Origin of the sequence: Streptomyces sp. R35, assembly GCF_041053035.1 — a bacterium.
Taxonomy (GTDB): Bacteria; Actinomycetota; Actinomycetes; order Streptomycetales; family Streptomycetaceae; genus Streptomyces; species Streptomyces lutosisoli.
This window is the reverse complement of sequence record NZ_CP163440.1, coordinates 226890-339058: the sequence shown is the minus strand read 5'-3', so window position 1 is coordinate 339058 and position 112169 is coordinate 226890. Positions and strand designations below refer to the sequence as shown.

The window sequence follows — 112169 nt, the reverse complement described above, 5'->3', positions numbered from 1 at the left end:
TGGCCGCGGCCTCGCTGGAGCCGCTCGGCATCACCAAGTCCTCCAAGAAGGAGGAACAGTCCGCCTACCTGCCCCGGTCTCGAAACCTTTCGCCAGGATCAACGTGCTTGAACTGGAGATCACGGGCGCATGCCAACTCGCGTGTTCGCATTGTCTTTCCGAGTCCGGTCCGCAGGCGTCGCATGGCGTCATGACTCCTGCGGACTGGCAGAAGGTCATTGTCGACGCGGCGGCGCTGGGAATTCCTCAGGTCCAGCTCATCGCGGTGAGCCGACGGTCAGTCCGTACTGGGTCCAGTTCACGGATCTCGCACTCTCCCTCGGGCTCCGCGTGCAGGTCTACAGCAATCTCTTCCATGTCCGGGATGAGTGGTGGGAGGTGTTCCAGCGGGACGGCGTCACGCTGGGCACCAGCTACTACAGCAACGACCCGGCGGAGCACGACACGATCACGGGGCGGGCGGGCAGTTACACGCGGACCCGGTGCAACATCCGTGAGGCTGTCCGGCGGGGCATCTCCGTCCGCGCCGGAATCGTCGAAGTCCTTCCTGGCCAGCATGTCGCCGAGGCTCGTGAGGAACTGCTCTCCATGGGCCTCGCACAGATCCGAACCGATCATGTGCGAGCGGTTGGGCGCGCTGCGCTGCCGGGCCAGGTGCCGACCGTGGATGAGCTGTGCGGGAACTGCGGGCGGGGACGGGCTGCTGTCCTGCCGAACGGCGATCTGTCCGGGTGCGTGCTGTCGCGGTTCATGCCGACGGGCAACGTCCGCGAGCGGCGGCTGGCTGACATCCTGGGAAGTCCCCAATGGGCGGGGACGATTGCCGGCATTCCGCCCCGCTCGCGCACCGCCTGCACCCCGGATGACTCGGGCGACTGCGATCCGGCGAACACCGAAGCGTGCAACCCCGCATACGCGCCCTAGGAGGCCCGGCGTGGACTGGGAACAGCACGCGGCGAAGCTGGCCGCTGAGGTGACCGACCCGGTTTCCCGGTGGCGTGAGCCGGTCGCAAGCACACCACGTCACGAACTCGTGCCGCGCTGGTGGGAACGCGCCGACGGTAACTGGGTGCTCCGCGACGGCCGCTCCGATCCTGACGCATGGCTGGCTGCCGCCTACTGCGACACCTCCTTGATCACGAGTGTGGGCGCACTGCATGCCGACCACGCCTCAGGCGGCGACACACCGCGCGGTCTGCCCACCTCCTCCGCGACGCTCCCCAGCCTGGTGGTCCGCTTCCTGCGCCACGCGCGGCTCGTCGAGGGCCTGGACCTCCTCGATCTGGGCACCGGGGCGGGCGGCCTGGCCGCGTATGCCTCACGGCGGTTGGGGAGCGGGCACGTGGCGAGTCTGGACGTGGACCGGTACCTGACCGAGGCGGCTGCCGGACGGCTGGCACGCATGGGCCTTCACCCGCAGTTCTTCACCATGGATGCCAGCCGAGCCATTCCCGGCTCGTACGATCGGATCATCGCCACGGTGGCCATGGAGCCGGGGGAGGGCCTGGTGCCCGTGCTCGGTGCTCTTCGTCCTGGCGGCCGCCTGGTGACGACCCTCGCCAATACTTCGCTGATCCTGACCGCGTGGAAGACCGAGGACGGCGGGGCCAAGGGGCAGATCGAGCGGGACTGGGCGGGGTTCATGAAGACCCGGCACGGCGCCGACTACTCCCCGGGCCTCGAATCCCTCCTGACGTATCCGAGGGAGGCTGAGGGGGACGAGGTGACCTCCGGCCGATATCACGTGCTCGACCTGGCCTCGGCGTGGGAACTGCGGTCCATGCTGGAAGTCACTACGCCCGGCGTCGAGCTGGACTACCAGGAGAACGGGCGTCGCAGGACGGCCTATTTGGTACACGAGGACGGCTCCTGGGCTCGGGCCTCCGCCGAGTGCCTCGATGCCCCGGAAGTCCACCAGGGCGGCCCCCGGCGCCTGTGGAGTCAGCTGGAACGCATCCGCAACCGGCTCAACGCCGAAGGCGGACTGCCCCTGCACGGCAGTCGTCTGGAGATCACGCCGGACGGTATCTGCCACCTGTCCCGAGGTAAGTGGACGGCATCGCTCGGCAAATGACCGACGTGTCGACGTCGAATCCGGTTCGTGGGCTGCCCTCTGCGAGGAGGACGGCCATTGAATCGTGCGGCAGGACGGCCCGGATGCACTCTGGGACGCTGTCGAGGAGCAGCTCGGCCGCTGGCAGGCCGTCTGCACACCGATGGCTGAGGAGTTCACCGTCAGTGTCACCCCGCAGGGCCGGACCATCCGTTGGCAATCCTGGGCCGGCCCCGCTCGTTTGGCTCTGCCGGTGAGTCGCGGCTCTGGCTCAGGTTTTGGATGCTGTTGGTGATCTCTAAGAAGCCGTTGTCTTTCCGAGCTTGAGGGCTGCATTTCCGCTGTTCAGGCATAGGGGTGGCGGTTCCGTTGCAGTGAGCCCTTTCCAACCTGGCTGTGGCGTCGGGGTGTTGGTGGGCATGGGCTGTACGGGACGACGAAGCTCCTGGTAGACGGGTTCTCGACCAAGATCACCCGTGTCTGCCAGGAGCTTCGCGTGCTTGTCTACCCGTCGTCGATCGATCTGTCCAGCCGAACGCTGCGGCACCTGGCCAGGCAACTGGCCGATCACCGGCGGGAGATCGCCACGCGATGGCGGCGCCTGCCCGTCGGCCGTCAGGCCCTGCTCGCCCTGGCCCACCTGCGATGCGGCGACACGTACGCCCAGCTTGCCGCAGGGTTCGAGGTCGGCATCGCGACCGTCTACCGCTACGTACGCGAGGCCGTCGAAGTGCTTGCCGCCCGCGCGCAGACGCTGGCCCAGGCCATGACGACCGTCCGGAAGAAGGCGTTCGTGATCCTGGACGGCACCCTCCTGCCCATCGACCGGATCGCTGCCGACACCCCGTACTACTCGGGGAAACACAAGCGCCACGGCATGAACGTCCGGGTCATCACGGATCCGTTCGGCCGACTGCTGTGGGCTTCCGCGGCCCTGCCCGGCTCCACCCACGCCTGACCGCCGCGCGTGAACACGGCATCATCGACGCGCTCGCAACGGCAGGGCTGAAGTGCTGGGCGGACAAGGCGTACCAAGGGGCCGGCCGCCATGTCCGCGTGCCTTTCCGGGGCCGTCGACTCAAGCGCTGGAAGCGACGGCACAACAGTACCCACGCCAAAATCCGGTGCCTCGGCGAGCAGGCCATGGCCATCCTGAAGGGCTGGCGCCTGCTACGCAAGCTCCGCTGCAGCACCAACCCGATCACCGATATCGTGAAGGCCGTCGTCGTCCTTCACCACACTTCAACCTGAAGTTGGAAAAGGCTCACTGGCTGGCCGCGAATGAACCTGGCTCCACTTATCAGGTCTCCTTGGGATCGATCATCTAGGGAGCCGGGAGGCGCTCTACCGGCGGACCGCCGAGATCAGTCCGCCGGGCCGCTCCTCGCGTTGCGGCGGGGTGCTGATCGGGCGGCCGTAGGCGGCAGCGCGCTCGCGCAGGGTGTGGCTGTCGGCCTCCCAGCCGTGCCCGGCCAGCCAGCCCACCGGGTCGTCGGGCATCTCCGAGACCCACATGGACGCCGCCGATCCCGGCGCGGCGTCCGCGCCGAAGCGCTCGATCACGCCGCGCGAGCCCAATGTCAGCCCCATCCGACTGCCTGCCGCCGACTGCGTGCTGATCCGGGCCAGCAGTAGTTCCACCGCGTCCTCGGGCAGATAGATCAGTAGTCCTTCGGCGATCCACGCGGTCGGCACGGCCGGGTCGTGCCCTGCGGCGGCCAGCGCGCCTGGCCAGTCCTCACGCAGATCCACCGCGACGGTGATCCGCTCGCAGCGTGCGACGGCGCGTTCCTGGCGCAGCACCGAAGCCTTGAAGTCCAGTGGCGCGGCGGTGTCGACCTCGAACAGCCGGGTGCCCTCGGGCCAGTTCATCCGGAAGGCCCGGCTGTCCATGCCGGCGCCGAGCAGCACGACCTGCCGGACCCCGGACGCGGAGGCCTGCTGCAACAGGTCGTCGAGGAACTTCGTCCTGATGACGATGGAGAACGACACGGCCAGCCGGCGGCGTCGTGCGGCCGCGTCATCGGGCAGCGGCGGCGAGGAGGGCCACAGGCCGCCGGCGGTGGCGAAAGCCTGTGCCAGTGGGTCGCGGAACAGCGCGTTCTCCCGCTCGGTCTCCAGCGCCCGCACCCTGGCCACCCCCACCGCCGTGGCCCACACTCCCGACGGCTGCACCCACTCCTGCTCATCAGTCACCACGCCAGCCTAGCCTCAGGCTTTCACGAACTGGGCGGTCCGCGACTTGATCACAGCTGGGAGAAGTACTCCTGACCAGCGGCATCGGGACTTGTCGAGGGTCCGGTTGGGTGCGAGGAGAGGAGCACCCCTCAGGTGAAGCGGGCGTACCGCCTTGCCCCGGGTACTCCCCGGTCGCCGTCGCGTGTCCGTCTATGCTCGCAGTGATGAGGTCGCCCGCACGGTAAAGAACGGGACCCGGGGTGCGGTCAGGGTCGTTTGCCTCATCACCATCGCGTGATGGAATCCGCGTAGCCAACCTCGCGGAGTCACCCGAGCAGGTTGTCCGACGGGTGGTCAGAAGAGCGAAAAGTGCCCCTGACCAGCGAGAATGAGGATTGTCTAGGCCCTCGTTCCCGCGCCCGTCGGAGGCACTTTCCAGGTGAGCAAGCGTATCGGGTTGTACCCGTGTGTCCGCGTCGAGGGCGGTCGCAGCGGAGCGGTCTCGCAGGCCGGGGCGGTGCTGCTGGTCGAGACGGTCCGCACGTGCGGCCTGGACACCGCGATATCGGCGGCAATGGCGCCGTGGCGCAAGCCGCGAACGGTGCACGATCCGGGCAAGATCCTTCTGGATGTGGCCCTGGCCGTCGCACTCGGCGGAGACTGCCTGGCCGACATCGGCATGCTGCGGGCCGAGCCTGACGTGTTCGGCCCCGTGGCCTCCGATCCGACGGTCTCCCGTCTCGTCGACGCTCTGGCCGCAGCCGGCCCGAAGGCCCTCACCGCGATCCGGTCGGCGCGGGCCGAAGTGCGGTCGCGGGTCTGGGAGTTGGCCGGTGCGGACGGTCCGGCCGCCGACGGCCAGGTGACCGTGGACATCGACGGCGTGCTGATCCTGGCGCACTCCGAGAAGCAGGATGCCACCGCGACCTGGAAGAAGACCTTCGGCCATCACCCGCTCCTCGCGTTCGTCGACCACGGCCCAGCCGGGTCCGGGGAGCCGGTGGCGGCCCTGCTGCGGCCCGGCAACGCAGGCTCCAACACCGCCACCGATCACATCGAAACCACCCGGCTCGCCCTGGCTCAACTGCCCCGACACCTGCGGCGGGGCCAGCAGACGTTGATCCGCACCGACTCGACCGGCGGCACCCATGCCTTCCTCGACTGGCTCTCCAGGCCCGGCCGGTGGCTGTCGTATTCCGTCGGAATGACCATCACCGACGCCATCCACCAGGCTGTGCTGAAGATTCCGAAGAAGGCGTGGACGCCGGCCTATGACGCGGGCGGCACCGAGCGGCCCGGCGCCTGGGTCGCGGAGATCACCGACATGCCCGACCTGAGCACGTGGCCGAAAGGGATGCGGCTGGTCGTCCGCAAGGAACGCCCGCACCCCGGCGCCCAGTTGCGCTTCACCGACCTCGACGGACTGCGGCTCACCTGCTTCGCGACCAACACAAAAGGCAGCCAGCTCGCCGACCTCGAACTACGCCACCGCCGCCGGGCCCGCTGCGAGGACCGCATCCAAGGCGCCCGCGACACCGGACTGCGCAACCTCCCCTTGCACGACACAGCACAGAACCAGATCTGGCTGGAGATCGTCTCCCTCGCACTCGACCTCCTCGCCTGGATGCCGATGCTCGCCCTGACCGGCCAAACCCGCCGCTGGGAACCCAAGAAGCTCCGCCTAAGGATCTTCTCCGCCGCCGCCCAACTGGTCACCACCAGCCGCCGCCGCTGGCTCCGCTTCACCACGCGATGGCCCTGGACCGACGAGATCACCCGGGCAAGCGACCGGCTCAATGCCTTGCCGAGCCCCGGCTGACCAGCCACACCGACCACCCCAACGATCCGCACCACCACACCGGAGCAGTGGAACCCGGCGCCCACCCGACTCGATACTCGGGCTGTCGGCCTGCCCACCCTCAGCCACCGAAAGCGAAACGGTCCGCCGACTCCGTCGGCGGACCGTCAAGATCGAGGCTAGGGCCAGAGTCCGTACTCACCGGCACAGCGGCCGGAGGCTTTACCGGGGTGTTTGTGCGGGTCCGGGAGTGGGTGGGTGTTTCCCTGGCCGGTGTGGCGGGCGTGGTTGCTTCGGCGGGTGAGGGGTTTGTTTGTCGGGCCGTGGGGGCCTTCGCGGCTGGGCCGGGGCCGGGGCCGGTTGGCTGAGCATCGTCGGATGTCGCACGGGCGGGGTCGTCGCCGGCGGGGGCGGGGGCCTGTTGGACGTCGCTCACGGCAGGCAGGCAGGCAGGCGGGCAGGCGGGCGGTGGGGTGGGGTGTGTGTGTTCGTCGGCGGTGTTTTTTGCGGGCTTTTACCTGATATGTGCGGCGTGGTCAAGCCACGACTTGTCGGAGCGTGACCGTGGCGGGTGTGCAGGGCCTACTTGAAGTGCGGGCCTCACCGGAAAGGAAATTGAGGCAGTGCGGTAGGGGCGGAAATCCTCACCGTGGTTGTCCCTTCCTTTTCTCCGGTCCGCGGGTTGTTCCGGTATGGCGGTTCCGGTCGGAAACCGGTCCGCCGGCCATTGTCCAGAATTCCTGGGGCGCGTCAATGAGCCCCTCTGTATTGCTAGGAGAAATTCCATGACTCGTAATGTTCACACCCACAGTGATGTCCGTTCCCGGCGGCGTGGCCTGCGTTTTGCGACGCTCTTCGCCTCGGCCGCGGTGATTTCGGGGGGCATTCTCCTTCCGGCGTCCTCCGCGATGGCCGCCCCGATGCCGGCCTCGCACGTGGTGAGTTTCGTTCACGGCGGCGGCGTCGGCGGTGACGGAGGAGATGGCGGCGGCGGCCTCATCGGCGGCGGCGGCGGCTCCGGCGGCTCTGGTGGCGGCAGCGTGCTGGGCACCGGCGGTGACGGTGGCAAGGGCGGCAACGGCGGCAGCGGTGTCCTGTCCGGCGGTGGCGGTGGCGGCGGCGGTGGCGGTGGCGACGGTGTCGTCGGCGGCAACGGCGGCAAGGGCGGCAACGGTGGCACCGGCCTGTTCGGCGGCAACGCCGGCGGTGGCGGTGGCGGCGGCGACGGCGTCCTGAAGGGCGGCAACGGCGGCAAGGGCGGCAACGGCGGCGACGGTGTCTTCCAGGGCGGCAACGGCGGCAAGGGCGGCAAGGGCGGCCTGGGTGGTCTCTTCGGCGGCCTGGGCGGCGGCGGTGGCGCGGGAGGCAGCAGCATCTTCTGACGCTCCCGCGCCGGCAGCCCCGAAAAGGGGCTGCGGCGTCCGGGCCCTGGTGGCCCGCCTCGGCGGGGTGGAGGTCAAAGCGGCCTCCACCCCCCACCCCCCACCTCCTTCGAATGTCACCTCGTGACGGAAACGGAGAATCCCCATGTCCAGAAGGCTCTGGCAGCGTCCCCTCATCCTGGCGGTCGCCTCGGTGGCCCTCGCCACCGGCACCGCGTGCGCCGCGCAGGCGTCGCCGGGTGCCACGCCGGCCACCGGCCGCGCGGTCCTGGCCGACCAGTCCTCCCACTGCGGCAAGGGCGGAGAAGGCGGGAAGGGCGGGGAAGGCGGCAGGGGCGGTGAGCCCGGCCGGCCGGGTGAGCCCGGCAAGCCCGGCACGTCCGGCTGCTTCCGGTTCGGCGATCTGCCCGACAAACCCAAATCGAAGCTCACGGTGATCGACAAGATACGGATCGTGATGGCGGTGGAGTCCGGGCAGGCGAAGAAGGCCGAGGTCGCCAAGAAGTACAAGGTCTCGGAAAAGGAGATCGACACCTGGGCCAAGCAGTTCCGCGACGGTGACTGGGCCGCGCTGATGGGGGTGAACTTCCTCTTCGGCTCTTGAAGGAGCCTGGGACCGGGCCGGCCTGCTCGATTGCAGGGCCCGCCCGGTGGCCTCTTCCGCACTGTCCTCGCGGGCGGACCGGAAGAGGCGGAAAAGAGGGGGAAACCGCGTCACGGAAACGAATTCTTCGGGAAGGGAGAATTTCATGCGTATGCGCTCTTGGAAAATCCGTCTCGGTCTCACGGTCTCGGCTGCCCTGACCGCTGGTCTGGCGGCCGGCGCGCTGGCGCCGGCCGCGATGGCGGCGCCGATGCCGCAGGGGCATGCGGCCACGGCGCAGGCCGCCCAAAATCTGCCGGCCGCGGACGGCGGGGGCACGCAGCCGGGCGGCACCGCGCGCGGCGGCACCGTCGGCAGTATCACGGTGGCAGGCGGCAGCGTCCGTATCGGCGACCGGGTGTGCGCGGGCCAGTGCAACGGGACGGTCAACGGGAGCAGCGGTACGGGCGGCGGGATCTGTGCCGGGATCTGCAACGGCAGCGCCAACGGCGGCAACGGCACGGCCGGCGGTCCGGGCCGGGACGGGACGGCCGGCGGGGGCGGCGGGATCTGCGCCGGGATCTGCAACGCCAGCGCCAACGGGGGCAACGGCGGCAATGGCGGGGACGCGGTGGGCTCCGGTGACGGCGGCGCCGGCGGCAGGGGCGGCAACGGCGGGATCTGCCTCGGCGCAGGCTGCCAGAGCAGCGGCCAGGGCGGGCGCGGCGGCAACGGGGGAAGCGGCTGAGGCCGGCCGGCTCGTGCCCGCCGTCGCACCGGCGGCCCGGGCGGTTTTCAGTCCGTGGTGAGCAATGGCCCGGTCCGGACGGGGTTGCCGGCGGGGGAGGGCGGCTGCCGGACCGGCGCATCCTCAACCAGGCCCCGCATGGAGCCCCTCACGCCACCGCGCTGGAGCGGGCCGTGCTCGTCCTGACGAACCCCGGAATCAGCCGTCGGCGGACGGTCACCGGACCGATCACGACGACGGCCGGCCGGAGTTCTTGGGCGAAGCCTCACAGCAGCCCCGCAGCCGGCAACCCCACGACGAGACGGCTCAGTGAACCCTCAGGGAGGGTGGGGTGTTCCCGACGGCACATGCACTCTCGATACCTCCGCGGCGCTTCGACGCTTCGCCGACGCTGCGGACTGGGATGCTGTCCTCACCAGCTTCCGCGGAGACCCGGCCCATCCGACGGTCTTGCCTGAAACTGGCCTCCCAGACGACGACGTAGCGGAATTTGGTGACACCATCTGGCTGGATCGCTGAGCATCTCTGCGATTGCGCGTCGGGCGCCCCGACGTCGCTGTCCGCCACGGGTCTTCGCTACGGGGTGCGTGTCGTTGGATTCATCGCGGCGCGGGCCCAATCTCCTTCTACCTCCCTCCGAGGCCATGTACTGCGGCGGCGGTACGAACCGGCGCGCGCCAGTTGCAGTGCCCGAATGCGGGACACCACGGCCAGCGAGGCGGGTGCGCCCCGCGCCTGGCTGACCGACGCCGCACGCCTCCTGGACGTACATCCCGAGGCCCTCGCCGCCGAACTGGTCACGACCATGCTCACCAGCGGCGCCATAGTCCTACGCGACGGCCGCCTGTACGCCGCCGCCGACCACACCCCTGTAGCTCCCGAGGCGTTGCGCGTCCCCTACCCACGAGCCTGGCCGGCGACCGAGCTGCACTGACACGTGGCGGAACCAGGGGCGGGCGAGCAGCCGGAGGCCCGCTCGGCCGCCCCTTACCTGTCCGATCCGGTCAAGGCGTGCTCCGGCGCCAGGAACGTCCCCGCCGCCGCATCGGCCGCGAAGTCCGTGCCGCGTCACGCAGTAGGCCGTGGACGTCGGCGTACTGCGTGACGAACCGCGGCAGCCGCCCCGTCCGCAGGCCCACCATGTCCTGTCAGGCCGTTTCCGGCCTCATGGCTCGGTGATTCGTGTCCTGCTCGCCGCTCCGTCGGAGCAGTCCGCCCGGGTCAGTCGTGCCCGTCGTCGTCCTCGTCCAGCTCCGGTGCGTCCGGGTCGCGCAGCGGGCGCAGGCCGACGCCGGCTGGCATCGTGGCGGTGAAGCTGTAGCGGCCGAGGACGTTGAGATTGCGGTGCTTGAGCGGGGAGAGTCGGGCGACGTCCTCATCCCGGACCTCGTGGCCCTCGGCACGGAGCTGGTCAACGGCGGCGTCGAGGTACCGCGTCGTCCACAGCGCCACGGCGTTGAGGACCAGGCCGAGGGCGGCGAGCTGGTCTTATCCGAACTACCGAGAGGAACCCTGAATGACGTCGGGAAGGCGGGGCCGTGTGCGGAGGGTAATGGGAATAATCTCGCTTGAGGCAGCGAGTCGGGCGTGTCGCGGGCGACTGGTCAACCAGGCGACCGTCCGGCGCTCACCGGGTGCCTGAGCGTCCATCCACGCGCCGGAGGATGTCCTCGCTGAGCCGCCACCGATCGGTGTCGCGGCGGAGGCGAGGCCCTCGCTGGGACCTGATGACTTCGGTTAGCTGCCTTAGCTGCGTCGCGTCAAGGTCGTCAATCATCCGCGCAGTGAGCAGCATCGCGTGATACTGCTCGAATGGGCTGCGCGAGTGCTCGATAGCCGCGAGCGCGGCCTCGAAGTTACGCAGCTCACGGCTGGCTTGCATCATGGCTAGGGCAGTGACGCGTTCCTCGTCGCTTCCCTCCTGCAGCCAGCGCAGGACTTCGGCTGGCTCGAACGGCTGCTCCTCTGAGAGACGGCGAGCTCGGGAAACAACCTCTTCCATTGCGCGGGTGCGCTCGGGACTGGGGCGCATCGAGCCGCGCACCGACTGGTAGTCGGCCGCAATGGGCCCCGCAGCGTCCAGCAGGGCCTGTGCCTCCGCGCGCAGCTGGTCGGCCGTGGTGGTATCCCCCTGACGTTCGGACTCCTCTGCTAGTGCGAATCTCTCCGCTGCTGCCGCGCGGAGCCTAAGCGTGGCTCCACCGAATTCGAAGCTCTCGATGCGGTCGCCGAGCAGAGCGAGAACAAGCAAGACGCCGCCGAACGCAAGCAACACCCCCGTGCCGGTCCCATTCTGGGTCACGAATACCGCGAACACCCCCGTTCCGAAAGACGCTGCACCCAGCAAACCCGTGAGCACACGCAGGACGGGCGTGAACGGGGACGACCTTAAGCGACGTTCCACCGACTTCTCCCCTTCATTTCGGATGGCAGGAAGCTACCGCGAGCCGCGTGCCCCGGGTCGTAAGACGTCGATGTCAGGGCGTGAGGCATCCATACTGGATCGCCCCGTCGAGGACCGGAAGTTGGGCATGCCGAGGTGGACAGTGGTGTGCCGGGCAGCGACGTCGCGCATGGAGGCGAGCTTCTGCTCGGCGGCGGCGAGGCGGAGTTGGGTGTGCGCGGTGATGACGAGCCAGGTCCAGCGGTCCGCCGCCTGCGGGTCACGCAGGCGCGGCCGGGTCCAGCCGGGCGTCTGCTTGAACAGGTGAAATGTATGCTCCAGGTCGAATCTTCGCAGGTAGCACGACCAGACGAAGTCGACGTCGTCCGGGCTGGCCCCGGTGGCCGAGGACCACAGCCATACCGGTGGCGCGTCGCGGTCGCCCGGCAGGTGGTCGACCTTGAGGCGGATCAACGTGCCCTCGATGATGGGGAGCTCGCCGTCGTGGTCGATCCAGGCGGAACGCTGCTGGAGTTCCGGGTGGAGCCGGTCCCATGCCCGGGCTTCGGCCTTGCCGTAGCGGGGTGTGTCGTTCACCGTCACCACCGACGGCTCCGGCCGGGTCTCCGGCTTCGCGAGGCCGAACTCCTTGCCGTGCTTGGGCGGCCGACCGCCTTTGGGCTGGTAGACGCGGAGCGGGTCCGGGAGCCGCAGGTTACGGTCCGCGGGCAGGCGGCCGACCAGTTCGAGGGGCAGGTCCCGCCGCAGCCAGGCCAGGCGCATCACGTCATAGCCGACGTCCATCACGATCAGCATGTCCCGGTCGCCGGGCCGCCACTGGCCAGCGGCGATGAGGCGTTCGGCTACCTGCCGGAGCTGATCGGCCGTGACGGCCGCGACGTCGTCGGCGGGCCCGAGGCGGACCGTGTCCAGCACGGCGGTCCACGAGGTGCGGTCCGGGGTGAGCGCCGCGACGAAGGAGTATGGCCAGCCCGGGATGATTTGCGCGGCCGCGCGGGAACGGCCATGGACGTGGCAGAACAGCCGCTCCGGCGAGCACGCGGCGTCCGACCGCAGCCACGGGGAGACATCCACGGTGAGCGCGATCCGCCCGTTGAAACGCGGTAGCGGCAGCGACACCAGAAGGTCCCGTAGCTGGTCCAGTTTCAGGCGGCCGTGGTTCAACGCGGCGTACAGCGAACCGTAGCCACGCCGGTGTTCAGCGATCAGCGACAACTCCACTGGTGTCCTCACCGGGCCATCCGCGCACAGTAGTGCGTCGGTCAGTTCGAAGAATGCATCCGCCCGCGCGGACAGACACCCGTGGAAGGCCGTCCGAAAGCGTGGCAGTTCCGCGAACACGTCCCGTTCGCGTATCCGTTGCAGCACACTCATCACCGCGGCTTTCTTCGTGAACACCTGGATCTCGTCGCGGAGTTCAGGATCACGAGAAGGCCGTGCCCGCGTCCGGCGATCACCCGATCGAGCGACCATCCCGGAGTCGATGATCAAGCCTGACGATACGGAACAAGATCAGGTGACTCTCACCTTGATCGGTCTGTCTGTGGCGCAGTGGAGGAGATCGGGGCGACAACTGAACGAGAGGCTGGAGCCCGCCCGCAGGGGCCGCGGGGCGGCCTCTGCTGAAGATCCGCTGGGACGCTAATCTCCGAGGCGTGGCTCAATTCCCTCATCCCATGCAGATAATCACGCGGCTCGTTGACGGACGCATCTGTGCCTATGACCTGGCTGCCGATGCCAGAGGCGTACTGTCGCCGGTCATGGTCTGTCGGCCGTCTCCCGATGACGTCGTCGTCGATCACGCCGTTGCCGCCGGCCTTCAGCGCGCCTACTACACGACCCTCAACGCAGTCGTCTGCATGAAGGCAGACGGGGCCGAGGCCTGGCGGTCGCAGTTCGAGCCACAGTCAGATCAGCAACACGGACATCGGCCCAGCTGTGTGCTGTCGTTGAACGAACGTGTGGTGTGGGTCTACCGGCCTGATGCCATGGCTGGCCGTAACCGCCCCGACCAGTGGGTCGCCCTGGACGCCGAGACCGGGGCGGTCATCGCACAGGCGGATCTGCAGACCGTCGGGCACGGCGGGCAGCAACTGCGGCACCCGGCGAGCGATCAGGTCCTTCTCGATGTAGGGGAAGGGCAGGACGGCTCGGTCATCTACCGCGCGTCGCTGACCGGGGCCCGGATGGATCTCATCGGCTATCCGTGGGACGACCGGTGCCTCATCGACCTGTCGCCCGACGGGCACCAGTTCATGACCGTTCACCACGAGCAGGCCGACATCGCCATCCACACCTACCCCGACGGCGAGGTGAGGTTCGCTCTCTCCGTCGACGCCTTCGGACACAACCCCGACGAGATCTACGTGGAATGGAGTGGCGGCTACCTGAGCCCGGACACCGTCATCGTCACCCTCACCGGCGAAACCGAGGATGAGCAGGAGTGGTTCCGCCATTACCGCGTAGATGTGCGCTCTGGCCAAGTCCGAACGGAGTTCGACGCCCGCACGGACAACCCCTACGACATCCAGCCTCTCGGAGACGGATCCTGGCTCACCACAGATGCATCCGGTCACCCAATCCGCTGGACCGACTCATAGAGGCTCCCGTAGCTGAACTTGGCGAACGCTTGTTCCTCAGTGTTCCGGATGACCATCCGGACGTTAAGGAACAAGTTCAGTGTCTGTGTCACATCCTCTTTGCACAGGTCGCCGCAGGTCCGGCGCCCGCTCGATCGGTTGCGCCTTGCTCGGCTTCGAGTTGAAGTCGTCGATCGGGTTGGGCGGCGCCGGCGTAAAGCCGGGCGGGTAGACGGCGCCAGTAGCGTCGGGGGCCGTGGCCCGGCCCGGGGCGCTCCGGACCCACTGCTCTCCGGCGTAGGCCACTCGACAGGCGGGCTCGGCGCGAGGACGAGGGCCCCCTGCCCGGTGTGTAATGATCACATCAATGCTGGCCGGGGGGTCAGCGCGAAAAGGGGAACGATGAACATCTCGAAGCGTGTCGCCGCCATTCTCGCCACGGCAGTCGCCGCACTCGGCCTCACCATCGGCGGCCTCACCATCCAGGGCGGCGACACCACCAACCAGGCCGGAACGATCATCAGCCGCCCGTAACGATCGTCAACTGCCGCGGCCCCGGCCCTCCCCGGGGCCGCTGTCGGTGAACCTGGTCGGCAACTGGGGCACATTGAAGTCCACGCTGTGGTGGGCACAGCAACCTGAGAAGCTCTATCACGTCCTCTTTGCGCAGGCCGCCGCAGCTCCGGCGCCCGCTCGATCGGCTGCGCCCGGCTCAGCTGCCCGTACCGGGAGGATGCGACCGAAAGGGGGGCGACCTTTTGGGGGAACGGCTTTCTGTCTACGCATCTCGTGGTGCGGAGAGCCCTCACCATCGAGCCCGAAGGGTGCCGTTCCCGATGAGATCCACGAGACCTGTTCGCCTCGCCGCGTCCGCCGTCCTGGTGACGACGTTGTCCCCCGCAGGTACCGCACAGGCGGCGCATCCGCCTGCGGCCCGCTGCATCGCTCCCGACGGAACGGACCGAGCTGTACGGGATCAGCCGGCGCATCATCGGTCGCCTGTCGAGTGGCCTATGCCGGACAGGAGTGGGTCCGGAGCGCCCCGGGCTGGGCCACGGCCCCCGACGCTACTGGCGCCGTCTACCCGCCCGGCTATACGCCTGTGCTGCCCAACCCGATCGACGACTTCAACTCGAAGTTCCGCGGCGCCAACTATGTGCAAGATGCCGGCACGCCTCAGGAGAAGACCGTGAGCGCCGGCCGGGAGGTCCTGCGCACCGGCTTCATCGAGGCGGACGGGCTGCCCCTGCCTCGCGTTCCGCCTTCCTCTCGACGGTCCGAACCGCCCCGCAGTCCTCTTTCTCTGAGTCCGCCGCAGTGGCACGGCCAGCAGCTCACACGGCGCCCCGCGCAGCGCACAGGCTTCGAGATCTGCCCTCATCCTTATCAGGTCGATCATCGTGGGTTCTTGACCCTGGGAACTCGCTGTCCTGCGGCGTTGGGGCGATCGCTGGAGTCTGCTCCGATGCGCACCCGTCCGCTGCTGTTGGTGTCAGCCACTGATGTCAGCTGTCGGGTGGGGACTTGACCACAGGATGGCGACTACCCCGTCTGGACGGGGCGGACTAGGCCTCGGGGGCTGCGGCGCTGGAGTTCCGGCGGCCCTTCACGAGGTGGAACAAGGTGCCTGCAAAGAAGCCTGTGACCACTAGAAGAAGGATCGCGAGGACTCGCACGAATACGTTGGAAGCGGCCGTGGCTTCGATCATCACATTGATCACTGCAACGATACCGGCGACCACGAACAACCAGCGTGGCACGCGTGTCCCTCCCTATGTCTGGCAGTGCCCCCTCCTGCGCGCAGCCTACAGACGCTGTGCTGCTACAGGCCCTCCGTCCACAGAGGTGTTGATAAGCGCCGCTGCCCTGCTTGACGCACAGGGGGCCTCACTCCCATGCACTCTTCAGGACGCCCCTGCCGTAGGTTCGCCCGCTGTCCAAGCGCTCATCAGCGCGTGGCTCGCGAACATGCTTACGGCTCCCTTGGTCGCACGCTCCGAAGGCGCAGTAGTTCCCCCGGGCCTGGTTCAGGCTCAGGGAGCCGTTCGGGCCGCCTCGGACGACATCGGCGTCATGGTCGTCCTGCCCGTCGTCCTCCCAGAAGCAGACGTCACAGATCTCGAAGCCTCCTCGCTCGCGCAGGGTGAGATACCCACAGCAAGGGCATTGATATGGCCCGGCTTCCGGGGCGCCAGTGATGTTCATGAAGGGTTCGAGCATGACCGCATTCTGGCTGATCAGGCGACGATGCGAAGCTTCAGAACGATTGCGACCATGAGCGAGACACCAAGGTTGGTGGAGTCTGATTCGAAAATCCCCCCAGCGCTGCAGTTCAGACCGGTTCCGCTGACTGGAGGGACACTTGATGACCGAGCATGTTGAGCTGGCTGACCAGACGGCGCGTCTGGCGCGCCCGGCCCGTTCGCTGGAGGAAGTAGTCCGCTCCGAGATCGGCGTACTCGGTGTCGTTGGTGAGCATGTGCCCGATCGAGTTCAAGATCGTGTGCCCGACAGCGACCAAGGCCCGCTTCTTCCCACGGCGGATCGCGATCCGTTTGTAGCGGGACGCGAGGTAGGTGTCCTTGCTGTGGGCCGCGGCGGTGGCGGCGAGTCCGAGAGCGTTCTTCAGCCACGGGTCGCGAGGGGGACGCACCTAGCTACGGGTCGAATCCGCCGGGTCCTTGCTGCCCCTCGACAACGGCACGGTGCAGCATGCCGCTCAGCCGCCAGACGACGGCGATTGTCAGCGCGGCGGCTCCGATGTGCAGACCATCGCTCAGCATCCCCTGTCCCGGCACGGCACGCGTCACCATGCGAGCCCCCACCCCGTCCGTCCGTCGACTGAGATCGCGGAGTGTGCCGGTCTGCCGGGGTCCTGAGTGGATGTTCTGCAGGCCTTCATCGGATGTGACGCCGGGTCAGCTCTGCGGCGGCTGATGCTGGCCGGGGCGGGACCGGGTCCGGCTGCTGCACCCCCGCCGCACCGCCGCACCGCCGCACCGTGTCGGGCCTGCGTGTCCTGACGCACGGCGGAGTACGGCGACGGCAGGTGATCACCCCTGGATGATCGATGACCCGACAGGCGAAGGGTTCTCCATCACCACGCGGATGTGGGGTGGCTGTGTGGTGTGGGGTTTGTGTGGCTTTACGTGGTGTTTTTGGATCCGTCAAGTCCCGAGCCCTCGGAACGTGAACGGGTTCGGTGATTTTGGCCTACTTGAAGTGCGGGCCTCACCGGAAACACCGGAAAGAAAACGAGGCACCCGGGGCACGGAAAGTGCCTTTCCCTTTTCAGGAGGAATCGTGAGCCGTATGACCCGCAATGACAAGGATGCCCGTTCCAGGCGCCGGCTGGGCCTCGCGACGGTGGTGGCGTCGGCCGTGGCGGTCGCCGGAGGCGTCATCCTGCCGGCCGCCGCCGCTACGGCGGCCCCGATGTCCGAAACGTCGGTGGGGGCCATGACTCCCGGGCACAAGCACGGCAAGGACAAGTGCTGGAAGAAGCATCACAAGGGGCACAAGAAGGGCTGCTGGGACAAGCACCACAAGTTCTACCGGGATGGTCACCACACGTACTACTGGGACGACTACTACGACGTCTACTACGTAGTGGAGCACCACAAGAAGTGCTACTTCTGGGACTCCCACAACGACTACCACTACTGGGACAAGCACCACGAGGATCACTACTGGGACACCAAGGACGAGGACCACTGGAAGGACAAGGACGAGGTCGAGAAGATGCCGGATTCACCCAAGCCCGCTCCGGCTGACCCCGCTCCGGACCCCGCTCCGGCGGACCCCGCTCCGGCGGACCCCGCTCCGGCTCCGGACCCCGCGGACCCTGCTCCGGACCCCGCTCCGGCTGACCCGGCTCCGGACCCCGCGGACCCGGCTCCGGCGGACCCGGCTCCGGCTGATCCGGCTCCTGCTGATCCGGCTCCGGACCCCGTGGACCCGGCTCCGGACCCCGTTGACCAGGTTCCGGCTCCGGACCCCGTTGACCCTGCTCCGGACCCGGCTCCGGTTGATCCGGCTCCGGATCCCGTTGACCAGGTTCCTGCCCCGGCTGACCTGGCTGCCCCTGCTGAGGTGCTCCCGGTTGGGTAGGGCGTGGGTGGCGGTGACAGCGGTGACGTCTTTTGGCCGGCTCTCGCTGGTGGCCCGGACGGGTGTGTGACGGCCGGGCCGTAACGCCCAGGGCGGCGGGGTGGAGGCTTACTGAGGCCTTCACCCCGCCGCTTTGTCGAGTTTTTCGGCCTCTGGAAGGGGGAGAGTGCTCGTGTCCGGAGGGTTCTGGCGGTGTTCCCTTGTCCTGGCAGTGGATTTCCGGGCTGTCGTCTGCGGTGCCGTGTGCGTGGACACGGCACCGGATGCGGCGCCCGGTGTCGACGTGCTGGCTGGTCTGCAGAGGTAGGTACGGGTGAGTGTGCAGAAGGTTTGGTGCTCCAGCCGGGCTTGGTGGTCAGTTGCGTGGCCGGTCGCCGGCGGGGCCGGTGGACGGGGCGTTCGCGGTGGCCACGATGGCCTGCAGTGCGGCTACGTGGCCCTGGAAGGCGGCTCGACCGTCGGTGGTCAGGCGGGCCCGTACACGGCGTCTGATGGAGCGGTCGACCGTGACGTAGCCGGCCTGCTCCAGCGTCGAGAGCTGTTTGGACAGTGCGGAGTCGGATAGAGCGAGCTGGTCGCGAAGGTAGCCGAAGTCGGCCCAGTCGGCGGCCGCGAGCAGGGAGACGATGGACAGCCGGGTGCTGGGATGGATCAGCTCGTCGAACCGTGGCGTTGTCATGATGCCGCGCCGGTCCGTACGGCGCGGCGGCGTGCCGCGGCCGGCAGCAGTGGCCCGCCCAGGACGAGCACGACCGCGGCCAGGACGGCCGCCCCGGTGACCGGGTGACGTGCGCCGTCGGCGTTCAGGATGAGCGCCGCGGCGATGGTGACTGCGACCAAGGCGACCAGACTGCCCAGCACCCAGGCTGCCAGCCGTGGGCCCGCGATGTCGGCGCGGACGCTCATCCGGCCGGTGCGGTGCCGTCCGTTGACCACCCGGGGCGCGATCGAGGAGTGCGCGGCCCCGAAGGCGAGCGTGACCACAGTGGTCACCAGCGGATGACGGAGGTCGGCGATCACGCCGAGCACGATCCAGCCTGTGGCCAGGCCCGTCCAGTACCAGCGCGGCGCGTCGATCTCGTCGATCACCTTGCGGCGGGATCGCTCCACGGTGTCCAGCGCGGCGCGTGCCTGCTCGGGTGTCAGCTCGTCCATGACGCCTCACTTTCCCGTTGGGAAAGCCAGTATTGACTTTCCATATCGGAAAGTCAATCTGCCGGCGGGACCGGGGACTGGGGTCCACGCGGCTACCGCAAGATCGTGCGCCTTCCACACAACCGGGATCACCAGGCGGTGGTGATACCGATGCTCTGCACGTTCGCCCGCCCGTACACGGCTCTGCACGTTCACCAGTACGCCGGCGCCCGGCGCGAGCCGTGGGTGGCCGCATGGTCTGGGTTTTCGCCTTCCGGGGGTGTGGGGTGGTCCGCTCGCTGATCGGGGATGCGGGTTGTGCCGGTTTGCGGGGTGCGGGGGAGGGCTGCGCGCCAGGGGGGAGTGGAGGGAGGGGCGGGGGTGGGAGGGATGGTGTGGGGCGGGCGGGGGAGATGTGTTCCGGCGTGTGTCGCCGGTTTGCCCGGCCCGGGTGGGGTGGGTTGGGGTGGGGTGGTTTTCAGTTGGTGGTGAGGAATTGTTCGGCCCAGACGGTTTTGCCGGTGGGGGCGTGTCGGGTGCCCCAGCGTTGGGCGAGTTGGCCGATGAGGAGCAGGCCGCGTCCTCCTTCGTCGGTGGTGCGGGCGCGGCGCATGTGGGGGGCGGTGCTGCTGGAGTCGAAGACTTCGCAGGTGAGGGTGGTGTTCTCGTGGATGAGGCGGAGTTGGATGGGTGGGTGGCCGTAGCGGATGGCGTTGGTGACGAGTTCGCTGACGATGAGTTCGGTGATGAAGGCGGCGTCGTCGAGGTGCCAGGTGGTGAGCTGGGTGGTGGCGTGCTGGCGTGCCTGGGCGACGATGGCGGGGTCGGAGGGCAGGTTCCAGGTGGCGACGCGGTCGGTGTGCAGGGCGCGGGTGCGGGCGATGAGCAGGGCGATGTCGTCGTCGGGGCGGTGGGTGAGCATGGAGGTGAGGATTCTGTCGCAGACGGTGTCGAGTGTTTTGGCGGGGCGGGCGAGGGCCTGGAACATTTTGTCGAGGGCTTCGTCGATGTCGTGGTCGCGGGCTTCGAGCAGGCCGTCGGTGTAGAGGGCGATGAGGCTGCCTTCGGGCAGTTCGGTCTCGAAGGTCTCGAAGGGCAGGCCGCCCAGGCCCAGGGGCGGGCCGGCGGGGACGTCGAGGAAGTGGACGGCGCCGTCGGGGGTGACCACGGCGGGCGGTGGGTGGCCGGCCCGGGCGAGGGTGCAGCGGCGGGAGACGGGGTCGTAGACCGCGTACAGGCAGGTGGTGCCGATGCCTCCGGCGCTCTCGGCGGCGCTTTCCGCGCCGGCTTCTTCGGCGGACAGGTGGATGACGAGGTCGTCGAGGTGGGTGAGGAGTTCGTCGGGGGGCAGGTCGACGTCGGCGAGGGTGCGTACCGCGGTACGCACCCGGCCCATGGTGGCGGAGGCGCGGATGCCGTGGCCGACCACGTCGCCGACGACGAGGGCCACCCGGGTGCCGGACAGCGGGATCACGTCGAACCAGTCGCCGCCCACGCCGGCCTGGCTGCCGGCGGGCAGGTAGCGGGTGGCGATGTCGAGGGCGCCCTGGTCGGGCAGTGTGTGCGGGAGCAGGCTGCGCTGCAGGGTCATGGTGGTGGTGTGTTCCCGGCTGTGGCGGCGGGCGTTGTGGATGCTGACGGCGGCCCGGGCGGTGAGTTCCTCGGCCAGCCACAGGTCGTCCGCCTCGAAGGGCTCGGGGTGCTGGTGGCGGCTGAAGAGGGCCACGCCGAGCGTGGTGCCGGCCGCCCGCATCGGCACCACCATCAGCGAGTGGGTCCCGCTCTCGCGGATCCAGGCGGCCTGGGGGTCCAGGGCCGCCCACCGGGCGATGGCGGCATCACTCACCTCGTACACGGCGCCATGGCCCTGGGCCAGGCACTGGGCCACCGGTGACAGCGCCGGGTAGCGGGAGGTCTGCCCTGCCGTGAAGGGGGGCAGCGGGCTGTCGCCGGGGGCCGAGCGGACGGCGGTGCGGTGCAGGGTGAGGGGCCCGGCCCCGAGGGCGGGCGGCTGGCCGTCGTGCCCGGGGGCGTCCAGCAGGTCGACGGCGGCGAAGTCGGCGAGGCGGGGGATGGCGACGTCGGCCAGTTCCTGCGCGGTGCGCTGGACGTCCTCGGTGGTGCCGATACGGGTTCCCGCGTCGTGCAGCAGGAGCATCCGCTGCCGGGCGAGGTGCTCCTGCTGTGCGTGGTGCGCTGCCAGGCATACGGCGCGCACCCGGCCGCCGGGGTCTTTCAGCGGGGCCAGCGAGGTCGACCAGCCGTGCTCGGCGCTGACCCCCGTGGGGCGGAGGTAGGCCTCCAGGTGCTGCGTCTCTCCGCTGTCAAGCGCCAGGCGCATCTTCGCCTCGGCCTGATCGCTCACGGGGTGCGGCGCGAGGTCGCTCAGGCGCAGCCCGCGCATCTGGTCCTCGGTGAGCTGCAGCGCACGCTCCATGCCGGCGTTGGCCCGCGTCAGCCGCAGGTCCGTGTCGAAGACCGCCAGGATGCAGGGGGACTGGCGGAACACCCATTCCCCCAGCGCCTGGTCGGCGGGTGGGAGCGGCTCGCCCGCCACGGCGGACACCACCAGCCACTCGGCGACCGGGCCGTGCGGTATCCGGCGGTGCGCGAGCAGGTGCTGCTCGAGGCGGTGGCCGTCCCGGTGCCGCAGTGCCACGGTGCCGCTCCACCGGGGGAGTGCGGCCGCATCCCGCCATGCCTGCTCGCCGGCGTCCTCGGCGAGCAGGCGTGCGGCGCTGTGCCCCACGGCCTCCTCCGGCGGGTAGCCCAGCAGCCGCCGGGCACCCTCGCTCCACCCCGTCACGGTGCCCTGCTCGTCGACGACGGCCGTGGCCGTGTAGGCCGGCCCGGGCAGGGCGTCCGCCTGCGCCTGCTCACCGCCAGGGGTGGGACGTCGCTCCATCGCCGCTCATCTCGCCCTTCGGGAACCTGCACGGCCGGGACCCTCCTGACAAGCATGATCCTGGGGGACACGGAGCACCAACCCGGCGCCGTCACCCGAGCCCTGCCCAGGCCCTGCCCCAGGACGCCGGGCGGACCGCTCACAACCCGCCCGCCCGCCCCCACCCACCTCACCCCGCCTCACCCCACCCCGTCTCGCCCCGGCGGTGGGCACGCTGTGCCGGTGGCCCCGGCGGCGTTCACCGCCGGCCCCCGCCGAAGGGGAATCTTCAGAGCGTGCGCAACGGGTGGCAGCCGGCCCGGCCTTTCCGCGCCGGGGCACAGAGCACTGTGCGGGATCTTCCCCGGGCAGGCCAGGGGGAGGCGGCCGGGCCAACTCCGCAGGCCGGCAACCCCGTTGCGGGGCTGCGGAAGACGGCCCTGGGTGCCGGTCGGGGGCGGCAGATCATCTCCGTAGCGGTACGGCTCTTCTCTGTGACGCACGGTAGCGCGCCTGCGGGATGTGGCCTGTGACACGCCTGTGACAGTCGGCGGACACGGTCATGAAGTCCTCCGGGCAGTCTTTTCAAAGCGGACAAAAGGCAGTATTCGGGCATTTGTCCTCTGCTTCCGAGGGTGTGAGCAGTGATGACCGAGCCGACGCGCGGAGGAAATCCCATGAGCCTCACACTCGCCACGCCGTACACCGAAGCCCCCGCACCTGCGCTGGCCCCGCGTGAGCTGGAGACCCTGCGACATATCGCCTCGGGCTGCACCTACCTGCAGGCGGCCCGCCACATGGGACTCTCCCGGCACACCATCGACGCCTATCTCCGCCGCATCCGGGCCAAGCTCAACATCAACACCACGGCCGAACTCACCCGACTGGCCATCTCCCTGGGACTGTGACACCCGGCCGCACCGGACCGGAAACCGCCCACAGGTGATCGGGCACCCCTGCACGCCCCCCGGGCCTATGTCACGCTGCACCGCCGCCGCTCACCGGCCCGGGCCGAGTCTCCCCGCCTCGGCCCGGCCCAGTAAGCAGCGGCGCGTCCCGCAAGAGCTCCCGGAACCCGACGCTGCACAACAGCCCGCGCTCCCGGGGATGCCCCGGTGCACCCAGGCAGGGGACGCCCACCTCCGCAGCGGGAGCACTCCGATCCAGATGTCCACAGCCCGCTCGTACGAGGGGACGATCGGGCTGTTCCTGGAGTACCTGCTGGATGCGCGCTACCAGGATTCATTCGCAGCGCTCCGGCATTCAGGGCTCAGCAGAGTCATTCAGGCCGGGGCTGAGGCGAATCTGATGGTGGCGATGCGGAGCGCCGCGATGGCTGGTCGCAGTGGAGTCGGTCTCCCAGAAGTCGGGTTTGCCCTGCGACATGGGGGAGTCCGGGGATGTGTGACTTGCACCGGCTGTCAGTGCAGGTCACAGGGTATGCGGGTCATCTGCCGGCATCCAGCCGGAGGGCGAGGTCGTGGGCGGTGGCGCTGGTGAGGTCCCCGACGAAGGCCCCGACGATTTCGAGTCGGCCGCCGGTGATCGAGGAGGTCACGTAGGGGTTGCCCCAGAGCTTGCCGTCGATGACGATGGCGAATCCGTTGCGCGGGGACGGGGCCGCGGCGATGGAGCCGGTGAGGGCGGCGAAACGGGTCCGGTCGGCGGGGCTGAGGGTCACCTCGACCTGCCAGGTGCCGTCGATGGTGCTTTTCTCAGCCTTCGCGGAGGTGACACGGACGTCGGTCATGCCCCTGGCCCGGTCGGCGCGGATGCAGAACGCCGGGTGGGCCGCGCTCGCGTGCACGGTGTAGCCGCCGCTGCCCTGGGTGCAGGCGTGCTCCGCCTCCGCCGACGGGGAACCGGGTTCGGCGTAGTACGTCGCCTCCGTGTAAGCGGGGACGTCGGGGCCGGTGGCGTATCGCCTTGCTGGGGCACCGGTTACTGCCGCTCGGCGCACGAGGTGTTGTTCGACGTGATCGATGCCAACCGCAAGCTGGACGCCTGGCTGCGGTGGGTCCGGTTCGTCGCGGCCACGGAGGGGTGCCCCGGAGCGTCAGGCGCACTCGGTGTTCACGTAGGGCTCCACGCGGCCGACGCTCTCCTTGAGGACGAGGTCGAGCAGTCCGGGGAAGCGCTGGTCCAGATCTTCCTTGCGCAGAGTGTTGAAACGGCGGGTGCCGACGTCGTGCTGCCGGATGAGACCGGCCTCGCGCAGGACGCGGAAGTGGCGGGTGAGTACGGACGCGGTGACGTCCTGCGTGAAGCCGCTGCAGGCCAGACCGGGGGAGACGGAGAGGGTGACGACGATGGTGAGCCGGGTCTCGTCGGTCAGCGCGCTCATGATCTTGAAGAGGTCGAGGTCGTCCGTGTCGGGGTGGACGAGGGGTGACGAGGTGCGACTGGCCATGAGGAGAGAATAACCCCTGCCTCATGTTCGCGTTGGTGCGTACATGGGCTACAGTGAAGGCACGGATTGACCCTTCATCCGTCATCCACCGGGCTGCCCATCACCGGTACTACGGCATGCCACGAACGCCTTTGACGGCGCGGCCTGCATCAAGAACGGAGCACACCCCATGACCACAACACAGGCGACCGAGCCGAGGACCCACCGGACCGAAACGGCCGCGGAGGTGGTCGGCCGCCTTCGTGCGACGTTCAACACCGGCCTCACCCGCGGACTGGACTGGCGCGTCAACCAACTGCAGCGGCTGCGGGCACTGCTGGTCGAGAACGAGCAGGAGCTGATCGAAGCCCTCTGGGCTGACCTGAGGAAGAACGCCGCCGAGGCCAAGATGCAGGAGATCGACTTCACCGTTGCTGACATCGACGAGACGCTGGCGAACCTCGAGAGCTGGCTTGAACCTCGCCCGGTGGAGGTTCCTGCCCACTTCGGTCCCACGACAACGGCCTACACCACGTACGACCCGCTCGGGGTCGTCCTGGTGATCGCTCCGTGGAATTTCCCGCTGCACCTGCTCATCGACCCCATCATCGGCGCGCTGGCCGCCGGGAACACCGTGGTGGCCAAGCCGAGCGAGATGTCTGTGCACACCTCGGCGGTCGCTTCACGTCTCCTGCGTGAGTACTTCGACGCCGATGTGCTCACCGTGGTCGAGGGAGGCGCCGAGGAGACCACGGCCCTCCTGGCGCAGCGTTTCGACCAGATCTTCTACACCGGCAATGGCACGGTCGGCCGGATCGTCATGGCCGCAGCCGCCAAGAACCTCACCCCCGTCACGCTCGAACTCGGAGGCAAGTCACCGGTCTTCGTGGCCCCCGACGCCGACGTGGACGAGACCGCGAAGCGGCTGGTCGGCGCCAAGTTCGGCAACGCGGGGCAGCAGTGCATAGCCCCCGACTACGTTCTGGCCGATCCTGCCACCGCCGCCGCACTGGTCCCCGCCCTGCGCGCGGCGGTCGACGCCCAGTTCGGCACCACCCCGCAGACCTCAGCCGACTTCGGCCGGATCATCAACGAGCGGCACTTCGACCGGCTCACCCGTCTGCTGGACTCCGGCCGGGCGGCGGTGGGAGGCCAGCACGACCGCGACGACCTGTTCATCGCACCGACCGTGCTCACCGATGTCGACCCCGCATCGCCGGTCATGCAGGAGGAGATCTTCGGTCCGATCCTCCCCGTCGTCGAAGTCGCCGACCTCGATGCCGCCATCGCCTTCATCAACGAACGCGACAAGCCACTTGCGCTCTACGCCTTCACCACGTCCGAGGCCACCAAGTCGCGCCTCGTGAACGAGACTTCCTCCGGCGGCGTCGCCTGGGGCCAGCCGGTGATGCAACTGCTCATGCCCGGCCTGCCTTTCGGTGGCGTCGGCGAAAGCGGCATGGGCCGGTACCACGGCCGGTATTCCCTCGAGACGTTCAGCCACCTCAAGGCCGTCGCGGACGTGCCGCTCAACTAGGCCCGCGCCTTCGTGAAGCAGGCTGTCCGATAGGCGATCGGCCGGCGGAAGTGCCTCGCCGGTGCGAACGAGGATCGCTGAGATCGCTGTTCCCGCCACCGCCGGAAGCGCGTTCCAGGTGAAGCCGTGTATCGGTCCTCTTCGCGGGGGCGCGACGAGGGAGCCGGTCGCGGCGCGGCCTGCAGACACCGATCCGTACCGACTCCGGCGGCGGCACCCGTGACTTCGTCACCTGGCTTACTGCTGATCGTGCGCAAGGAGCGAACGCCCGTACCTCGGCGGGCAGTTGCGCTTGACCGGCGTCGACGCCGACGCCGACGGCATGCAGCTCTCACCGCGTTCGCCCCCGCGTTCGCCGCCAACACCACCCACACCCCGATCGCAGTCCTGGAACCGCGTCACCGTCAGCGGGCCCGCGCCTGCCCGAGGACCGCATCCGCGCCTCCGCCGGGACAGCGTGGACCCCTGCGTCGCAGAACTTCACCCCGTTTTCCTCCGTATTACAGAAAGAAACCCATGACTATCAACATTTCAGAAGTTTCGTCCGCTCCATCTCTTTTCTCCCCCGTCGCCCTTGGGAAGATCGAGCTCGCCAACCGCATCGTCATGGCACCGCTGACCCGGGTCCGGGCCGGTTCCTCCGGCATCCCCGGGGACCTCATGGTCGAGTACTACCGGCAGCGGGCGAGCGTCGGAATGATCATCACCGAGGGCACCTACCCCGACCACGCGTCGCAGGGGTATGTCGGTGAGCCGGGCATCGCCACCGACGAGCAGGCGGCCGGCTGGCAGCGGGTGTTCGAGGCGGTGCACGCCGAGGGCGGCCGCATCGTCCTGCAGATCATGCACGCCGGCCGCGGCACCCACCCCGACATCAACGGCGGCCGCCGCATCCTCGCCCCCAGCGCGATCGCCATCGACAATAAGACGTTCACCGAGAAGGGCGAGCAGCCCTACCCCGTACCGGAAGCGATGACCACCGCAGAGATCCGGGCAGCCCTGGAGGACTTCGTCGCCGCGGCCCGCCGGGCCATCGAGGCGGGAGCGGACGGCGTGGAAATCCACGGCGCCAACGGCTACCTGCTCCAGGAGTTCCTCTCTCCCGCGGCCAACCAGCGCACCGACGAGTACGGCGGCTCGCCGCAGAACCGCGCCCGCTTCGTCGTCGAGGTCGTCACGGCGGTCACCCAGGCCGTCGGTGCCGAGCGGGTCGGGCTGCGGATCTCGCCGGAGGTCGACCTCGGGGACGTCTTCGAGACCGACCGGGACGACGTCCTGGCCACCTACGGCACCCTGATGGACCAACTGCGCCCGCTGGGCCTGGCCTACCTCTCCGTACTGCACACCGAGCCGGGCGGCGACCTTGTACAGGAGCTGCGGCGGCGCTTCGACGGCAAGCTGATCGTCAACAACGGCCCCTTCGGGGGGCAGACCACCCGCGAACAGGCGCTCCAGCAGATCGAGGCCGACCACGCCGACGCCGTGGTCGTGGGCCGGGCGCTCATCGCCAACCCCGACCTGGTCGAGCGCTGGCAGGGTGGCCACCCGGAGAACGAGCCGCGGCCGGAACTGTTCTACGGGCCGGGCGCGGAAGGCTACACCGACTACCCCTTTCTCGAAGCGGCTTGAGGCCCACGGTCACGCCTGTCCATGCGGCAGCCCCACTCACACATGGACAGGCGCCCGACCGGCGACACTGTGCCCGCCTCTTTGAGCCCGCGGTCACACCGGCGATCACCGGCTCGAGGACCGTCGGGTCCGTCAGGGCGTTGACGGTCCGCAAGTTCCTGGTCAGCAGCCTGCGTTCGGTGACCTCGTCGAGCACATCGCTCTCGTGCGTGGCCACCGCGGCGGCCTTCGGCCACAGCTGACGCCTACGACAGTTTTCCGGCGGCGGCCCATCCACCAGGTCCGCCTTCCGTAGGGGAGTCCTTCGCCGATATCCATCCCCGCTGTACACCGGCGCCCATGCCGTCCAGCCCGAACGCTGGGAACGAGGGTGACGAAAGGGGCTGTCGATAGGGCGGGATCTGGACGGGGTGGTGGACCACTTCACCCTGCCCTGCGACGAGGCGGGCTGGTTACGGAACAAAAGCGGCGCCACCTGGTTGGGCTTCGCCGTCCAGCTGAAATTTTGCGGCGGCGACCTCGGAGGCGGTTCTCGAGCTACTTGGCACCTGATTCGCCGCTCGTTAACAACTCCCCAACCGACGCCACCACTGGTCCAGGGCCCTTCACGCCGGAGGGCCCTGAGCCATGCCCGCAGTGGACAACGGACAGAACGAAACCCCATCCATAACTTCCGCTCTCCCGCCCAGCCCGGCCGCAGATCGGGCCCGGACACGGGTGTGCTCAGCATCGGCTCCGGCAGCGTCCACGTCATACCGAATGCCTTCCACCAGGCCCGGTACGCCACCTGGGTGGCTACGACCGACCGTGGTCGGGTCCGTGGTCGCACCCCGACCACGGACCCGACCACACAGAGCAGACCGCCGGCCACGCTGCTGATCAGGTGTCCGAAGTCTGCAGCAGCGCCAGGCGCCGCCGCGGGCAAGCCGAAGGAGGCCCTGGGCGAGCTCTCCCGCGAGGCGGCTTGCCCACGAGCCCGGGTCGGCGCTGAGCTGCTACCCAGGCCAGGCGTCGTGGCCGTAACGGAGGAGGTGAGCCGGTGCGCAGTTTCGAGGCAGGTCAGACGGCCGTACGGCGCGATGTGCACCGCAGCGGGCGGGTGTGGAGCGAGCAGGCGCTGCGTGTCGTCGCCGACACGGGCGAGGCTCTGGTGACCGCGTGCGCGCCGGGAGCGGAGGCGCGCTGGCCCGCCCTGTATGCCAAGGCCCGTGCCGACGGCGACCGTTCGGTGCGCACGGAGGCGTTCGAGGCGATGGCGGCGGGGGAGTGGGAGCTTGCGGACAGCCGGTGGCAGGAGACCGAGCTGCTGCTGTGGAAGCCGCCCGGCGTGTGGTTCAGCGTCAACGCCTTCTTCGTCCCCGCCGACGGTGGGCGCCGGCTGCGGAACTGGTACGTGAACTTCGAGCACCCGACGGTCCGGACCGCCAACGGGTTCGACACCTTCGACTTGACCGTGGACCTGATCGTTGACCCCGACCTGAGCCGGTGGCAGTGGAAGGACGAAGACGAGTACGCCCACGTGCGACGGCTCGGCATCATCACCGACTCCGAGCACCGGGCTGTCGACGACGCCCGTGCCCGGGTCCTCGCACTCATCGAGGAACGCTCCGGTCCGTTCGCGAACGCTGCCGGGTGGGCGTCCTGGCGGTGGGAGCCGGCCTGGCCCACCCCGCGTTTGCCGCAGCCGGCCCCGGCCGCGAAGGGGGCTGTTCCCGAGGGCGGCTGAACCGTTGTCTGGACAGTTGCTTTCAGCAGGGGACCGGGGTCGCACCGAAAGTGAGAGCACCCCGAACCGGACACTGCTTGTTCTCGCAGATCAGGCACGGCGGGCAAGCTGCCCTGAGACGACGACACCTCTTCCCCCACGCGACAGCCGAGAGGGGAAGCGGTGTCCGTTGTCGGCCGGCTACGCCGGTCGGCGGCTACTTGGAGGCGTCCGATGGCTTCCGTTCGTGATGGCGTTTGAGCGCGTTGCGGGCCGTGAGGACCTCTGCAGGGGCGAACTCGCTCCATTACGTGTGCGTGACGATCGGCTCGGCGAGTTCGGCTTCCCGCGCCCGCAACCGGGCAACCTCCGCTGCGTCCTCGGGGATCCAACCGGGGGAGGCGGGGCAGGACGCCTTCCGCCAGGCGTTCTCGTGGCTCTCCCCGGCATCCAGCGGTTCGGCCGACCACGGCAGCAGGGAAGGTCGTACGAGGCTGCCACGGCCTAACGGTACTGCTGTTCGAATCGTGCTCCGGTCCGCCTTGCGGCAACATCTCCTGCGCCAACCTTTGCGCCTTCCCCTGCGGCATCTCTTGCGACTTCTCTTGCGCGAGCCTTTCTGGCGTCCTGGAGATCGCCCAGGTCACCCCAGAGCACGAGGCTATGCAGTGGATGGCCGCGCAGCGACGCCTTGCGATGGCGGAAAGAGCGAGGGCACCCCAGTTCTGAGCTTGTCCTTTATGGTCCGATCCGGTCGCGCTCGGCGATGTTCTCAGGACGTTCCCGGTTTTGCCCACGCCGTAGCGGGGTGCCGGTTTTTGGAGCGGGGCGGCCATCTCGGACCGCGCCGTAAGGGTTTGGGTGCACGGGCAGGGCAGGTGAGACGGGGGCGAAGGCGCCGGAACCCGCGGCGGACCCGAATTGTGGCCACGGTCGCGCAACGCAGCGTTGCGCGACGACAGCTTGCGGGGACGGTAATGACCAGCGCGGGGCTAAAAGCAAGGACAGCGATGAATAGCAGCACTGACCGTGTCGCGGACCTCTTTGCCACCGACGAAGTCCGTAACCTCTTCGCCCTCGCCCTCCCCGGCTACGAGCCCTACCCCTTCTCCGAGTTGGTCCACACGGCCCGCGATCGGCTCACCGCCACCCCGGCTCACAGCGTTGGCATTCTCGCGCGGGAACTCCGGCGTGCCGGCCTCGCCATCCATCAGGCCCGCAGCGCAGGCCAGCATGCAGGAGAAGACGCAGCTCAGCTCATCGCATTCACACGGTCTGGCTGCAACTGGTGGGCGAGCACGGTGGATCACGACGGACCTGCGCTTGTCCAAGCCCACCTCATCGACCCCTGCGAGCAACTGCTCTCCGCTGGCAACTCTGACGAACGTGACGACGGCTACGCGGCACTGCGCGGACTCGCCACCCGACTCGGATCTCACAGCGGCTTCACGTCTCGATGGGCATTGCACATCGACGACGGCGCGTAACGCGTGCGCCCATCTATGCCCAGTACGGTCCGAGGTCGATGAGAGCTGTGGCGAATCCCGCGTGCGTGTTGAGTTCATCGCCTACGGGCCGGCGGAGCGTTGCGCCGTCCTGGCCGAGGTCGGCACGTTCCTCGCCTGCCTCGTGGCCGAGCAGGATCTCTGGCCCGGCGAGGGCCTGCTGTCCCCGCCCTGCCGGCGCGCGTGACAGCGCGATGGGAGGCAGGCGGAACGGGCCCGACTGGACCCGAAAGAAATGGGGGCAACCGATGAATGGTCGGCGGCCGTGCGGGCGCTGGTGAACACAGGACGCAAACCGCTCGCCGAGTCCCTCGGCCTCCTCCTGCCGGGCGAGCTGGCCTGCGAATGCGAGATGTGGGCACTGGTCTCCAAGATGTCGCGGTTGCCGCATCACGAACGTGCCGCAGCAGTGGTTCCCTTCCTCGGCCACCGGCCGCCGCCGAGCCCATGCCTGAGGACTTCGAAACAGGGGACTCAACTGCCGATTGTGTCGAGTTCCGCGACCGCGTCCGCCGGCAGCGTCAGGTCGGCGGCGGCGATGTTCTGGCGCAGGTGGGCGCGCGAGGAGGTGCCCGGGATGAGGGCGATGGTGGCCGAGCGCTGCAGCAGCCAGGCCAGGGCGACCTGCTGCGGTGAGACGTCCAGGCGTGCGGCGACGTCGGTCAGGGTCTGCGACTGCAGCGGGGAGAAGCCGCCCAGGGGGAAGAACGGGGTGAAGGCGATGTTTTCCGCCGCGCACCGCTCGACGAGGGCGTCGTCCTGGCGGTTGGCCAGGTTGTAGAGGTTCTGCATCGTGACGACCGGGGCGATGGCCTGCGCCTCGGTGAGCTGGGCATCGGATGCGGCACTGAGTCCGAGGTGGCGGATCAGGCCCTCCTTCTGCAGCTCAGCCAGCGCGCCGAACATGTCGCCGATCGGCTCCTCGACTGTCTGCCCCTCGTTGGTGCCCAGGCGCAGGTTCACCACGTCGAGCGTGTCCACGCCGAGGTGCTGGAGGTTCTCGTGGACCTGGGCCTTGAGGTCCTCGGGGTCCCGCGAGACGTTCCAGCTGCCGTCGTCGCCGCGACGGCTGCCGACCTTGGTCACGATGCGCAGATCCGCGGGGTAGGGGTGCAGGGCCTCCCTGATGATTTCGTTGACGACGGCGGGCCCGTAGTAGTCGCTGGTGTCGATGTGCGTGATGCCCCGCTCGACGGCCTCCCGCAGCACCGCGACGGCCTCGGCCCGGTCCTTGGGCGGCCCGAACACGTTGGGTCCCGCCAGCTGCATGGCCCCGTATCCCATGCGGCTGATGGTCAGGTCGTCGGCGAGGGTGAGAGTTCCGCCGGGGGTGGTGCCGGTCATGGTGCGCCCTTTCGTCGTGCGGCTATGGACAGCTTGTCCCGTATTGACTGTGCGTGGTTCCGGGCGGACGTGGCAGTACCCCGCTGTTCCTGGGAGTGACAGGGACAGGCACCCGCGCCGGTACAGACCTAGGGTTGGGGCATGGACGGCACCAACGCGCTCGGCGAGTTTCTACGCGCCCGCCGGGCACTGGTCAGGCCCGAGGACGCCGGAATCCGCGGCGGCGGGCTCCGGCGCGTGCCGGGGCTGCGCCGCGAGGAGGTCGCGATGCTCGCCGGGATCAGCGCCGACTACTATCTGCGCCTGGAACAGGGCCGCGACCGCAATCCCTCGCTTCAGGTCCTCGAAGCCCTGGCCGAGGTCCTGAACCTGGACGCGGACGCCACCGCTCACCTCATCGGCCTGACCCAGGCGCGTCCCTCCCGAACCCGCCGGGCACCCCGCTCCGCAGGCCGTGCACGGGCTGCAGGCAAAGCCGAGCCCGTGCCGCCCGGCATCCTCCAGCTCATGGAGGGCTGGACCACCAATCCCGCCTACGTTGAGAACAAGTTCACCGACGTGCTCGCCGCCAACGCGCTGGCCACGGCCGTCTCCCCGAACTACTCCGCAGGCGTCAACCTCCTGCGCGCCGTCCTCCTCGACGACGCCGAACGCGATCTGCTGCGGGACTGGGAGGAACTGGCCGAGGCGCTGATCGCCTCCCTGCGGGCCAACGTCGGGCCCGACGTCGACGACCCGCGCCTGACCGAGCTCGTGGGCGAACTGTCCGTGCGCAGTGAGCACTTCCGCCGTCTGTGGGGCCGCCACGACGTGCATCCCAAGCGGCCGCGGGTCAACCGACTGCACCACCCACAGGTCGGCGATCTCGAACTGCACGCCAGCAAGCTGGCCATCGTCGGCACCGACGGTCTCGTCCTCAAGGTCTTCCACGCCGAACCCGGCAGCCGCAGCGCCGAACTGCTCGCGATCCTGGGAAGCCTGGCGGCCTCCGGCAAGGGCCGGAACCCGACCAGCCCCGACCGCCACCAGGCCATCGACGAGCAATGAGGGACCGGATCTCCCGCTTCGAGACCGGCCAGGCGTAGCCGTCACATTCCATTGCAGGAGTCCTGCCTTCACGTGCGCTCCGCCTCCTGAGAGCCTGCTTCTCCATCGATCGCCGCAGGTCAGCGCCGTGAACGCGCAGATGGCGACGGCGGCCAGACGCCGAGGAATAGTCAAGACTTGTGGATCAGTCAGGTGAGTCAGTTCAGGCGACCTGGGCAGGGAGGAGCGTCTTGCCGAGTGGAGGACGGCTCTGTCATCAGCTTTCTCCGGTTGCACTGCGGACGGGCGTGATGATCTCGTCGGCGAGCCACCGCGCGGCCTGTGAGGGATAGGGACTCCGCAGGCTGAGCACGATGTGCGTCACGCCTGCGGCGATGAGTTCCGTGATGGCCTTGCGGTCGGTGGCAGGGTCGTCGTAGGACGCGATGTACTGCACGGAGCGGGTGATCGTCCGCGGATCACGGCCGATGGCGGCGCAATGGGCGTCCAGAACGGCACTGCGCTCGGTGATGTAGTCCAGCGTGTTGTGCGGCGGTCCGGGGATGTTCCAGATGTCGGCGTGCTCGGCGACCAGGCGGAGCGTCCTGTTTCCCCAGCCGCCGATCAGCAGGGGCGGCCCTGGCCGCTGAACAGGTTTCGGCTCGTTGCGGTTGCCGGTCAGGGTGTAGTAGCGGCCGTGGAAGTCGAAGACGTCCCGCGTCCACATGCCGCGGAGGATGGTGATGGTCTCCTCCAGGCGGGCGATGCCTTCGGCGGGCGGGACGAGCGTGAGGCCGTAGGCCGCGTACTCCGCGACGGCCGGGTTCACGCCGGGTATGCCGCCTGCATTGGGTGGCTGCACGGTGCCGCCTACGCCGAGGCCCATGATCAGGCGGCCCCCGGAGATCACGTCGACTGTTGTGGCGATTTTACCGAGCACGGCGGGCGGCCGGATCCGATTGCTCGTAACGAGCAGGCCGAGGCGCAGCCGCTGGGTCCTGGCGGCCAGGGCGCTCAGTAGTGTCCACCCTTCGAGGATCTGCCCGTCCTTCGGGCCGGCGATCGGCATGAGGTGGTCCCACAGCCAGGCGTCCGCGATTTCGGGCAGGTCGTCGGCTTCCTGCCACACGCGGAGGATGTCCTCGTAGGGAACCCGCATCGGGGTGGTCTTGATTCCGAATGTCACGGTGGGGAGGTCCTGGTCGGACATGGTTGCCATGCGCCTTTCGAGTCGATGCGCCGCCGTTGACGGCGACGTAATCATCACCGTAATAGATCGTCAGTGATGCTGACTATCAGTTTCTGGATACGCTGTGGCCATGACGCGCGACGCACCGCCCGAGGTCCTCTCCTCCCGCCTCGGGTATCTCCTCAAGCACGTGTACCTGCGGTTGACCGAGGAGTCGGCGAGGGCCTTGGCGCCGCACGGAATCGACGGCCGTGAACTGGCAGTTCTGGCCGTCCTCGACGCGCATGACGGGCTGTCTCAACTGGAAGCGGCGGGCAAGCTGGGCATCGACCGCACGACGATGGTGGCCCTCGTCGATGCTTTGGAGGGCAAGGAACTGGTCGAGCGGCGCCGCAGTCCCCAAGACCGGCGCAAGAACATCGTGCAGCTGACGCCGGCCGGAGCGGAGCGCCTTCGCGACGCCGAATTCGCCCGCCAGGAGATGGAACGCCGGTTCCTCGCCCCGCTCTCCAGCCCGGACGCCACGCTCCTGGTCCGCGCCCTGCAGTCCCTCGTCGGTGCCCCGACGGGCGCTGGCCAGGCGTCTGACTCGGCATGACAGACGGTGACGTTGGCCCACATCCGTAGACCTCCGTAATCGGCGAGACGGGTCTCCAACCCTCTGGGGTCAGGCTGCGTGGGCCTTGGGGCGTTCGACGAGTTGACCCCGTTCGAAGCGGGCTCCGGCCCGGACGAGGGCGACGAGGTGGGGTGCGTTCACGGCCCGCCATCGCTGCTGGGCGGATTCGACGAGCTTGAAGACCATGGCCAGAGCGGCGGCGGGGCTGCCGGCGCCCTTGGTCACCTTCGTGCGGAGTCGCAGCGTGGCGAAGGTCGACTCGATGGGATTCGTGGTCCGCAGGTGGATCCAGTGTTCGGCGGGGAAGGCGTAGAACGCCAGCAGCTCGTCCACGTCGTCGGTGATCTTCTTGACGGCCTTGGGCCACTTCGCGCCGTACGTCTTCTCGAACGCGGTCACCGCTTTGAGTGCATGCTGCTTGTCCTCGGCGTTGTAGATCTCCTGCAGGGCCTTCTTCGCCCCCGGCTGGGCGGACTTCGGAAGGGCGTCAAGGGTATTGGCGATCTTGTGAACCCAGCACCTTTGATGGCGGGCTTCGGGAAAGACCTCACGGAGGGCGTTCCAGAAGCCGATCGCCCCGTCGCCGACTGCGAGGACGGGGGCGCGCATGCCGCGGCGGGCGCAGTCGCGCAGCAGGTCGGCCCAGGAGTCGGCTGATTCGCGGTAGCCGTCGCTCATGGCGACCAGCTCCTTGGAGCCATCTGTGCGCACGCCCATCAGCACGAGCACACACGACTTCACCTCTCGCAGGCGTATGCGCAGGTGAATGGCATCGGCCCAGACGTAGACGTAATCGGTGGCGGACAGATCGCGCTCGCCGAACGCGGCGTGGTCGGCCTGCCATTGCTGAGTGAGCCGGGTGACCGTGGCGGGAGACAGACCGGCCGCCGAGCCGAGGAACTGCTCCAGCGCCGGCACGAAGTCACCGGAGGACAGGCCATGCAGGTAGAGCAGCGGCAGCACTTCGCTGATCTTCGGGGACTTGCGGCACCAGGGCGGCAGGATCGCCGAGGAGAACCGCTTGCGCTCGCCCGTGGTCTCATCGATCCGTTTGTCGTTCACCCGCGGGGCATTCACCTCGACCGCCCCGGCCGCCGTTGTCACCGTGCGCGGCTGGTGGTAGCCGTTGCGCACGACCAGGCGGTGGCCCTGCTCGTCACGCTGGTCGGCCAACTCGGCTATGTAGGCGTTGACTTCTGCCTCAAGTGCGGCGGCCAGCATCCGCCTCGCGCCCTGACGGACGATCTCATCGATCAGGGAGGAGCCGTTGGGGGTGGTGCCGTCGTCGTTCAGCTGAGCACGGGCGTGCCTTCCCGGCCCGCGCGGCAACGCGGGCCTACTCGATACCAGTCGATCGATCATTCGGGAAGGTACGCCTCCCCGAGCCGATCCACAGGATCTGAGCATTGCTCCAAACGGGTACGAACCACGGGCAGTTGCAGCCGCCCTCGGTGTGGTGCGTGGACAAGATGGTGACAGCCGGAAGAGGCCGTGAATGCCTCCCGGGGACCTTTCGGCCGGTGTTGATGCGTCCGTGTCTCAGCGCACTGCGCAGTGCGCTGAGACGAAAAATGCCACGCAGAGTCAGCGGCACGCCGCGTATGTGACCGTGACCTGGGGCTCTGTCGCCCAAATTCAGATCGCCATAAGTGTCAGTCACCCGTGGTAGTGAACGAGTTGATGCGCGCACGCGCCGATCGTGGTTGCACGATGTCGGTGGTTGTTGCCACCATCCGCGTATCTGGGCCTGCGCCAAGAGGGACGGGCCCTGCCCTGATTGCTGCTGACTCCAACCACAAGCCGAACAGGGGCTCCACGGTCTCGTGTTGCAGCTCGAGACCACTAGGCGGTTTCGTTTGGATCACCTGGCTGACCAGAGGAAGATGCTCGCAACGTGGAGTCCGGCCAGGTAGATGGCTGCTGTCTTCTCGTAGCGGGTGGCGATGCCTCGCCACTGTTTCAAGCGGTTGATGCAGCGTTCGACCGTGTTGCGTTGCTTGTAGGTCTCGCGGTCGAAGGCGGGTGGCCTGCCACCCCGGCTGCCGCGTCGCAGACGGTGGCCGCGTTGATCGGCCGGCACGGGGATGACCGCCCGGATGCCGCGCCGCCTGAGGTGTTCACGGATGGCCCGCGACGAATACGCCTTGTCTGCGAGGACTGCCGATGGCCGGGTCCGGGGCCGTCCACGCCGTCTTCCGGCGGTGAGATGGAAGGCCAGGGGCCGGCAGTTGCCATCGGCCGCGAGGGCTCAGCACCGTTGTCGACTGGGCATGCGGGCGTGATCGCGCACTATGCGGTCGCAACGCCCAGGAAGCGCAGCACCGCCAGGACGCGGCGGTGGTCGGCGTCGGCCTTGGGCAAGTCGAGCTTGGTGAAGATGCTGTTGATGTGCTTGGCGACCGCGCTCTCGCTCACGACCAGCTCGGCGGCGACGCCGGAGTTGGACCGGCCGCCCGCCATCAGCTCCAGCACCTCCCGCTCGCGCGGTGTCAGCCGGTCGAGCGGATCGCTGTGCCGGCGCACCAGCAGCTGCGCGACGACCTGCGGGTCGAGCGCGGTGCCGCCGGCCGCCACCCGGCGTACCGCCTCGGCGAACTCCTCGACGTCGGCGACCCGTTGCTTGAGCAGATAGCCGACGCCCGAGGTGTTGGCGGCGAGCAGATCGGCGGCGTACCGCTCCTCCACGTACTGCGACAGCAGGAGCACGGCGGTAAGCGGGTACTGGCGGCGGATCACCAGCGCGGCGCGCACTCCCTCGTCGGTGAAGCCGGGCGGCATGCGCACGTCGACCACGGCGATGTCGGGACGGTGCTCATCGACGGCTGCCAGCAGCCCTTCTGCGTCGGCGACTTGCGCGCACATCTCGAAGCCGGCCGCCTCCAGCACCTTGACCACGCCGATGCGCAGCAAGAGGGAATCCTCGGCGATCACGGCGCGCACGGCAGCTCCACGGTGATGACGGTCGGGCCCTCGGCGGGGCTGCGGCAGGAGAACGTGCCGTCGACGGACGCGACGCGCTTGGCGAGCCCGGCGAGCCCGGTGCCGCCGCCGGCCGCTGCGAGATCCGCGCCGCCCGCGCCGTCGTCCGCGACGACCACCAGCAGTGTCTCCCCGATCTGCTCCACGGTCACGTCCGCCCGGGTCGCCTGGGCGTGTTTGACCACGTTCGTCAGGGCTTCGGAGACCACGAAGTACGCGACGGCCTCGACCGTGGGTGAGGGGCGCTGCGGCAGGTCCACCGCCACGCGCACCGGGATCGGGAGGCGGGCGGCGACCCCGGACAGCGCGGCGTCGAGGCCGCGGTCCTCAAGGACGGCCGGATGCAGGCCGCGCACCAGGTTGTTCAGCTCGGCGATCGCCTCCTTCGCCTCGCGGTGCGCCTCGTCGATCACCTTGCGGGCGTCCGCCGGCAGGTCGCCGAGGGTGGCCCTGGCCAGGCCCAGGTTGACAGCGAGTGAGACGAGGCGCTGCTGCGCGCCGTCGTGCAGGTCGCGCTCGATCCGTCGCCGCTCGGCGTCGGCGGCGTCGAGCACGCCGGCCCGGCTCTCGGCGAGGTCGGCGACCCGGCGGGCCAGCTTCTCCGTGCGGCTGGGGCCGAGCAGGACCTCGGCCGCCCGGGTCTCCAGCCGCACCAGAGCGCCGGTCAGCCGGGGCCCGAGGAACAGCAGGGCGAGGCCGCCGGCGGTGATGTACGCGGCCTGCGTGGTGTACCCGAGGTCGGTGACCCGCCACTGCGGGGGCAGCGCCCAGATCCACACGTAGATGGAGGCGGCCACGAGAGCGACGGCCCAGACGGCGAGGACGGCGAGGTCCAGGACGGCGAGCAGCGGACCCGCCACGGCGTGGTAGCAGACCTGCCGCCACAAGGCCCGGCCCGTCAGCCGACGTACCGCCGACTTCCAGTTGCGTCCCGGCCCGGGTACGGCGGGGCGCGGGAGGTCCTTGCCGACGAGCGCCCGGTAGCGCCGCCGCTGCCCGACGGTCAGCAGGGGTGTCACCACGAGCGTGAGCAGCACGGGCAGCGCCACGAGCGTGAGCAGCACGGGCAGCGGAGTCACGGCCGGCACCAACGCCGCCATCGTGCCGAGCAGCCAGAGCCACAGTGGCACCACGGCGAAGTGGAGCGGCAGGCCGGCGGCGACGAGCGCGGTCCGGTGTCCCGCCCTGCGGAACGGCCGGCCCAGCACCAGCTGCAGCCACGTCGTGAGTTGCATGCGTCAAACGGTAAAGCCGCAGGCCATCCCCGTGCCATGACGCTCCCGCCCGGTTCGGGGGTGCACTTATCTCCACCCTGGGTCGGAACCCTGCGTGACTGACGGCGCCCTGGTGTGCGGCGGAGGGTGGAGCAAGTGAAGGGGAGAGCCGGCGGGGAGCGGGGGAAGACGATGCGTCAACTGGTGTTGTGCGATGAGGAAGTGGCCGGTGCCGAGGGCTTCGACCGCGCCGAGGTCATCCCGCTCCACGAAGAGGCGGAGGAGCCGCGCCCGGCGCGGGGCATGCGGCGGGCCGGGTGGCTGCTGGTCGCCTGCGGGCTCGCCCTGCTGCCGTGGCTGTACGTGCTGGCCACCGGCCTGCCGGCCACCGCGACCGCGGCGCACTGGCCGGTCGCCTGGGTCGGGCTCGACGCGCTGGAGGCGCTCGGCCTGATCGCCACCGGCCTCCTCGCCGCCCGCGGCGACCGGCGGCACGCCCTGGCAGCCGCCGCGACCGCGACGCTGCTTGTGGTGGACGCCTGGTTCGACACCACGACCGCGGCCCCGGGCGGCGACTTCGCCACCGCGGTCGCCATGGCGCTCGGCGCCGAGCTGCCGCTCGCCGCGCTGTGCGGCCGGCTGGCGCTGCGGGCGCTGAGCCGGCACGCGTGACGCCGACCGCCCAGCCACATGCCACGGACCGAATCGATCCACCGGAGAACACCATGCACCGCATCACCACCGCCCCCGTCGCCCCGATCCCGGCCCGGACCCGCTGGGCGGTCGCCGCCGGCGCGGGCGCCGCGTTGGCCGCCGCCTGGTGGCTGGGCGACACGGCGCCCTATCCGTACGCCCAACGCGGCCTGCTCGACGTGCCGTTGCCGTTCCTGACCGCCGACCGGATAGACGCCGTACTGCGGCCGCGGCCGGGGGAGCGGATCCTGGAGATCGGCCCGGGGACCGGACTGCAGTCGCTGCACGTCGCCCCGCAGCTCGGGCCGGAGGGACGGCTCGATGTGCTCGACATCCAGCAGGAGATGCTCGACCACGTGATGTGCCGCGCCGAGCGCGATGTCAGGCAGGGAACGTCGGCGGGGCAGAGGTCGGGGCGGGCGCGGTGCCAGCGGGCGGGGTGCCGCCAGCGGCCGGAGGCGTAGCGGGCGACGTCGATGCCGACTTCCACCACCAGCCCGGGTTCCACCAGCGTGACGGCCAGTTATTCCTGGCTGCCCAACCCGGCGGATTCTCTGTCAAGTTCTGCATGTTGACGTGCAACGGCCCACCCGTCAGCTCAACCGGACCGGGCTGCGGCGTTCGACAGAACCCGGTCCCTCGCCGAACGCGTAGGCCCGGGGTTGCGGCCACCGGAGACATTGCCGTTCCACTACTCGGTGATACCGTATAGCGGTACTCGGTACCACGTAGTACCGGCAGGGCTGAGGAGCACCCGCGATGGACGACCTGACGGAGATGTTGAAGGGCACGCTCGAAGGGTGCGTGCTCGAAATCGTCGGCAGCGAGGAAACCTACGGGTACGCCATCACTCGCCAGCTGAACGAGCTCGGCTTCGCCGACGTCATCGAGGGGACGGTGTACACCATCTTGCTGCGGCTGGAGAGGAACGGGCTCGTCCAAGTGACGAAACGGCCATCCGGGGTCGGCCCGCCGCGCAAGTTCTACGCGCTCAACGATGCCGGACGCGAGGAACTCGCGAAGTTCTGGGCGAAATGGCAGTACCTCTCATCGCGCATCAACAGGCTCAAGGAGGGCGGGAGATGAACTTCTGGGAGAAGGTCACAGGCAGCGATCTCACCAGGGAATGGAAGGCGTTCGAAGCCCGGGTCGAGGCCCTGCCGGACGACTACCGGGCGGCGTGGGGACAGATCGTCGCCCACCTCTTCCCCTACGGGGACTTCACCGGCCGCAACCTGACGCCGATCCTCGACTCCGCCCTGGGGCTGCTCGAAGTGTCGGCAGCGGACGGGCAGACCGTCCACGAGGTGCTCGGTGACGACGTCCGGGGCTTCTGCACAGCGCTGGCCGGCGGAGCAGGGGCCCGGACTTATCGCGACCGATGGCGCGAGCAGTTGAACAGGAACGTTGCAAGGAAATTGAGCCGGCTGGGAGGCTGACGTGAGCATCCAAGACATCATCGAAGGCAAGAAACAGTGGCGAGCGCACCTGGCCCGGGTCAAGGCACTCCCGCCGGACTACCAGATCGTCTACAAGGAGATGCAGAAGTACCTGTTCAAGGTCGGACCGGTCAGCCTGCCCGACGGACCCCTCCTCCCTGGAATCGTCGACTTCTTCGAGGAGGGCGTCGCCGGGGGCAAGGGAGCTTTGGAACTCATCGGCACCGACGTCGCCGCGTTCTGCGACGACCTGATCAAGGACTCTCCCACCTACGCGGATGCCTACCAGGAATCCATTAGCGGGGAACCCGGCGCGGCCAGGAAGTGACAGCCGCCGGACCGGTTCGCGACACTGCCGGTTTTCTGGGTGCCCACGAACGTCTTCGTGGGCACCCAGAACACACGCCACCCCGGCATTGCCCCGCCCCTCTTGCATCGGCTTCAACACGCCAATTCAACAGGGAAGGCGGAGAACGACCAGCCTGTCCACGGATGCCCGCGCCGCCCCCGGAGCGAGCAGGCCGGCAACCGCAGCACCCGCCGCCCGGGCGAGGGCGGTGGTGCGGCCGACGCACTGAAGGCGACCCCCGTCGTCGTACCTGCCGAGCAGCAGCGTGCGGGGAGCGGCCGGGGAGCCGGTGACCGCGCCGACGTTCGCCTCGCTCGTCTCGCCAGCGCGGCCCTGCGCCGCCGGTACGGCCACCCGGTCGTGTCCGTCCCGGACAGCCGCAGCAGATCGAACGCGACGAAGTGGGCCGGCCACTCCTCCGCCGCCCCGGCACCGCGACGGGCAAGCCGGTTCTGCAACCGCTCGAAGGCCAGGTGGCCCGCGGCGTCCCACACGACCAGCTCACCGTTTATGCCAACTGCTGCAGACGTCTCATGAGCGGGCGCCAGTCAGGGCCATCACCGCAAGAGGCTGACTCTGGGCGGTCGAGGGCCGGAGGTCTTGATTCCGGTTGCTCCGTGGCTCCGTGGCTCCGTCGCCGCGTCGAGAACTCGGGAGCGCCCGGGGCCGCGTCCCCGGACAATGATCGTCATGACGTCCCTCCACTCCAATCCACTCTTCACCCGGCTCGCCGATGCCGAACGGATCCTCGTCGCGGGCGCGGGTGGCGGCTTCGACATCTACTCCGGCCTGCCGTTGGCTCTCTCCCTCCTGCATCAGGGCAAGCAGGTATATCTCGCGAACCTCTCCTTCAGCGCACTCGCCGGTCTCCCGATCGATGACTGGGTCGCCCCCGACCTGGCCGCCGTCACTCCCGACTCCGCTTTGCACCAGAGCTACTTCCCGGAGCGGACCCTCGCTCAGTGGCTGCGCCAGCACGGCTACCCGTTCACCGTGTACGCCTTCCCCCAGACCGGGGTGCGCCCGCTGCGCGCCGCCTACCAAGCACTGATCGAGCTGCACTGCGTCGACGCTGTGGTGCTGGTCGACGGCGGTACGGACATTCTGATGCGCGGCGATGAAGCCGGGCTCGGCACTCCGGAGGAGGACCTGACGAGCGTGGCGGCGCTGGCCGCGCTGGACGGCATACCGACCCGGCTCGTCGTGTCAGTCGGCTTCGGTGTAGACGCTTACCACGGCGTGAACCATATGCAGGTATTGGAGAATATCGCCGCGCTGGAGCGCGACGGCGCGTACCTCGGTGCGTTCTCGATACCGCGCGCCACCCGTGAGGGCGCTCTCTACCTTGACGCGGTGACGCACGCTCAGCACCACACCCCGGAGTACCCCAGCATCGTGAACGGTTCCATCGCGGCAGCCGTGCGCGGCTCGTTCGGCGATGTCCGGTTCACTGACCGCACCCGGGGCGGCGAGCTGTTCGTGAACCCGCTGATGTCCCTGTACTTCGCCTTCGACCTCCCGGGCCTGGCAGCCCGCTGCCTCTACCTGGATCGGATCGAGAACACCCACCTGATGCGCCAAGTCCACTCGCGGATTGCCGAGTTCCGCGAATCCACAGTCACTCGCCCACCCCGCCGCTACCCGCACTAGCGACCAGGCCGACTGTGCGCTGCCCGGTGCCATCGCTGCGTCCGCCAGGAACGACGCCACGGTCAGCAAGAATTCAGGGGCACCACCAGTTTCCCGGTCGGCTGTGAATCATCTACTCATGCGACCGACAATGCGGACTCCCTGCGCATACACGACTCATCAACATGCGAGTCCGCCGGCACCAAGGCCGGAGACCGCGCCCCCTCAACTGGCACTCCACGGCGTCGCCGACTGACGAAGTGAAGCCGCACCACGGTGAGACACCAGATGGTTGAGACAACCCGACAGCTCACATAACACCGTCCAGCGCAGTCGCGTCCGGCAGCTGCACGGCCCCGGTCACGACCTCCGGGAACGCCGGCGCCATCCCGGTGCCGCGCCTGGAGCGCAGCACCACCCGGCCCGCGCCGACGCAGACCAGCGCCCGGAACCCGTCCCATTTGGGTTATGCGCTGTTGAGCTGTCCACGGACTATCGTCCAGCGTCATGTCGATCACCGGTTGGCGAGCGCATTTCACCCGTCGAGACCTGGCGTGGCCGCGCGAAAAGGCCCCGTTCATGCGCAGTTCTACCTGTGGGCGATCGAGCAGGACCTTGTCCGGGCCAATCCCATCCGTCAGCGCGCGGCTTCGGTGTGGTCGCCGTGGCGGGGCGGGGCTGGTGGCACGATGGTGCGGCAAGTGCCAGCCGAGACGTCGCACATGGGGCCACGGCGCGAGGTGAAGTGGCTGCCACCGAAGTCGTATCGGCTTTGGCGCAATGTCGGGCTGTGCGGCTTCGACTCTAAGGAGATGCCGAGGCGCGGGTTCCGTGGGAGGTGGGCGGCGCGGAACGCGGCGTACGCGGATTCGATGGTCCGTACGGGGCTGCGGTTGTGCGAGCACTCGGCGCTGACGGTGTTCGATCTACCGGAGCTGCCGCCTGCGGCGTCGGGGATCGTCAACGCGCGAGCGGTGCTGCCGCACGCGATTTCCAAGGGGAGGTCGGGCCGGGCGGTGTACTGGCCAGTGCCGGTGCTGCGAGATGTGCGCGACTACATGGGGTGGGACCGGGCCGAGATGCTCGACTATGGGCGCTCGCGCGGCTTCTACATCCAGGCGCGCCGGTCGCTGCTGGTGGAGGACCCGGCCGCGCCCCGGGTGCGGGTGGGTGGCCGGTGGGTGCCGGTGGCCCGCCTGGATGCGGAGGAGCGGCGCCGGCTGCTGGTGACGACGGCCGATGGCAGGTGGGAGCCGGCGATGGTGTGGCTGAACCAGTGGGGCCTGCCGATGACGATGTCCGGGTGGAAGCAAGTCTTCGCCGACGCCAACGCACGGTGCCGTGCCCAGGGCGTAGACGTGGGGGCGACGCCGCACATGCTGCGGCATTCGTACGCGGTGATCACGGTGGAGTTGCTGTGGCGAGGCCATCTGCAGGCGCTGGGCGAGATGAACGAGCAGCAGCGGCTGACGTATCAGCGGGTGTTCGGTGATCCGCTGAACTGGGTGCGGATCAGGCTCGGTCACCGGTCGGCGACGACCACGGCGCTCTATCTGCACACCTTGCAGGAGCTGGAGATGCGTACCCGGCTTGAACTGGTGCCGGAGGGGGCCTGGGAGCCGGTGGGCTTCAGCGACGAGGGCTGGCTGGAGCGGTCGGAGGTCGTCGCGTGAGCGAGGAGGCACCCCGCGCGGGTCGCGGCCGTGCGGCGGCTGTTCCCGGCGGCTTCTACGAGCCGCCTCCGACCGTGGAGTTCCCCGAGGACGGCGGGGCGCCGGTGGTGCGGTTCACCGGTGAGGACGGCCGCGAGTGCGTGTTCCGGTTCGAGGAGTTGCCGCTGCCAGGATTGCACCGGGGATTTCGCGCACGCGCTGGGGGTGCGGATCGGACCCGGCGGCGGGCGCCGCACGCAGCGGGCGGCGAGCAGCCAGTGGCAGACGGTCAAGCGGTTCCTGCTGCTCCTGGACCAGCTTGCGGAACCGCCGCGGCGGGTGGAGGGGCTGCGGGTGCGTCACCTGGAGCGGTACCTGATGTCGAGGCGGCAGACGTGTGGGGAGAAGTCCGCCCGCCGGAACCTGCAGGATCTGCTGCGGATCGTGCGTGTTCTGCCCGGTCAGGAACGGCTGGACGGGGCTGTGGTGGACTATGCCGGGCAGCCCGGGCACGGCGTGGGCGCCCAGCAGGCTGGGCGCCCGGGGTACTCCGATCGCGAGTTCCAGGCCGTCATGGCCGCCGCCCGCTCCGACGTGGCCGCCGTCCGCGACCGGATCATGGCGGGCGAGAAGCTGCTGGGGCGTTTCCTCGACGACGACGAAAGCCTGTCGGTGGCTGAGCGGGAACAGGGGGTGCGGCTGGCGGCGATGGCGGCCACGGGCCGGGTCCAGGTCGACTACCGCGGGCTGACGGTGGGCAAGTACCCGGCGGCCTGCTACGCCCAGGCGAAGCAGCTGGTCGTGACCGATCCGGACCTTGCCCCGCTGCTCATCTACGCGGCCGGGCTGAGCGGCCGCAACCCGGAGACACTGAAGGAACTGCCCGCCGAGCACCGGATGTTGGAGGAGCGCGCGGTGGCGGTCACGCTGACCAAGCGCCGCCGGGGCAAGGCCAACTCCCGCACGACGGTGCACTGGAGCGTCGATGAGGACCGCCAGTTGCGGACGATGGGCAGCTTCTACCTGCTGCTGCACCGGTTGATGGGCCGCAGCCGGGCGTTTTCCGGGACCGGGTCGGTGTGGTCGATCTGGGCGGGCAACGGCCGAGGCGGTGTCCTCAATGCCGCCACCGGGCGGGCACATCGGGCCCTTCGATGCCGAGCTGGCCCGCAAGCTGAAGCTCGGGGCGTGGGCCGAGCGCCACGGCCTGATCGGCGACGACGGCAAGCCGCTGCAGATGATGGTGACGCGCATCGAGAAGACCGTCGAGGTGCGCACGGCGAACCAGGTCGGAGGGCATCTTCCGTCCGCGCGGGTGACGAACACGGCGGACACCTCCTTCACCCACTACCTGCGCAAGGACCCGTTCGTCGCCGAGTGGGCGGCCGACGTGCTCACGGAGCCGATCACTGACGCGGAGGAGAGCGCCCGCGCGGTCGTCGTCCGCCTCGGTGGCGGATCGGCTGCTGCCGTGCCGAATCAGGTGCGCGAACAGGCGGCAGCGGGCGAGCTCGACACGCTGGCCTGTGCGTGCACGGACATCGAGCACTCACCCGGCGGTGGACGATGCCGCCAGTCGTTCCTGACCTGCTTCGGTTGCCCCAACGCCCTGGTGATGGAACGCCACTTGCCCGCCCTCCTTGCCCTGGCCGAGGTCCTGCGCGAGGACCTTCAGCGCCGGGATGCAGCGCAGTGGACGGCCCGGTACGGCACGACCTGGCAGATCCTCACCCACGACATCCTGCCCTGGTTCAGCCCGGCCCGGCGCGCCGCTGCCCAGCAGAGGCAGCCCCACCTGATGCTCGATCTTCTGGAAGGGCCCACCCAGTGGTGATGACGCACGCGGCCCAAGCCCCCGCACACCACGCCGCAGTGCCTGAGGACGCCCTGGTCCTGGCCACGCGTCCGCTGCGCGCCGAGGCCCGGCTGGAAGAGACCTCCCGCTACGGCGATGACCTGTGGACGCTGACGCCGGCGTGGCTGCGCGCGGACCGCAAGCCTCACCGGCTCGACTTCGTGCAGGTCCCGCACGCTCACCGGGACACCGCCAAGCTCCTGTTCTATGCCCTGCTGATCGAGGACACCCCGCCCGGCGAAGAACCGATCACGATCTCCAGCATTCGCGCCTACTTCACCTGCGTACGCCACTTCCTGCTGTGGGCACAGGGTCGCCGGCTCCCGCTGGCGCAGCCGATGGGCGATGACCTGGACGCCTACCACGCCGAGCTGACGTCGCTGCGGCTGTCGGTCAGCGGGGTGTATCGCCACCGCCGTGCCGTGCGATTGCTGTGGGCCTACCGCTCCCGCCTTGTCGACCACCTTGGGCAGGACCCGCTGTGGCAGGCATGGGCGCGCGCCAATCCGCGCCGGTATGACGAGAACCTCACCGACCGCATCCCCGAGCATGTCATAGGGCCTTTGCTGACCTGGGCGCTGCGCTGGGTGGACGACTTCGCCGACGACGTGCTCGCCGCCCGCGCCGAGCGCGACGGCATCGACGCACGCCCGCCTGCCCATCCCGATCCGCTTGTGGCCCTGCAAGTTGTACTGGACGACTTCCGCCGGCGCGGACAGCCGCTGCCCACTGCACCCGCCCGGCTGGCCACCGGATGGCGGGGTAGAGGCGGGTCCCCGAACTTCGCCTACCTGGCCCGGCTCGCAGGCCATCCGTCATACCCGTTCAGAAAGGCCTGCTCCCGGCGGCTGATCGAGGAAGTGGCCCGCGACCTCGGCGCAGACACCGACTCTCCCTTGCGTCACGTTCCTCAAGCGCAGGCGGACGGGCAGCGGTGGCTGGAACAGATCTCCTACTACGACGTCGGCCGGTTCGAACGGCTGCTGCAGGTGTCCTGCTGGATCGTCATCGCTTACCTCTCCGGCCTGCGCGACTCCGAGATCAAACACCTGCGGCGCGGCTGCGTGAGCGCCCAACGCGACACCGACGGCCGCATCTACCGCTACCGGCTTCACGGACTGGCCTTCAAGGGCGAAGGCGTCCATGGCGCGGCCGCCACCTGGGTCGTCACCGCTTCCGTCGCACGAGCCGTCGCCGTCCTGGAACGCTGCCAGCCGGCCGACGAGCCCTACCTGTTCGCGCACCCGCTTATATCGGCCAACCATCAATGCCACCACGTGGCCGGGCGCGTGCGAACCAGCGCCACCACCATCAAGGACATCACCGCACTGGCCAAGTGGATCAACTCCTACTGCGCTGCCCGCTCACGCGTGGATGCGATCCCCGAGGACAACGGACGCCTGCCGCGCCTGACACCTCGGTAGTTCCGCCGCACCCTGGCCTGGTTCATCGCCCGCCGCCCGGGCGGCACCATCGCCGGCGCCCTGCAGTACCGCCACCAGCGCATCCAGATGTTCGAGGGCTACGCCGGCACCAGCGACTCCGGCTTCCGCGACGAGGTCGAGGCCGAAGAAGCCTTCGCCCGCGGCCAGTTCCTCGCCGAGATGGGCGCCGACGACGACCGGCCGTCCCTCACGGGCCCCGCCGGAGAGGAAGCCGAAGCCCGGCTCGCCGAGCTCGCCCGCCACACCGTCTTCGACGGCCAGGTTGTCACCGACGAAGCCCGCCTGCGCCGCATCCTGGCCCGTCACGACACCCACTTGTACCCGGGCACCTTCATCACCTGCGTCTACAACCCCGACCGTGCCCTGTGCCGCACGTCCGAGGGCCCCGCCGATCAGCCCGTCATGGCCGACTGTAAACCGCTGGTCTGCCGCAACACCGCTCTGACGCCCGCCAACCGGCAGGCCCTCACCGGTCACTTCGCCCGCCTGGAGGACGCCCTCGCCGACAGCGACCGCCTCGCCCCCTACGTCCGTCACCGCCTGGAGGAAAGGCACCGCGCCACCGCTGCGTTCCTCACATGCCACGCCCCGGAGATCGCCGAGTGAAACGCGCCCTGCCCGGCACCGAGACCGTCAAAGCCGCCATCGACACCGTCCTTGCCGAGGCCGCAGCCCGCGGACGGCGCCCCACCGTGACCGCGATCGAGCGGCTCCTGGACATCCCGCACGCCACCTTCCACCGGCACTACGCCGACCTGATCGACGTGCACTTCCGGCCCCGCATCCCAGCGCTGGCCCGGCCTACGACGCCGACGGAACCCTCCGGATCCGACGTACGTACGGAAGCCAACCTGAGCCGGCTACGGAAGGAGAACACCGACCTGCGCCGCACTCTCGCTCTGTACGAGGAGGCCATCCGCCAGCTGGCTCTCGAAATCGACGCACTGCGCAGCGGCGGCACCGTTCTTCCACTGCCCCACCGCAGCAGGCCCGCGCCACCCGGGCCCTCCTGAATCCGACACCCCCCGCAGGCGCCTGGCGTGCGAAAGGACGCTGGGCGTGGCGCGCAGCCGACTACCGATGATCAAGGAATCACCGGCTGGACAGCGGACGAGATCCAGACCGGCGTTGCGCTGATGACCGAGCTCGGGCAGTTCGGCGCCGGCGGTCGGGCACCTGTACGACCCTCGTCTCGGCGAGCGGAGCCTCTGGGACTGGTCCGGCGACTCTCTCTGCCGCCCCCGGGCCGACTCGCCCAGCAGACCGGCCCGGGGCACGCTGGATGGAGCGGCGTCGCCCACGTCGTCAAGGCCGGCAGCGAGGACGTCGAGTGGCTCTACCCGGACACCACGATCGAGCGGATCGCCGCCCAGTGGCTGGAACTCAGGCGCTCTTCGTCGTGGTCACCGACGGCGCGGCCGGCGCCCACGTATCAGCCGTCCCGGCCGGAAGGTCGCGGTGGTGGACACCGTGGGAGCGGCACGGCAGCCGGCGATGGCGCACCCCGCCTCGATCGCGCAGGATGCGCCTACCTCAGCCAGCCGCTCCGGCAGGCCGGGACCCGGCCTGCCGGATTCTCGCGCAGCTGGTCAAGCCGGCGAATTCGGCGACGATCCGTTGGCCGGACTGTCTTCCGTTTCGACCACGGGGGCGCAGAGGACTCCTTGGCCTGGGAAGGTGTGCGTGTCGCATTCCGGGGATCCGGTGAGCCTGCGGCCCGTCATCACGGACCAGGCGTCAACGACTGCACCGAAGCCCTGCAGGTGTTACTCGTCGAGGAACTGAATGGCGTGCTTCAGGAACCGCTCGGGGTACTGGAACTGCGCTCCATGCCCGGCATCGGGGTAGATCAGCAGTTGCGCGTTGGGGATGTTCTGGGCGAGGTGCCAGGAGTTGATCGAGGCGATCATCACGTCGTTCTCGCCGTTGAGGACCAGCGTCGGCTGGGTGATCGCGTTCAGGTGGGCGTAGGGGTTCTCGCCCGGCAGCGGTTCCGCGTAGGCGATGGTCGCTTCGAACTGCGCCTGTGCGACTGCGGGCGAGCTCGGCGGGTCCTGGTCGGCCCGCTGGTGACGTCGCTCCCAGAAGGCCTTGCCCGCTTGCTTCGCGGCTTCCGAGCGGCCGAAGAACAGGAAGAGGAAGTCCTCCAGGGTGGGGACCGGGTTCAGGGCGTACTGAGGCACCTGGGGGTCACTTGTCGGGTCCCCGCCTCGGAGGCCGGTGCCGAGTAGGAGGAGCTTGCGTACCAGCTGGGGGTGGCGCAGCGTGACCTCCTGCACCTGGTAACCGCCGAGCGAGAAGCCGAGCAGGTCGACCTGCTCCAGCCCCAGTGCCCGGATGACCGCGGCGATGTCGTCGGCCATGTCCTCCATCCGGTTACGCGGCGTGCCCGATGACGAGGCGATGCCGCGGCCGTTGAACAGGATGACCTCACGGCCTTCGGCCAGGCCGTCGGTGAGCAGCGGGTCCCAGTTGTCCATTCCCCCGCGGAAGTGCTGGACCAGGAAGATCGGGACTCCGGAGGGCTTGCCCCAGCGTCGGTAGGCGAAGCGGTCGCCGTCGACCTCGATGTACTGAGTCGGTGCGGTCACATGGGTGTCACTCATGGTCTGGGCCTTTCTGGAGCAGGTAAGCAATAGAATGACGATCGTAATTCAATAAGTCAAGACCTTTGATGTCGATCGACATCTATGTACGCTTGACCGCAGAGCGTCAATTGAGGAAGGGGCGGCCGATCGTGCGGGTCACCAAGGCGCAGGCAGAGCGCAACCGTGCCCACATCGTCGCGACAGCCGCCAGGCTGTTCCGTGAGCGCGGATATGACGGTGTCGGTGTGGCGGAACTGATGGCGGCCGCCGGGTTCACCCATGGCGGGTTCTACAAGCACTTCCGCTCCAAGGCCGACCTGATGGCCGAGGCGTCCGCGAGCGGGCTCTCACAGACCGCGGCACGGACAGAAGGCCTGGACGCCGCCGAGTTCGTCGAGCGCTACGTCTCCCGGGAGCATCGCGACGGGCGCGGTGACGGCTGCACCATCGCGGCCCTCAGCGGCGACGCCGCACGCCAGCCGGCGGACATCAAAACAGAGTTCGCAGCCGGGATCGAGAACCTGCTGACGGCCCTTCAGCCCCAGAGTGATACGCCGGGGGATGCGGACCAGCGCGCGACCCGCACCATGGTGATCGACATGCTCGCCCACTCGGTCGGCGCGGTCATGTTGTCACGCGCATGCCCGGACGGTTCTCCGCTGGCGGACGAAATCCTCGATGTCTGCCGCAAGGAGATTCTCACGTCACTGGCACACGGCAACAGCGACCAGCCGGCGGCACGGAGCCCAGAAGCCTGACCACAGCCGACCGACGCAAGCCCCACCACCCCACGGTCACATGCCGACGCAAGACGGCTGCGGTCCGAACGTGCGGGTCGCGCGGGGCTCCCGCCGGGGTGGTCTTCCCGTTGTACGCGCATGAAGACAGGCCGATCCAACAGGGAAGACGACGCGGGCGACCAGGAGGCGACCGGCGATGCCGTCGACGCCCTGCACCTGCTCCTCGAGGCGAGGATGCGCCGCCGGCTGTTCACGGTCGTCGACGCGACCAACGTCACCAGTTCCGCCAGGGAGCCGCTGGTCGCCGCCGCCAAGCGGCACAACATGCTGCCCATCGCGGTCATGGTCGCCACCCCCGGCAGCGTCTGCATCGAGCGGCAGGGCCCGCGGCCGGCCAACCGCACGGTGCCGGAGGCCACGGTCATCGAGCAGCGCTAGGACATGGTCAACTCGCACCGGACCCTGAAGGCGGAAGGCTTCCCCGAGATCGTCTTCTCCGACAACCTCTACCGGCTCCTGCCGTTCCTGGAGCGCCTGAGCGAGACCCGGCAAGCCGACCTCGGTCTGGACGGCAGCGACGGCCTCGGTGACCTGCTGCTCGTACGCCGCACGTTCGGCGAGGAGATCCTGCCGCTGTGGCGGTGGAAGCCCGGCTCGAACATCGCCGGCGGCGACCGCGTCGCGGAGATCCGCCTCGGTCAGCAGTACCTCATCCTCGCCCTGCGCACCGACGTGGACGGCGCGGGCGACATCGGGTTCGACGTGATGGTGCCGTGCCCGCACGACGACGAATGCACCGGCCGGGCGTGGGTGCCCGCCTACAGCGTCACCTGCCTGTTCCGCGCCCTCAACGGTGACCTGGACGCCGACGAGGACATCGTCTGCCGGCTTCGTGAAGCTCATCAGTGACGCCAAGTACGGCGAGCTCATAGGCGCTCACCTCATCGGCCCGGACGTCACCGAGCTGCTCCCCGAACTGACGCTGGCCCAGCAGTGGGACCTCACCGTCCATGAGGTCGCCCGCAACGTCCACGCCCACCCCACCCTCGGCGAGGCGGTCAAGGAAGCCGTCCACGGCCTCGCGGGCCACATGATCAACATGTAGCAGGGCGCTGCCCCCTCGAAACGAACAGGTCGATGCCGGCGAGCGCGTTGTCATACACGTTGCGGTGACGCAGCTCCGCGCCCTTGGGGTGGCCGGTGGTGCCGGACGTGTAGAGGACCACCACTGTGTCGTCTTCGTCGCGTTCGACCGTCCGGAACGTCACGGGCTGCTCGGCTACGACGGAGGTGTAGGACTCCGGCGTCTCGTCCCCGGACCACGGCGCGCCGCCGCTCTCGATCAGGAAGAACTCGGTGCAGCCCGCGCTCTCCCGGAATCCCTCCCAGGCGGCCTTCCCGATCGGCAGCTCCGGGGTGCCCTCGAAGGCGAAGTACGCCCTTCGCGTCGGAGTCGGTGAGGTGGTAGGCGACCTCGCGGCCCTTCAACAGCACGTTCAGCGGCACGAGCGCGGCGCCGGCCTTGAGGATGCCGAAGTAGATGCTGGAGAATTGGGGCAGGACAGCGCGACCTTGTCCCCGGGCTGGATCCCGCGCGAGACGAGCAGGTTCGCCACCCGGTTGGCCGCGGCGTCGAGAGCCTCGTACGTGATGCGGTCGTCGCCGAAGACGATCGCGGTGCGTTCCGGGTAGCGGGACGCGGAATCCGTCAGTAGTCGTGACGCGTTGCGGCTCAAGCTGTGCATCGTCGTTCTCCTGGGTTTTCGGGCGGGTGGTCAGGGTCCAGTGGTGGGGGTCTAGACGAAGGCCGGAGGCGGCACGAAGCCGTCCACTTCCCGGCCCAGGCGGCGAACTCGATGGTGGTGAGATCGCCCCCGCTCGGGCCCATGGCCTGCAGACCGATGGGCAGTCCGCTCCTGCCTCGGCGCACCGGGATGGTCGTCGCCGGCCCCCGGAGACGTTGGCGACGGCGCTCCACTTGACCTGGTCCCAGTAAGGGCGTCGCACACCTTCGACTTCGAATGGCCGCCCGAACCAGTCGATCAGCTTGTGGTGGTGGGCGGGGGCGGCCGTCGGGGTGACCGGCATGAGCACGATGTCGAAGTCCTGGAAGAACTCGAACCATCGCTGCCGGATCTCATAGGCGGCCGCAAGGGGGGACGTCACTCACGGCATGCCTCAACTCTGACTCTGACGGCGCCATCAAATGTGAGTCATAACATTACATTCGACAGACCATAGGCTCGGGATGACGTGCAAGGCAATGGCCCTGCGGAATGACCGGAGGATCCTGTGGCGTCAGAGGATCCTGTGGCATCAAGGGACGACCTCGTCGCCAACGTCGTCGTGGAGGAGCTACGCATGCAGGCGGCGCGGTACGACACTCTGCTGCCCGGCCGCCCGGGACTCGAGGATCTCGTTCGCGGCTATCTGTCGCCCGAGCACCGGGACCAGCGCGGCGTCGGATGTCCCTCCGCAGCCCTGCTCGACTAGATCGGCCGCTGCGAAGGCCTGGGTCGCTGCAGCTGTCCCGCGCCGCCTTCGACTCGAAGCTCGCCGATGAGGTCCTCGAGAAGGGCATCGAGAAGGGCATCGAGAAGGGCATCGAGAACGCCCTCGCGTTCATCTACTGAGCAGTGTGGGATCAGGCCGGATCGACGAATATGTCGAGCGCGAGATCACCCACGAGGCCGACCGGGCTGTAGACGGACAGGTCGGTGACGCCCTCGTCCGACAGGACCTCGTCGTCGATGAACAGGTTGGCGGTGCACTTCCGCGCGTCACGCGTGAGGATGGCGTACGCGGCGTCAGCCATGATCCGCGGACTACGGGCTTGTCCGGCGCCGCCGACCACGTTGCGCACGGCGGCCGTGTCGATCAGGGTCCGCGGCCACAACGAGTTGGCGGCGATGCCGTCGGCGGCGAGCTCCTCGGCGAGCCCGATGGTGCACAGACTCATGCCGTACTTCGACAGCGTGTAACCGAGATGCTTCCCCACCCAGCGCGGCGCGAGGTTCAACGGCGGGGAGAGCGTGAGGATGTGCGGGTTGCCCGCCTTGCGCAGGTGCGGGATAGCGGCCTTGCTCAGCAGGAACGTGCCACGCGTGTTGATGTCCTGCATCAGGTCGTACCGCTTCATCTCCAGCTGCTCCGACGACGACAGGTCGATCGCGCTGGCGTTGTTCACCACGATGTCGATGCCACCGAAGGCGCTGACCGCCGCGTCGACAGCGGTGCGCACATCGTCCTCGTCGCGGACGTCACCGACGACGGCCAGCCCCTTGCCGCCCGCGCGCTCAATCTCGTCAACGGCGGTGTGGACCGTGCCTTCGAGCTTCGGATGCGGCACGGCGGTCTTGGCGAGCATCACCACGTTCGCGCCGTCGCGGGCCGCGCGCAGAGCGATGGCGAGTCCGATGCCGCGGCTGCCACCCGACATCAGGATGGTCTTGTCGGCCAGCGTCTGTGTCATGGTCGAACCTCCAAAATAGATTGCCGAACTAATGGTACGTGATGCTAATGGTATCTTCCCCGTATGACTTCCACTCCCACACGCCAGATCGACCGGCTCTACCACGAGCTCCTCGCCCCCAAAGAGACACAGTCCGTTCGCGCTGCCGTGCGCCGGATCGCAGAGCACGAAGTGGCTCCGCACGCCGTGGCGATCGCGGGGGGCGACGAGCGCACGGACGGCTTCCCCCGGCATGTGTTTGACGGGCTTGCGTCGGCGGGGGTCTTCCGGATCCCCTTCCCCAGCGAGGTCGGCGGCGACGGTCTGACCCACCCGGCGACCGCCACCGCCGCGGCCATCGAGGAACTGGCCTACTACTCCAGCAGCGTCGCGGCCGTCTTCGATGTGCACTGCATCCTGGCGGGCAACGCCCTGCGGCAGGGCACCGAGGAGCAGCAGCAGCGATGGCTGCGAAAGGTCGCGGAGGGCTCGGTGGTCGGCGCGTTCGCCACCACCGAGCCGAACGCCTCAAGTGACCTGTCCCCGCAGGCGGTTCAGACCGAGGCGATACGCACCGAGGCGGGCTGGGTGCTGAACGGCCACAAGCGGTGGATCTCCAACTCGCCCGTCGCCGGGTTCGTGGTGGTTCTCGCCCGCACCGGCACCCGGCTGAGCATGTTCATCGTCGACACGGCACTTCCCGGAGTGGAAGTCGGCCTTCCCGACCGCAAGATGGGCAACCGTGGACAGCTCACCGCGGACATCCGCTTCACGAATGTGCTTCTGTCCGACGACGACCTCCTCGGTGGTACCGAGGGACACGGACTGCGCCATGCGCTGTCCACTCTGACCTACGGCCGGATCGGCATCGCGGCTGCCGGGGTCGGCATGGCGCAGGCCGCCTTCGACCACACCGTGGCCCACCTGTCGACGCGACACGCCTTCGGCAAGCCGGTGGCCGCCAACCAGCACTGGCAGTTCCTGCTCGCCGAACGGGCCACCGAGATTGAGAACGCCCGCACCCTGTACACCAAGGCCGCCCTGCGCCTGGACGCGGGCAACCCGTCCCCGGAGCCCGAGGCCGCGATGGCGAAGTACTACGCCACCAGGCTGTCGGTGGACATGGCGCGCGACGCCGTCCAGGCGTTCGGAGGCCTCGGCTTCGCGCGCGAGCTGGGTGCCGACGGCAGTCCCGGTCCCGTCGAGGCGATCTACCGGGACAGCAAGATCGGCGAGATCTACGAGGGCACCAACGAGATCCAGAAGTGGGTCATAGCCCGGCAGATCTTCGGTCGGGCCATCGTCGGCTGACCGCCCAGGACGCACCAGCCGCAAGCCGGCGGAAGGTGGGGAATCCCGCCGGCCTGCAGCGGTCCTGGCGCCTCGGGCTTTCTCGTACGATGGACAGGACCATACGTACGACTAACCATGGGCGGGATAAACGATGTCCGAGGCTCCGCTGGTACCGGGGACAGTGGCCGAACACACCATCTGCCTGCTGGTCAAACTCGGGCAGGTGGCGTTCAGGATCGCCGAGGACGGCATCGGCGGGACCGGCCTGCGAGTGCGGCATTACAGCGTCCTGCAGGCTTTGGCGGACAACGGTGCCATGCCGCAACTGGCACTTGGCTCGTTCCTGCGCATCGACCCGGCGACGATGGTGACGAGTCTTGACGACCTGGAGCGGGCCGGATACGCCCAGCGGACACGCGATCCGCAGGACCGACGTCGGTACGCCGTCGACATCACCGACGACGGGCGCAAGGTCCTCGCCGACCTCAACCGCACACTCGTCGGTCTCGACAGCGAAACCCTCGCCGACCTGGGCACCACTGAACGGCACTCGCTTCACGCGCTGCTGAGCAGCCTCGCCGAGAGTCCCGCTCTCACCTCCATGTTCGACGCTGTCAGAGAGCAGAGCGGCGCGAAAAGGGCTTAGACCGACCGGCAAATGGATCACTTGAGGCGTCGGGTGGTGGGGCGGCCGTCCCAGCGATAGCGGCCGGGGCGCTCGTGGAGACCCTGTACGACCACGGTCACGTCACCAGGCGGGTCCGGTACGGCAGGGATGTGCTGACCTACCACCGCAGCTCCGACCTGCTGCTTCTCGATCTGGGGCTGCCCGACACCGACGGCCTGGACGTGCTGCGCTCCCTGCGGGCGGTGAGCGGCATGTCGGTGGTGATCCTCACCGCCCGCGGCGACGAGCGCTCGGTCGTGCGCGGGCTGCGGCTCGGGGCCGACGACTATCTCGTCAAGCCCGTACGCCTCGCCGAGTTGCTTGCCCGGATCGACGCCGTCACCCGGCGGAGCGCGGCCAGGAGTGCCCCCACCGTGCGGATGGTCCGTGCCGGTGATGTCGAGGTGGACCTCGACGCGCGCCGGGTCCGGGTCGGCGGGGCGGAGGTCGAGCTGACCACCAAGGAGTTCGACGTCCTCGCCGTGTTGGCCGCGCGGGCGGGCACGGCGGTCAGCCGTGAGCAACTGCTGCACGAGGTGTGGGGCGACGCCTACCACTCCGTGTCCCGGTCCCTGGACGTCCACCTCACACAGCTGCGGGCCAAACTGGGCTGCCCCGAGCTGCTCACGACGATCCGGGGCTTCGGCTACCGCTTCGGGGACCACGGGGACTGACAGAGCCGACGCGTGCGTACCCGAGTGCAGGCCGCACTTCTGCTGTTCGTCGTGATCGCGGTGGCCGCGTTCGCCGTACCGCTGCTGCTGTTCACCGCGTCCGACCGCACCCAGCAGCTCGTCCTCGCTCGCAGCGCGGACCTCGACCGTTTCGCGTCCCTCACGGACCAGGCCGCGCAGACCGGCGACACCTCGGCCGTCACCGCCGAGGCGCGGCGCTACACACAGCTGTACGGAGAACCACTCGTCGTCACCGACACGCGCCGCGAGCCCGTCGTCCAGACCGGCGGCATGCGGGCGGCCGATCCCGCCGTCGCCCGGCTGCTCGACGAGGCGTTGCGCAACCAGACCGCGCACCCCGCAGGCTCGCTGCGTCCCTGGTCACGCGGGTACCGGATGTTCGCCGAGCCGGCCGGCACGGGCACCCGGGTCTCCGGTGCGGTCGTGCTGAGGGCGTCGGTGGGCACAGCGGCGGACGACATCACCCCCCGCTGGGCGCTCGTCCTCGCCGGAACCGCTCTGGTCGCCGTCGCCTGTACGATCCTCGCCCGGGCCGCGACGCGTTGGGTGGTCAGCCCGCTGCGCCGCCTCGACCGTGCCGTCGGCCAGCTCGCTGCGGGACTGCCGCCCGAGCAGACCCGGGCCGGCGGCCCACCGGAACTGCGCCAGCTCGCGACCGGCTTCAACCGCATGGCGCGTACGGTCACGGCGGCCCTGGAGCAGCAGCGCCGGCTCGTCGCCGACACCTCGCACCAGATGCGCAACCCCATGGCGGCGCTACGGCTGCGCGTCGACGCCCTGCACAACCACCTGCCAGCGTCCGCCCGGCGCACGTACACCGGCGTCACTAACGAACTCGACCGTCTGGAGACCCTGCTCGACGACATGCTCGCCCTCGCCACCGCGGAGCACCGGGCCGGGGAACTGACGGTGACCGACGGCTCGGACGCCCACTGCGACGCATCGGCGGTCGCCGCCGCCCAGCACCGGCTGTGGGAGCCGATGGCCCACCGCGCCGGGGCCCTGCTCACCTTCCAGCCCGCCGCGGTCCCGGTCATGGCCGCCTGCACGGACCGCGCCATCAAGTACGCGGGCCCGGGCGCCGAGATCTCGCTCCGCTGCACCGCCGAAGGCCCGCTCGCGGTCCTCACGGTGACGGATGACGGCCCTGGCCTGGGCACGGAGGAACTCGCCCTGGCCACCACGAGGTTCTGGCGCTCGGGTCGGCAACGACAGGACGGGACGGCGGGTACGTGGCTGGGGCTGGCCATCGCCGAACAGCTGCTGGCGGGGCGGGGCGGCAGACTGGAACTGGGACGGGCGCGACCGCGGGGGCTGCGGGCCAGGGCGGTCGTGCCGCGCGCCGCGACCGACCCCGCCGACGCCGCCGACGTCGGCGAAGGCGATGCGCGGTGAACGGCCGCGCCGGCGCTCGCCGGTCGTCGCAAGGGCGGGGCGCTCCCCGTTTCGGGGCGGGCTGCCGGCAGAACACCGGCCCGTGGAACCGACGGCACGGTGGTGCACCATGACCCGCCGCCCCCGCCCTGTCGATCGCAGCACCGTTCTCCACGCCGCCCTCGGCACGGCGGCCGTCGCAATCCTCGGCGGCGCGCTCACGGGCGACGCCTCCCGGCAGCGTCCCGAGCCGAGCGGTGCCCTGCGCTTCGCGACCGGTGAGCCCACGGCGTTCTACGAGGCTTTCGGCCGCCTCCTTGCCGCGGAACTCCAGGCGGCTTATCCCCGTCTGAGCTGCCGCGTCCGCACCACCGCGGGCAGCGTCACCAACATCGAACTGCTCCGCGACTACCGCGCCGACCTCGCACTCGTCCTCACCGACACCGCCCGGGCCGCCCAGGGCACGACCCTCTTCCCGCACGCGGTGCCCCTGCGCGTCATCGGCAGGGTGTACGAGACCTACCTCCAGTTCGTCGTCCGCGCCGACTTGCCCGTGCGTACCGTGTCCGACCTGGCCGGACACACCGTCTCGCTCGGCGCGACCGGATCGGGCGCGGCCGTAGTCGGCGAAAGGATCCTGCACGCCGCGGGTCTTTCCCCCGGCACCGGCGTTCACGTACGCCATCTGCCGCTGGCCGACGCGGCCGACGCCATGCGGACGGGCTCGGTGGACGCCCTGCTCGTCGCGGGCGGTGTACCGCTACCGGTTCTGTCCGAGCTCGACGACCGTTTCGGTCTGCGGTTCCTGCCGCTGGCCGGGCTGCTGCCCCGGCTCGGCGGCCAGGGCGGTCGGGCCGGCTCGGGCCTGGAAGAGGTGTCCCTGCCGCAGGGCGCGTACCGGGCGGCGGGCGGCGTCGCCACCATCGGCGTGTCCAACCTGCTGGTGTGCCGCCCCGACCTTCCCCGCGGTGTGGCCGAAGCGCTCACCCGCCTGCTGGTCCTGCGCGCGACCTCACTCGTTCCCCCCACGCCGTCGGCACCCAGTTCCTCGACGTCGGCAGTCTCATCGGCACGGGGGACATCGCCCTGCACCCCGGGGCGGTCGCGGCATACCGCTCACTGCACGGCTGAGCCCCCGGCGGCAGCGCGATCCTGGTGACGAAGGTCGGGTACGGACCAGCTGGCCGCCGCGACGGCCGCGAGGGCTCCGGCGACGAGGAACGGATGCGCGATGAGCGCGTCGGTGACGCGGTTGAGCGGGTTGTTCGCCAGTAGGGTGGTGCGCTCGGCGAGCCACGCCGCGGCCAGCACGATGCCGGTCGCCGCGACCGTGAGGCGGACCGCCGGGTAGATCCGGGTTCTGCTGAGGATCAACAGCGACGGCATGAGCAGGGCGACAACCATGAGCTGGGTCAGCTCGATGCCGAGGTTGAAGCCGAGCAAGGTGGTGACCAGGGATCCGTTGCCGAGGTCGAGGCCGCCCAGCAGCGCGGCGAAGGCGAGGCCGTGCATGAGTCCGAACCCGGCGGCGATCCACGCCTCACCGCCGGGGACGAGGGGCCGGACGGCGTGGATGCCGGAGACCAGGATGGACAGGGCGATGAGGCTTTCCACGACCCGTGTGGGAGCGCTGATGTAGCCGAGGGCGGCCAGGGCGAGGGTGATGGAGTGCCCGACGGCGAAGGCGGTGACCACGTGCACGACGCGCACGCAGTTGCGGCGCAGGTCGTCGGCGCGGATCCAACGGCCGCGGCGGGCGAGGAGTGGTGCGGGGAGCAGGAGCATGATGAGGAACAGCAGATGGTCGGCGCCTTCGGCGATGTGCCGGATGCCCAGTTGCACGGCGGCGGTGAAACCGTGCTCGCTGGAGGCACCGGCGGCCGGTATCGCGAGGGTGTGCTGCTGCCAGTCGAGCACGCCCACGGTCGTGTAGCTGTCGGAGCCGTCGGGGCGCAGTGAGACGAGGATCTGGTGGGACAGCAGGTGGTGCACGATCGCGTCGTAGGTGAGCCGGAAGTCGTGGACCGTGCCGCTTGGCGGCCGCAGGACCAGGTCGAAGACCAGGTGGTCGACGCCGTCGATCTTCTGGACGCGGCCGCCGCCGACCGTGGTGGTCCACCGGGTGCCGTCGGGGTCGGCCGCCGAGGTGTGGCCGAGCACGTAGTGGCGCAGCTCTTCGAGCTTGGCCGGTCTGACGACGGTCTTCGCGGTGAGCGGCTGGTCGAGGGCGATGGCGAGCCGGTCGATGGGCAGTTCCACCTCGCCGGTCACCTTTTTTGGTGCCACGTCGAGCAGGATCGCGGTGGTGCTCAGGGGGTGGGCGTCCGCGCGCGTCGGTACCGTGACCATCAGGATGGCCGTCAGGGCCGCGAGACACGCGAGCAGTGCCCCGGCGCGGGCCGCCCACCTGGTGTGCATGCTCACTTCGGCTTGCTGCTGCCGTAGTCGTTGGTCTTGTCCCGGTACACCGAGTGGTAGTGGATGTTGGGTGTGCTCTGGCTGCGGGTGTTGATGAACTCGATCCACACGCTGGGGCCGTCGATGCGGATGTAGCTGTTCTCGTCGGTCGGGCCGGTGTTGTTGGACCAGCCGATGCGGGTCTTGTCCAGCTCGGACTCGTACTTCGCCATCAGCTTGTCGGCGGCCGTGCTGTTGAGGTCACCGACGTAGGTCTTGATCGCAGCGATGACCAGCTTCTTCTGGGCGGCGGTCAGCTTCGACACCGTCAGTCCCTCGGAGGTGGGGAACACCCCCGAGTCCTTGCCGGGGCCCATGACCAGGTCGTCGAACGTCCCGGAGGTGATCTCCGCGGCCTTCTTCTGCTGGGCGTCGAGCCCCGCCAGCATGCCGAACATGGCCGTCGACTCGGCCTTGACCGGCTCGACCGTGGTGCCGCCGGACTTGAACGACGTCGGCTCGGAGCCGACGAACTGCGGGGTCTGGCTGACCTTGTCGCCGTTGTAGGTGAGGTTGCGGGCCAGGTGGTGCCCGCCGAACTGGACCATGAACGGCTGCGTCGTCGACGGTGTCCCGTACACGGCGAAGTAGTAGTCCTTCAGGCTGCCGAAACCGTCCGCGCCCTGGCCGCCGAGGCTGTTCAGCTCGTTGTCGGCCTTCCGGATGTCGGCGTCCTCCTGGGCACCGGCGGGGCTCAGCGCCACCTGGAGCACCGCGTCGGCGGCCTTCTGCTGTGCGGCGGTGAGATCGGACATCTCGATGCCCTCGCGGGGCACGGTCGTAGCTGGGAAGTTCGACCAGGTCTGCCGCGCCTTGTTGTCCGAGAATTCGTACTCGACCTTCTTCCGCTTGGCGTCGTCCAGCGTGGCCAGGAACGCCTTCACCGCCTTGACGACCGCCGCGGTGTTGGCGCCGCCCGGACTTGCCCCGTCGGTGTTGAGGTTGACCTCCGTGACCTGCTGCATGCCCATCCCCCCTGGGCCCCCCTGACTGCCGCTCTGCTGCGTGGAAGGGCTCGACGACGATGTCGTGGAATCACCTGAACCGCAGCCGCTGACGACGAGGGCCGCCGACAGAACGGCGCCGGTTGTGAGAGCAAGGTTCTTGCGCATGGTCGGAGAAATCTCCTCGGGTCGCGGGGCGGATGAGGGGAGAGGGAAGGCGAAAAGGGAACGCGTATTGCGACTTCTTTGTCTATCACGCCGTAATCAGGATCCGAGCCCCCGGAACCTCTGTATTCCCTATGAGGTGACCTCTTCACGGAAGATATTGATCCCCTATTCCGTGTTTATGACCGGGCGGTCGATTCTGCTGGGTGCGGCTGCTGGTACGGCCTCGGGTGGGAGGCCGCACCAGCGGTGGGGTCACCAGGCCGGCTGGCTGGGGAAGTAGTCCTCGACGTAGAAGTCCAGCTGCTCGCCGGTGGCGTCGGCGAGGGGGCCCCAGCTGTCGCCGAGTTCCATGGTGGTGTACGTGCGCGGGCGGGTGGGTGCCCAGCGGGTCAAGCCCTTGCCGTTGGGGTCTCCGTGGGTGGCGAAGTTGACCACGTAGTCGGAGAGGGTGTCGGCGATCTTCTGGTCGGTGTCGGTCCACCCGCTGCCGCTTGCGTAGAGGTTGTCGAAGACGTACTGGATCTCCGAGCCGTGATAAGCGCCCCGGTCCTGTCCGGGCGGTGCGTGCGTCCAGAAGTAGGTGAACACCGGGCTCTTGGCCTTGCTCAGCCACTCGGTCGCCCACAGCGTGGTGGAGATCCGGGAGCTGTCCCGGGCGGAGGCGTTGGTCTGCTCCCGTGCCTCGGTGTCGGTGCTCGCCGGGTAGAGCTCGAGGAACCGCGACTCCAGTGAGCCGTACTTGGTCTTGGCCATCGCCCGGTACGAGGCCAGCGTCGTGTTCGCGGTGGGGGTGGCGCCGCTCTCGTCCTTGTTGTTGCCGGTGATGATCGGGACGTCGTTGTGCAGGCCGCGGGAGAGCGCCTCCTGGTAGCTGCGGGGCTGCACATAACCGTCGAGCACCGGGCGGAACAGCGGGGGGTTGCCGTTCATCGGGGCGGACACCGTGGTGTCGTTGGCCATCTCGCCGGCTATCACCTTGGTGTAGTCCAGGGCGCGGGCCTCGGCGATGGTGCTGACGCCGTTCGTCTTGAGGTAGGCGGTGCCCTGGGCCTCGGCCCCGGAGAGGGTCGGCCGGTAGGAGGTGGCCAGTCCGGCGGTCTCCGGGTCGCGCGGGTAGCGCGCCCCGCTCTCCGCGATGGCGCCGTGGAACAGTCCCCTGCCCAGCGGGGAGTACACCAGTTCCAGGACGGAGGCGGAGCCCGCGGACTGCCCGGCGATGGTCACCTGGTCCGGGTTGCCGCCGAACGCGTGGATGTTGCGCCGCACGCACTTCAGTGCCGCGATCTGGTCCAACAGCCCGTAGTTCCCGGAGGAGCCGTGCGCGTCCTCGGCGGTGAGTTCGGGGGTGGACAGGAAACCCAGGGCGCCCTCACGGTAGTTGAGGGTCACCACGACCAGGCCCTTGGCGGCCAGGCCCGCTCCGTCGAAGGTGGGGTCCGCTCCGGAGCCCATGGAGAAACGGCCGCCGTAGATCCAGACGAAGACCGGGCGGCGCTCGTGCGAGGACGCCGCCGCGGTCCACACGTTGAGGTTGAGGCAGTCCTCACTCTGAGCCGGCGTGGAGGAGGAACCGCCCGGTCCCATCGACATCTGCGGGGGGATGTCGCCGAAGGCGTCGGCCTTGCGTACGCCCGACCAGGACGCGGCGGGCTGTGGCGGCCGCCAGCGGTTCTCCCCGGCGGTGGACGCCGCGTAGGGGATGCCGAGGTAGGCGGTGACACCGGAGAGCTTGGCGGCGGTTCCGGAGACCAAACCGGTGTCGATCCGTACGGGCCCGGGCAGCGGTCCGGCACCGCTCGACGTGGTCGAGGACGAGGTGGAGGTGGCCGCGGAGGCCGGGTTCGCGCCGCTGGCGAGGGCGCCCACTCCTGCGGCGGCAGCCAGCGTGCCGCCGAGGAACAGGCGTCGGCTCACCAGTCCGCCACAGGGGCGCTGCGTCTTCTCCGAGGTCAAGGTAATCCCCCTACTGGATTCTCTCCGAGTAACTTGGACCGGATAAATGGAACGACCGGTCTCAAGGCTTTCCCGGGACGGTAGTCTCGGCCGTCGGAGCAGAGCAAGGAGATCGCTTTGGAATTAATCCAGCCCTCAGGGGATCGATAACAGGCTCACAGGATCGCGTCAGATGACAGCTCCCGGCCGGGCAACCAGCCCCTTCGTATCGGATGTGCGAAGGTGGGGTGTCCCTTGTGGGGGATGCGCAACGTGCAGGCTTCGGGTTCCGGGAGTGCCGTAGGTGTTCGGCCGGTGATTCGCCACGGAGGCGCTCATTCGATAGCGGTCCTCGGCGGCGGCGTGCACCTGCACGCCGCCGCCGAGGACGATCTGCCTGCGGTTGGTGCGGTGGATGGGGATGGAGGCCGCTCAGGGCAACTGCTCGCCGACACGGGGCGGAGCCGGGGGCAGCTGGGCCTGCCCAGCCGGATGCTCATCGCCCTCCATGGGGGGCGTCCGCGGGAAGCCATGAACCTGGCGCGCAGGAGTGCCATCACCGGCGTGCACACCTGCGACGCCGTCCAGTGCGCGATGTACCACCACGCGGCGGTCCAGCTCGTGTGCGGCGGCAGGCTCGTCCGCGCGAGCGAACTTCTCGCGCTGGCCCGCGCCAGGCAGCCGATGCTGCCTCATCTGCTCGATTCCGCCCAGGCCTTGTGCGAACTGGTCTACGGAGAAGTCGAACAGGCGCGGTCGCTCCTACGGGCCGCCGTGCGCCGCGCCGAGGCCGACGGCGTGGTCGCGGGATGCGACCTGCTGTGGCTGCGGGTGGCCGACGTCGCGATGCGCATCGGCCGGCCCGAGGTCCTGAAAGAGTGCCTGGCGAAGGCCGAAGGAGTCGCCCGCAGGCTGGGCACCGAGCGGGCCGAGATGACCAGGCTCGTCCTGCACGCGGCCGTACACACCGACCACGCGGCGGCGCATGCCGCGAGGCGACTGGCCCAGCGGCGGCAGCAGCCTCTGGAGGAGGCCTCCGTGCTGGCTCATCTGATCCGCTTCGGCATGGCTGATCCGGCGATGCTGCGGGACACGTACGCCATGCTCGGCGAACTCGACGCGCTGATGCCCCGGTTCTGGCTGCGCCCCCTTATGCGCACGCATGGAGTGGCGGTGCCGGGGCGGCAAGCCACCGCCGAGGAGAACGAGCGGCTGCTCGCCGTACTCGTCTCCGAGGGCCTGACCAACAAGCAGATCGCCAAGGTCCTCAGGACCAGCGAGAAGAGTGTCGAGAGCCGGCTGTCGCGACTGTTCTCACGGACGGGCCACGGGTCCCGGGTCGAACTCGCCATGGCGATGCTCACCGGTCGACTCCACCCTTGAGCCCACGGCGCAATGGTTGTTGTGGTGCGCGCCCCGCCCACCGGCCCGGACAACAACGAACGCTCTGTTCCCACCTGGGGGTTTTCGCATCGGAGTGGGTGACGAGAATCGAACTCGCGCTCTCGGCCTGGGAAGAGACGGCGCTTACGCGGCCGTATGGCTGTTCACCTGCGTGGAACCGTCGTGCCGGTGCCTTTGCGCGGGCCCGGTCACCCCGCTGTTGACTGAGGTCGACCGTGCGGATAGGGCCGGTGTCCAGCAGGGGCCGGGCCTCGGCGGCCGCCGTCCGGTTCGGGTTCGCCGGGCCGTCGAGGCCGCCTGCTCGGGACCCGTCGGAGCGCACCAGGAGCCCCGCGTGGCCCGGGTCCGAATGACTCGGGAGAGTGGCGGCTTCGCTCCGGGCGGCGGCCGACAGGGCCGTCCGGAGCACCGGTCCGGGCGGGGGCCCGTCCGGACCGGTGTGACCAGGACGTCGATTCCGCCGCTCAGGATCCACGGCGACCACAGCTGTGTGGGGGCGCAGATCTCCCGCTTCTCCACCGATGCCAAAAATCCTGGAGATCGGCGAGGGTATGGACGAGACCCAGCGCAACGTCACCGCCGGGCCGCGGGTCAGGAGGGATGGCGAAGGGCCCAGTACGCGGTAAGGCACCATGGCCCGTTCGTCATTCGGCGGCAGAGAGGGGCTCCCACTCCGTCTCGGGATCGAGGGGCTGGTCGGGCCGGTCGCGCTTGAACGCCTCGGCCTGCTCCTCGACCTTCGGCAGAGCGTGGTCGGGCGCACCGAATCCGCGGAACAGGGTCGCGCAGTACTCACGGGCCAGGAAGGGCGCGTCCCACTCACCCTCCGGGTTGACCCACTGGTAGGTGTGGTTGTGGAGGTTGAGGAACTGCAGGGTAGCGAGCCGCGGCGGCAGCGCACGGAAGGTGCCCTGGCCGACGGCCTCCGCGAGCAGCCCCGAGATCAGCTCCTCGAACTCGGCACGCTGGCCCAGCAGTGTCTTCAACTCCGGGCCGCTCAGGCTGCGGTAGTCGTGTTCGTAGACCCAGATGTGGTCGAGCCTGCGGAAGATGATCGTCAGCAGCGACTCCGACAGCAGGCGCAGCCGCAGCAACGGACTCGTGTCGAGCTCCGCGATCTGCCGGGCCCGGGACAGCAGCGGCCCCATCACCCGGGACTGGATCTCGACGAGAAGGTTCTCCTTGGAGCCGATGTAGTAGTACAGGGCTCCCTTGGCGAGCCCGACCGCCCGGCCCAGGTCGTTGATGGACGTCGCCGCGTATCCCTGCCGGGCGAACAGCTCCGCCGCGACATCGATGATCTTCTGGCGTCTGACCTCAAAGCCCGGTCCATGTCCCGGCGGTCGTGGCATGGGTTCTCTCCCCGCTTGGCATCACTTCGGTTGCTGGACCAAACGGTACGTCAAGAAGACGGAGCTCAGGCGGGACATGGACGCGCCGCTCGCGAGAGGCGTGGCGCCCAACCCGCTCCTCTCCTTGAGAGCCCGAACACCCAAACCCGGGAGACACTCGTCCTGTGACGAGTGTCTCCAGTGAGGAGTGGCGCATGACCACGGTAGGGATTGCCACCGGTGCCGGACGCGGGACGGGAGAGGCATGTGCGAGGCGCCTCGCAGACATGGTGGACGTGCTGCTGCTCGCCGACCGGAACGACGCGGCCGCGGCGGCGGTCGCGAAGGACCTGTCCGGCTCCGGGAGAGCCGTCGTCGAGCCGTTCGCAGTGGATGTCACCGACCGGGAGGACCTGGACAGGCTGGCCGAGCGGGTCAGTGGGCTCGGCACGCTGCGAGCCGTCGCGCATGCCGAGAGCGTCGAGCCGGAGGAGGCCGACTGGCGCGGGATCATCGAGGTCGACCTGGTCGGCACCGTGCTGCTCGCCGAGTCGCTCCGCCCCCTGGCCACCGCCGGCACGGCCTTCGTGTACTGCGCCTCGGTGTCCCCGTTGATGGCTCACATCGAACCCGACCCGGTGGTCGCGGCCGTACTGGACGACGCCGGGCAGGAGGGCTTCCTCTACCAGATCCGCGAGGCGATCGGCCCGGCAGTGGAGGATCCCGCGTGGGCGTATCCGTGGGCCACCTACGGGGTGCAGCGCTTCGCCCGGGCCGAGGCGGTGCGGCTGGGGCCGGTGGGCGCACGTGTGTGCTCGCTGTCGCCCGGCGCGATCGACACCCCGCAGACTCGGCTGGAGGCGGCGCGGCACGAATCGGTGCGGCAGCTCATCGGGCGCACACCTCTGGGTCGCACCGGTCGGTGTGAGGAGGTCGCCGCCGTCGCCGCGTTCCTGCTGTCGGACGAGGCGAGCTTCGTGACCGGTGTCGACATCGTCGTCGACGGCGGCCTGTGCGCCGCCGTGCAGGACGAGTGACACCGACGCCGGTTCACGAGGTCATCGTCTTGAGGTTCTCGATGTCGGTCAGCCGCTGTGCCGTGGAGCGGGCCAGGGGGCGGACCTGGAGGGTGGTCACTCCGGCGGCCCGGAAGGCCGCGAGCCGTTCGGCGACGTAGGAGGCGGGGCCGATCAGGGAGGTCGCCCGCAGCAGGTCGGCGGGCACGGCGGCCGCGGCCTCGTCCTTACGGCCGGACAGGTACAGCTCCTGGACGGCGGCCGCCGCGTCCTCGTAGCCGTAGCGGCACGCGAGGTCGTTGTAGAAGTTGCGACCGGGTGCCCCCATCCCGCCGATGTACAGGGCCAGTTGGGGCCGGGCGAGATCGATCAGGTCGTCCACGTCCTCGCCGATGGCCAGCGGCGGCGAGACCACCACGTCGAGCGCGCCGAGGGCGGGGCCCCGCCGGGCCGTGCCCTCGGCCAGCGCCGGCCCCCACACCTCGGCCGCCCGCTCCGGATGGAAGAACATCGGCAACCAGCCCTCGGCGATCTCGGCGGCCAGCGTCACGTTCTTCGGTCCGATGGCGGCCAGCACGATCGGAATGCGTTCGCGCACCGGCCGGTTGATGAGCTTGAGCGGCCGGCCCAGTCCCGTGCCCTGCTCGGGCGGGAGCGGGATCCGGTAGTGGCGCCCTTCGTGCACGACCTTCTCCCGGCGCCAGACCGACCGGCAGATCTGCACGATCTCGCGGGTGCGGGCCAGGGGAGCGGTGTACGGCTGCCCGTGGAACCCCTCGATCACCTGGGGCCCGGAGGCACCGATGCCCAGGGTGAACCGTCCGTCGGAGACGTAGTCCAGTCCGGCCGCAGTCATGGCTGTCAGGGTGGGCGTGCGGGTGTAGATCTGGAGGATCCCGGAGGCGATTTCGAGACGTTCGGTGTGTGCGGCGATGAACCCGAGCTGGCTGATCGCGTCGAAGGAGTAGGCCTCGGGGACGAAGACGATGTCCAGCCCGGCCTTCTCGTAGTCGCGGAGCACGGCGACGGTCTCCTTGAAACCGCCGCTGTAGTCCAAGGGCATACCGATGCGCATCCCGACCTCCACCCTTTGCACCCGCGGAAAATACAGTACACTCTATAAGTCGTTCCTCGGTGAAGGTGGTGCCGCAGGTTCGCGGCTCGGGACCGGTGGGCGTGACGCACTGAATGGGCCCGCGTGGGTTCGACCCGGAAAGGAGACCTGAACCGATGGACGGCGTCGACGTGGCGCGGTACGCGCTGCGCGCGGTGATCGGCGGCACGATGATCGCGCACGGGGTACGGCACGGGCGCACTCTGGACGGTACGGCGGGATGGTTCGGATCCGTGGGGTTCCGCAAGCCGCGGCTGCAGGCTGCGGCCAGCGCGGTCGTCGAGGTCGGAGCGGGTGCTGCCCTGGTGGCCGGAGCGGCGACCCCGCTGGCGGCGTCGGCGGTCGTCGGAACGATGGGCGTCGCCGCACGGGCGGTTCATCTGCCCAACGGGTTCTTCGTGGTGAACGAGGGCTACGAGTTCGTACTCAACCTGGGCACGGCGTCCGTGGTGCTCGCCGGGCTCGGGCCGGGCCGGTTCAGTGTGGACCGGGCGCTCGGGCTGGACGGAAGGCTCAGCGGCCCGCAATGCTCAGCGCTCGCGGCCGGACTCGGTCTCGCCGCGGCGGCCGCGCAGCTCGCGGTCTTCTGGCGGTACCCACAGCCTGGCGAGGGCTCGGGCGGCGAGCGCGAGGCACATTGAAGCGCCGTTGTCCCTGGACGGTTGCTGGGCGAGACAGGGTTCACCGTGCCGGTCCGCTGGTTTGAAGGTACTGCGAGGTGACTGGTTAACGGGATACTCTTTTTGAGGGGGGCGATGACGGACGATCCTGCCGAGCCGGTACGGCGATGGCTGCGCAGCCTGGGGGACTCCCCGCTCCCGCCCGCCGCTGCGTCCGCCACCGGCTGCCCGTTCTTGGACTGGGCCGCCTCCGGCGCCATGGAGCTGACCGGCCAGGCGGATGGCCCGCCTGTCCTGACGCCCGGACCGATGGCGGCCCTGCTGCGGGAGACAGGGGCAGCACTGGCGCACCTCGCAGGTCGCCCGCTCCCCATCGACCTCGCCCTCGTCCTCAGCGTCCGGGCAGGTGCCATGAACCTCACCCGGCACGGGCGCACCTCCGTGGGCGGCGCGACCCGGTTGCTTCGGGCTTCGGACGGCTGGTGCGCGGTGACCCTGAGCCGCCCGCACGACCTCGAACTCGTCCCGGCGATGCTGGGCCGGCCCCACGTGACCGACCCCTGGCAGGAGCTCACCACGGCCGTACGCGGCGCCAAGGCGAGCGAATTCACCGACCACATCCGGATGTTCGGCGTACCTGCCGCTGCCCTGCCGACCGAGCCACCCCCCGTGGCCTCACCGTGGCAGGCGTCCACCATTGCCGCACCCGACGGGGACGTAAAGCTGGAGGGTGCTCTCGTCGTGGACCTCTCCTCGCTCTGGGCAGGCCCCCTGTGCGCCCGCCTCCTCGGCCTGGCCGGAGCCAGAGTGATCAAGGTGGAGAGCACCCGGCGTCCCGACGGCGCGCGCACCGGGAACCGGCGGTTCTACGACTGGCTGCACGCCGGGCACGAAAGTGTCGCCGTCGACTTCACCCTGCCCGAAGGGCGAGGCGCGCTCGCCGACCTGGTCCGGGCCGCCGATGTGGTGATCGAGGCGTCCCGGCCGCGTGCGCTCGCGCAGTTGGGGCTGGCTCCGGAAGGGCTCGACCATCGGGCGGGCAAGGTGTGGGTGAGCATCACCGGGTACGGCCGCAGTCATCCCGAACGGGTCGCCTTCGGCGACGACGCGGCCGTCGCCGGCGGACTGGTCGGCCGGTCGGCGGACGGTGAGCCGGTGTTCTGCGCCGACGCGGTCGCCGATCCGCTGACGGGGGTCGTCGCCGCACTGGGCGCGATGGGTGCCCTGGCGTGCGGCGGGGGACGGCTGATCGACGTCTCCATGCGAAACGTGGCGGCGGCGTTCGCCGCGGCTCCTCCGGCCGATCACGGGCCCCATCCGGTACGGACATCCGCGGCCGGGGCGGTGGTGGAGTGCCCGGCGCTCGGCCGGACACAGAAGGTTCTCCCGCCGCGCGCGCCGGTACCGGAAGGGACGGCGGCCGAGATGGGCGCCGACACGGTCCGGATCCTCAGCCGAGGTCCTGAGCTCCGTGGACGAGCCGTCCCTCGATGAAGGTGGCGCGCACCTGGCCGGCGTCCGGAGCCCGCAACGCCTCCCTCAACGGGCGGTCCAGCAGGACGAGGTCAGCCGGTCGCCCCACCGCGACCCGCCGTGGCGGGCCTCCGGGATCATCCAAGGGGGAGAGCAGGGCCCGCAGCACCACTTCCACCGGAACCCGCTCGTCGGCCCCGAGCACACGCCCGGACGGTGTCAGCCGCTCGGACGCGGCCCGCAGGCACGCCCAAGGGTCGGGATCGCCGTACGGGGCGTCGCTGCTCGCGGCCACCCGGACCCCGGCACGCAGCAGACTGGCGTACCGCCACAGGTCGGGGCGGTCTCCGGGATCGACGCGCTCCCAGTAGTCATCGCCCCGCAGGGCGATCAGCGTCGGCTGTGTGACGACCCGGATCCGCCGGGAGGCCAGTTCCCGGGCAGCGGCCGGGTCGGCGACGGCGCAGTGCTCCACGCGGTCCCCGTCCAGGCCACCTGCCAGGTGGAGCGCGGCCAGGGTGAGCGCCAGGGCCGTACGGGTCACGCAGTGCGCGGCGACGGGGCGGCCGTCGGCGTGGGCCCGCCGCATCCGCCCGGCGAGGTCGTCGACGTCCGGGAGAGCGTGGTCAGCGACCACCAGTTTCAGCGGGCCCACGCTCAGCCGTGAAGGGGGCGGGTGACCGGGTCCGGCGGCCATCACCATGACGTGCTGGGGGAGTTCTGCCCGCCGTACCGCCTCTGGGACGACCCCGGTGGCACCCCGGTCCGGTGTCGCGTCGGCGACATGGGTGACACCGAGGGCGGCCAGCTGTGTGCCCACCGCCCGGAGGGACGGAGCCCGTCCGCCGAGGGCCTCGCGCAGCCAGGCGTCGGCGCGCCACAGCCGCCCGGTCGGTCGGCCTGCCGTATCGCGTTCGATGCCGTCGTGGGCGGCGGACACGGCGCCGAGCCGTTCCAGACCGGGGGAGTTGACGAGCCACAGCGCCCCGGACCGGTGCTGGACGCGCACGGGCAGCACGCGGTTCCACGCGTCGAGGACGGTCCGGTCGAGAGCGCCGTGGACCACGTCGTCGTACCCGACCGCTCGCACCCAGCCGTCCTCACCCGCCACGGCTTGTGCGAGGGAGGACGCGAGACCGTCCCGGGAGAGGGCGGACACGTCGAGCGAAACATGCTGTGCGGCCATGGCCGCCAGATGAAGATGGTGGTCGGCCAGACCGGGCAGCAGCGCGCCGCCGTAGCCTCGTGCGACGAACTCATCCGGCTGTGGCCGCAGTCCACGGCCCAGCTCGGCGACGACACCGCCGCGGATCCGGCAGTCGACCGGACCCTGGCGCGGGTGCAGTTCCACACCGCGCAACAGTACGTCACCGCTCATGGCCGTCGTCGATCTCGTCAACCAACCCCCACCGCCGGGCGGTGACAGCGCCGACCCGCGCCCCGCTCAGCATCATCCACGCCGCCCGCCACCGGCCGATCCGCCCTGGCACGCTCACCGTGCCGCCGGCGCCGGGCACCAGACCCATCGCGACCTCGGGCAGCTGGAAGAACGCCCCGGGTGAAGACACCAGTCGTCCCGCGAAGGCGGCCATCTCCACACCCGCACCGACGGCCGCGCCCTGCACCCGGACCGTCACCCGGTCCCGCATCCGGTCCATCAGCCGCCACGGCGCCCGCTCCAGTCGTACCAGGTACGCCGCCACGAGGTCCGTTGCCGTCCCGAACTCGGCGAGCTCGCCGCCGCTGCAGAACACCGGCCCGGCACCGGCCAGTTCGATCCGGTCGACCGTGGCGTCGAGGAGGGCGACTTCCAGGGCCTCGAACAGTTCCTCCCGCATCCGGAAGCTGAACGCGTTCCGCCGGTGCGGGCGGTCGAGCAGGAGGGACAGCCGGTCGTTCTCCCGCCGGACGCGGACCAGTGGCCCCTCCTCCCGATAGGCCTGAGGCGTGTCCCGGTCGGCGAGCCAGGACGCGAACTCCGTCCCGCCGAGAAGCATCGAGTACGCCGCCGCCTCGGCCGCCAGGCCCTGAGCGGTGCTGAGCTGCGGCGTCTGCCGCAGCAACTGCCCCAGAGCCAGGCTGGCCCGAGGCTGACGCTCGACGAGCCGTACCAGCTCGTCGAACGAGACCAGCGGATCGTCGACGGACACCAACTCCCGTGCCTCGGCGCTGACACGGGGTGCCGCCAGGGTCAGCGTCAGTGCCTTCAGCAGTGGTCGTAGCCGGTCCGGCGGCTGGAGGGTCGCGATGCCGAACGTCAGGGGCAAGGAGTCCGCCTGCCGTGCGGCCTCGGCTTCGATCCGGCTCGCATCGGCGTCGTGCCAGTCGTCGAGAACCAGGCACCGCACGGGATTCCCCACCCGTCCGTCGGAACGGAGCATCAGTCCTTCGTCGCCGTACACCGGGCCTCCTCGATTCGGTGACCGCGGCGGGATACGCAGACCTGACCCCTGTGGCACCGCCTCCCCGAACCGGGTCATGTCCGGCCGCGCCGCATGGCGTCGGCGACGAGTTCGCCGATGAGGACGGCGGTGGCCGCGGGGCCTCGCAACGGGGGCGTCGGCAGGATCGACGTGTCCGCGACACGCAGACCGTTGACACCGTGCACCTTTCCGCAGGGGTCGACGGCTGCCCCGGGATCGTCTGCGGGGCCCATGGGAACCGTGCCACACGTGTGGTGGGACGTGCCGAGATGCCCCAGGATCCACTCGTCGAGCAGTCGGTCGTCGTCCAGCACCCCCGCCGATGGTTCCGTGAGCCCGCCGGAGACCGCGGCGAAGTCGGTGGTGCCGACCAGCTCGGCGGTGGCACGGACCGCTTCACGCATGCGCCGCCGATCCTCCGCGGTCGACAGATAGCCGTAGTCGAGGCTCGGAGGCGTCGCGGGATCGGCGGAAAGGATGCGCATCCGACCGCTGAGTCGTGGTGTCTGGACGGAGACCAGGAACGCGAGCGGCGCGCCGGGAACGGACACCTTGCCGCCCGTCAGCCCGGCCACGGGGACCAGGGACTGCAGGATTTCCAGATCGCCCGGGTGGCACCCGTCCGACGAGGACAGGTGCAGGACTCCACCGAGCCAGGAGCAGGCGGGCTCCGGCATCGACCGCCGGGGCAGCCACTCCAGCACCACCTGCGGATGATCGCCGAACCCGGCTCCGACGGCGGGAGCGTCCCTGACCACGGGAACGCCGAGGGCCTCCAGCTCGCGACGTGGCCCGACACCCGACAGATGCAGCAGATGGGCGGAGCCGAACGCCCCAGCGCAGAGCACGACTTCGCCGCCGTGCACAACCCTGCGGTATCCGTTCCGCTCGACCTCCACGCCGGTCGCGCGGCCGCGCTCGACGATGACCCTGAGGACCGTGCTGTCCCCTTCCACCAGGAGGTTGGGACGGCCGGACGTGCCCAGGAGATGGCTGATGCCGGTGTTGACGCGCACCCCGTCCACAACGTTGGACGGCACTGGACCGAATCCCGGCGCGTCCTGGGCGTTCTTGTCCGGTTCCTCGGGAAAGCCCAGTCTGCGAGCGGCCGCCCGGAACGCGTCAACTGCGGGGTGGCGATGCTTCGCGCGGCGGACGTGCACCGGTCCGCGGTCGCCGTGCAGCGGGTCGGCACCATAATCGAGGTCGGTCTCAAGAGCGCGGAGAAACGGCAGCACCCGGTCGTACGACCAGGCCGCGCCGCCCGCAGCCGACCAGCGGTCGAAGTCGTCCCGCCGGGCACGGACGAAGTACCCGCCGTTGACGGTGGTCGAGCCGCCGAGCCAGCGCCCCCGGACGACCGTGTATGGACGCGTAGGAGTGAGGTGCACGGCGTACGGCTGGACGGCCCGGTGTCCGGGTTGTGCGCCAGGCACGAGCCGTGCATTCAGCAACTCGGGTGCGAACCCCGACGGGTGACGCGGCGCCGGGCCCGCCTCCAGCACCAGCACGATGCGGCCGGGGTCCTCACTGAGTCGCGCCGCGAGGACGGCACCGCTGCCCCCGGCGCCCACCACGATGACGTCCGGGCGGCGCACCCGGCTGTGCCCGTTCTCGGTGTGTTTCATGGGCAAGCAATTGAAAACGCCGTGACCGCCCCGCGCGGCGACTCGTCCCGGTAGCCGGGACCGGCCCTCGTACTCGCTGTCCCGGTGACCTACCGTCAGCCGCGTTCGACCACGTGGGATGCCTAGGGAGAGTCGCATGAACGAGCTCCGCTCCGCCCTGTCCGAACAGGCCGACACCGAGGCCGAGACCGACCCCGCCGCAGCCTCGGCGCCGCTGATCGAAGGCGAGGATCTGTTGGAGGAGATCTCCATCGACGGCATGTGCGGCGTCTACTAGGCGCCGCCCCATGACAGGCATGGACCTCGACCGCGCATGGGACCTGCACCCGCAGGTCTCGGTGCGGCCGGAACCCTTCGGCGCGCTGCTCTACCACTTCGGCACCCGCAGGCTGACGTTCCTCAAGGACCGCCGGCTGCTCGCGGTCGTCCAGCACCTCGCCCACACCCGGACGGCCCGGGCCGCCTGTCTGGCCGCCGGCGTCGACGAGGCCGAACTGCCGCGGTACGGACGGGCGTTGGCCGCACTCGCCGAGTCGTCGATGGTCGTAGGAAGGACCTCATGACCGCCACGTCCCGGCTGGTCGACCTGTTCGAGCACGGGCTCGACGCGCCGATCTGCCTCACCTGGGAACTGACGTACGCCTGCAACCTGGCCTGTACCCACTGCCTGTCCAGTTCCGGTCGACGCGACCCCCGCGAGCTGAGCACCGAGGAGGCCAAGGCCGTCATCGACGAACTGGAGGCCATGCAGGTCTTTTACGTCAACATCGGCGGTGGCGAGCCCACCGTCCGCGCCGACTTCTGGGAGCTCCTCGACTACGCCACGGCCCACCACGTGGGCGTGAAGTTCTCCACCAACGGCGTCCGGATCACCCCCGAAGCCGCCGGGCGTCTCGCCCGCAACGACTACGTGGACGTCCAGATCTCGCTCGACGGCGCGACCGCCGAGGTCAACGACGCGGTGCGCGGGCCCGGTTCGTACGCGACGGCGCTGCGGGCGCTTGAGAATCTCGCCGCCGCCGGAATGAGCGACTTCAAGATCTCCGTGGTCTGCACCCGGCACAACATCCCGCAGCTGGACGACTTCAAGGCGCTCGCCGACCGCTTCGGCGCCCAACTGCGCCTGACCCGGCTGCGCCCCTCCGGACGCGGCGCGGACGTCTGGGACGACCTGCACCCTACGGCCGCGCAGCAACGCGAGCTGTACGACTGGCTGCTCGCGCACGGCGAGAACGTGCTGACCGGGGACTCCTTCTTCCACCTCTCCGCCTACGGCCAGGTTCTGCCCGGGCTCAACCTGTGCGGCGCCGGACGCGTCGTCTGCCTGATCGACCCGGTCGGCGACGTGTACGCCTGCCCGTTCGCCATCCACGAGGAGTTCCTCGCCGGCAACGTCCGCGAGCCGGGCGGCTTCTCGGGAGTGTGGCGCGACTCGGAGCTGTTCCGGCGGCTGCGCACCCCGCAGCACGGCGGCGCCTGTGCCTCCTGCGCCTTCTACGACACCTGCAAGGGCGGTTGCATGGCGGCGAAGTTCTTCACCGGCCTGCCGCTGGACGGTCCGGACCCTGAGTGCGTCCAGGGGTATGGGGAGGAACTGCTGGCCCACCGCGACGGCACCCCGGTGCCCAAGCCGACCGGCGACCATTCCCGCACCGCCGTGGACCTCGTCCTCACCCGCCGCCCTCCGGTGAGCGACTGCGCCGAGGACCCGCTGGCCGGGCTCGATCCGACCACTACGGGAAAGGGCGGGGCCCATGCCTAGGAACCCCTGGTTCGAGACGGTCGCCGAGGCCCAGCGCAGGGCGAAGAAGCAGCTGCCCAGGTCGGTCTACGGCGCGCTCGTCGCCGGCTCGGAGCGCGGCCGTACGATCGACCACAACATCGCGGCCTTCGCCGAACTCGGCTTCGCCCCACGGGTCGTGGGCCACCACGCCGACCGCGACCTGTCCACGACCGTCCTGGGCGTGCCCACCGCGCTGCCCGTGCTCATCTCGCCGACCGGCGTGCAGGCCGTCGACCCGGACGGGGAGGTGGCCGTGGCCCGCGCCGCGGCGAGCCGGGGCGTGATCATGGGCCTTAGCTCGTTCGCCAGTAAGCCGGTGGAGGAGGTGTCCGACGCCCAGCCCGACTTCTTCTTCCAGCTGTACTGGAGCGGCACCCGCGAGACCATGGTGCAGCGCATGGACCGGGCCAGAGCCGCGGGCGCCAAGGCGCTCATTGTCACCCTCGACTGGTCGTTCTCCCACGGACGCGACTGGGGCAGCCCCGCCATCCCGGACAGGCTCGACCTCAGGACCATGCTGCGGTTCGCCCCCGATGTGCTGCCCCGTCCCGGATGGTTGTGGAAGTACGCCCGGTCCGGCCGCCTTCCTGACCTCACCGTGCCCAACCTGCGGGCTCCCGGCGGCGAGGTGCCCACCTTCTTCGGCGCCTACGGCGAGTGGATGCAGACCCCGCCGCCCACCTGGGAGGACGTCAAATGGCTGCGTGAGGAGTGGGGCGGCCCCTTCCTCCTCAAGGGCGTGACCCGGGTCGACGACGCCAAGCGGGCGGTCGACGCCGGCGTGACGGCCCTGTCCGTGTCCAACCACGGAGGCAACAACCTGGACACCACTCCGGCCACCATCCGGATCCTCCCCTCCATCGCCGAAGCGGTCGGCGACCAGGTCGAAGTCCTGCTGGACGGCGGTGTCCGCCGCGGCGGCGACGTGGCCAAGGCACTCGCCCTCGGCGCCCGCGCCGTCCTGATCGGCCGCGCCTACCTCTGGGGCCTCGCGGCGAACGGACAGGCCGGTGTCGAGAACGTCCTGGACATCCTGCGCGGCGGCCTGGACTCGGCCGTCCTGGGCCTCAGGCACTCCTCCGTCAACGAGTTGGGGCCCGGGGACCTGGTGATACCTCCCGGCTTTCCGCTGACCTTGGGAGGCGGGGAACACTTCGCCTCGGTCGGCTGACCATGGCCGTGCGCCGGGCATTGGGCGACATGGTCTGGCCGGCCGTGCCGTCCGGCTCGCTCGTGCTGGTCCCGGTCGGCTCCACCGAACAGCACGGCCCGCACCTGCCGCTCGACACCGACATCACGGTCGCCCACGCCGTCGCGCGGCGGGCGGCCGACGCCCTTTCGGGCCCACCACTGGTGGCACCGCCCCTCGCGTACGGCGCCAGCGGCGAACACGCGGACTTCCCGGGCACCGTCTCGATCGGGCACGAGGCACTGCGCGCGGTGCTCGTGGAGCTGACGCGCTCGCTGTCCCTGTGGGCGGGCAGAGTCGTCTTCGTCAACGGTCACGGCGGCAACACCGCCACCCTCGACACGGCCCTCGGTCTGTTGCGCGCGGAGGGCCACGACGTCGCCTGGACCGGGTGCGGGACACCTGGCGGCGACGCGCACGCAGGCCGTACGGAGACCTCCCTGATGCTGCACCTGGCACCGGAGCGGGTACGTCTCGAGGCCGCGGTCGCCGGTGACACGCGACCGCTGGCCGTCCTGCTGCCGGACCTGATGGCCCGTGGTGTCCGCGCGGTCTCGCCCTCCGGTGTGCTCGGCGATCCCGCCGGGGCCTCGGCCGAGGAGGGGCGCCGGGCTCTGGACGTGATGGTCGCAGCCGCGGTCCGCCGGATCACGGCATGGACCGTCGACGGCCGAGGCCGCCTCACGGAGGCCGAACGCCGATGACGCTTCCCCTCGGCTTCGTGGTCCGACTCGACAGACACACAAGGGTCGTTGACGGCGGCCGGGCCCTCCTCGGCGGATTCCCGACCCGGCTGCTGAAACTGTCCCCGAAGGCCCGACGGCTGCTCGTCGGCAGGACGCTCCCGGTGCGCGACGCGTCGAGCGCGCTCCTCGCGGACCGGCTGCTCGACACCGGCATGGCCCATCCCGTCGTCGACTCGCTCCCGGCGCCCGCCGACCCCCGGTACACGGTCGTCGTACCGGTGCGCGACCGGCCGCGCCAACTGGACCGTCTCCTGCGGAGCATCGGCACGGACACTCCCGTGCTCGTGGTCGACGACGCCTCCCGACGACCGGTCGCCGTGGCCGAAGTCGCCGCCCAGCACGGCGCCCGGCTGGTCACCCTGGCCGCCAACGTCGGACCCGCCGGCGCGCGCAACGCCGGACTCCGGCTCGTCACCACCCCGTACGTGGTCTTCGCCGACTCCGACATCGTGCTGGACCCCGACACCGTCCCGACCCTGCTCAGGCACTTCGCCGACCCCCGGGTCGCCATGGCCGTACCCCGCATCACCGGCCTGCCCACCACCGCCACGACCTGGATCGAGCGGTACGAGAACGCCCGGTCCTCCCTCGACCTCGGCGCCCACCCGGCCCCGGTGCGCCCCGGCACTCCCGTCTCCTGGGCGTCCTCGGCCTGCGTGGTGGCACGGGTCGACGCGCTGGCGGAGGGCTTCGACGAGCGCATGCGGGTCGGGGAGGACGTCGACCTGTGCTGGCGGCTGATCGAGGCGGGCGGACGCGTGCGGTACGAGCCCGCCGTGCGGGCCGCCCATGAGCACCGCGTGCGCATACAGGACTGGTTCCTGCGCAAGGCCGTCTACGGCACCGGGGCCCAGCCGCTGGCCCGGCGGCACCCCGACCACATTGCACCCGCCGTGTTCGCCCCGTGGAGCATGGCGTTCGCCGTCGCGCTGCTCGCCCAGCGCCGCTGGTCGGTCCCGGCCGCGGCTGCCGTCCTCGGCATCGTCACCGTGCGCATCGCCCGCAAGCTCGACGGCACCGGCCATCCCTACCGGCTCGCCGTGCGCCTCACCGGCAACGGCACCCTCGCCACCCTGGCGCAGACCTCCGCACTGCTGACCCGCCACTGGTGGCCGCTGACGGCCGTCGGCTGCATGCTTTCGCGTCGGCTGCGCCGGGCCGCGGCGGTCGCCGCCGTCGCCGACATCGTCCTCGAATACCGTCGTGATCAAGCCACTCTCGACCCTCTCCGCTACGGTGTCGCCCGCCGCCTCGACGACCTCGCCTACGGCGCCGGCGTCTGGTTCTCCGCCCTCAAGGGCCGCTCCACCACCGCACTCCGCCCCCGCATCACGCGCTGAAGCCGCACAGTCCCGGTCAGCGGAAAGCGCCCAGCGGGTGCTGGTCCCACGCCCCGACACTGAGGCCAACTGGCCGCCGGCGACGCGCGGCACATGCGAGGGATCAGTGACCGGGAGGTGTGCGGAGTGACGCATGAAGTGGTCGGCCGTGTCGAGGAGTTGGGCGCCGAACTGGCCGGGCTCGCCGACGAGAACGAGTCACTCGGCAAGCTGAGCGAGAGGACCGTAGAACTCCTCCGTTCCGCGGGGGTCATACGGCTGCTGCAGCCCAAGGAGTTCGGCGGATTCGGCGCTCACCCCCGGGACTTCGCGGAGGCCGTCATGGCGGTCGCGCGGCACGACGGTGCCGCCGGCTGGGTGTGCGGCGTCGTCGGGGTCCACCCGTGGGAGCTGGCCCAGATGGACACCCGGCTGGCGCACGAGGTGTGGGACGACGACCCGGACACCTGGATCGCCTCGCCCTACATGCCCAACGGCATCGCCGACCCGGTGGAGGGCGGTTATGTCCTCAGCGGCCGCTGGCCGTTCTCCTCGGGCAGCGACCACTGTCGCTGGGACTTCCTCGGCGCGCTCCTCGGCGACGGCAAGGGCAAGCCCGCCGGGCCCATCACCGTCATGCACGTCGTCCTGCCGCGCTCCGACTACGAGATCATCGACGGCACCTGGGACGTCGTAGGACTCGCGGGCACCGGCAGCAAGGACGTCGTCGTCGACAAGGCATTCATCCCCGAGTACCGCACCATCAGGCAGGAGGCCGTCCAGGAGGGGGCCGCCGCGGAGGCGCTCGGGCTCACCGACACCCTCTACAAGCTGCCGTTCGCCTCGATGTTCCCGCTCGGCATCACTGCCGCCGTCATCGGCATCTGCGAGGGCGCCCTCGCCGTCCACCTGGCCCAGCAGCGCGACCGCGTCGCCGTGACCGGCGTCCAGGTGCGCGACGACCCGTACGTCCTCTATGCCGCGGGGGAGGCCGCGGCCGAGATCGCCGCGTCCCGAGTGCAACTCATCGACGGCATCAGCCGGTTGTACGACCAGGTCGAGGCCGGCAAGCCCATCAGTCTCGAGGACCGCGCCAACGTACGGCGCAACCAGGTTCGTTGTGCCTGGCGTGCCGTCTCCGCACTGGACGAGATCTTCGCGAGGTCCGGCGGCAACGCGATCCGGCGCAACAACCCGATGCAGCGGTACTGGCGGGACGCCCACGTCGGACTCCAGCACATGATCCACGTGCCCGGCACCGCGTACCACGCCAACGCCCTGGCACAGATGGGACTTGAGCTGCCCGAGTCGATGCGCATCCTGATATGAGCGAGGGGGCGACGCACTCCCGGACGGCCGACGCGGACGCGATCGACGGACGGCTGTTCCGCGACGTACTGGGCAACTTCCCCACGTCCGTGGTCGCGATCACCACCACGGACACCGAGGAATGGCCGCACGGGATGGTCGTCGGCACCTTCACGTCCGTGTCGCTGGAGCCGCCCCTGGTGTCCTTCCTCGCGGACCGCTCCTCCACCACCCTGCGGACGATCAGGGCCGCGGGCCGCTTCTGCGCCAACGCGCTGGCGGGCAACCAGGAACGGCTGTCCCGGAGGCTGGCCACCGGCCAGGCGCGGGAGCGGTTCGCGGACACGACCTGGCAGCCGTCACCGCTCGGCAACCCGGTTCTGGACGGCATCGTCGCGTGGGTCGACTGCGCGGTGGAGCAGGTCGTCGAGATCGGAGATCACCTGTTGGTCGTCGGGCGGGTCCGTGACCTGCGCGTCGAGTCGCTGAAGACCCCGCTGCTGTTCTTCCGGGGCGGATACGGCGACTACATGTCGAGCGCGGGTCAGCTGCTCGACAGCCTCGTGGGCTGGCACGAGATCGGCCGGTAGGCACCGGTCGGCACAATAGGGAGCCGTAGATGAAGAAAGACCTCTACATAAGACTGCAGAGAATATCGGCGTGGTGCGGCGTCATCCTCTTCGTGGGATTCCTCGCCGCGTTCGCCGTGGGCCACCTCACTCCGCCGATGAGCCCGACGGAGAGCCCCGAGGACGTCGTCGCTTTCCTCAAGGACCACCGCACGGGGATCCTCATCTGTGTCGCCCTGATGGTTCTGCTCGTCCCGTTCGAGTACCCGTACGTCATCGTGACGAGCATGCAGCTGCGCCGGGTCGAGGGCGGCTGGGGGCTGCTGTCCATGACCCAGCTCACCACGGGCGTGGTGGCCCCGCTCGGGTTCTTCTTCCCGCTCGCGATCCTCGCCGCCGCGGCCTACCGACCGGAGAGCCACTCCGTCGACGTCCTGACCGCGATGGTCGACACCTTCTGGCTCATGTTCGTGGGCAACGCCTGCATCTTCGTCCTCCAGGTCTGGTCGATCGGATACGCCGCGTTCATCGACCACACCCGGGAGAAGCCGCTCTTCCCGCGCTGGTACGGCTGGCTCAGCGTCGTGCTGGGGGTGACGCTCATCCCGGGCGCCTTCGTCTTCCTCAACCAGGACGGGCCACTCGCCTGGAACGGACTTCTCGCGAACATCATCCCCTCGGTCGCGTACGCCGTGTGGAAGATCGCCACGCCGTACGTGCTGCTGAAGGCGATCACGAACGAGGAGAAGGAACTGGCCGGGAAGCCGGAGAACGAACCGGTGACCGTGTAGGACCGCCACAACAGCCGTGGCCCCGCGACCGCCCCTGGGTTCCAGTGGTCGTCGCGGGGCCACAGGCGTGTACGGAAGCTAGACGGACAGCGCGAACCCGCCCGTCACCCGCAGGGTTTCACCCGTCACGAACGACGCCTTCGACGAGACCAGATACAGCAGCGCCTCGACGATGTCCTGCTCCCGGCCCTCCTGCCGCAGGATCTGCTCCCCGAGAACACGGTCCGCCTCGGCGGGGGACAGCTGGGCCCGTACGGCGTCGGTGAAGATGAGGCCCGGCGCGATCGCGTTGACCCGGATCCCGTCGGCGGCGAACTCGCGCGCGAAGGACACCGTGAGGCCCCGTACGGCGAGTTTGGAGACGCCGTAGATGCTGCGGTTCGCATAGGCCGCCGATGACGAGATGTTGACGATGGACGCGCCGGGCCGTCCCCGCATGGCCTCGTGCGCCGCGAGCGAGCAGATGACGGTGCCCATGACGTTGACGTCGAGGACTCGCCGCACCTTGGCCAGGCCCAGTTCGGTGAACGGCTTGTTGTAGGCGGCGTGCAGGCCGGCGTTGTTGACCAGGATGTCGAGCCCGCCGTGGCGTTCGACGACCTCGCTCACGACCGCGCCGACCCCGGCCTCGTCGGCCACGTCGCAGGCGACGCCGGTCGCGCCCAGGCCCTTCGCGGTGAGTTCCGCCGCCACCTCGGCTGCCGCGGCGCCGTCGATGTCGGCGAGCACGACATGCGCGCCGAGGGTCGAGAGGGCCTCGCCGAACGCCTTGCCGAAGCCGCGGCCGCCCCCGGTGATGAGGGCGACCTTGCCCTGGTGCTCTGTGTTGTCCGGCATCAGAAGAACCTCACTTCGGGCCGAACCGCTGGCCCGCGTCGAGCCGCAGGCACTGGCCGTTCAGCATCGGGTTGTCGACGACGGCGAGGGCGAGTTTGGCGTACTCCTCGGGGTGCCCCAGCCGCCTGGGGAACGCGGCGTCCCTCACCAGCGCGGCCCGCGTCTCGGCGGGGATCTTCTCGGTGGCGCCCGTCTCGAACAGGCTGGGCGCGATGGCGACCACACGGATGCCGAGCGAGCCGAGATCGCGGGCCATGGTCAGGCTCATCCCGGCGATCGCCGCCTTGGCCGCCGAGTAGGCGACCTGCCCGATCTGCCCCTCGAAGGCGGCGATCGACGAGGTGTTGACGATGACGCCCCGTTCACCGTCGGGCTCCTCGGGCTCGTTGCGGCTCATGTGCGCGGCGGCCAGCCGGCTGATGTTGAAGGTGGCGACGGCGTTGAGGTCGAGCACCCGGCGGAAGGTCTCCAGATCGTGCGGACCGCTCTTGCCGAGGGTGCGCCGTACGCTGCCGCCGCCCGCCGTGGTGACCGACACATGCAACCCGCCGAGAGCCTCCACGGCGGAGTCCAGCGCGCCCTCCGTCGCCTCGAAGTCGGTCACGTCGACGGGATGGAAGCTCGCGCCGAACGCGGCGGCGACCTCGGCACCGGCCGACGTCGGACGGTCGAGTACGGCGACGTCGGCGCCGCGGGCCGCCAGCAGCTCGGCGGTGGCCCGGCCCATGCCGGAGGCGCCGCCGAACACCACGGCCTTCTTGCCCTTGATCTCCATCGGGAACCCTTCGGATCGTTCGGCTCAGGCGGACGCGGGAGACCGCCGCAGGAGGGTGCACAGCCGGTCGCGGTGCACGGCGGCGTCGCCGTACAGCACGCTGTCGGCCCGGGCGCGGCGCAGCAGGAGGTGGAGGTCGTGCTCCCAGGTGAAGCCGATGCCGCCGTGCAGCTGGAGCGCACGGGCGGCGACCTCGCCGGCCCCTTGAGAGACGTACGAGGCGGCGGCGCAGGCCGCCCGGTCGGCGTCGTCGGCGCCCGCGTCGGCCGCCATCGCCGCGTAGGCGGTGGCGGCCCGGGCGCCGTGCACCAGCAGGGCCATGTCGGCGCACTGGTGCTTGACGGCCTGAAAGGTGCCGATCGGCTTCCCGAACTGCACGCGGGACTTGGTGTGTTCGACCGTGAGCTCCAGCATGCGCTCCATCACCCCGAGCGCATCGGCGCACCGCAGCACCGACGCCTCGTCGAGCAGCTGCTGAATCTCGTCGGGCGAGGCGGCGAGGTGGCGCTCGCGCGTGACGCGTACGCCCTCGAACCGGACCTCGTAGAACGAGCGGGTCAGATCCAGGACGTGCTGGCGGCGGACGGTGACACCGAGGGCTGCCCGGTCGACGAGGAAGGACGCCGGAACCCCGTCATGGCGTGCGGTGACCAGCAGCCACCTGGCACCGCCCGCGTCCTGCACCGCCGTTTTGACCCCGTCGAGGACGATCGCGTCCCTGTCGGTACGGGCGGTGGCGTGGACGCCGTCGAGGGACCACGGGGCGTGCGGTTCGGCGAAGGCCCAGGTGGCCCAGCCGGATCCCGTGGCGAGCTCGGGCAGCACCTCGGCCCGCAGTTCGGGGGACCCGGCGGAGAGGGCCCTGCCGACGATCGCGGTGGGCGCGAACGGACCCCGCCCGAGCGCACGCCCCATCTCCTCGGCGACGAGGGCGAGTTCCACCAGACCCTGGCCTGCGCCGCCGTACTCCTCGGGCAGGGCCAGACCGGGCCAGCCGAGGTCGGCCGTCAGCCGCCACACCTCGGGATCGACGTCCTCGTCGCGATCCGTCCACGCCCGTACGTGCTCGATCGGGGCCCGGTCCGACAGCAGATCGCGCGAGGCCTCGCGGAGCATGTCCTGCTCCTCGCTGAGCTCGAAGTTCACCTCGACAAGGTATCCTCTTTTGCCGACATGGTCGAGATATTGGCGCAATCTCGCCCGACATTCGCCGGTCAGGACTTATTTAAGTACTCTGAATTCCATGGTTGATGCCGTTCTTCTCTCCGCGTGCCGCACCGCGATCGGAACCGCCCGCCGAGGAACCCTGCGAGACACCGACGCCTTCGAACTCGCCACGGTCGTCGTCCGCGAGGCCGCGCACCGCAGCGGGCTGCCTCCCGAGTCGATCGACGACGTGGTCCTCGGCGAATCCCTGGCAGGAGGCGGGGACATCGCCCGGTACGCGGCGATCGAGGCGGGACTGACCCATGTCGCCGGCCTGGCGCACAACCGGCACTGCGCCTCCGGACTCGCGAGCGTGGCGACCGCCGCCGCGAGCGTCCGGGCCGGGATGGACCGGGTGGTGATCGCGGGCGGAACACACTCGTCGTCGACGGCACCGGTGGCCCGGCGGCGGATCCCGGGCGCCGACGACTGGCAGGACCCCTGGATGGCGCCCACCCATGTCCCGACCCACGAGGCGCCCAACGACGACATGGGTGTCCTCGTCGGCTGGAACACGGCCCGGCTGGCCGGCCTCACCCGTCAGGAGATGGACGCCTGGGCGCTGCGGTCGCACGAGAGGGCCGTACGGGCCATCGACGAGGGCCGGTTCGCCGACGAGATCGTGCCCGTCAAGGTCACCGGCCGGGACGGCGCGATCTCGGTCTTCGACACCGACGAGCATCCGCGCCGCGACACCAGCCTGGAGAGGCTGGCCGCGCTGAAGGTGCTGCACCCCGAGATTGAGGGGTTCTCCATCACGGCCGGCAACTCCAGCGGCATCAACGACGGCGCGGCCGCGGTCGTCGTCGCCGGTTCGGACGTGGCCGCCGCGCACGGACTGACCCCCATCGTGACCGTACGGTCCTGGGCGAGTGTGGGAGTCGACCCGGTCGAGACGGGCCTCGCGCCGATCGCCGCGATCCGCAAGGCACTTGACCGCGCCGGGCTCGGGATCGAGGACGTCGACCTGTTCGAGGTCAACGAGGCCTTCGCCGCCGTGGCCGTGGCCACCACCCGTGAGCTGGGTCTCGATCCGGAGCGGGTGAACCCGTTCGGCAGCGGGTGCAGCCTCGGCCACCCGATCGCGACCACCGGAACGCGCATGGTCGTGACCCTGGCGCACGAGCTGCGCCGCCGGGGCGGCGGGATCGCGGTCGCGGCCATGTGCGCGGGCGGCGGCATGGGCTCGGCCATGGTCCTGACGGTCTGAACGCCGGTGATCGAGGCCGGAGCCGAAGGATTGGACGGTCGTTGGACGGACGGCGTGCTGTGGCTGACGTTCGCCCGGCCGCGGGCGCGCAACGCGCTGACGATCGCCATGCGGCGCGGGCTCATCGAGGCGGTCCGGGCGGCGGACGCCGACGCCGAGACCCGGCTGGTCATCCTCACGGGCACCGATCCCGCGTTCTCGGCCGGCATCGACCTCAAGGAGGCGCTCGGCAACGGTGCCGGTTCCCCGCGGGGCGCCCGCGCCGACCCCGCGGAGGTGGTACGGGCCTGCCGCACACCGGTACTCGGGGTCATCAACGGCCTTGCTACACGGGGGCGTTGGAGCTGGCGTTCTCGTGCTCGTTCCTCATCGCCAGCCTGAAGGCCGATGCACTGCGAATGAATTCCGGTAGCGGCCGGGCGGCATGCGTCTCAGCGTGCCGCCCAGCTCACCGTCTTGGTCTGCAGGTACTCGTCCAGTCCGAACTCGCCCCACTCCCGGCCCAGTCCGCTCTGCTTGTACCCGCCGAACGCGGCCCGTGGATTCACCCCGGCGCTGCCGCCGTTGATCGCGACACCGCCGGCCCGGATGCGGGAGGCCATGTCGTACGCGGCCAGGGTGTCGGCGCTCCAGACGGCGCCGGCGAGGCCGTACGGGCTGTCGTTCGCGATCCGCACCGCCTCCTCGTCCGTGCGGAACGGGATGACGACACCGACCGGTCCGAAGAACTCCGTGCGCGCGATGGTCATGTCGTTGTCGACGCTGGCGAAGAGGGTCGGTTCCACGAAGTAGCCCCGGTCGAGGCCGGCCGGACGCCTGCCGCCGCAGACGAGACGCGCCCCTTCCTCCTCGCCCACCTGGATCAGCTTCTCGACCTTGTCCCGCTGTGCCTCGCTGATCAGCGGGCCCATGGTGGTGGCCGCGTCGGCCGGATCGCCGACCCTGACAGCGGCGAGCGCCGCGCTCAGCCGGTCGACCAGTTCGTCGTGGACGGACTCGTGCACGAGCGTGCGGGTCAGCAGGGAACAGCCCTGGCCGGCATGGGTGGTGATGCCCGAGAGCGCCGAGCGGACGGCGCCGTCGAGGTCGCCGTCGGCGCGGACGATGTTGGCCGACTTGCCGCCTAGTTCGAGGACGACCTTCTTGAGCGTGGGCGCGGCCTGGGCGTAGACCAGGCGCCCGACCGTGTCGGACCCGGTGAAGCTGACGAGGTCGACCATGGGGTGCGTGGTCAGCTCGTGACCGGCGTCGACGTCACCGGTCACGATGTTGAGGACCCCCGCCGGCAGCCCGGCGGCGTCGGCGAAGTCGCCGATCAGCAGGGACTCCAGGGGAGTTGAGGGCGCCGGCTTCAGTACGGCGGCGCAGCCCGCGGCGAGGGCCGGGATCACCTTCATCATGCTGAGGAAGAACGGGAAGTTGCAGGCGGAGATCAGCGCGCACACGCCGAACGCCTCGCGGCGCAGGACTCCTTGGGAGATGCCGATGCCCGGGGCGATCGTCGGGTCCATGGGGCGTTCCCAGGCGAAGGCCGGCATCACCCGCTCGGCCATGTCGCGCAGATGGTTCACCGGGACCCGGGTCTGCAGGGTCTCGGCCAGCGCGCGGACCGAGCCCGCCTCGGCCATGTTGACGGCCACGAGTTCGGGCAGCCTGCGCTCCATCTCCTCAGCCATGCGCAGAAGGACCGCGGCCCGTTCCGCGGGCCTCATCCGCGGCCACGGGCCCTCGTCGAAGGCGCGCCGGGCCGCCTCGACGGCCTGCCGTACGTCCAGCGGTGTAGAGCCAGGAACCTCAGCGACCGTCTCCTCGGTCGCCGGATTGCGGACGAGGATCGGGGAGTCCGCGCGGCCGCCGGTCCGACGCCCGTCGATGTAGAGCTGCGAAGAGAACGAGTACGCCGTCGCCATGTGCCGTCTCCTGATCGCCTGCGGACAGGTACAGGTTGAGTGTACTGAATTACGGCTCCCCTGAAAGCTATGATGCGCTGTCAGCCTTGTGTCAGCGAACCGTCAGCTTCTTCGGGTCGCAGTCTTCAGGCATTCCGTATGCTGAATGATTGACTCGACCGGTCGGTACAGCTAACTTCGGCCTCAACTGCGGGTTCGGTTCTGTCACGAACGACGAGGTTCGAAAGAGGTACCGCCTGTGTTCAAGGAATTTGTCGTGTCCGGCGACTCGCACATCATCGAGCCGATAGATCTCTTCAAGACCCGGCTGCCCAAGCACCTTCGCGAACGGGCCCTGTGGGAAGAGGAGTTCACGCTCGAGGAGCCGATCGTGCCGGGCGGCCACACCGAGTTCAAGAAACTGCACACCATCGGGTTCGACGGCTGGACCATCTCCAAGTACCGCCAGCTCGGCGGGGAGACCCCGGACGGCGATCCGGACCACATCATCCGGGACATGAATCTCGACGGCGTCGACGCCTCGGTCATGTTCCCGAACCTCTCGCTGTTCGTCCTGTTCACGGACGACCACGAGCTGTCCATGGCACACGCGCGCGTGTGGAACGACTACCTGGTCGAGCGCTACCTGCCCTACAAGGACCGGCTGCGTCCGACCGCCGCGATCCCGCTCACGGACGTGCCCGAGGCCGTGGCGGAGATCGAACGGTGCGCGCGGCTGGGACTCGGCGCGATCCTCCTCCCGGAAATCCCGCCGCTGCCGTACTACTCGCGGGAGTACGACCCGGTCTGGGCGGCCGCGCAGGCGCACGGCATGCCGGTGTTCATTCACGTGGCCACCGGCGGGGTGAAGGTCAAGGAGGAGGTGTCCGGGACGGCGATGACGGTCCGGGGCCTGATGACGGCCGTCAATATGGGCAAGGGCAACCTGACCGATGACATGGTCGCCGGCCGGACCATGGGCAGGGCGGTCGGGTCGGACATCTCCGGACCGCAGGGCATCCTCTCCAGCCTTGTCGGCGGCGGCGTGTGCGAACGCTTCCCCGAACTCCACTTCAACCTGATCGAGTACACCGCCGGCTGGCTGGTCTCCTACATGGGCTACATGGACAAGTCCTGGAAGACGGGAATCGGCCAGGACCCCGACTGGTGGCTCGGCTTCTGGGACGACAGCCGCCCGCCGAAGGAGCAGCCGTCCATGGGGCGCCTGTTCGCCATCAACGCCCGATGGCCCTACCCGCTCAAGCCCACCGAGTACGTACGGCGCCAGATCCACGTGCAGTTCGCCGACGACCCCACCGCCGTCAAGGCCCGCCACATCACCGGCCTGTCGACGATCATGTGGGGAAACGACTACCCGCACGCGGAGGGCACCTTCCGTAGCAGCGCCGAGTGCATCGCCGAGAACTTCGAGGGCGTCGACGACGAGGACCGCGCGGCCATCCTGGGTGGCACGCTCGCCGACGTCGTGGGCTTCGACAAGAGCAAGAAGCTCGCGCCGCTTCCGCAGGACGCCTGAGCCGCTGGCACACGGCCCCGGAGCGCTGTCGCAGCTCCGGGGCCTGTCGCCGTACGCGTCTCGGTCACGCCGCTTCCGGTACGGCACCCACGAGCGCGAGGGATGCCTGGGCGTAGGAGGCCCGACGCCTCCGGCTCACCATGAAGCTCGGCGGCGCAAAGTAGCCGACATCGCGGGGGAGCGAGCGGGCACGGCGCGCGAGGGCGTCCTTCGCCTCGGCGGTCGTCCCGCAGACGGCGATCTCGGTGAGCATCTCGTCGGTGACCGCCCGCGCCATGCCGTCCGTGTCACCGGCCCGGAACGCCGCACGCAGCCGTGCGACGGGCTCCTGCCAGCCGTGGTGGGTGACGAAGGGGTCGTACGTCTTGACGGTGAGGTAGAAGGCGATCATGCGCCGGGCGTCGGCGGCGGCGCGTTCGGGGGCGGCGTCGTCGATCGCCGTGATGATCCAGCCGTGTTCGAGAGAGCGCGCCTCGCTTCCGACGCGGCCGGTCGCACCACGCTCGACGGCAGGCCGTACGACATCGTTCCACCAGGAGCCCGTGAACAACCCGTGCCCGATGACCCCGTCGGCGACCCGGCCCGCGGTGGTGGCCATGCGGGTGTTGAACGCGGCGAGCAGGACGGGGATGTCGAGCCGGCCCAGTACCGGGGCGCGGACGTCTGCGTCGAGCTCGTAGAACTCACCGGAGTAGTGGACGCGTTCGCCGTTCTCCGCGTGCAGCCAGGCGCGTACGGCGCCGACGGTTTCGGCGATCCGGTCGACGGGGCGTTCGCCCGGCACGCCGAGCCAGTCCCGGTTGATGCGGAACGCCGCGCTGCCCAGGCCGAGGAAGAGGCGGCCCGGGGCTTGGGCGTGCAGGTGGCGCAGGGCGGTGGCGTGGGCGTAGGGGGTGCGGGCGAACGCGTAGGCGATGGCGGGCCCCGCCAGGGCGTGCTCGGTGTTCGCCACGATGTCGGCCACCGTGAGGTAGGCGTCGTGGTCGGCGAACTCCCCGGCGCAGAAGGCACCGACACCCGCCTGCTCGGCCTCCCGTCCGACGTCCCGGCCGGGCCAGGGCATGCCGAACCGCATGAGCGCCTCCCGATCACTGAGTCCTAAAAAAGTACACTTATTTTGGGAGGGTAGGGGAGTGTCAGCGCAGTGTCCACTGCCCCCGGGACACCGCCGAGCGGTCGATCTCGGCCTTGCCGATCGGATTCCCGATCTGGGTGTACGACAGCCCGGTGCGCAGCGCCTGGGTGCGGGTCGAGTCGAGCGACTCCCAGATCGCCCGCACGGTGCCCTGGATCGCGGCGGGCGGTTTGGCGGCGATGGCGCGGGCGATGTCGTCGGCCCGGTCCCACAGTTCATCGCGCGGGAGCACCTCGCTGACCAGGCCGATCTGCAGGGCGCGCGTGGCCGACACGCGCTCGTCGAGGCCGAGCAGGGCGATGCGCAGCGCCTCGCCGAGTGGGATGCGCCGGGCGAGGCCGATCGGCTCCAGGGCGGCAGTGAGTCCATAGCTGACGTGCGGATCGAAGAACGTGGCCTCCTCAGAACAGATCAGGATGTCGGCCTCGTTGAGCCAGTAGAAGGCGCCGCCGGCGGCCATGCCGTGCACCGCGCACACCAGGGGTTTCCAGACCTGGTGCAGCTTCGGCGAGAGGTACTCCCCGGGATCGGTCTGCGACCAGACGTTGGGCCGGCGATCGATGCCCTCCTTGACGTCCATGCCCGTGGAGAAGGCCCGCTCACCCGCGCCGCGCAGCACGACGACGTGTATGTCGTCCTCGGACTTGACGGTGTCCCAGACGGTGGCGAACTCCTCCAGCATCCGCTGGTTGAAGCCGTTCATGACCTCGGGTCGGTTGAGGGTGATCGTGGCGACGTGGTCGGTCACCTCGAACAGGACGGTTTCGAGTTCCATCCGGCAGCTCCGTTCGCGACGTGATCTCGACGTGATCGAGGTAAGTAGTATACTTTTCTCTGGTTACTCGGTACCCCTTACCCGGTACCACGAGAGCCGCGGAGGACACTGCGATGAGGCCACGCGTGGGGCAGATGCTCGCCAGTACGGTCGACACGACGGCGGTGATCGTCGTGCGGTGCCCGGACGAGGACCTGGAGATCACGTGCGGCGGAGCCGCCATGGTCGAGGGGAACGGACCGGGCGTCACCGGCAAGCCCGACCCCGATCTGATGGGCGGTGCGCTGCTCGGGAAGCGGTACGCCGACGAGGACCTCGGTCTCGAGCTCCTGTGCACCAAGCCCGGACCGGGCACGCTGGCCGTGGGCGGCGTCCCGATGCCGATGAAGAGCGCCAAGCCGCTGCCGGCCTCGGACTGAGCGGACGGGCGGCCCGTGAACATATCGATGCTGTTGGACATGGCCGCCGAGGGCTTCGGCGACCGGGTCGTCATCGGGCGCACGGACCACGGGTTGACCGCCGGTCGGCTGCGCGAACTGGCCGTCGGCGGGGCGCAGTTGGTGCGTGCTGGCAAGGCCGACGCGATCGTGTACCTCGCGGTGAACGGCCCGGCCCTCCCGGTCGCGCTGTTCGCCGCGGCCCGCGCCGGAGTGCCGCTGGTGCCGGTGAACTACCGCCTGGGCGAGGCCCAGCTCGACGCGCTGCTGGCGAACCACCCCCGCGCGTTGGGCATCGCCGACCCGGAGCATGGTGACGCGCTGCGCCGTGCCGGGCTGCTGGTGCGGAGCCCGGCCGAGTGGCTGGCCCAGGCCGCCCGGCACCCCGTCGGCGAGGATCCGGGGCCGACCGACTCGCCGGCCGTCCTCATCTACACGAGCGGCACGACCTCCGCGCCCAAGGGCGTGGTCCTGCGCCACCACAACCTCGTGTCGTACGTGCTCGGCACGGTTGAGTTCGCCGGAGCCGACCCCGACGAGGCAGCCTTGGTGAGCGTGCCGCCGTACCACATCGCCGCCGTCTCCAACGTGCTGACGAACCTGTACGCGGGGCGCCGGGCCCTCACCCTGGAGCAGTTCACGCCGGACGGCTGGCTGGGCCTCATACGGGAGCAGCGGATCACCAACGCGATGGTGGTGCCGACCATGCTCGCCCGCATCATCGACACGGACGGCCTGGACCGCTCGGTGCCCTCGCTGCGCGCGCTCGCCTACGGCGGGGCCCGGATGCCGGTGCGGGTCATCGAGAGCGCGCTGCGCGAGTGGCCGCACGTGGACTTCGTCAACGCCTACGGACTCACCGAGACCTCGTCCACGATCACCGTGCTGGGGCCACAGGAGCACCGGACCGCCGTGGCGAGCGACGACCCCGTCGTGCGGGCCCGGCTCGGCTCGGCCGGACTGCCCGTGCCAGGTGTCGAGTTGGAGGTCCGCGACGTATCCGGCGCGGTCGTCGCCGCCGGTGAGACCGGGCAGATCTGGGTGCGCGGTGAGCAAGTGTCGGGGGAGTACGCCGGACAAGGCTCCGCGGTCGACGAGCTCGGCTTCTTCCACACCCGCGACCAGGGCCACGTCGACACCGACGGCTACCTCCACATCGAGGGCAGGGCCGACGACACGATCATCCGCGGGGCCGAGAACATCGCGCCCGCCGAGATCGAGGACGTCCTGCTCGACCACCCCGACGTCCTCGACGCGGTGGTCGTCGGCGTCCCGGACGAGGAGTGGGGCCAGCGGATCGAGGCGGTGGTCGTCCTGCGGGACGGTGTGACGGTCGACGCGGACGCCCTGCGCGCGCAGGTGCGCGGCACCCTGCGCGGTTCGAAGACACCGGACCGCATCACGAGTTGGCGTGAACTGCCTCGCACGCCGACCGGCAAGCTCGTACGCCGCGACATCGTCGCGGCGCTGACCGTCGGCCGACAAGGATGAGGACATGAGCGTCGTCGCCAACAGTGCTGATCTGACGGGGGAGTTGACGGAACGCACGGCTGTGGTGCTGCGCGGCTGGGCCCCCGAGGCCACGGTGGAGTCCGTCGAGCCGCTCGCCGGCGGTACGTCGAGCCTCACGTACGTGGCCACACTGGCGGGTGTCCCCGGCGGATACGAACGCGTCGTCCTCAAGGTGGCCCCGCCCGGCCTGGAGCCGGTCCGCAACCGGGACGTGCTGCGTCAGGCGAGGCTCATGCAGGTGCTGGCGGGTGTGCAGGGCGTACGAGTGCCGAAGGTGCTGTTCTGCGACAAGGGCGAGCCGACGGCCCGTCAACCGTTCGTCGCCATGGAACTGGTGCCCGGGGACTGCGTGGAGCCGGTGCTCGTGCCCCGGGGGACCGTGCCCGCGGGGCAGGTACGCGCCCGTGCCCTCGACGCGGCCCGGATGCTCGCGCATCTGCACCGGGCGGATCCGAAGCGAACGGCTCTGGCCGTGGAGCCCGTTGTCACGCTCAGTGCCGAGATCGACCGCTGGACCCGGGCGTTCACGACCGTGCCCGAGGATCTGCGCACCGGGTACGAGGAGGTCGCGGACCGACTGCACGCCACGATGCCGTCCGCGATGATGCCGGTGTTCACCCACGGCGACTACCGGCTCGGCAACACGCTGTGCGACGGGGACTCGGTCAATTCGATCATCGACTGGGAGATCTGGGCGCTGGGTGATCCCCGCGTCGATCTGACCTGGCTGACCTTCTTCACCGACGAGGCCCGGCACCCGGCGTCGCCCTCCGACGAGCCGACCGGGATGCCGGGGAAGGCCGAACTGATCGACGCCTACCAGGAGATCAGGGGGGAACCCCTGCGTGATCTGGGGTGGTTCGAGGCGCTGACGAAATACAAGGAGTGCGCGGCGACCGCGCTGTTGATCAAGCGCGCCCGAAAGGCGGGGGAGTGGAAGGACATGCACCGCCGGATGCTGCCCGCACTGCCGGTGCTGCTCGATGAGGCGACTGCGTTGCTGGGCTAGTGGTTCGGCTGCCGGTTCGTCGTGGCTGGTCGCGCAGTTCCCCGCGCCCCTAAAAGCGCATGCCGTACCGCCCCTTCAGGGGCGTGGGGAACTGCGCGACCACCACGGCCCGCGCACTCGCCACGCTCAGTACAGCCCGCCGTCCACCCTGATCAGCGACCCCGTCGTGTAGCTCGACGCGTCACTCGCCAGATACAGCGCCGTACTGATGATCTCCTCCGGCCGGCCCGGCCGGCCCACCGCACTGCGCGTCGTCTGCCGTTTCTCCTCCGACCAGGCCTTCGAGATGTCGGTGAGGAACGGCCCGGCCGAGATGGTGTTGACGCGCACCGTCGGCCCGTACTCCAGGGCGAACACCGTGGTGAGCGCGTTGAGCGCGGCCTTGGCGCCGGCGTACGGGCCGAACCGCGGCTGCGGGAACAGCGCGCCCGAGGAGGAGACGTTGATGATCGAGCCGCCGTCGCCCTCGGACATCCGCTGCCCGATCAGCGAGGCGAGCCGGAAGGGGCCCTTGAAGTTGACCCCGATCACCTTGTCGAAGAGCTCCTCGCTGGTCTGAGCCGACGAGGGCGCCACCGGCGACATCCCCGCGTTGTTGACGAGGACGTCGACCTTCCCGAACTCCTCGTACGCGGTGTCGACGAGCCGGCCGAGATCGTCCCAGTGACCCACGTGCGCCGCGACCGGCAGGGCGCGCCGGCCCAGGTCGCGGACCTCCTCCGCGACCGTCTCGCACGCGTCGAGCTTGCGGCTGGCGATCACCACGTCGGCGCCCGCGGTGGCGAAGGCCCGCACCATCTCCAGGCCCAGGCCTCGGCTGCCGCCGGTGACGAGCGCGACCTTGCCGGACAGGTCGAACAGATCGGCCAGGGCGATGGACTTGTCATCGCGCCCGTGCGTCACGCGTCCACCCGCCCCGACAGGCTGTCGTCCTCGATGATGTGCGCGTACCGCTTGCGGGCGGCGTCCAGCTTCGGCGGGATGTGCTCGCTGGGGAACAGTCCCTCGGCCGGCCGGTAGTTCTTCAGCAGCTGCTTGGCGATCGTGGTGCGGTGCACTTCGGTCGGGCCGTCGGCCAGGGCGAGGTTCGGCGCGGCCATCCACCACTTGGCGAGCGGGAGTTCACCCGTCGTGCCGAGTGAGCCGTGCAGATGGACCGCCCGCTGGATGATGTCGTGCAGCACCTTGGCCGTCTGCACCTTGCACATGGCGATCTGAGTGCGGGCCGCGCCGTGCGGCTGGGTGTCGATGATCCACGCGGTGTGCAGGACGAGCAGACGGAACTGCTGCAACTCCACCCACGAGTCCGCGATGAACTGCTGCACCGCCTGCTTCTCGGCCAGCAGGGTGCCCTGCGTACGGCGGGACAGCGCGCGCTCGCACATCATGTCGAAGGCGCGGGTGCACTTGCCGACCGTACGCATCGCGTGATGCACCCGGCCGCCGCCGAGGCGGGCCTGGGCGACCTTGAAGCCCTCACCGGGGCCGCCGAGCATGGCGTCGAGCGGGACGCGGACCTGGTGGTAGCGGATGTACGCGTGGATGCCCTCGTCGAGGTTCTCGCGCTCGTCCATCGTGCCGACGTTGCGCTTGATCTCGATGCCGGGTGTCTCGGCCGGGACGATGAACATCGACATGCGCTTGTGCGGCGGCGCGTCCGGGTCGGTCACCGCCATGACGATGAGGAAGGCCGCGTAGCGGGCGTTGGAGGAGAACCACTTCTCCCCGTCGATCACCCACTCGTCGCCCTCCCGCCGGGCTCGGCACACGAACTCCTTGGGATCCGCGCCCGCCTGCGGCTCGGTCATCGAGAACGTGGAGACGATCTCTCCGTCGAGCAGGGGCTGCAGGTAACGCGCCTTCTGCTCCTGCGTGCCGAACATGGCGAGGATCTCGGCGTTCCCAGTGTCCGGGGCGGCGGTGCCGAACACCGTCGGGGCCCAGTAGGAGCGGCCGAGGATCTCGTTGAGCAGGGCGAGCCTCACCTGGCCGTAGCCGGGGCCGTCCAGGTCGGGGCCGAGGTGGCATGCCCACAGGCCCTGCTCCCGGACCTGCTGCTGCAGGGGCCTCAGGATCGCGCGGGCCTTCTCGTTGCGGGTGTCGTACGGGTCGCCGCCGTGCGGAAAAAGGAGGTCGAGCGGCTCGACCTCCTCACGCACGAAAGCCGCCGCCCAGTCGAGCTTGGCCTGGAAGTCAGGTTCGATCGTGAAATCCAGCATGGCGAAAACAGTATACTTTTTATTGCCCTCGGTCCATACTCTGGGGCAGACTCGGCGCATTGGGTATGCGCAATAGCGAGATGAGCCGCGGAGGAGTTGGTCTGATGCAGAGGCCGATGGAGGGCGTGCGGGTGCTCGAAGTCGCCCAGTTCACCTTCGTCCCGGCGGCGGGTGCCGTGCTCGCCGACTGGGGTGCCGACGTGATCAAGATCGAGCACGCCGAACGCGGCGACGCCCAGCGCGGGCTGGTCCGGGTGCTCGGGTACGAGGCCGCCAGCAAGGGGTCGTCGTTCTTCCCGATCATGGAGGGACCCAACCGGGGCAAACGCAGCGTCGGGCTCGCGCTGGAGAAGCCCTCCGCGCGCCCCGTGCTGGAGGAACTGATCCGGGGCAGCGACGTGTTCCTCACGAACTTCCTGCCCGAGGCGCGGGCGAAGCTGCGGATCGACCTGGAGGACGTCCGGGCGATCAACCCCGACATCATCTACGTCCGCGGCAGCGGCTTCGGCGCCCGAGGAGAAGAGGCGGGCAAGGGCGGCTACGACAGCACGGCCTTCTGGGCGCGCGGCGGAAGCGCCGCCGGCGTCACCCCGCCCGGCGCGGACCGGATGACCCGGATGCCGGCCGGCGCCTACGGCGACTCGATGGGCGGCATGACCATAGCCGGCGGCATCGCCGCCGCCCTCTACTCCCGTGCCCAGACCGGTGAACCGTCCGTCGTGGACGTGTCGTTGGTCGGCGTCGGCGCCTGGGCGACGCAGTTCACAGTCAACCTGGCGCTGATGACCGGTGGCCCGCTCCCGGTCAACACACCGCCCCGCCACGGGTCGGCCACCAACCCGCTCATCGGCGCCTACCGCACCTCGGACAACCGCTGGATCGAACTGTCGATGCTGCAACCCGGCCGGTACTGGGCCGAGTTCTGCAAACTGGCCGGCCGCGAGGAGCTGGGCTCCGACGAACGCTTCGACAGCACCGAGAAGTTGATGGCCAACGCCGCCGAGGCCGCCGGGATCGTCGCCGAACTCATCGCCTCCCGCCCCTACGCGGAGTGGGTCGAGACCCTCTCCCGGGGCGACGGCCAGTGGGCGGCCGTACAGAACGCCTGGGAGGTCGGCCAAGACCCCGCCCTGCGCGCCAACGGGCTCATCGCCCCTGTCGTGGACGCCGACGGTGTCGACCGTGAACTGGTCGCCAGTCCCGTCCAGTTCGACGAGACCCCGGCGAGCCTCATCCGGGCACCCCAGTTCGCGGAACACACCGACGAGGTCCTGCGCTCCCTCGGTCTGAGCGAGGACGAGCTCATCGCGCTCAAGATCGACGGCGCGGCGACCTGACGGACGTACGAGAAGCCCGACGGACGTACGAGACCTGACGGACGTACGAGAAAGGAGCCGTGATGAGTACGACCCTCGAACCCGACGGAACGCACGACGGCCTGCCCGCCTACCACTTCGACAACCGGCTCGGCGGCCCGGTCCTCAGCCACCAGGAGCGTTGGGACGAGATGGCCGGCACCCACTCCGGCTTCCGCAGCACCATCGCCCGCGGCTACTGGGTCGTCACGGACGGCCCCGCCGTGCAGCAGGCGCTTCAGGACTGGCGGACCTTCTCCAACAAGTCGGTGACCGTCCTCGCGCCGGACCCGGAGTTCCTGTGGATCCCGGAGATGCTGGACCCGCCCACGCACTCCGTGTGGCGGCGCCTCCTCGGCCGCTACTTCTCCCCGAGCACCGTCGCCGCCCGGGAACCGGAGATCCGACAGGTGGCGGGGGAGATGATCGACAAGCTCAGGGGCCACGACAGTGCCGACGTGCTCGACGACTTCGCGCGCCGTTTCCCCACCCTGATCTTCATGCGCCTGATGGGCCTGCCCGAGGAGGACCTGCCCACCTTCCTCGCCTGGACCCACGAACTGCTGCACCTCTCGCACGGCGAAGACCCGGACGGCGCCCGGCAGATGACCGCCATGCGCGAGGTGTCGGCCTACTTCGAGGAACAGATTGCCCTGCGCCGCAAGGCCCCGCGCGACGACCTGCTCTCCCACGCCATGGCCTGGCGGTTCGACGGCGAACCGATCGACGACCGGGACATGCACGCTTTCTGCATCCTGATGTTCCAGGCCGGCTTCGACACCGTTCCCATCTCCATCGGCTGGGCGCTCTACCACTTCGCCACCCATCCCGAGCAGCGGGCGGAGATCCTCGCCGACCCGTCCCTCATCCTCACCGGGGTCGAGGAGATCCTGCGCGTCTACTCGTTCGTCGTCCCGGCGCGCAAGGCGACGAAGGACGTCGAGATCGGCGGTTGCCCGGTCAAGGCGGGGGAGATGGTGATGCTGCCGCTCGCGGTCACCAACCGCGACCCCGAGCGCTACGACAACCCGCTGCAGGTGGACCTGCACCGCAAGGCCACCAACCACATCGCCTTCGGCTCCGGCCCGCACCGCTGCCTGGGCTCGCACCTGGCGCGCCTCGAACTCAACGTGGCGGTCGAGGAGTGGCACCGGCGCATCCCCGACTACCGGGTCGCCCCCGGCCAGGAGCTGTGGCAGCACGGGAACATGTACGGCATCAAGTCGCTGCGTCTGGAGTGGTGACCGGGCATGACCCCTCCTCTCAGCGCGACGGATCTCTACCACACCGGGATCGTGGTCCCGGACATCGAGGCGTGGAAAGCCCGGATGACCGAGGTCGCCGGCCACCACTGGACCGAGACCATGACCGGCGACCTGCAGGTCCGCCTGGCCGACGGCGAACGCGCGCTGCGACTGCGGTACGCCTACTCGCTCGACGCACCGCACATCGAACTCGTCCAGGAGATCCCCGGCACCCCCTGGACCGCGGCCGAACGCATCGCCACCCACCACCTCGGCTACTTCTGCGACGACGTCCCGACGACGTCCAAGCGGCTGGAGGAGGCGGGCTTCCCCCTGGAAGCGTGCGCGATCGTCGACGGCAGCCCGTCGGTCTTCGCCTACCACCTGGATCCCTCCGGCGTACGGATCGAGATCGTCGACCGCGCCCGGATCCCGGACTTCGACGCCTACCTCCGCTCGAAGGCCCCGACGTGGCAGTGATGTTCACCGAGGAACAGGACGAACTCCGAGCCGTGCTGCGCCGTTTCCTGTCTGAGAAGGCGCCGAGCGAGGCGGTGCGCCGCTGGATGGAGTCCGACGAGGGTCACGATCCAGGGTTGTGGAGGCAGATGGCGGGCCAACTCGGCCTGCACGGACTGGCGTTGCCCGAGGAGTACGGCGGTTTCGGCGGCGGGCCCGTCGAGTTGGGGATCGTGATGGAGGAACTGGGCCGGGCCCTGCTGCCCTCCCCGTACTTCGCCACCGTGGCCCTCGCCGGACAGGCCCTCGCCGTGTCAGGCGACGACACGGCGAAGGCCCGCTGGCTGCCCGCGATCGCCGACGGCTCGCTGACCGGCACGCTGGCGCTGGCCGAGGAGAGCGGGTCGTGGAACGTCGAGGATGTGACGACCGAGGCCGTCCGAGGTGACGACAGCTGGCGGGTGTCGGGCACGAAGATGTTCGTCATCGACGGCCACAGCGCCGACCTGCTTCTCGTCGTGGCCCGCGCGGACACCGGCCCCGCACTGTTCGCCGTCGACGGCGGGGCGAGCGGAGTGACCCGCACCCGGCTGGAGACCCTCGACCCGACGCGGCGGCTGGCGCGCATCGACCTCGACGGCGCCCCGGCGCAGCGGGTCGGCCCGGAGGGGGACGCCACCGCGTATCTGCGCACAGTGCTCGATCTCGCCGTCGTGGCACTGGCCGCCGAACAGGTCGGCGGGGCGCGGGCGTGTCTGGACGCGGCGGTGGAGTACGCGAAGGTGAGGGTGCAGTTCGGCCGCCCCATCGGGTCGTTCCAGGCGGTCAAGCACAAGTGCGCCGACATGCTGCTGAAGGTCGAGGGCGCCCGGTCGGCGGTGTACCACGCGATGTCCGTGGCGGCCGAAGGCGTGGGGGACCTGCCGGTGCCGGCGACGGCCGGGAGCGCGGGCGAACTACCCGTGTCCGCCGCCCTCGCCGCGGCCTACTGCGCCGACGCCTTCACCCACGCAGCCAAGGAGAACATCCAGATCCACGGCGGCATCGGCTACACGTGGGAGCACGACGCGCACCTCCATCTCAAGCGCGCGAAGTCGTCCGAGCAGCTCTTCGGCAGCCCGGCGACACACCGGGGTCGGCTGGCCGACCTGGTCGGCATCTCCGTAGCCACCGCGAAGGAAGGCTGAGCACGTGGGAATTCGCGACCGCCTGTCCCGCCTGCTGGCCGAAGCGGCCGCCGACGCCGAGGCGATCGAGCACGAGGGCCAGTGGTGGACCTGGGGGCGGGTCCAGGACACCGCCCGGCAGGTCGTCGAGGCACTGGACGCGGCGGGCCTGCGGGACGGCGCCCGCGTCGGTGTCGTCCTCGAGAACCGGCCCGAGCACGTCGCCGTGGTCGCCGCGGTGCTCGCCTCCGGGCGCTGTCTGGTGATGCTGAGCCCCTTGCAGCCGGCCGCGCGGCTCGCGTCCGACATCGCAGGCTGTGAGCTGCCCGTCGTCGTCTCCGGCGCCGAACCCCTCGCCCGAGAGGGCGTGTTGGGAGCGGTGACCGCACACGGAGCGGCCCTGGAGCTGGGCACGGACGGCACGCTGCGACCCGTCGGCGGCACGGCACCCGCGGTGGCGCCGGCCAACCCCGGAGTCGTCGTGGAGATGCTCACCTCCGGCACCACCGGCCCCCCGAAACGCGTCCACCTGCGCATCGGCCAGCTCGACCAGGCGCTCGTCTCCGGCGGCCAGACCCCGAAGCCGGACCGGCTGCTGTCACGGTCGGCGGCGCTCGTGGCCACACCCCTCGTGCACATCGGCGGACTGTGGCGGGCGCTCGCCTGTCTCGCGACCGGGCGCCGCATGCTCCTGCTGCCCAGGTTCGCCGTCGAACCCTGGGTGAGCGTGGTGGAGCGGCACCGGCTGCGGGCGGCGAGCCTGGTCCCGGCGGCCATCCGCGCCGTCCTCGACGCGGACGTGCCGAAAGAGCGGCTGGCGAGCCTGCAGGTCATCACCTCCGGCACCGCGCCCTGCCCGGCCGAACTCGCCGACGGCTTCTTCCGGACGTACGGCATCCCCGTCCTGATGACCTACGGGGCCACGGAGTTCGCCGGAGCGGTGGTCGGCTGGACGCTGCCCCTGCACGAGCGGTGGTGGCAGCGGAAGGCGGGCAGCGCCGGGCGTGCCTTCGACGGTGTCGAACTGCGGGTGACCGGCGAGGACGGAGCCGAGCTGCCCGTCGGCAGGACCGGCCGGCTGGAGGTCCGCACCGAGCAGAGCACCCGGGGCGGCCGGGCATGGACGCGCACCAGCGATCTCGCCCGGATCGACGCCGACCGGTTCGTCTGGATCGAGGGACGCGCGGACGACGCCATCATCCGCGGCGGCTTCAAGGTGCAGCCGGAGACGGTCAAACGCGTCCTGGAGACCCACCCGGCCGTGCGGGAGGCGGCCGTGGCGGGGTTGCCGGACGCGCGGCTGGGCGAGGTACCGGTCGCGGCGGTCGAGGCCGAGCCGGGACGGCCCGCCCCGGAGATCGCCGACCTCGTCGCCCTCTGCAGGGCCCGGCTCACCCCGTACGAGGTGCCGGCGCACATCCTCGTACTCGACGCACTGCCCCGGACCCCGTCGAGCAAGGTGAGCCGCGTCGAGTTCATCGAGCTGATCCGTGCCGGGCTCACCAGGGAGAACCAGCGATGACGACGACCGACGAGCGCTTCGGCGTGCTCACCGACAAGGCCGTCGAGCGCTCCCGCCGACGCCTCGGCGTCCCCCAGCCCCAGCGCAACCCCCCGCACAACTACGAGGTGACCCGGGACGGCGTACGCCACTTCGCGTACGGCTACGGCGACGACAACCCCCTCTACTGCGACCCGGACCACGCCTCCGGCACTCGCTGGGGCTCGCTGGTCGCACCGCCCACCTTCCTCTACACCATGGGCGAGGACGCCGCCCCGACGCCGGACGCCGAGACCAAGGCACTGCTCAAGGGCGACCCCTTCGCCGGGCTCGGCTCCTACCAGGCGATGATGGAATTCGAGTGGTGGCGCCCGCTCCAACTAGGTGATCGCTGCCGGGTGTTGCAGACCCAGGTGGGCGTCCACCTCAAGCCCAGCCGCTTCGGCGGGCGCACGGCCCACGTGGTGCGCGACTACCTCTACGCCAACGGGCGCGGCGAGATGCACGCCCTCAGACGCGGCACGTGGATCAACGCCGAGCGGCACACCTCGAAGAAGAGGGCGAAGGAACAACTCGTCCAGCAGCCCTACACCCCCGAGCAACTCGCCGAGATCGACGCGGCGTACGCGGCCGAGACACGCCGTGGTGCCGAGCCCCGCCACTGGGAGGACGTCGAGATCGGCGAGGAGCTCCAGCCCCGGGTGAAAGGCCCGTTGACCACCACCGACGTCGTCGTCTGGCACCTGGGCTGGGGCATGCAGCTCACCCCGCCCGGGGCGTTCGGGATCGCCGCGAAGGTCCGCCGCAAGGCCCCAGGCCTCTACCCGCCGAACCCGCTCAACATCCCCGACACCGTGCAGCGCCTGCACTGGGAGCCGGAACGGGCAAGGGAGTTGGGCCTGCCGGGCCCCTACGACTACGGCGGCATGCGCGAGACGTGGCTGTGCCATCTGCTCACCGACTGGATCGGCGACGACGGCTGGCTGTGGAAACTCCGCTGCGAGCACCGGAAGTTCAACTACCAGGGCGACACCACCTGGGTACGCGGCACGGTCGTCGACAAACGCCGGGTGGACGGGCGGGCCGAGGTGCACATCGAGGTGCGCTGCGAGAACCAGCGGGGCGAGGTCACCACCCCCGGTACGGCCGTCGTGCTCCTGCCGACCCGCGACCGCGCCGTCGAACTGCCGGCACCGCCCGCCGACGACCTGGACGGCATGGTCGCGCATGAACTGGCCAGGTTCGCCGTCAATTGAGAATCCAGGAGGCATACGTGTCGGACGAAGTACTGGTGGAACGCCGGGGCGCGGTCCAGGTCATCACGATCAACCGCCCGGCGAAGAAGAACGCGCTGGACGCCGGAGTGGCCGCCGGAGTCGCGGCCGCGGTGGACGAGCTCGACGAGTCGGACGAGTTGCGGGTCGGCGTGCTCACGGGGGCGGGCGGCACGTTCTCGGCGGGCATGGACCTCAAGGCGTGGCTGCGGGGCGAGACGCCCGCGATCGAGGGCCGCGGCCTGTGTGGCATCAGCATGACCCCGCCGCGCAAACCGCTCATCGCCGCGGTCGAGGGCTGGGCCCTGGCCGGCGGCTTCGAACTCCTGCTGGCCTGCGATCTGGTCGTGGCCGCCCGCACGGCACGGCTCGGCGTGCCCGAGGTGACCCGGTCACTCGTCGCCCGCGCGGGTGCGGCCCTTCATCTGCCGCGCCGGATCCCGTACGCCATCGCCGTGGAACTGCTGCTGACCGGTCAGCCGATCGACGCCGAACGAGCCGCCGCCCACGGCCTGATCAACCGGCTCACCGACGAGGGCGGCGCGCTCGACGGCGCACTCGAACTCGCGGAGACCATCGCGAAGAACGGCCCCCTGGCGGTCGCGGCGACCAAGGAGATCGCCCGCTCCACCGCCGACTGGACCCTGGACGAGGCGTGGGGCAGGCAGTTCGACATCGCCGAGCCGGTGTTCCAGTCACAGGATGCCCGGGAAGGGGCGGCGGCGTTCGCGGAGAAGCGGGTGCCGGTCTGGAAGGGGCGCTGACCGTGACGGCCGGCGCCACAGGGCCTCTCGTCGGCTGCCGGGTCGTCGAACTCGGCGGCATCGGACCGGGGCCGTTCGCCGGGATGCTCCTGGCCGACCTCGGCGCGGAGGTCGTCCGCGTGGACCGGCCCGGGCGGGCCGATGAACCGGGCGCGGGCGGACCGGCGGACGTGCTCAACCGGGGCAAGCGGTCGGTCGTACTCGACCTGAAGAACCCGACTGAGACCGCCGCACTCCTCCAGCTCGTCGAGCACGCCGACGTGTTGATCGAGGGCTTCCGTCCCGGCGTCACCGAACGCCTCGGCATCGGCCCGCACGACTGCCTGGCCCGCAACCCCCGCCTCGTCTACGGCCGGATGACCGGCTGGGGCCAGGACGGACCCCTCGCGGCCGCGGCCGGACACGACATCACCTACATCGCGCTGACCGGCGCACTCGGCGCCATCGGCGACCCGGACGGCCCGCCGCAGATCCCGCTGAACCTCGTCGGCGACTTCGGGGGCGGCGGCTGCTACCTCGTCATCGGCATCCTGGCCGCCCTGCACTGCGCCCGGCGCACCGGCCGCGGCCAGGTCGTCGACGCCGCCATCGTCGACGGCACCGTCCACCTCCTCGCCAGCACCTTCGCCAAGCTCGCGCGCGACGAGTGGAGCGACGAGCGGGGCGTCAACCGCTTCGACGGCGGCTGGCCGTTCTACGCCGTGTACGAGACCAAGGACGGCCGCCATGTGGCCGTCGGCGCGCTGGAGCGCAAGTTCTACCGGAGCCTGGTCGACCTGCTCGACCTGGACGTGGACCCGGACCGGCAGCACGACCGATCGGCCTGGCCGGAGCTACGGCAGCTGTTGACGAAGCGGTTCGCGGAGCGCACCCGGGACGAGTGGGCCGAGCTCTTCGAGGGCACCGACGCCTGCGTGGCGCCCGTCCTGAGCCTCACGGAGGCGGCCGCCCACCCGCATCTCGCCGCGCGGGCAAGCCTGTTCACCCGCGACGGAGTGGTCCAGCCCGCCGCCGCGCCCCGCTTCTCGGCGACCCCGTCGAGCCCGGGCCACACGGCTCGGGCCGTCGGCGCGGACACCCGGGCCGTGTTCCGCGACTGGGGCGTGCGGGTCCCCGAATGACCGTACGACCGTACTGACCAAGGGAGTTGTCATGCGAGACGCCGTCATCGTCGACGCCGTACGCACACCCATCGGCAAGCGCAACGGCACGCTCGCCCCGGTGCACGCGGCGGATCTGTCGGCCGAGGTGCTCAAGGCCCTCGCCGAGCGCACCGGCATCGACCCCGGCACGGTGGACGACGTGGTCTGGGGGTGTGTCACCCAGATCGGCGACCAGTCCAGCAACGTCGGCCGGTTCGCGGTGCTCGCCGCCGGCTGGCCCGAACACGTCCCGGCCGTCACGGTCAACCGGGCCTGCGGCTCCAGCCAGCAGGCGGTCGACCAGGCCGCGCACGCCGTCATGGCGGGCCAGTACGACCTCGTGGTCGCGGGCGGCGTCGAGACCATGAGCCGGGTGCCACTCGGCTCGCACCGGACCACCGGTCAGCCGTACGGCCCCGCCGCGATCGCCCGCTACGACGGTTTCGAGTTCAGCCAGGGCGTCGGCGCCGAACTCATCGCCGAACGCTGGGAGTTGAGCCGCACCCGCCTCGACGAGTTCGCCTCCGAGTCGCACGCGAAGGCCGCCGCCGCCATCGACGCGGGCGTCTTCGACGACCACATCGTGCCGATCGAGGTCGACGGCACCAAGTTCGGTGTGGACGAAGGGCTGCGGCGCGGCACGTCGGTGGAGAAACTCGCCGGCCTCAAGCCGTCGTTCAAGGAGAACGGCGTGATCCACGCCGGGAACTCCTCCCAGATCTCCGACGGCGCGGCCGCCCTGCTCATCACCACCCCGGAACGGGCCCGCGAGCTCGGCCTCACACCGATCGCCCGCTACCACTCCGGAGCGGTCAGCGGCGCGGACCCGATCACGATGCTGCTCGGCCCGATCCCGGCGACCGAGAAAGTGCTGCGCCGCTCCGGACTGACCATCGACGACATCGGCGTCTACGAGGTCAACGAGGCTTTCGCGCCTGTGCCGTTGGCCTGGCTGGCCGAGACCGGCGCCGACCCCGAGCGGCTCAACCCGCTGGGCGGGGCGATCGGAGTCGGTCACCCGCTCGGCGGCTCCGGCGCCATCCTGATGACACGACTGCTGGCCCAGATGCGGCGCGAGAACCTCCGCTACGGACTCCAGACCATGTGCGAGGGCGGCGGCACCGCGAACGCCACGATCGTCGAGCTGGTGTGATGACCCGGCCCCTGCCCCAACCCACGCTCGCCAGCGCCGAGTTCTGGCGGTCCGGCGCCGAAGGGGTGCTCAGGATCTCCCACTGCGCGGACTGCGGACGGTACTTCCACCCGCCGCTGCCGGTGTGTCCCTCGTGCAGAAGCCGCGCCGTGGCCCTCGCTCCCGTCTCGGGCCAGGCCGTGGTCGTCGGCTTCAGCGTCAACCACCAGACCTGGCTGCCGAAGTTCCCGCCGCCGTACGTCGTCGCCGTGGTCGCTCTCGCTGAGGACGACCGGGCTCGGCTGACCACCAACATCGTGGGCTGCGAGCCCGACGAGGTGCGCGTCGGCATGCGGGTCCGCGTGTGCTTCGAGCGGCTCGAAGAGGACGTGTACGTCCCCCTGTTCGAGCCGGACGCGGAAACCGCTGAAGGCCCGTTGCCCGCACCACGCGAGGTCCGGGCACGGCCCATGGTTTCTCCGCGCAAATACGAGGACAAGGTCGCCCTGACCGGTGTGGGGCAGTCACGCGTGGGCCGCCGCCTGATGGTCGACCCGCTCTCCCTGACCGTCGACGCCTGCCTGGCCGCGGTTACGGACGCCGGGCTCGACCTCGACGACATCGACGGGCTCTCCACCTACCCCGGCCCTCGCCCCGACGGCATGAGCGAGGGTGGCGTCACCGCCCTCACCGAGGCCCTGCAACTCCGTCCCACCTGGGTCAACGGGGCGAGCGAAGTGCCTGGCCAGATCGGCTCGATCACCGCGGGCATGCTGGCGGTGGCGGCCGGCCTGTGCCGCCATGTGCTGTGCTTCCGTACGGTCTGGGAGTCCTCCCACGCGGCCATGGTCCGGTCCGGCCGCTGGGAGAGCTCCGGTGCTCGCGCCACCGGCATGTTCGAGTTCCGGGCGCCCTTCGGAGCCATGTCGGCCGCCCAGTGGATCGGCTGCAACGCCTCGCACTACCTGCACCGTTACGGCGTTGGCCGCGAGGCCCTCGGCGCGATCGCCGTCACCGCGCGGGCGGGCGCGGCCCGTAACCCCGAAGCCCTGCACCGCGATCCGATGACGCTCGACGATTACTTCGACGCCCGTATGATCACGACCCCGTTCGGCCTCTACGACTGCGACGTCCCGTGCGACGGAGCGGTGGCCGTCGTGGTGTCGGCGATCGAGACGGCGTACGACCGCCCCCGCCCGCCCGTCCTGGTCGAGTCCGTGGGCACGGCCGTCCTCGAACGGCTCAGCTGGGACCAGGACACCCTGACCCACATCCCCCAGTCCCAGGGCCCGTCCGCCCACCTCTGGACCCGCACCGACCTCACCCCCGCCGATGTCGACGTGGCGCTCCTCTACGACGGGTTCACCTTCAACGCCCTGTCCTGGATCGAGGGTCTCGGCTTCTGCGGGCCGGGCGAGGCGACCGACTTCATCGCCGGTGGCAAGACCATCGCCCTGGACGGCAACCTCCCGCTGAACCCGCACGGCGGCCAGCTCTCGGCCGGCCGCCTGCACGGCTACGGCTTCGTCCGCGAGGCCATGCTGCAACTGCGTGGCGACGCGCACGGGCGTCGGGTCGAGGACGCCCGGGTCGCGGTGGTGACGGCGGGCGGGGGAGTGCCGTCGGGGGCGATGCTGTTGAGGAGAGCGGAGTAGGCGGCTCTTCAGCAGCGGTCTTCAGAAGCGGCTCTTCAGAAGGTGACGACGACCTTCTCCGCGGCGCCCGGAGTCAGCGCGAGCTCGAACGCCCGGTCCACCTCCGAGAACGGCACCCGGTGGCTGATCAGCTTGGCGAACCGGTCCTTGTGCGCGGCGAGTTCGGCGGTGACCTCGAAGATCTCGGTGGGGTAGCCCTGCGAGGCGATGAGCGTGAGCTCGCTGCGCAGCATCCCACCCAGGTCGATGGCATCCGACTTCTTCTGTACGGCCACCATCACCAGCTTCGCGTTCCACTTCGCGGCGTCGACGACGGCCTGGAAGACGGCCGGGACCCCGGCGGCGTCGATGTAGGTGTCGGTGCCCGGGCGCGGCTGTCCGAGTGCGTTGGCCGCTTGGCCGTGCAGTGCGGTCAACCGGGCGGTCACGTCCTCGTTCCTGGAGTCGATGACCGCGTCGGCGCCGACGGCCAGCGCGGTCTCCAGCCGCTCGGGGATGACGTCGGCGACGACCACGTGCTCCACGCCGCGCAGCTTCAGCCAGATGGTGGCGCCCAGCCCGATCGGCCCGGCACCGAAGACCACGACCTTGTCGGCAGGCTTCGCGCCGGAGCGGTTCACACAGTGCCGGGCGACCGCCATCGGCTCGTTGAGTGCGGCCACGTCGAAGGGCAACTCGTCCGGGAACACCGCCACGCTCTCGCCCAGTACGGCGTCCTCGATGAGGAGGTACTCGTTCATCCCGCCGAGCTCGCCGCCGCAGCCGATGATCCCGGAGGGTGCCCCCTGCGGGTTGACGACCACCCGGTCGCCGACCTTCAGGTCCGTGACCTCGGCGCCCACCTCGACGACCTCACCGGCGGGTTCGTGGCCGAGCGGCAGCGGGACCACCGAGCCGTCGGGGTTGTTGTAGGGGGTGCCGCCCATATGGACGAAGAACGTGTCGGTGCCGCAGATCCCGCATGCGCGGATGCGGACGAGCGCGTCCTTGGGGCCGGGCGCGGGGCGCTCGACCTCCACGACCTCGATCTCGTTCTTCCCGCCGCTCAGGACGGACTTCATGGTGGCCATGGAAGCTCCTTGCTCAGGCGGCCGGTCACCAGGTGACGGGCAGCTCGTAGATGCCGTACGCCTGCGAGTCCTCCTTGAACTTCAGCTCCGAGACGTCGACCGCGAGCCGCAGGGTCGGCACGCGGCGGAACAGGGTGCTGAAGACGACATGCAGTTCGATGCGGGCCAGCTGCTGCCCGACGCACTGGTGCGGGCCCCAGCCGAACGCGTGGTGGTGCGCCGCGTTGCGGGTGAGATCGAGCTTCTCGGGCTCGGGGAAGGCTTGTGGGTCCCAGTTGGCCGCGGGGAGCGAGGCGATGACTCCCTCGCCGGCGCGTATGGTCTCGCCCTCGAACTCGATGTCGTCCAGCACCGCCCGCCGGGCCAGCAGATGGGGGATGGTGAGGTACCGCAGCAGTTCCTCGACGGCCTTCGTCACATACTTCGGGTCGTCGGCGTTCTCGCGCAGAGCCGCGAGCTGGTCGGGGTTCTCCAGCAGCAGCGCGGTGCCCAGCGTGATCATGTTGGCGCTGGTGTCGTGGCCGGCCACCAGCAGGATGTGCCCGAGAGCGGCGGCGTCGGGCATGGTGAGTACGCCCTCCGCGACCTTGGCCCCGAGGTCGGACAGCACGTCCTCGCCGGGTTCGGCCGTCTTGGCCTCGATCAGGCCGGTGATGTAGCGGCGCAGATCTGCCGTCGAAGTGGCGGCTTCCTCCGGTGTCTTGAAGCGCGCGTTGGTGACGCCGGCGTGCTTCTGGAAGAAGTTGTGGTCCTCATACGGCACCCCGAGCAGCGCGCAGATCATCAGCGACGGCAGCGGGAGGGACAGGGCCTCGTTGAGGTCGACCGGCTTCGGTCCCGCCAGCATCCGGTCGAGCAGGTCGTCGGTGATCTGCTGGATCTCCGGGCGGAGCTTCTCCATCCGGTGCCGGGTGAAGGAGTTCGACAGCATCCGGCGCCAGCGCGTGTGCTCGGCCCCGTCGGCGTTGTTGATCATCGGCTGTGTCTGGGCGGCGTGCGCCTTCATGGCCTCGGTCGTGTGCGGGTATCCGGGCGCACCGATGTTGGCGCTGAGCCGCGGGTCGGTCATCAACTCGCGCTGCGCGGCGTGGGTCGTGACGAGCCACGGGGTGGTGCCGTCCCAGGTCCGGGCGCGTTGCACGGGCTTGCCGGACTCGTGCAGTTCGAGCAGGCCCGGCGGCGGTGCGAACGGGCACTGGCTCGACCGGGGGGAGGGGAACTCCGGAAGTTCCCCAGCGACGTCGGTTCCGGACACGTTCTCAGTCATGGTTCCTCGCCTTCGCGTAGCGTCTGCGGAACATTACGCCGACCGGTCGGTACAATCAATGAAATCGTCCGAGGGGGCGAGGGACCGAAGAAGGTCAACGAGACTCGCGCGGCAGCCCCAACCCCCGCTCGGCGACCTGCGTCCGCAGGACCTCGTTCGCCCCGCCCGCGATCGTGTACGCACGCGAGTACAGATGGGCGTCCTGCCACCAGCCGTCGGCCACCGCCTCCGGGTCGCCCTCGGTGAGCAGGCCGTCCGTGCCCTGCAGGCGCAGACCGAAGTCGGCGAGGTCGTGGTTGAGCTCGCTGAAGAAGATCTTGCCGAGGAGGGCGTCGGCCGGCTGTTCCGTGCCGTGCAGCATCCGCGACTGCGCGAGGCCGATCATCGCGGCGTTGACGTGGACCCGGGCGGCGAGCTCGCCGAGCGCCTGCCGGGTGGCGGAGTCGTCCAGCCCCTCCGCCAGCCGTACGAGCTCCTCCAGTACGGCGGCCAGCTCGGCGCCGCGCGCGGCCACCCCGGAACGCT

At 69.9% G+C, this 112169-nt stretch carries 109 protein-coding genes and 6 pseudogenes (2 of these 115 cut by a window edge); 70 read left to right on the top strand and 45 right to left on the bottom strand.

Annotated features, from left to right (window positions below; all coding sequences use genetic code 11):
- From AB5J50_RS01690 to AB5J50_RS01675, 4 genes and pseudogenes are all read left to right on the top strand, one after another.
- Positions 1 to 111, top strand: partial view of a type I-E CRISPR-associated protein Cas7/Cse4/CasC gene (locus AB5J50_RS01690; protein WP_369254218.1) — the 3' portion only. The gene continues 285 nt to the left of window position 1, outside the view; the window shows 111 of its 396 coding nt (coding positions 286-396); the start codon falls outside the window, past its left edge; it ends in the stop codon at positions 109 to 111.
- A gap of 219 nt (positions 112 to 330) precedes the next feature.
- Positions 331 to 924 (top strand): SPASM domain-containing protein, encoded by a 594-nt coding sequence (locus AB5J50_RS01685; RefSeq protein WP_369254216.1) that lies wholly within the window; start codon positions 331 to 333, stop codon positions 922 to 924.
- Between the two features lie 10 nt (positions 925 to 934).
- Positions 935 to 2074: a methyltransferase domain-containing protein gene (locus AB5J50_RS01680; protein ID WP_369254214.1), complete on the top strand. Its 1140-nt coding sequence runs from the start codon at positions 935 to 937 to the stop codon at positions 2072 to 2074.
- A gap of 475 nt (positions 2075 to 2549) precedes the next feature.
- Positions 2550 to 3304, top strand: a pseudogene (locus tag AB5J50_RS01675) (transposase family protein).
- 93 nt (positions 3305 to 3397) lie between these two features.
- Here AB5J50_RS01675 and AB5J50_RS01670 read toward each other — a convergent pair.
- Positions 3398 to 4249, bottom strand: coding sequence for a class I SAM-dependent methyltransferase (locus AB5J50_RS01670; protein WP_369254212.1), 852 nt, complete (start codon positions 4247 to 4249; stop codon positions 3398 to 3400).
- Positions 4250 to 4670: 421 nt separating this feature from the next.
- Here AB5J50_RS01670 and AB5J50_RS01665 point away from each other — a divergent pair, with 421 nt between their 5' ends.
- The 5 genes from AB5J50_RS01665 (at position 4671) to AB5J50_RS01645 (ending at position 9676) form a co-directional block, all read left to right on the top strand.
- Positions 4671 to 6050, top strand: coding sequence for an IS1380 family transposase (locus tag AB5J50_RS01665; RefSeq protein ID WP_369254210.1), 1380 nt, complete (start codon positions 4671 to 4673; stop codon positions 6048 to 6050).
- A gap of 764 nt (positions 6051 to 6814) precedes the next feature.
- Entirely contained in the window at positions 6815 to 7411 is a 597-nt protein-coding gene (locus tag AB5J50_RS01660; protein ID WP_369254208.1) for a hypothetical protein, read from the top strand.
- A gap of 145 nt (positions 7412 to 7556) precedes the next feature.
- Positions 7557 to 8015 carry a DUF1153 domain-containing protein gene (locus tag AB5J50_RS01655; protein ID WP_369254206.1) on the top strand — a complete coding sequence of 153 codons (459 nt, stop codon included), beginning with the start codon at positions 7557 to 7559 and terminating at the stop codon, positions 8013 to 8015.
- Positions 8016 to 8160: 145 nt separating this feature from the next.
- Entirely contained in the window at positions 8161 to 8742 is a 582-nt protein-coding gene (locus AB5J50_RS01650) for a hypothetical protein (RefSeq protein WP_369254204.1), read from the top strand.
- 694 nt (positions 8743 to 9436) lie between these two features.
- Complete coding sequence (locus AB5J50_RS01645; protein WP_369254202.1) at positions 9437 to 9676, top strand: hypothetical protein; 240 nt, start codon at positions 9437 to 9439, stop codon at positions 9674 to 9676.
- Positions 9677 to 9963: 287 nt separating this feature from the next.
- Here AB5J50_RS01645 and AB5J50_RS01640 read toward each other — a convergent pair.
- The 3 genes and pseudogenes from AB5J50_RS01640 to AB5J50_RS01630 all read right to left on the bottom strand — a co-directional run.
- Positions 9964 to 10230: pseudogene (locus AB5J50_RS01640) on the bottom strand (Tn3 family transposase); the annotation flags it as partial.
- 139 nt (positions 10231 to 10369) lie between these two features.
- A complete protein-coding gene (locus tag AB5J50_RS01635) occupies positions 10370 to 11059 on the bottom strand; it encodes a hypothetical protein (RefSeq protein ID WP_369254200.1) in 690 nt (229 codons plus the stop codon).
- A gap of 120 nt (positions 11060 to 11179) precedes the next feature.
- Positions 11180 to 12520 carry an NF041680 family putative transposase gene (locus AB5J50_RS01630; RefSeq protein ID WP_369265272.1) on the bottom strand — a complete coding sequence of 447 codons (1341 nt, stop codon included), beginning with the start codon at positions 12518 to 12520 and terminating at the stop codon, positions 11180 to 11182.
- A 302-nt stretch (positions 12521 to 12822) separates the two neighbouring features.
- Here AB5J50_RS01630 and AB5J50_RS01625 point away from each other — a divergent pair, with 302 nt between their 5' ends.
- Together AB5J50_RS01625 and AB5J50_RS01620 are read left to right on the top strand one after the other, a co-directional pair.
- Positions 12823 to 13746 (top strand): hypothetical protein, encoded by a 924-nt coding sequence (locus AB5J50_RS01625; protein ID WP_369254198.1) that lies wholly within the window; start codon positions 12823 to 12825, stop codon positions 13744 to 13746.
- Between the two features lie 381 nt (positions 13747 to 14127).
- On the top strand, positions 14128 to 14259 hold the full coding sequence (locus AB5J50_RS01620; RefSeq protein WP_369254196.1) for a hypothetical protein: 132 nt from the start codon (positions 14128 to 14130) through the stop codon (positions 14257 to 14259).
- A 1031-nt stretch (positions 14260 to 15290) separates the two neighbouring features.
- On the opposite strand, the gene AB5J50_RS01615 is transcribed toward AB5J50_RS01620, so the two are convergent.
- From AB5J50_RS01615 to AB5J50_RS01600, 4 genes are all read right to left on the bottom strand, one after another.
- Positions 15291 to 15485 (bottom strand): hypothetical protein, encoded by a 195-nt coding sequence (locus AB5J50_RS01615; protein ID WP_369254194.1) that lies wholly within the window; start codon positions 15483 to 15485, stop codon positions 15291 to 15293.
- Between the two features lie 127 nt (positions 15486 to 15612).
- A complete protein-coding gene (locus AB5J50_RS01610; protein WP_369265271.1) occupies positions 15613 to 15930 on the bottom strand; it encodes a CPCC family cysteine-rich protein in 318 nt (105 codons plus the stop codon).
- Between the two features lie 127 nt (positions 15931 to 16057).
- The gene (locus AB5J50_RS01605; RefSeq protein WP_369254192.1) at positions 16058 to 16378 is read right to left on the bottom strand and encodes a hypothetical protein; all 321 of its coding nucleotides are present in this window, start codon (positions 16376 to 16378) and stop codon (positions 16058 to 16060) included.
- Positions 16379 to 16382: 4 nt separating this feature from the next.
- Positions 16383 to 16538 carry a hypothetical protein gene (locus AB5J50_RS01600; RefSeq protein ID WP_369254190.1) on the bottom strand — a complete coding sequence of 52 codons (156 nt, stop codon included), beginning with the start codon at positions 16536 to 16538 and terminating at the stop codon, positions 16383 to 16385.
- Positions 16539 to 17028: 490 nt separating this feature from the next.
- Here AB5J50_RS01600 and AB5J50_RS01595 point away from each other — a divergent pair, with 490 nt between their 5' ends.
- Positions 17029 to 17835, top strand: coding sequence for a hypothetical protein (locus tag AB5J50_RS01595; RefSeq protein ID WP_369254188.1), 807 nt, complete (start codon positions 17029 to 17031; stop codon positions 17833 to 17835).
- 355 nt (positions 17836 to 18190) lie between these two features.
- Here AB5J50_RS01595 and AB5J50_RS01590 read toward each other — a convergent pair whose 3' ends face one another.
- The 3 genes from AB5J50_RS01590 to AB5J50_RS01580 all read right to left on the bottom strand — a co-directional run bounded on the left by AB5J50_RS01590 (position 18191) and on the right by AB5J50_RS01580 (position 21874).
- Positions 18191 to 18514, bottom strand: coding sequence for a transcriptional regulator (locus tag AB5J50_RS01590; RefSeq protein WP_369254186.1), 324 nt, complete (start codon positions 18512 to 18514; stop codon positions 18191 to 18193).
- Entirely contained in the window at positions 18511 to 18990 is a 480-nt protein-coding gene (locus AB5J50_RS01585; protein ID WP_369254184.1) for a hypothetical protein, read from the bottom strand. Before AB5J50_RS01585 ends, AB5J50_RS01590 begins: the two co-directional genes overlap by 4 nt.
- A gap of 457 nt (positions 18991 to 19447) precedes the next feature.
- On the bottom strand, positions 19448 to 21874 hold the full coding sequence (locus AB5J50_RS01580) for a SpoIIE family protein phosphatase (RefSeq protein WP_369254182.1): 2427 nt from the start codon (positions 21872 to 21874) through the stop codon (positions 19448 to 19450).
- Between the two features lie 656 nt (positions 21875 to 22530).
- Between AB5J50_RS01580 and AB5J50_RS01575 the strand changes: the two genes are divergently transcribed.
- A complete protein-coding gene (locus AB5J50_RS01575; RefSeq protein ID WP_369254180.1) occupies positions 22531 to 22761 on the top strand; it encodes a response regulator transcription factor in 231 nt (76 codons plus the stop codon).
- Between the two features lie 539 nt (positions 22762 to 23300).
- On the opposite strand, the gene AB5J50_RS01570 is transcribed toward AB5J50_RS01575, so the two are convergent.
- Together AB5J50_RS01570 and AB5J50_RS01565 are read right to left on the bottom strand one after the other, a co-directional pair.
- Entirely contained in the window at positions 23301 to 23813 is a 513-nt protein-coding gene (locus AB5J50_RS01570; RefSeq protein ID WP_369254178.1) for a hypothetical protein, read from the bottom strand.
- Between the two features lie 96 nt (positions 23814 to 23909).
- Positions 23910 to 24263 carry a helix-turn-helix transcriptional regulator gene (locus AB5J50_RS01565; protein WP_097228359.1) on the bottom strand — a complete coding sequence of 118 codons (354 nt, stop codon included), beginning with the start codon at positions 24261 to 24263 and terminating at the stop codon, positions 23910 to 23912.
- A gap of 169 nt (positions 24264 to 24432) precedes the next feature.
- On the opposite strand from AB5J50_RS01565, the gene AB5J50_RS01560 reads away from it, so the two are divergent.
- From AB5J50_RS01560 to AB5J50_RS01540, 5 genes are all read left to right on the top strand, one after another.
- On the top strand, positions 24433 to 25779 hold the full coding sequence (locus AB5J50_RS01560; RefSeq protein ID WP_369254176.1) for an aldehyde dehydrogenase family protein: 1347 nt from the start codon (positions 24433 to 24435) through the stop codon (positions 25777 to 25779).
- Between the two features lie 516 nt (positions 25780 to 26295).
- Positions 26296 to 27408 (top strand): alkene reductase, encoded by a 1113-nt coding sequence (locus AB5J50_RS01555; protein WP_369254174.1) that lies wholly within the window; start codon positions 26296 to 26298, stop codon positions 27406 to 27408.
- A gap of 1039 nt (positions 27409 to 28447) precedes the next feature.
- Complete coding sequence (locus tag AB5J50_RS01550) at positions 28448 to 29134, top strand: DUF402 domain-containing protein (protein ID WP_369254172.1); 687 nt, start codon at positions 28448 to 28450, stop codon at positions 29132 to 29134.
- A 902-nt stretch (positions 29135 to 30036) separates the two neighbouring features.
- Positions 30037 to 30600, top strand: a complete 564-nt coding sequence (locus AB5J50_RS01545) for a hypothetical protein (protein WP_369254170.1) — start codon at positions 30037 to 30039, stop codon at positions 30598 to 30600.
- Between the two features lie 61 nt (positions 30601 to 30661).
- A complete protein-coding gene (locus AB5J50_RS01540) occupies positions 30662 to 30805 on the top strand; it encodes a hypothetical protein (protein WP_369254168.1) in 144 nt (47 codons plus the stop codon).
- Between the two features lie 287 nt (positions 30806 to 31092).
- On the opposite strand, the gene AB5J50_RS01535 is transcribed toward AB5J50_RS01540, so the two are convergent.
- Positions 31093 to 31962 carry an oxidoreductase gene (locus AB5J50_RS01535; protein ID WP_369254166.1) on the bottom strand — a complete coding sequence of 290 codons (870 nt, stop codon included), beginning with the start codon at positions 31960 to 31962 and terminating at the stop codon, positions 31093 to 31095.
- 141 nt (positions 31963 to 32103) lie between these two features.
- Between AB5J50_RS01535 and AB5J50_RS01530 the strand changes: the two genes are divergently transcribed.
- The gene (locus tag AB5J50_RS01530) at positions 32104 to 33009 is read left to right on the top strand and encodes a helix-turn-helix domain-containing protein (protein WP_369254164.1); all 906 of its coding nucleotides are present in this window, start codon (positions 32104 to 32106) and stop codon (positions 33007 to 33009) included.
- Positions 33010 to 33265: 256 nt separating this feature from the next.
- Here AB5J50_RS01530 and AB5J50_RS01525 read toward each other — a convergent pair whose 3' ends face one another.
- Entirely contained in the window at positions 33266 to 34198 is a 933-nt protein-coding gene (locus tag AB5J50_RS01525) for an LLM class flavin-dependent oxidoreductase (RefSeq protein WP_369254162.1), read from the bottom strand.
- A 109-nt stretch (positions 34199 to 34307) separates the two neighbouring features.
- Between AB5J50_RS01525 and AB5J50_RS01520 the strand changes: the two genes are divergently transcribed.
- Positions 34308 to 34775, top strand: coding sequence for a MarR family winged helix-turn-helix transcriptional regulator (locus tag AB5J50_RS01520; protein WP_369254160.1), 468 nt, complete (start codon positions 34308 to 34310; stop codon positions 34773 to 34775).
- A gap of 69 nt (positions 34776 to 34844) precedes the next feature.
- Here AB5J50_RS01520 and AB5J50_RS01515 read toward each other — a convergent pair whose 3' ends face one another.
- The 4 genes and pseudogenes from AB5J50_RS01515 to AB5J50_RS01500 all read right to left on the bottom strand — a co-directional run bounded on the left by AB5J50_RS01515 (position 34845) and on the right by AB5J50_RS01500 (position 39010).
- On the bottom strand, positions 34845 to 36158 hold the full coding sequence (locus AB5J50_RS01515) for an IS256 family transposase (RefSeq protein ID WP_369254158.1): 1314 nt from the start codon (positions 36156 to 36158) through the stop codon (positions 34845 to 34847).
- Between the two features lie 499 nt (positions 36159 to 36657).
- Positions 36658 to 37041: pseudogene (locus tag AB5J50_RS01510) on the bottom strand (transposase); the annotation flags it as partial.
- Positions 37042 to 37085: 44 nt separating this feature from the next.
- The gene (locus tag AB5J50_RS01505) at positions 37086 to 37736 is read right to left on the bottom strand and encodes a response regulator (RefSeq protein WP_369254156.1); all 651 of its coding nucleotides are present in this window, start codon (positions 37734 to 37736) and stop codon (positions 37086 to 37088) included.
- Positions 37724 to 39010, bottom strand: coding sequence for a histidine kinase (locus AB5J50_RS01500; protein ID WP_369254154.1), 1287 nt, complete (start codon positions 39008 to 39010; stop codon positions 37724 to 37726). The genes AB5J50_RS01505 and AB5J50_RS01500 overlap by 13 nt, the downstream gene beginning before the upstream one ends.
- Before the next feature lie 135 nt (positions 39011 to 39145).
- On the opposite strand from AB5J50_RS01500, the gene AB5J50_RS01495 reads away from it, so the two are divergent.
- From AB5J50_RS01495 to AB5J50_RS01475, 5 genes are all read left to right on the top strand, one after another.
- Complete coding sequence (locus AB5J50_RS01495) at positions 39146 to 39661, top strand: hypothetical protein (RefSeq protein ID WP_369254152.1); 516 nt, start codon at positions 39146 to 39148, stop codon at positions 39659 to 39661.
- A 53-nt stretch (positions 39662 to 39714) separates the two neighbouring features.
- On the top strand, positions 39715 to 40146 hold the full coding sequence (locus AB5J50_RS01490; RefSeq protein ID WP_369254150.1) for a hypothetical protein: 432 nt from the start codon (positions 39715 to 39717) through the stop codon (positions 40144 to 40146).
- Between the two features lie 295 nt (positions 40147 to 40441).
- Positions 40442 to 40768 (top strand): PadR family transcriptional regulator, encoded by a 327-nt coding sequence (locus AB5J50_RS01485; protein ID WP_369254148.1) that lies wholly within the window; start codon positions 40442 to 40444, stop codon positions 40766 to 40768.
- Positions 40765 to 41121: a DUF1048 domain-containing protein gene (locus tag AB5J50_RS01480; protein ID WP_369254146.1), complete on the top strand. Its 357-nt coding sequence runs from the start codon at positions 40765 to 40767 to the stop codon at positions 41119 to 41121. Before AB5J50_RS01485 ends, AB5J50_RS01480 begins: the two co-directional genes overlap by 4 nt.
- A 1-nt stretch (position 41122) precedes the next feature.
- Positions 41123 to 41449 (top strand): DUF1048 domain-containing protein, encoded by a 327-nt coding sequence (locus AB5J50_RS01475; RefSeq protein WP_369254144.1) that lies wholly within the window; start codon positions 41123 to 41125, stop codon positions 41447 to 41449.
- Between the two features lie 126 nt (positions 41450 to 41575).
- Here AB5J50_RS01475 and AB5J50_RS01470 read toward each other — a convergent pair whose 3' ends face one another.
- Together AB5J50_RS01470 and AB5J50_RS01465 are read right to left on the bottom strand one after the other, a co-directional pair.
- Positions 41576 to 41824, bottom strand: a complete 249-nt coding sequence (locus tag AB5J50_RS01470; RefSeq protein WP_369265757.1) for a hypothetical protein — start codon at positions 41822 to 41824, stop codon at positions 41576 to 41578.
- A 20-nt stretch (positions 41825 to 41844) separates the two neighbouring features.
- A pseudogene (locus tag AB5J50_RS01465) lies at positions 41845 to 41964 on the bottom strand (ATP-dependent DNA ligase); the annotation flags it as partial.
- 196 nt (positions 41965 to 42160) lie between these two features.
- On the opposite strand from AB5J50_RS01465, the gene AB5J50_RS01460 reads away from it, so the two are divergent.
- Both AB5J50_RS01460 and AB5J50_RS01455 read left to right on the top strand, forming a co-directional pair.
- Complete coding sequence (locus AB5J50_RS01460; RefSeq protein ID WP_369254142.1) at positions 42161 to 43120, top strand: DUF1152 domain-containing protein; 960 nt, start codon at positions 42161 to 42163, stop codon at positions 43118 to 43120.
- Between the two features lie 533 nt (positions 43121 to 43653).
- The gene (locus tag AB5J50_RS01455) at positions 43654 to 44772 is read left to right on the top strand and encodes an integrase (protein WP_369254140.1); all 1119 of its coding nucleotides are present in this window, start codon (positions 43654 to 43656) and stop codon (positions 44770 to 44772) included.
- A gap of 114 nt (positions 44773 to 44886) precedes the next feature.
- Here AB5J50_RS01455 and AB5J50_RS01450 read toward each other — a convergent pair whose 3' ends face one another.
- Positions 44887 to 45786, bottom strand: coding sequence for a hypothetical protein (locus AB5J50_RS01450; RefSeq protein ID WP_369254138.1), 900 nt, complete (start codon positions 45784 to 45786; stop codon positions 44887 to 44889).
- 85 nt (positions 45787 to 45871) lie between these two features.
- Between AB5J50_RS01450 and AB5J50_RS01445 the strand changes: the two genes are divergently transcribed.
- The 4 genes from AB5J50_RS01445 to AB5J50_RS01430 all read left to right on the top strand — a co-directional run bounded on the left by AB5J50_RS01445 (position 45872) and on the right by AB5J50_RS01430 (position 49064).
- Entirely contained in the window at positions 45872 to 46585 is a 714-nt protein-coding gene (locus tag AB5J50_RS01445; RefSeq protein WP_369254136.1) for a hypothetical protein, read from the top strand.
- Between the two features lie 38 nt (positions 46586 to 46623).
- Entirely contained in the window at positions 46624 to 48030 is a 1407-nt protein-coding gene (locus AB5J50_RS01440; RefSeq protein ID WP_369254134.1) for a hypothetical protein, read from the top strand.
- A gap of 87 nt (positions 48031 to 48117) precedes the next feature.
- On the top strand, positions 48118 to 48657 hold the full coding sequence (locus tag AB5J50_RS01435) for a hypothetical protein (RefSeq protein ID WP_369254132.1): 540 nt from the start codon (positions 48118 to 48120) through the stop codon (positions 48655 to 48657).
- Positions 48654 to 49064, top strand: coding sequence for a hypothetical protein (locus AB5J50_RS01430; RefSeq protein WP_369254130.1), 411 nt, complete (start codon positions 48654 to 48656; stop codon positions 49062 to 49064). Before AB5J50_RS01435 ends, AB5J50_RS01430 begins: the two co-directional genes overlap by 4 nt.
- Positions 49065 to 49817: 753 nt before the next feature.
- Here AB5J50_RS01430 and AB5J50_RS01425 read toward each other — a convergent pair.
- Positions 49818 to 50657 (bottom strand): alpha/beta fold hydrolase, encoded by an 840-nt coding sequence (locus AB5J50_RS01425; RefSeq protein ID WP_369254128.1) that lies wholly within the window; start codon positions 50655 to 50657, stop codon positions 49818 to 49820.
- A 68-nt stretch (positions 50658 to 50725) separates the two neighbouring features.
- On the opposite strand from AB5J50_RS01425, the gene AB5J50_RS01420 reads away from it, so the two are divergent.
- The 4 genes and pseudogenes from AB5J50_RS01420 to AB5J50_RS01405 all read left to right on the top strand — a co-directional run.
- On the top strand, positions 50726 to 51397 hold the full coding sequence (locus AB5J50_RS01420) for a TetR/AcrR family transcriptional regulator (RefSeq protein WP_369254126.1): 672 nt from the start codon (positions 50726 to 50728) through the stop codon (positions 51395 to 51397).
- 120 nt (positions 51398 to 51517) lie between these two features.
- The gene (locus AB5J50_RS01415; RefSeq protein WP_369254124.1) at positions 51518 to 51817 is read left to right on the top strand and encodes an AAA family ATPase; all 300 of its coding nucleotides are present in this window, start codon (positions 51518 to 51520) and stop codon (positions 51815 to 51817) included.
- 3 nt (positions 51818 to 51820) lie between these two features.
- Positions 51821 to 52288 (top strand): hypothetical protein, encoded by a 468-nt coding sequence (locus AB5J50_RS01410; RefSeq protein ID WP_369254122.1) that lies wholly within the window; start codon positions 51821 to 51823, stop codon positions 52286 to 52288.
- Positions 52266 to 52484, top strand: a pseudogene (locus tag AB5J50_RS01405) (dihydrolipoyl dehydrogenase); the annotation flags it as partial. The gene AB5J50_RS01410 and the pseudogene AB5J50_RS01405, both read left to right, overlap by 23 nt.
- Here the strand turns inward: AB5J50_RS01405 and AB5J50_RS01400 are convergent.
- Complete coding sequence (locus AB5J50_RS01400) at positions 52474 to 52647, bottom strand: AMP-binding protein (protein WP_369254120.1); 174 nt, start codon at positions 52645 to 52647, stop codon at positions 52474 to 52476. The pseudogene AB5J50_RS01405 and the gene AB5J50_RS01400 overlap by 11 nt on opposite strands.
- A gap of 228 nt (positions 52648 to 52875) precedes the next feature.
- Entirely contained in the window at positions 52876 to 53124 is a 249-nt protein-coding gene (locus AB5J50_RS01395) for an AMP-binding protein (protein ID WP_369254118.1), read from the bottom strand.
- Positions 53125 to 53692: 568 nt separating this feature from the next.
- Between AB5J50_RS01395 and AB5J50_RS01390 the strand changes: the two are divergent.
- A pseudogene (locus AB5J50_RS01390) lies at positions 53693 to 54012 on the top strand (TetR/AcrR family transcriptional regulator); the annotation flags it as partial.
- An 11-nt stretch (positions 54013 to 54023) separates the two neighbouring features.
- Here AB5J50_RS01390 and AB5J50_RS01385 read toward each other — a convergent pair.
- Positions 54024 to 54851 carry an SDR family oxidoreductase gene (locus AB5J50_RS01385; RefSeq protein ID WP_369254116.1) on the bottom strand — a complete coding sequence of 276 codons (828 nt, stop codon included), beginning with the start codon at positions 54849 to 54851 and terminating at the stop codon, positions 54024 to 54026.
- Positions 54852 to 54914: 63 nt separating this feature from the next.
- On the opposite strand from AB5J50_RS01385, the gene AB5J50_RS01380 reads away from it, so the two are divergent.
- The 5 genes from AB5J50_RS01380 to AB5J50_RS01360 all read left to right on the top strand — a co-directional run bounded on the left by AB5J50_RS01380 (position 54915) and on the right by AB5J50_RS01360 (position 60018).
- Complete coding sequence (locus AB5J50_RS01380) at positions 54915 to 56141, top strand: acyl-CoA dehydrogenase family protein (RefSeq protein ID WP_369254114.1); 1227 nt, start codon at positions 54915 to 54917, stop codon at positions 56139 to 56141.
- A 133-nt stretch (positions 56142 to 56274) separates the two neighbouring features.
- Entirely contained in the window at positions 56275 to 56769 is a 495-nt protein-coding gene (locus AB5J50_RS01375; RefSeq protein ID WP_369254112.1) for a MarR family winged helix-turn-helix transcriptional regulator, read from the top strand.
- Positions 56770 to 56843: 74 nt separating this feature from the next.
- On the top strand, positions 56844 to 57464 hold the full coding sequence (locus AB5J50_RS01370) for a response regulator transcription factor (protein WP_369254110.1): 621 nt from the start codon (positions 56844 to 56846) through the stop codon (positions 57462 to 57464).
- Positions 57465 to 57476: 12 nt separating this feature from the next.
- Complete coding sequence (locus AB5J50_RS01365; protein ID WP_369254108.1) at positions 57477 to 58880, top strand: ATP-binding protein; 1404 nt, start codon at positions 57477 to 57479, stop codon at positions 58878 to 58880.
- 109 nt (positions 58881 to 58989) lie between these two features.
- Positions 58990 to 60018, top strand: a complete 1029-nt coding sequence (locus AB5J50_RS01360) for a TAXI family TRAP transporter solute-binding subunit (RefSeq protein ID WP_369254106.1) — start codon at positions 58990 to 58992, stop codon at positions 60016 to 60018.
- Here AB5J50_RS01360 and AB5J50_RS01355 read toward each other — a convergent pair.
- From AB5J50_RS01355 to AB5J50_RS01345, 3 genes are all read right to left on the bottom strand, one after another.
- Positions 59976 to 61277 (bottom strand): HupE/UreJ family protein, encoded by a 1302-nt coding sequence (locus AB5J50_RS01355; protein WP_369265270.1) that lies wholly within the window; start codon positions 61275 to 61277, stop codon positions 59976 to 59978. The two genes, AB5J50_RS01360 and AB5J50_RS01355, sit on opposite strands and share 43 nt — an antisense overlap.
- Before the next feature lie 2 nt (positions 61278 to 61279).
- Entirely contained in the window at positions 61280 to 62281 is a 1002-nt protein-coding gene (locus tag AB5J50_RS01350; protein ID WP_369254104.1) for a DUF3500 domain-containing protein, read from the bottom strand.
- Between the two features lie 399 nt (positions 62282 to 62680).
- A complete protein-coding gene (locus AB5J50_RS01345; protein ID WP_369254102.1) occupies positions 62681 to 64381 on the bottom strand; it encodes a carboxylesterase/lipase family protein in 1701 nt (566 codons plus the stop codon).
- 294 nt (positions 64382 to 64675) lie between these two features.
- Here AB5J50_RS01345 and AB5J50_RS01340 point away from each other — a divergent pair, with 294 nt between their 5' ends.
- The gene (locus AB5J50_RS01340) at positions 64676 to 65743 is read left to right on the top strand and encodes a LuxR C-terminal-related transcriptional regulator (RefSeq protein WP_369254100.1); all 1068 of its coding nucleotides are present in this window, start codon (positions 64676 to 64678) and stop codon (positions 65741 to 65743) included.
- A 665-nt stretch (positions 65744 to 66408) separates the two neighbouring features.
- Here AB5J50_RS01340 and AB5J50_RS01335 read toward each other — a convergent pair.
- Complete coding sequence (locus AB5J50_RS01335; protein ID WP_369254098.1) at positions 66409 to 67116, bottom strand: TetR/AcrR family transcriptional regulator; 708 nt, start codon at positions 67114 to 67116, stop codon at positions 66409 to 66411.
- 194 nt (positions 67117 to 67310) lie between these two features.
- On the opposite strand from AB5J50_RS01335, the gene AB5J50_RS01330 reads away from it, so the two are divergent.
- Positions 67311 to 68132, top strand: a complete 822-nt coding sequence (locus AB5J50_RS01330; protein ID WP_369254096.1) for an SDR family oxidoreductase — start codon at positions 67311 to 67313, stop codon at positions 68130 to 68132.
- 13 nt (positions 68133 to 68145) lie between these two features.
- On the opposite strand, the gene AB5J50_RS01325 is transcribed toward AB5J50_RS01330, so the two are convergent.
- Positions 68146 to 69186, bottom strand: a complete 1041-nt coding sequence (locus AB5J50_RS01325) for an LLM class F420-dependent oxidoreductase (RefSeq protein ID WP_369254094.1) — start codon at positions 69184 to 69186, stop codon at positions 68146 to 68148.
- Positions 69187 to 69341: 155 nt separating this feature from the next.
- Here AB5J50_RS01325 and AB5J50_RS01320 point away from each other — a divergent pair, with 155 nt between their 5' ends.
- Both AB5J50_RS01320 and AB5J50_RS01315 read left to right on the top strand, forming a co-directional pair.
- On the top strand, positions 69342 to 69866 hold the full coding sequence (locus tag AB5J50_RS01320) for a DoxX family protein (protein WP_369254092.1): 525 nt from the start codon (positions 69342 to 69344) through the stop codon (positions 69864 to 69866).
- Positions 69867 to 69980: 114 nt separating this feature from the next.
- Positions 69981 to 71339 (top strand): CoA transferase, encoded by a 1359-nt coding sequence (locus AB5J50_RS01315; protein WP_369254090.1) that lies wholly within the window; start codon positions 69981 to 69983, stop codon positions 71337 to 71339.
- Here AB5J50_RS01315 and AB5J50_RS01310 read toward each other — a convergent pair.
- From AB5J50_RS01310 to mftG, 3 genes are all read right to left on the bottom strand, one after another.
- Complete coding sequence (locus tag AB5J50_RS01310; protein WP_369254088.1) at positions 71296 to 72696, bottom strand: amidohydrolase family protein; 1401 nt, start codon at positions 72694 to 72696, stop codon at positions 71296 to 71298. The genes AB5J50_RS01315 and AB5J50_RS01310 overlap by 44 nt on opposite strands.
- Positions 72686 to 73720: an enoyl-CoA hydratase/isomerase family protein gene (locus tag AB5J50_RS01305; RefSeq protein WP_369254086.1), complete on the bottom strand. Its 1035-nt coding sequence runs from the start codon at positions 73718 to 73720 to the stop codon at positions 72686 to 72688. The genes AB5J50_RS01310 and AB5J50_RS01305 overlap by 11 nt, the downstream gene beginning before the upstream one ends.
- 74 nt (positions 73721 to 73794) lie before the next feature.
- Positions 73795 to 75369, bottom strand: coding sequence for a mycofactocin system GMC family oxidoreductase MftG (mftG, locus tag AB5J50_RS01300; RefSeq protein WP_369254084.1), 1575 nt, complete (start codon positions 75367 to 75369; stop codon positions 73795 to 73797).
- A gap of 136 nt (positions 75370 to 75505) precedes the next feature.
- Here mftG and mftA point away from each other — a divergent pair, with 136 nt between their 5' ends.
- The 9 genes from mftA to AB5J50_RS01255 all read left to right on the top strand — a co-directional run bounded on the left by mftA (position 75506) and on the right by AB5J50_RS01255 (position 83074).
- Positions 75506 to 75646 (top strand): mycofactocin precursor MftA, encoded by a 141-nt coding sequence (gene mftA / locus AB5J50_RS01295; protein ID WP_369254082.1) that lies wholly within the window; start codon positions 75506 to 75508, stop codon positions 75644 to 75646.
- 10 nt (positions 75647 to 75656) lie between these two features.
- Positions 75657 to 75932 (top strand): mycofactocin biosynthesis chaperone MftB, encoded by a 276-nt coding sequence (mftB, locus tag AB5J50_RS01290; protein WP_369230946.1) that lies wholly within the window; start codon positions 75657 to 75659, stop codon positions 75930 to 75932.
- Entirely contained in the window at positions 75929 to 77131 is a 1203-nt protein-coding gene (gene mftC / locus AB5J50_RS01285; RefSeq protein WP_369254080.1) for a mycofactocin radical SAM maturase, read from the top strand. Before mftB ends, mftC begins: the two co-directional genes overlap by 4 nt.
- Positions 77124 to 78323 carry a pre-mycofactocin synthase MftD gene (mftD, locus tag AB5J50_RS01280; RefSeq protein ID WP_369254078.1) on the top strand — a complete coding sequence of 400 codons (1200 nt, stop codon included), beginning with the start codon at positions 77124 to 77126 and terminating at the stop codon, positions 78321 to 78323. Before mftC ends, mftD begins: the two co-directional genes overlap by 8 nt.
- Before the next feature lie 2 nt (positions 78324 to 78325).
- Positions 78326 to 79045 (top strand): mycofactocin biosynthesis peptidyl-dipeptidase MftE, encoded by a 720-nt coding sequence (gene mftE / locus AB5J50_RS01275; RefSeq protein WP_369254076.1) that lies wholly within the window; start codon positions 78326 to 78328, stop codon positions 79043 to 79045.
- Positions 79042 to 80427 carry a mycofactocin biosynthesis glycosyltransferase MftF gene (mftF, locus tag AB5J50_RS01270; RefSeq protein WP_369254074.1) on the top strand — a complete coding sequence of 462 codons (1386 nt, stop codon included), beginning with the start codon at positions 79042 to 79044 and terminating at the stop codon, positions 80425 to 80427. The genes mftE and mftF overlap by 4 nt, the downstream gene beginning before the upstream one ends.
- A gap of 126 nt (positions 80428 to 80553) precedes the next feature.
- Positions 80554 to 81735, top strand: coding sequence for a hydroxylase (locus tag AB5J50_RS01265; RefSeq protein ID WP_369254072.1), 1182 nt, complete (start codon positions 80554 to 80556; stop codon positions 81733 to 81735).
- On the top strand, positions 81732 to 82304 hold the full coding sequence (locus tag AB5J50_RS01260; RefSeq protein WP_369254070.1) for a flavin reductase family protein: 573 nt from the start codon (positions 81732 to 81734) through the stop codon (positions 82302 to 82304). The genes AB5J50_RS01265 and AB5J50_RS01260 overlap by 4 nt, the downstream gene beginning before the upstream one ends.
- A 29-nt stretch (positions 82305 to 82333) precedes the next feature.
- Positions 82334 to 83074, top strand: coding sequence for a hypothetical protein (locus AB5J50_RS01255; RefSeq protein ID WP_369254069.1), 741 nt, complete (start codon positions 82334 to 82336; stop codon positions 83072 to 83074).
- 78 nt (positions 83075 to 83152) lie between these two features.
- Here AB5J50_RS01255 and AB5J50_RS01250 read toward each other — a convergent pair whose 3' ends face one another.
- From AB5J50_RS01250 to AB5J50_RS01240, 3 genes are read right to left on the bottom strand one after another with little or no spacing between them, the layout of a single operon-like run.
- Complete coding sequence (locus AB5J50_RS01250; protein ID WP_369254067.1) at positions 83153 to 83911, bottom strand: SDR family NAD(P)-dependent oxidoreductase; 759 nt, start codon at positions 83909 to 83911, stop codon at positions 83153 to 83155.
- 10 nt (positions 83912 to 83921) lie between these two features.
- Positions 83922 to 84686: an SDR family NAD(P)-dependent oxidoreductase gene (locus AB5J50_RS01245; RefSeq protein WP_369254065.1), complete on the bottom strand. Its 765-nt coding sequence runs from the start codon at positions 84684 to 84686 to the stop codon at positions 83922 to 83924.
- A 24-nt stretch (positions 84687 to 84710) separates the two neighbouring features.
- Positions 84711 to 85832, bottom strand: coding sequence for an acyl-CoA dehydrogenase family protein (locus AB5J50_RS01240; RefSeq protein ID WP_369254063.1), 1122 nt, complete (start codon positions 85830 to 85832; stop codon positions 84711 to 84713).
- A 97-nt stretch (positions 85833 to 85929) separates the two neighbouring features.
- Here AB5J50_RS01240 and AB5J50_RS01235 point away from each other — a divergent pair, with 97 nt between their 5' ends.
- Together AB5J50_RS01235 and AB5J50_RS01230 are read left to right on the top strand one after the other, a co-directional pair.
- Positions 85930 to 87102, top strand: coding sequence for an acetyl-CoA C-acyltransferase (locus AB5J50_RS01235; protein ID WP_369254061.1), 1173 nt, complete (start codon positions 85930 to 85932; stop codon positions 87100 to 87102).
- A 30-nt stretch (positions 87103 to 87132) separates the two neighbouring features.
- Positions 87133 to 87483, top strand: coding sequence for an enoyl-CoA hydratase-related protein (locus AB5J50_RS01230; protein ID WP_369254059.1), 351 nt, complete (start codon positions 87133 to 87135; stop codon positions 87481 to 87483).
- A gap of 50 nt (positions 87484 to 87533) precedes the next feature.
- On the opposite strand, the gene AB5J50_RS01225 is transcribed toward AB5J50_RS01230, so the two are convergent.
- Positions 87534 to 89012 carry an aldehyde dehydrogenase family protein gene (locus tag AB5J50_RS01225; RefSeq protein WP_369254057.1) on the bottom strand — a complete coding sequence of 493 codons (1479 nt, stop codon included), beginning with the start codon at positions 89010 to 89012 and terminating at the stop codon, positions 87534 to 87536.
- Positions 89013 to 89268: 256 nt separating this feature from the next.
- Here AB5J50_RS01225 and AB5J50_RS01220 point away from each other — a divergent pair, with 256 nt between their 5' ends.
- On the top strand, positions 89269 to 90528 hold the full coding sequence (locus tag AB5J50_RS01220; RefSeq protein WP_369254055.1) for an amidohydrolase family protein: 1260 nt from the start codon (positions 89269 to 89271) through the stop codon (positions 90526 to 90528).
- Between the two features lie 64 nt (positions 90529 to 90592).
- On the opposite strand, the gene AB5J50_RS01215 is transcribed toward AB5J50_RS01220, so the two are convergent.
- A complete protein-coding gene (locus AB5J50_RS01215; protein ID WP_369254053.1) occupies positions 90593 to 91603 on the bottom strand; it encodes an LLM class flavin-dependent oxidoreductase in 1011 nt (336 codons plus the stop codon).
- Positions 91604 to 91664: 61 nt separating this feature from the next.
- Positions 91665 to 92438 (bottom strand): enoyl-CoA hydratase/isomerase family protein, encoded by a 774-nt coding sequence (locus AB5J50_RS01210; protein WP_369254051.1) that lies wholly within the window; start codon positions 92436 to 92438, stop codon positions 91665 to 91667.
- 113 nt (positions 92439 to 92551) lie between these two features.
- Between AB5J50_RS01210 and AB5J50_RS01205 the strand changes: the two genes are divergently transcribed.
- Genes AB5J50_RS01205 through AB5J50_RS01195 form a run of 3 tightly spaced genes read left to right on the top strand, consistent with a single transcriptional unit; the run spans position 92552 to position 95396 of the window.
- Positions 92552 to 92857 (top strand): hypothetical protein, encoded by a 306-nt coding sequence (locus tag AB5J50_RS01205; RefSeq protein WP_369254049.1) that lies wholly within the window; start codon positions 92552 to 92554, stop codon positions 92855 to 92857.
- A gap of 15 nt (positions 92858 to 92872) precedes the next feature.
- Positions 92873 to 94366 carry a class I adenylate-forming enzyme family protein gene (locus tag AB5J50_RS01200; protein ID WP_369254047.1) on the top strand — a complete coding sequence of 498 codons (1494 nt, stop codon included), beginning with the start codon at positions 92873 to 92875 and terminating at the stop codon, positions 94364 to 94366.
- Between the two features lie 4 nt (positions 94367 to 94370).
- Positions 94371 to 95396, top strand: a complete 1026-nt coding sequence (locus AB5J50_RS01195; RefSeq protein ID WP_369254046.1) for a phosphotransferase family protein — start codon at positions 94371 to 94373, stop codon at positions 95394 to 95396.
- A 126-nt stretch (positions 95397 to 95522) separates the two neighbouring features.
- On the opposite strand, the gene AB5J50_RS01190 is transcribed toward AB5J50_RS01195, so the two are convergent.
- Together AB5J50_RS01190 and AB5J50_RS01185 are read right to left on the bottom strand one after the other, a co-directional pair.
- Positions 95523 to 96299 carry an SDR family NAD(P)-dependent oxidoreductase gene (locus AB5J50_RS01190; protein WP_369254044.1) on the bottom strand — a complete coding sequence of 259 codons (777 nt, stop codon included), beginning with the start codon at positions 96297 to 96299 and terminating at the stop codon, positions 95523 to 95525.
- Positions 96296 to 97615 carry an acyl-CoA dehydrogenase family protein gene (locus tag AB5J50_RS01185; RefSeq protein ID WP_369254042.1) on the bottom strand — a complete coding sequence of 440 codons (1320 nt, stop codon included), beginning with the start codon at positions 97613 to 97615 and terminating at the stop codon, positions 96296 to 96298. The genes AB5J50_RS01190 and AB5J50_RS01185 overlap by 4 nt, the downstream gene beginning before the upstream one ends.
- Positions 97616 to 97719: 104 nt before the next feature.
- Between AB5J50_RS01185 and AB5J50_RS01180 the strand changes: the two genes are divergently transcribed.
- The 10 genes from AB5J50_RS01180 (at position 97720) to AB5J50_RS01135 (ending at position 109307) form a co-directional block, all read left to right on the top strand.
- Positions 97720 to 98952 (top strand): CaiB/BaiF CoA transferase family protein, encoded by a 1233-nt coding sequence (locus tag AB5J50_RS01180; protein WP_369254040.1) that lies wholly within the window; start codon positions 97720 to 97722, stop codon positions 98950 to 98952.
- 62 nt (positions 98953 to 99014) lie between these two features.
- Positions 99015 to 100214 carry a cytochrome P450 gene (locus AB5J50_RS01175; protein ID WP_369254038.1) on the top strand — a complete coding sequence of 400 codons (1200 nt, stop codon included), beginning with the start codon at positions 99015 to 99017 and terminating at the stop codon, positions 100212 to 100214.
- A gap of 6 nt (positions 100215 to 100220) precedes the next feature.
- Positions 100221 to 100694: a VOC family protein gene (locus tag AB5J50_RS01170; protein WP_369254036.1), complete on the top strand. Its 474-nt coding sequence runs from the start codon at positions 100221 to 100223 to the stop codon at positions 100692 to 100694.
- Positions 100694 to 101860, top strand: coding sequence for an acyl-CoA dehydrogenase family protein (locus AB5J50_RS01165; RefSeq protein ID WP_369265269.1), 1167 nt, complete (start codon positions 100694 to 100696; stop codon positions 101858 to 101860). The genes AB5J50_RS01170 and AB5J50_RS01165 overlap by 1 nt, the downstream gene beginning before the upstream one ends.
- 4 nt (positions 101861 to 101864) lie before the next feature.
- On the top strand, positions 101865 to 103361 hold the full coding sequence (locus AB5J50_RS01160; RefSeq protein ID WP_369254034.1) for a class I adenylate-forming enzyme family protein: 1497 nt from the start codon (positions 101865 to 101867) through the stop codon (positions 103359 to 103361).
- Positions 103358 to 104596, top strand: a complete 1239-nt coding sequence (locus AB5J50_RS01155) for a MaoC family dehydratase N-terminal domain-containing protein (protein ID WP_369254032.1) — start codon at positions 103358 to 103360, stop codon at positions 104594 to 104596. Before AB5J50_RS01160 ends, AB5J50_RS01155 begins: the two co-directional genes overlap by 4 nt.
- Positions 104597 to 104613: 17 nt before the next feature.
- A complete protein-coding gene (locus AB5J50_RS01150; protein WP_369254030.1) occupies positions 104614 to 105378 on the top strand; it encodes a crotonase/enoyl-CoA hydratase family protein in 765 nt (254 codons plus the stop codon).
- On the top strand, positions 105375 to 106499 hold the full coding sequence (locus tag AB5J50_RS01145) for a CaiB/BaiF CoA transferase family protein (RefSeq protein ID WP_369265268.1): 1125 nt from the start codon (positions 105375 to 105377) through the stop codon (positions 106497 to 106499). The genes AB5J50_RS01150 and AB5J50_RS01145 overlap by 4 nt, the downstream gene beginning before the upstream one ends.
- A 31-nt stretch (positions 106500 to 106530) precedes the next feature.
- Positions 106531 to 107673 carry an acetyl-CoA C-acyltransferase gene (locus AB5J50_RS01140; RefSeq protein ID WP_369254029.1) on the top strand — a complete coding sequence of 381 codons (1143 nt, stop codon included), beginning with the start codon at positions 106531 to 106533 and terminating at the stop codon, positions 107671 to 107673.
- Positions 107673 to 109307, top strand: coding sequence for an OB-fold domain-containing protein (locus AB5J50_RS01135; RefSeq protein ID WP_369254027.1), 1635 nt, complete (start codon positions 107673 to 107675; stop codon positions 109305 to 109307). The genes AB5J50_RS01140 and AB5J50_RS01135 overlap by 1 nt, the downstream gene beginning before the upstream one ends.
- Positions 109308 to 109342: 35 nt before the next feature.
- Here AB5J50_RS01135 and AB5J50_RS01130 read toward each other — a convergent pair whose 3' ends face one another.
- The 3 genes from AB5J50_RS01130 to AB5J50_RS01120 all read right to left on the bottom strand — a co-directional run.
- Positions 109343 to 110377 (bottom strand): zinc-binding dehydrogenase, encoded by a 1035-nt coding sequence (locus AB5J50_RS01130; RefSeq protein WP_369254025.1) that lies wholly within the window; start codon positions 110375 to 110377, stop codon positions 109343 to 109345.
- A 25-nt stretch (positions 110378 to 110402) separates the two neighbouring features.
- Positions 110403 to 111644 carry a cytochrome P450 gene (locus tag AB5J50_RS01125; RefSeq protein WP_369254023.1) on the bottom strand — a complete coding sequence of 414 codons (1242 nt, stop codon included), beginning with the start codon at positions 111642 to 111644 and terminating at the stop codon, positions 110403 to 110405.
- 94 nt (positions 111645 to 111738) lie between these two features.
- Positions 111739 to 112169: the 3' end of an acyl-CoA dehydrogenase family protein gene (locus AB5J50_RS01120; protein WP_369254021.1), read on the bottom strand. The gene runs 739 nt beyond the window's last position; the window shows 431 of its 1170 coding nt (coding positions 740-1170); its start codon lies beyond the right edge, outside the window — the gene reads right to left on this strand; the stop codon is at positions 111739 to 111741.

Coding starts and splice junctions, on each gene's coding strand:
- mftA (WP_369254082.1), top strand. CDS start 75,506: ATGAACGAGCTCCGCTCCGCCCTGTCCGAACAGGCCGACACCGAGGCC.
- AB5J50_RS01650 (WP_369254204.1), top strand. CDS start 8,161: ATGCGTATGCGCTCTTGGAAAATCCGTCTCGGTCTCACGGTCTCGGCT.
- AB5J50_RS01480 (WP_369254146.1), top strand. CDS start 40,765: ATGAACTTCTGGGAGAAGGTCACAGGCAGCGATCTCACCAGGGAATGG.
- AB5J50_RS01235 (WP_369254061.1), top strand. CDS start 85,930: ATGGTTGATGCCGTTCTTCTCTCCGCGTGCCGCACCGCGATCGGAACC.
- AB5J50_RS01530 (WP_369254164.1), top strand. CDS start 32,104: ATGGACGGCACCAACGCGCTCGGCGAGTTTCTACGCGCCCGCCGGGCA.
- AB5J50_RS01515 (WP_369254158.1), bottom strand. CDS start 36,158: ATGATCGATCGACTGGTATCGAGTAGGCCCGCGTTGCCGCGCGGGCCG.
- AB5J50_RS01425 (WP_369254128.1), bottom strand. CDS start 50,657: ATGAGTGACACCCATGTGACCGCACCGACTCAGTACATCGAGGTCGAC.
- AB5J50_RS01205 (WP_369254049.1), top strand. CDS start 92,552: ATGAGGCCACGCGTGGGGCAGATGCTCGCCAGTACGGTCGACACGACG.
- AB5J50_RS01560 (WP_369254176.1), top strand. CDS start 24,433: ATGACCACAACACAGGCGACCGAGCCGAGGACCCACCGGACCGAAACG.
- AB5J50_RS01360 (WP_369254106.1), top strand. CDS start 58,990: ATGACCCGCCGCCCCCGCCCTGTCGATCGCAGCACCGTTCTCCACGCC.
- AB5J50_RS01415 (WP_369254124.1), top strand. CDS start 51,518: ATGAAGACAGGCCGATCCAACAGGGAAGACGACGCGGGCGACCAGGAG.
- mftD (WP_369254078.1), top strand. CDS start 77,124: ATGCCTAGGAACCCCTGGTTCGAGACGGTCGCCGAGGCCCAGCGCAGG.
- AB5J50_RS01410 (WP_369254122.1), top strand. CDS start 51,821: ATGGTCAACTCGCACCGGACCCTGAAGGCGGAAGGCTTCCCCGAGATC.
- AB5J50_RS01655 (WP_369254206.1), top strand. CDS start 7,557: ATGTCCAGAAGGCTCTGGCAGCGTCCCCTCATCCTGGCGGTCGCCTCG.
- AB5J50_RS01125 (WP_369254023.1), bottom strand. CDS start 111,644: ATGACTGAGAACGTGTCCGGAACCGACGTCGCTGGGGAACTTCCGGAG.
- mftE (WP_369254076.1), top strand. CDS start 78,326: ATGGCCGTGCGCCGGGCATTGGGCGACATGGTCTGGCCGGCCGTGCCG.
- AB5J50_RS01175 (WP_369254038.1), top strand. CDS start 99,015: ATGAGTACGACCCTCGAACCCGACGGAACGCACGACGGCCTGCCCGCC.
- AB5J50_RS01660 (WP_369254208.1), top strand. CDS start 6,815: ATGACTCGTAATGTTCACACCCACAGTGATGTCCGTTCCCGGCGGCGT.
- AB5J50_RS01435 (WP_369254132.1), top strand. CDS start 48,118: ATGTTCGAGGGCTACGCCGGCACCAGCGACTCCGGCTTCCGCGACGAG.
- AB5J50_RS01245 (WP_369254065.1), bottom strand. CDS start 84,686: ATGGAGATCAAGGGCAAGAAGGCCGTGGTGTTCGGCGGCGCCTCCGGC.
- AB5J50_RS01180 (WP_369254040.1), top strand. CDS start 97,720: ATGCAGAGGCCGATGGAGGGCGTGCGGGTGCTCGAAGTCGCCCAGTTC.
- AB5J50_RS01355 (WP_369265270.1), bottom strand. CDS start 61,277: ATGCACACCAGGTGGGCGGCCCGCGCCGGGGCACTGCTCGCGTGTCTC.
- AB5J50_RS01385 (WP_369254116.1), bottom strand. CDS start 54,851: ATGACACAGACGCTGGCCGACAAGACCATCCTGATGTCGGGTGGCAGC.
- AB5J50_RS01225 (WP_369254057.1), bottom strand. CDS start 89,012: ATGGCGACGGCGTACTCGTTCTCTTCGCAGCTCTACATCGACGGGCGT.
- AB5J50_RS01575 (WP_369254180.1), top strand. CDS start 22,531: ATGAGCCTCACACTCGCCACGCCGTACACCGAAGCCCCCGCACCTGCG.
- AB5J50_RS01620 (WP_369254196.1), top strand. CDS start 14,128: ATGAACATCTCGAAGCGTGTCGCCGCCATTCTCGCCACGGCAGTCGCC.
- AB5J50_RS01585 (WP_369254184.1), bottom strand. CDS start 18,990: ATGGACGAGCTGACACCCGAGCAGGCACGCGCCGCGCTGGACACCGTG.
- AB5J50_RS01195 (WP_369254046.1), top strand. CDS start 94,371: ATGAGCGTCGTCGCCAACAGTGCTGATCTGACGGGGGAGTTGACGGAA.
- AB5J50_RS01155 (WP_369254032.1), top strand. CDS start 103,358: ATGACGACGACCGACGAGCGCTTCGGCGTGCTCACCGACAAGGCCGTC.
- AB5J50_RS01310 (WP_369254088.1), bottom strand. CDS start 72,696: ATGAGCGGTGACGTACTGTTGCGCGGTGTGGAACTGCACCCGCGCCAG.
- mftF (WP_369254074.1), top strand. CDS start 79,042: ATGACGCTTCCCCTCGGCTTCGTGGTCCGACTCGACAGACACACAAGG.
- AB5J50_RS01485 (WP_369254148.1), top strand. CDS start 40,442: ATGGACGACCTGACGGAGATGTTGAAGGGCACGCTCGAAGGGTGCGTG.
- AB5J50_RS01165 (WP_369265269.1), top strand. CDS start 100,694: ATGTTCACCGAGGAACAGGACGAACTCCGAGCCGTGCTGCGCCGTTTC.
- AB5J50_RS01525 (WP_369254162.1), bottom strand. CDS start 34,198: ATGTCCGACCAGGACCTCCCCACCGTGACATTCGGAATCAAGACCACC.
- AB5J50_RS01215 (WP_369254053.1), bottom strand. CDS start 91,603: ATGCGGTTCGGCATGCCCTGGCCCGGCCGGGACGTCGGACGGGAGGCC.
- AB5J50_RS01600 (WP_369254190.1), bottom strand. CDS start 16,538: ATGGTGACGCGTGCCGTGCCGGGACAGGGGATGCTGAGCGATGGTCTG.
- AB5J50_RS01590 (WP_369254186.1), bottom strand. CDS start 18,514: ATGACAACGCCACGGTTCGACGAGCTGATCCATCCCAGCACCCGGCTG.
- AB5J50_RS01535 (WP_369254166.1), bottom strand. CDS start 31,962: ATGACCGGCACCACCCCCGGCGGAACTCTCACCCTCGCCGACGACCTG.
- AB5J50_RS01565 (WP_097228359.1), bottom strand. CDS start 24,263: ATGGCCAGTCGCACCTCGTCACCCCTCGTCCACCCCGACACGGACGAC.
- AB5J50_RS01255 (WP_369254069.1), top strand. CDS start 82,334: ATGAAGAAAGACCTCTACATAAGACTGCAGAGAATATCGGCGTGGTGC.
- mftC (WP_369254080.1), top strand. CDS start 75,929: ATGACCGCCACGTCCCGGCTGGTCGACCTGTTCGAGCACGGGCTCGAC.
- AB5J50_RS01350 (WP_369254104.1), bottom strand. CDS start 62,281: ATGCAGCAGGTCACGGAGGTCAACCTCAACACCGACGGGGCAAGTCCG.
- AB5J50_RS01380 (WP_369254114.1), top strand. CDS start 54,915: ATGACTTCCACTCCCACACGCCAGATCGACCGGCTCTACCACGAGCTC.
- AB5J50_RS01330 (WP_369254096.1), top strand. CDS start 67,311: ATGACCACGGTAGGGATTGCCACCGGTGCCGGACGCGGGACGGGAGAG.
- AB5J50_RS01260 (WP_369254070.1), top strand. CDS start 81,732: ATGAGCGAGGGGGCGACGCACTCCCGGACGGCCGACGCGGACGCGATC.
- AB5J50_RS01375 (WP_369254112.1), top strand. CDS start 56,275: ATGTCCGAGGCTCCGCTGGTACCGGGGACAGTGGCCGAACACACCATC.
- AB5J50_RS01555 (WP_369254174.1), top strand. CDS start 26,296: ATGACTATCAACATTTCAGAAGTTTCGTCCGCTCCATCTCTTTTCTCC.
- AB5J50_RS01395 (WP_369254118.1), bottom strand. CDS start 53,124: ATGCACAGCTTGAGCCGCAACGCGTCACGACTACTGACGGATTCCGCG.
- AB5J50_RS01210 (WP_369254051.1), bottom strand. CDS start 92,438: ATGGAACTCGAAACCGTCCTGTTCGAGGTGACCGACCACGTCGCCACG.
- AB5J50_RS01320 (WP_369254092.1), top strand. CDS start 69,342: ATGGACGGCGTCGACGTGGCGCGGTACGCGCTGCGCGCGGTGATCGGC.
- AB5J50_RS01445 (WP_369254136.1), top strand. CDS start 45,872: ATGCCGCCACCGGGCGGGCACATCGGGCCCTTCGATGCCGAGCTGGCC.
- mftB (WP_369230946.1), top strand. CDS start 75,657: ATGACAGGCATGGACCTCGACCGCGCATGGGACCTGCACCCGCAGGTC.
- AB5J50_RS01630 (WP_369265272.1), bottom strand. CDS start 12,520: ATGAGTGTGCTGCAACGGATACGCGAACGGGACGTGTTCGCGGAACTG.
- AB5J50_RS01490 (WP_369254150.1), top strand. CDS start 39,715: ATGCACCGCATCACCACCGCCCCCGTCGCCCCGATCCCGGCCCGGACC.
- AB5J50_RS01460 (WP_369254142.1), top strand. CDS start 42,161: ATGACGTCCCTCCACTCCAATCCACTCTTCACCCGGCTCGCCGATGCC.
- AB5J50_RS01130 (WP_369254025.1), bottom strand. CDS start 110,377: ATGGCCACCATGAAGTCCGTCCTGAGCGGCGGGAAGAACGAGATCGAG.
- AB5J50_RS01315 (WP_369254090.1), top strand. CDS start 69,981: ATGACGGACGATCCTGCCGAGCCGGTACGGCGATGGCTGCGCAGCCTG.
- AB5J50_RS01185 (WP_369254042.1), bottom strand. CDS start 97,615: ATGCTGGATTTCACGATCGAACCTGACTTCCAGGCCAAGCTCGACTGG.
- AB5J50_RS01610 (WP_369265271.1), bottom strand. CDS start 15,930: ATGAACATCACTGGCGCCCCGGAAGCCGGGCCATATCAATGCCCTTGC.
- AB5J50_RS01250 (WP_369254067.1), bottom strand. CDS start 83,911: ATGCCGGACAACACAGAGCACCAGGGCAAGGTCGCCCTCATCACCGGG.
- AB5J50_RS01140 (WP_369254029.1), top strand. CDS start 106,531: ATGCGAGACGCCGTCATCGTCGACGCCGTACGCACACCCATCGGCAAG.
- mftG (WP_369254084.1), bottom strand. CDS start 75,369: ATGAAACACACCGAGAACGGGCACAGCCGGGTGCGCCGCCCGGACGTC.
- AB5J50_RS01580 (WP_369254182.1), bottom strand. CDS start 21,874: ATGGAGCGACGTCCCACCCCTGGCGGTGAGCAGGCGCAGGCGGACGCC.
- AB5J50_RS01420 (WP_369254126.1), top strand. CDS start 50,726: ATGTCGATCGACATCTATGTACGCTTGACCGCAGAGCGTCAATTGAGG.
- AB5J50_RS01335 (WP_369254098.1), bottom strand. CDS start 67,116: ATGCCACGACCGCCGGGACATGGACCGGGCTTTGAGGTCAGACGCCAG.
- AB5J50_RS01325 (WP_369254094.1), bottom strand. CDS start 69,186: ATGCGCATCGGTATGCCCTTGGACTACAGCGGCGGTTTCAAGGAGACC.
- AB5J50_RS01500 (WP_369254154.1), bottom strand. CDS start 39,010: ATGCAACTCACGACGTGGCTGCAGCTGGTGCTGGGCCGGCCGTTCCGC.
- AB5J50_RS01645 (WP_369254202.1), top strand. CDS start 9,437: ATGCGGGACACCACGGCCAGCGAGGCGGGTGCGCCCCGCGCCTGGCTG.
- AB5J50_RS01520 (WP_369254160.1), top strand. CDS start 34,308: ATGACGCGCGACGCACCGCCCGAGGTCCTCTCCTCCCGCCTCGGGTAT.
- AB5J50_RS01625 (WP_369254198.1), top strand. CDS start 12,823: ATGCAGATAATCACGCGGCTCGTTGACGGACGCATCTGTGCCTATGAC.
- AB5J50_RS01135 (WP_369254027.1), top strand. CDS start 107,673: ATGACCCGGCCCCTGCCCCAACCCACGCTCGCCAGCGCCGAGTTCTGG.
- AB5J50_RS01170 (WP_369254036.1), top strand. CDS start 100,221: ATGACCCCTCCTCTCAGCGCGACGGATCTCTACCACACCGGGATCGTG.